Origin of the sequence: Streptomyces sp. NPDC056128, from assembly GCF_042263835.1 — a bacterium.
Taxonomy (GTDB): Bacteria; Actinomycetota; Actinomycetes; order Streptomycetales; family Streptomycetaceae; genus Streptomyces.
Genome location: NZ_JBHJVQ010000006.1, coordinates 170649 through 281813, shown reverse-complemented (window position 1 = coordinate 281813; position 111165 = coordinate 170649). Strand labels below are relative to the sequence as shown.

The following is a 111165-nucleotide window of genomic DNA, read 5'->3' as shown; positions in this document are numbered from 1 at the left end:
CGCCGACGGCCGCGCGCTGCGGCTCGACGACTTCGTCCGTGCCTCCGTCTACGACGGCGGCCGGAAGCGGTGGGTGAGTTCCCGGTTGCCGAAGGCGCGGGACAAGGGCCAGAACGCCGAACTGGCCGCGTTCATCAGGGCCGTGCGGACCGGCCGGCCGATGCCGGTGCCGCTGGAGTCGCTGGTGGCCACCACCACGGCCACCCTCGCCGTACAGAGCAGTCTGGCCGGCGGCGCGGCGGTCACGTTGGCGGCGGCGCGATGACTGTGACCTCGGGGAGTCCGGGCTGGTACCTGCGGCGGCTGTCCCGGATGGGGCCGCGGGAGGTCGGCGGCCGGGCGGGCGATGCCCTGCGCAGGCGGCGCTGGCGGTCGGCGCCGCCGCACTGCCCGACCGTGACCGGCGCCCGGTTCACCGCGGTCCTGCCCGCGGGGACGGTCGCCGCGGTGCCGCCGGACGCCGCGAAACGTGTCGTCGCCGAGGCCGACCGGCTGATGGCCGGGCACGTCGAGTACTTCGGGGTGGTCCGCGACGACCTGGCCGACCCGGACTGGTGGTACGACCCGAAGACCGGGCGCCGGGCTCCCTGGGGTTACGCCTTCGGGGTGCCGTACCGGGACGAGGAGGTGGTCGGCGACATCAAGCAGATCTGGGAGCTGTCCCGGCACCAGTACCTCACCGTGCTCGCCGCCGCCTACGCGATCACCGGCGACGAGCGGTACGCGGAGCGCGTCGCCGACCATCTGCGGTCGTGGTGGGCGGCCAACGCGCCGCTGCGCGGGGTGCACTGGACCAGCGGCATCGAGCTGGGCATCCGGCTGCTGTCGTGGGTGTGGATCCGTCGGCTGCTCGACGGCTGGCCGGGCGCGGCCGGGCTGTTCGAGGACAACCCGGTGGCGCTGAACCAGATCTGGCACCACCAGCGCTGGCTGGCCGCCTTCCCCAGCCGGGGGTCTTCGGCCAACAACCACGTCGTCGCCGAGGCCGCTGGCCAGTTCGCGGCGTCCTGCGCCTTCGGGTGGTTCCCCTCCTCGGCGCGGCTGCGGGCCGACGCGCTGCGGTCCCTCGAGCGGCACCTGCGGGGCAACACCTTCCTGTCCGGCCTCAACCGCGAGCTGGCCACCGAGTACCACGGACTCGTGCTGGAACTCGGCCTGGCCGCACTGGCGGAGGCGGACCTCGCCGACGTGCCGGTGCCGCCGACGGTCCGGCTGGTGCTGCTGCGGATGACCGACGCGCTCGCGGCGATCGTCGACGACCGGTTGCGGCCGCCGCGCCAAGGGGACGCCGACGACGGCCACGGGCTGGTGGTGGACGGCGCGGGCACCGACCGCTGGGGCTCGCTGCTGGCCACCGGGGACGCGGTGTTCGGACGGCGCGCCTGGTGGCCGGAGGTGACCGGAACCGACGTACGCACCCCGATGCTGGCCGCGCTCATCCGGCCGTACCCGGATGACGGAGCCGTGCCGTCGGTGACCCGCCCGGCGAGCCGACCGGCGCACTTCGCCGACGCGGGGCTCACCGTCCTGCGCGGCCCGGCCGGGATCTGGTGCCGCTGCGACGGTGGTCCGCACGGCTTCCTGTCCATCGCCGCGCACGCGCACGCGGACGCGCTGTCGGTGGAGGTCCGGCAGGACGGCGTCGACGTGCTCGCCGACCCCGGGACGTTCTGCTACCACGGGCAACCCGTGTGGCGGCGGTACTTCCGGTCGACGCTCGGGCACAACACCCTGCAACTGGACGATACCGACCAGTCCGTCTCCGGCGGCCCGTTCCTGTGGACCCGGCACGCCCGCAGCCGGGTGCTGGTCGCGGACCCGTCCGGGGCTCTGGACGGGGGGACGGCCCGCTGGCGCGCCGAGCACGACGGATACCAACGCTCCGTGCACCGCCGCCGGGTGGAGCTGACGGCCGCGAGCCGGGAGCTGAAGGTGGTCGACGAGGTGCGCGGTCCGCGCCGGTCCGTGCGGCTGGCCTTCCACCTCGGTCCGGCGATCGCCGCGGACCTGACGGGGAACCGGGCCGCCCTCACCTGGACCCGGGACGGCGCGGAGCGCTCCGCCGTGCTCGACCTGCCCGGGGAGCTGAGCTGGCGGGCCCATCGCGGCGAGACCGATCCGCCGCTGGGCTGGTACTCCCCCGGTTTCGGGCGCAAGGAACCCGCCACGACGCTCGTCGGCACCGGCTTCGCCGACGGGGCCGAGGGGTTCACCACCGTACTCAGGTTCCACGGCTAGGGGGGCCGCGTGGGGATCAAGTGGCGGCGCTGGGCGTTGCCTGCCGCACCGCTGGCGCTGACCCTGCTGGCGGCGACCGGCTGTGAGAGCACGCAGGGCGCGCGGCCGAAGCCGACCGCCGCGCCGGCCACGTCGGTGGCCCGCGTGTGCGCCAAGCCTGCGGCCGGTCCCGCGAAGGCGCCCGCGGGCGCGGTGACGGTGGACCCCGCGGTCGCCGGCGACCTGGCCGCGAAGACCAGGAAGAGTCCCCCGAACACCACGTTCTGGCTGCGGCCGGGCACCCACCGGCTCCAGCCGGACCGCTACGCGCAGGTCATCCCCAAGGAGGGGAACAGCTATCTCGGTGCCCCGGGCGCGGTGCTCGACGGCCGGAAGACCAACCAGTACGCGTTCGGCGGCACCGCCCGCGACGTCACCATCCGCCACCTGACCGTGCAGCGGTTCGTCGCGCCGCACGACGAGGGCGTGGTCAACCACGACTCGGCCGACGGGTGGGTGATCGAGCACGCGACGATCCAGCACAACTCCGGTGCCGGGCTGATGGCCGGCGCCCGCCAGCGGGTCAGCGCCAGCTGTCTGCGCGGCAACGGCCAGTACGGCATGAACGCGTACAAGGGCGGCGGCGGCATCACCGGCCTGGTGGTCGAGGGCAACGAGATCGTGGGCAACAACAGGGACGACTGGGAGCGGCGGCGGCCGGGCTGCGGCTGCACCGGAGGCGTCAAGTTCTGGGCCGTCGACGGCGCCGACATCCGCGGCAACTGGGTGCACGACAACCGCGGAGCCGGGCTGTGGGCGGACACCAACAACAACGACTTCCGCATCGAGGGCAACGTGCTGGAGGCCAACGACGGTGCCGCGCTGATCTACGAGACCAGCTACAACGCGGTCGTCCGCAAGAACACGATCCGGCGCAACAACTGGGTCGAGGGCCGCAGGTACGCCGACCGCGGCGACAGCTTCCCGCTCGCGACCGTCTACGTGTCCGAGTCCGGCGGCGAACCGCGGATCCGGGCCCGCACGGACAAGATCGAGATCTACGGCAACACGCTGGAGAACAATTGGTCCGGGATCACCCTGTGGGAGAACGCCGACCGGTTCTGCAACAGCCCGGCCAACACCTCCTCCGGTGAGTGCACACTCCTGGTGAAGGACACCGACCGGTGCGCACAGCCCGCGATCGCCACCGCACCGCTCTACGCCGACTGCCGGTGGAAGACCCAGCGGGTGGACATCCACGACAACCGCTTCGTGCTGGACAAGTCCGTCGTCGACTGCGCGGCGCTCTGCGACCGGATGGCGGTGCTGGCCAACTACGGCACCTATCCGGACTGGTCGCCGTACCAGGGCGAGCGCGTGGCGGAGGCGATCACCGGCGAGCAGCACAACCGCTGGCACGACAACGTCTACCTCGGCGCGTGGACGTTCGTCGCCCACGACCCGAGCCGCACCCTCGACTCCGGACAGTGGCAGGGCATGCCGTACCGGCAGGACGAGGGCAGTACCTTCCGCGCCCGGGACGGTGGTTGAGATGGCCGCCGAGCACGACACGTCGAGGACCGCGGCGTCGAGGACCGTGGCGACGGTCTGGGGGCTGCTGGTCCTCAACACGCTGGGTTCCACCGGGGCGGAGACCATCGTGCCGCTGCCCCGCTCCCTCATCCAGATGGTCACCATGGGCGCGCTGGTCGCCGCGTTCGCGCTGGCGCTCCTGGTCAATCTCCGGCTGCGCGTCCGGGCAAGCGCCTTCCTCCTGCTGCTCACCCTGCTGCTGGTGCCGAGCGTGATCTCCAGCGTGAGCCTGGAGTCCGGGTTCGGCGCGCTGTTCCGGTGCGCCCGGCTGGCCCTCTTCCTCGCCACCCTGTGGCTGCTCAGCCGCTGGTGGGACGGCGGCACGACGTTCGTCCGGCACCACATCCGGATGTACGTGGTGGTCCTCGGGTCGGTGGCCGCCGGCGCGGTCGTCTCACCGGGCACGGCCCTGCCCGACCTGTACGGCGGGCGGCTGGTCGGCGCCCTGTGGCCGCTCACCCCGCCGCAGATCGGACAGTACGCCGCGGTGGTCATCGGGCTCACCGTGCTGCTCGTGCTCGGCCGCCGGACCGACCGGACCAGTGCGGCGGTGGTCGTCGTGCCCGCACTCGTCCTGCTCGTGCTGACCCATACCCGGACGGCCACGCTCGGTCTGCTCGTCGGGCTGGCTCTGGCGATCGGCTCGCTCGTCCTGACCAGCGCCGCCGCCCGCCGGTTCTTCAGCTGGGCGGTGGGGTGCGCCGCGGTGGCGGCGGTGGTGTTCGGCTCCGCGCTGCAGGCGTGGTTCCTGCGCGGACAGAGCGAGGAGAACTTCACCAGCCTCACGGGTCGGGCCAAGGTCTGGGACGCCCTGCTGGCGGCGGACCGGACGGCTTCGGAGTACCTGTTCGGCGCGGGCCTGGGCGACAAGTCGTTCGGCGGGCTGCCGATCGACAACAGCTGGCTGGCCGTCTACCACGAACAGGGTGTGACCGGCGTGGCCCTCGTGGCGGGGATGATCACCGTCCTGGGCGCCGTCGCGTTGCTGCGGCCGCCCTCGCTGTCGAGGGCCTGCGCGATCTTCCTGATCAGCTACTGCGCGATCGCCTCGTACACGGAGGCCGGGCTGGGCGACGCCTCGCCGTATCTGCTGCATCTGGCCGTGGCCGCGTCGCTGCTGGCGGCTCCCGCCTCGGCGGCCACTCCCCTCCCGACGCCGGGAGCCCTTGACCGACAGGTCCCACGATGGGCCCGCAGCACACCGGAGGTGACCTGAGATGCACGTCCTCGTGGCGCACAACCGCTACGCCTCGGCGCAGCCGAGCGGGGAGAACAAGGTCGTCGACCAGGAGGTGGCGCTGCTGCGCGGGGCCGGACACCGGGTCGAGTTGTTCGAACGGCGCAGCGACGAAATCGCCGCCCGTTCGCTGCTGGGCAAGGTCGCGGTGCCGCTCCTCGTACCGTGGAATCCGGCGGTGCGGGCGGAGTTCACCGCGCGGCTGCGTGCCGAACGGCCGGACGTGGTGCACATCCACAACGTCTTCCCGCTCCTGTCACCGGCGGTGCTGGCCGCCTGTGCCGACGCGGGTGTGCCCGCCGTCGCCACGCTGCACAACTACACCCAGGTGTGCCCGCCCGGCACCTTGCAGCGGGACGGCCGGCCGTGCACCGAGTGCGTCGGGTCGGGTCCGCTGCCCGCGGTCCGGCACGGCTGCTACCGGAACTCCCGGCTGGCGACGGTGCCGCTCGCGGTCAGCATGTCGGTCAACCGGCGGCGCTGGTGGTCCGGCGTGGAGCGGTTCTTCTGCATCTCCGCGGCGCAGCGCGACGTGCTGGTGGGCGCGGGCATGCCGGCCGAACGGCTGTCGGTGAAGCACAACTTCGTGCCCGACCCGGGCGCCCGGCGGACCGGCCCCGGCGAGCACCTGCTCTTCCTCGGCCGCCTCGCGGAGGCCAAGGGCGTGCGGCTGCTGATGGCCGCGTGGGACGAGATCGCCGCCGGTGGTGGCGTGGGCGTGCCGCTCGTGATCGCCGGCGCGGGGCCACTGGAGCGGGAGGTGGCCGCCTGGGCGGCGGGCCGGGACGACGTGCGGTACGTCGGGCTGTACGACCCGGCCCAGTGCCGGGAGGCCGTCGCGCGGTCGGTCGCCGTGGTGGCGCCCTCCACATGGCTGGAGGCGTTCGGTCTGGTGGTCGTGGAGGCGATGGCCGCGGGGGTCCCGGCCGTCGCCGCCGGGCACGGCGCCTTCGTCGAACTCGTCGAGGACGGCGTGAGCGGGCTGCTGCACCGGCCGGGCGAGCCCGCCTCGCTCGCGTCGTGCCTGCGCCGGATCACGGCCGAGGAGTCCCGCAACCGGGAGATGGGACGGGCGGCCCGGCTCCGCTACGAGCAGGGCTTCAGCCCGGTCGTCGGGCTGGAACGCCTGTTGGAGGGGTACCGCACCGCGATCGCGGATCGGTCAGCACTGGCCCGGGGCGGGCGCGCCCGCGCGGGCAGGGGGGATGGGAACAGCACATGACAAGATGCCGACTCTGCGGCTCCGAGGCGACGGAGAGCGTCGTCGACCTGGGGGCGACACCACCGTGCGAGAGCTTCCTCTCGGCGGAGCAACTGGCCCAGCCGGAGCCGACATACCCGCTGCACCTGCGGGTCTGCACCGGCTGCTGGCTCGCGCAGATACCTCCGCTGATCACGCCGGAGGAGACGTTCACGCAGTACGCGTACTTCTCCTCCTACTCGACCTCCTGGGTGGAGCACGCGCGCACGTTCGTCGCCGACGCCGCGGCGCGGCTGGATCTCGGCCCCGACGCCTTCGTGGTCGAGGTCGCCAGCAACGACGGGTACCTGCTGAGGCATGTGACGGACCGCGGGATCCGCTGCCTGGGCATCGAGCCCTCGGTGAACGTCGGCGCCGCCGCGCGGGAGGCGGGTGTGCCCACGCTCACGGCGTTCCTGGACCCGGCGACCGGTGGCGCGGTGCGCGCCGAGCACGGCCCGGCGGACCTGGTCGTGGCCAACAACGTGTACGCGCACATCCCCGATGTCGTCGGGTTCACCCAGGGGCTGCGCGCCCTGGTCGCCGACGACGGCTGGGTCTCCATCGAGGTGCAGCACCTGCTGACGCTGATCGAGGAGAACCAGTACGACACGATCTACCACGAGCACTTCCAGTACTACACGGTCGCGTCCGCGATCCGGGCGCTGGCCAGCGGCGGGCTCGCCCTCGTGGACGTCGAGCTGCTGCCCACGCACGGCGGTTCCATCCGGCTGTGGGCGCGGCCGACAGAGGCGGCGGGCGAGCCGACCCGGCGGGTGGCCGACGTGCTGGCCCGGGAGAAGGCCGCCGGGCTCCAGGAGCTGTCCGGGTACACCGAGTTCTCCGCCCGGGTGGCCAAGGTGCGCCGGGACCTGCTGCGCTTCCTCGTCGAGGCGGCCGAACGCGGCGAGACCGTGGTCGGCTACGGCGCACCGGGCAAGGGCAACACCCTGCTCAACCACTGCGGCATCCGGCCCGACCTGCTGCCGTACACGGTCGACCGCAACCCCTACAAGCACGGCAGGTTCACCCCGGGCACCCGCATCCCGATCCTGCCGCCCGAGCAGATCGGCACCGACCGGCCGGACTACGTCCTCGTCCTCCCCTGGAACCTGCGGGACGAGCTGGTCGAGCAGCTGTCCTTCGTACACGACTGGGGCGGCCGGCTGGTCTTCCCCATTCCGGAACTGAGCATTGTCGAGGTCAAGCGATGAAGGTCGTCCTGTTCTGCGGCGGTTACGGCATGCGGATGCGCAGCGGCACCTCCGACGACGTGCCCAAGCCGATGGCGATGGTCGGCCCGCGCCCGCTGATCTGGCACGTCATGCGGTACTACGCGCACTTCGGGCACACCGAGTTCATCCTGTGCCTCGGGTACGGCGCGCACCACATCAAGGACTTCTTCCTCAACTACGAGGAGACGACGTCCAACGACTTCGTCCTGCGCGGCGGGCGCACCGAGCTGCTGTCCACGGACATATCCGACTGGACGATCACGTTCGCGCAGACCGGCATCGAGTCGCCGATCGGGGAACGCCTGCGCCGGGTGCGCCACCACCTGGACGGCGACGAGATGTTCCTCGCCAACTACGCCGACGTGCTCACCGACGCCCCGCTGCCGGAGATGATCGACCGGTTCGCCGCGCGGGACGCCGGGGCGTCGATGATGGTCGTCCCGCCGCAGTCGTCGTTCCACTGCGTGGAGCTGGGCGAGGACGGCCTGGTGGGCGGCATCACCGCGGTCGGCGAACTGCCGCTGTGGGAGAACGGCGGCTACTTCGTGCTCCGCCAGGAAGTCTTCGACCACATACCCGAGAACGGCGACCTGGTCGCCGACGGATGCGCCCAACTGGCCAAGCGGGGACGCCTGGTGGCGCATCAGCACCGCGGCTTCTGGAAGCCCACCGACACCGTGAAGGAGCGGGCCGCCCTCGACGCCGCCTACGCCCAGGGCGACCGTCCGTGGGCCGTGTGGGAGCGGGCCGGCGTCGGAGCGCGCGCGTGATCGGGCTCGGGGCCGTGCCCCTGGAACGGATCGTCGCGGTGGGCGCGCACTGCGACGACATCGCCATCGGTGCCGGCGGCACCCTGCTCACGCTGTGCCTGGCGCGGCCGGGGGTCCGCGTCGACGCGCTGGTGCTGTCCGGCGGTGGCGGCGAGCGGGAGCAGGAGGAGCAGGCCGCGCTCGACGCCTTCTGTCCGGGCGCCGATCTGCGGCTGACCGTGCTCAAGCTGCCGGACGGCCGGATGCCCGCGCACTGGGAGGAGGCCAAGGCCGCGGTCGAGGAGCTGCGCGAGCGGACCGAACCGGATCTCGTGCTGACCCCGCGTACCGACGACGCGCACCAGGACCACCGCGGCCTGGCAAAGCTGATGACCACCGCGTTCCGCGACCACCTCGTGCTCCGCTACGAGATCGCGAAGTGGGACGGCGATCTCGGGCGCCCGGTGGCGTACCAGCCGCTGTCGCCGGAGATCGCGGAGCGGAAGGTACGGCTGCTCCAGGAGCACTACCCCTCGCAGCGGCACCGGCCCTGGTACGACCGGGAGGCCTTCCTCGGTCTCGCCCGGATCCGCGGCATCGAATGCCACACGCGCTACGCCGAGGCGTTCGCCGTCACCAAACTCACTCTCAACCTGGGGGGTTGAACAACCTTGCGCGTACTGCTGACCGGACACCAGGGCTATCTGGGCACCGTGATGGCGCCCGTCCTCACGGCCGCCGGGCACGAGGTCGTCGGACTCGACGCCGGCCTGTTCGCCGACTGCCTGCTGGGCCCGTCGCCCGAGGACCCGCCCGGGCACCGGGTCGACCTGCGTGACGTCACGGCGGAGCACGTCACCGGGGTGGACGCCGTGATCCACCTGGCCGCGCTCTCCAACGACCCGCTGGGCTCCCTGGCGCCGGAGCTGACGTACGATATCAACCACCACGCGTCCGTGCGGCTGGCCCGGCTGGCCCGCGACGCCGGGGTGCGGCGCTTCCTGTACGCGTCGACCTGCTCGGTCTACGGCGCCGCGGGCGGGGGCGAGCTGGTGGCCGAGGACGCCCCGCTGCGCCCGGTGACGCCGTACGCGGAGTCCAAGGTGCGGGTGGAGGACGACCTGCACGCGCTGTCCGACGGCGACTTCAGCCCGGTGTACATGCGCAACGCCACCGCCTTCGGTCACTCGCCCCGGCTGCGCGCCGACATCGTACTGAACAACCTGGTGGGCCACGCGCTCCTGTCCGGCGAGGTGCTGGTGCTCTCGGACGGCACCCCCTGGCGTCCCCTGGTGCACGCCGTGGACATCGCCCGGGCCTTCACGGCCGCGCTGACCGCGCCTCGGGAGGCGGTGCACGACCGGGCGTTCAACATCGGCAGCGAGGTCAACAACGTCACGGTCGCCGAGATCGCCGAGCAGGTCGCGGCGGCGGTGCCGGACTCACGCGTGGTGATCACCGGGGAGACCGGTGCCGATCCGCGGTCGTACCGGGTGGACTTCTCCCGGTTCCGCGCCGCGGTGCCCGGCTTCGACTGCGAGTGGACGGTGAAGCAGGGCGCGCTCGAACTCGCCGACGCCTACCGGAAGCACGGGCTGACCCGGGAGGACTTCGAGCGCCGCTTCACCCGGCTGGCCGTGCTGCGTGCGGCCTCCGACGCCGGCTCCGTGGACGACACCCTGCGGTGGCGCGGATGACCGAGCCCGGAGAGGAGATGTACGCCCTGGTGGAGCGGCTGTACCCGCTGTGCCGGAGCATCACCGGCGACGGTGTGCGCGACACCCTGCGGATCGTCGACGAGTACATCCCTCTGCACGTGCACGAGGTGCCGACCGGGACGCAGGTGCTCGACTGGACGGTGCCGCAGGAGTGGAACATCCGCGACGCGTACATCGCCGACGCGCACGGCAACCGGGTCGTCGACTTCGCCGCGTCCAGCCTGCACGTGCTCGGCTACAGCGTCCCGGTGTCGGCGACGATGCCGCTCGCCGAACTGCGCGCGCACCTGCACACCCTGCCGGACCACCCGGGCTGGGTGCCGTACCGCACCAGCTACTACAAGCCGGACTGGGGTTTCTGCCTGGCCCAGGACACCCTGGACGCGCTGCCGGACGGCGACTACGAGGTCCGGATCGACTCCACCCTCGCGGACGGCCACCTCACCTACGCCGAGCACGTGGTCCCCGGGCAGGTCCCCGACGAGGTGATCGTCTCCTGCCACGTCTGCCACCCGTCACTGGCCAACGACAACCTGGCCGGCATCGCGGTGGCGACCTTCCTGGCCCGGGAGCTGGCGGAGCGGAACCCGTACTACACCTACCGGTTCGTCTTCGCGCCCGGCACCATCGGGGCGATCACCTGGCTGGCCCGCAACAGGGAACGAGTGGAGAGGGTCAGGCACGGTTTGGTGCTCGCCTGCGCCGGCGACCCCGGCCGGCTCACGTACAAACAGAGCAGACGCGGCGACGCGGAGATCGACCGGGTGCTGCGGCACGTCCTGGCCGTCTCCGAACGCCCCCACCGTGTCTCCGAGTTCACGCCGTACGGCTACGACGAGCGGCAGTACTGCTCGCCCGGGTTCGACCTCGGCGTGGGTTCGCTCACCCGGACCCCGTACGCGGGCTATCCCGAGTACCACACGTCGGCGGACGACCTGGACTTCGTCTCCCCCGGGGCGATGGCGGACACGCTCGCGGTCTGCCGCGAGGCGTTCGCCGTCCTCGACCGCAACCGGCGCTACGTCAACCTCAGCCCGTACGGGGAACCGCAGTTGGGGCGGCGCGGCCTGTACAACTCGCTCGGTGGGCGCAGCGACACGAAGCAGGCGCAGCTGGCCATGCTCTGGGTGCTCAGCCTCTCCGACGGCGGGCACAGCCTGCTGGACGTCACCGAGCGGTCGGGGCTGCCGTTCGACACGGTCGCCGCGGCGGCCGACGCCCTGCACGGCGCCGGACTGATCAAGGCATGACGCCGATGACCGTCGAGGGGGAGAAGACGACGACACCGGCGGGGCCCGCCCGGCGGGGCGTCGTCGGCAGGCTGTCCTGGGGGCTGGCCGACCAGGCGGCCTCCAGCCTGTCCAACTTCGTGGTGGGCGTTTACGTGGCACGCTCGCTGGGGCTGACCGCGTTCGGCGTGTTCAGCCTGGCCTGGGTGACCTACGGCGTGGTCCTCAACGTGTCCCGCGGGCTGGCCACCGACCCGCTCGTGGTGCGCTTCAGCGGTGTGCCGGAATCGTCCTGGCGAGGGGCGGTGGCCCGGTCGTCGGGTACTGCGGTCCTGGTCGGCGCCGGTATCGGCACGGTGTGCCTGGTCACCGGGCTGAGCATCGGAGGCCGGGTGGGAGCCGCGTTCGCCGGCCTCGGCCTCATGCTGCCGGGGCTGCTGCTGCAGGACGCCTGGCGGTACTCGTTCTTCGCCGCCGGCCAGGGGCGCAAGGCGTTCGTGAACGACGTCGTCTGGGGTGTCGCGCTCGTCCCCGCCATGGTGGTGGCGGCCCGTGTGGGCAGCGTGACCGCTTTCGTGGTCGCGTGGGGCACGTCCGCCGCGGTGGCCGCCGTGTACGGCTGCTTCCAGTCCGGCATCCGGCCGAGGCTGACCGGGGCACGCGACTGGCTGCGCGACCACCGCGACCTCGGCTACCGGTACCTGGTCGAGAACGTCGGCGTCAGCGGCTCGAGCCAGCTGCGGGCGTACGGGCTCGGCGTGATCGTCGGGGTCGGCGCGGTGGGTGTGATCCGGGGCGCCGAACTGCTGCTCGGCCCCTTCCTCGCCGTACTGATGGGGCTGTCGCTGGTCACCGTGGCGGAGGCGGCCCGAGTCCTGCGGGAGGCCCCGCGGCGGCTGGGCAGGTTCTGCCTCCTCCTGGGCGGCGGGCAGGCCGTCGGCGCCCTGCTCTGGGGCGCGGCGCTGCTGCTGGTCCCGGACCGGCTCGGCGAGCTGGTACTCGGTGACGTCTGGTCAGCCGCCTCGGCGCTCATCGTGCCGGTGACGCTCGGTGTCGCGGGCGCCGGCCTCGGCACCGGCGCGGCGGCCGGGCTGCGCGCGCTCGCCGCGGCCCGGCGCAGCCTGCGCTGCCAGCTGTTCGCCTCCGCCTGCTACGTCGGCGGAGGGCTCGGTGGCGCGTTCGCGGCCGGCACGGTCGGTTCCGCCTGGGGCGTCGCCACCACCGCCGCCTGCGGCTCCGCCGTCTGGTGGCTGCAACTGCGGGCCGCCCTGCGCGAGCGCCACCACCATCCCATCCGTGAAGTGAGGACGCCATGACCGCCCAACCCCGGCTGAGCATCGGCCTGCCCGTGTACAACGGCGAGGAGTACCTCGCCGAGGCGTTCGACGCCCTGCTCGGCCAGACCTACGAGGACTTCGAGCTGGTCGTCTCCGACAACGCCTCGACCGACGGGACCCGGGACATCTGCCGCCGGTACGCCGCGCGGGACTCACGCATCCGGTACCTCAGGCTGCCCAGGAACATCGGCGCCGCGCCCAACCACAATCACGTGTTCACCGAGTGCCGGGGCGAGCTGTTCAAGTGGGCCTCGCACGACGACCTGTACGCCCGGGACCTGCTACGGCGCTGCGTACAGGCGCTGGACGAGCGGCCGGACGTGATCCTCGCGCACAGCGGCCAGGCGGTCATCGACGGCGACGGCGAGGTGAAGGTCCCCTACGAGTACGGGCTCGCGACCGACTCGCCGCACGCGCCGGAGCGCTTCCGCAGTCTGCTGTTCGAGCCCGGCGGCGACGACTTCTACGGGGTGATGCGGGCCGACGTGCTGCGCCGGGTGAAACCGCACGACAGCTACCACCACGCGGACCGCACGTTCGTCGCCGAGATCACCCTGCACGGGCCCTTCCACCAGGTGCCGGAGCTGCTGTACTTCCGCCGCGACCACCCCACCCGCGCCGAGCGGGCGAACCCGGGCAAGCGCTCCCGGTGCGTCAACCTGGACCCGCGCCGGGCGGGCCCGCTGCACCCGACGCCCCGGCTGCTCGCCGAGTACGTCTGGGGCTTCGTCGCGGCGATCCGGCGGGCGCCGTTGTCGGCCGCCGACCGGCGCGCGTGCTACCGCCACCTCGCCGCGTGGATGACCAGCCGGGTCCGGCCCGGTGCCGGTGAGCGGGTCGAGGACCGCGCCCCGATCGACCCGGACCGGCTCACCGTCTCCGTCGACGCGCTCGTCGCCGGCCGCGAGGGGAGGCAGGCATGACCGCCCCACACGAAACGCCGGTGCGCGTCGGGGTGTTCGGGCTGCTCGGCTCCGGCAACGTCGGCAACGACGGATCGCTCGAGGCCGTGCTCGGGTACCTCCGCGCCGAGCACCCGGAGGCCGTCGTGGACGCGCTGTGCGGCGGACCCGAGGACGTCGAGACCCGGTACGGGATCCCGGCGACGCGGCTGAACTGGTACAGCGGCGAGTACCGGACCGCGTCGCGGGCGGGCGCGATCGCGGCCAAGGGGCTCGGCAAACTCGTCGACGCCGTCCGCACCGCCGTCTGGGTGCGCCGGCACGACGTGGTGATCGTGCCGGGCACGGGCGTCCTGGAGGCCACGCTGCCGCTGCGGCCGTGGGGCTTCCCGTACTCGCTGTTCCTGCTCTGCGCGACCGGGCGGCTGCTCCGCACCCGGGTCGCGCTGGTCAGTGTCGGCGCCGCCACGATCGCCCGGCGGCCTACACGGGTCCTGACGCGCTGGTCGGCGCGGCTGGCCACGTACCGGTCGTTCCGGGACGACATGTCCCGTGACGCGATGCGGGCGATGGGCGTGGACACCGCGCGCGACGAGGTCTACGAAGACCTCGCGTTCGCCCTGCCGACACCGGCGACGAGCGCGCCCTCGGCTCCGCCGGGCACCGTCTGCGTCGGCGTCATGGCCTTCTACGGCGGCAACGACGACCGCGCCAGGGCCGACGAGATCCACCGGCGCTACCTCGACGGGACGACCCGGTTCGTCCGCGCGCTCGTCGCGGAGGGCAGACCGGTCCGGCTGCTCACCGGCGACGAGCTCGACCGGCCGGTGGCCGACGTGATCCGCGACGCGGTGGACTCGCCGCTGGTCACCGTCGCCGAGACGGCCTCGCTCGCCGACCTGATGAAGGAGACGGCGGCCGCAGACACAGTGGTGGCGACCCGGTACCACAACCTGGTCTGCGCGCTGAAGGTCGGCACGCCGACGCTCGCGCTCAGCTACTCGGCCAAGAGCGACGCCCTGATGGCTCGCATGGGGCTGGCCCCGTTCTGCCACCCGGCCCGCGAGGTCGACGCGGAGCAGCTGCTGGAGCAGTTCCGGGAGTTGGAGAAGCGCTCGGGGGAGCTGCGGCTGACCCTCGCCGAGCGGAAAGAGGGCGCCGTGCGTCGGTTGGAGCGGCAGTTCAGCGTCCTGACCGCGACCGTGTTCCCCTCGACCGGCAACGCCAACGCCCGCGTCCGACAGGAGACTTCATGAAGGCGACCGCGGTCCCGGAGATCGCCGGCGCGTACCTCTTCGAGCCGGTGCCGTACGCCGACGAGCGCGGGTTCTTCTGCCGCACCTTCGACGCCGACGTGATCCGTTCGGTGGGCCTCGACCCGGACGCCTTCGTCCAGGACAGCGTGTCCCGCTCGGTCCGGGGCGTGCTGCGCGGGCTGCACCTGCGCTCGGGTGCCGGAGAGGCGAAGCTGGTGCGGTGCTCGTACGGGCGGATCTTCGACGTCGTGGTCGACCTGCGACCCGGCTCCCCGACCTACCGCAACGTGGCCACCTTCGAACTGTCCGGCGAGACGCAAGTGACCCTGTACATCCCGGCGGGGTGCGCGCACGGCTTCCAGGCCTTGACCGAGACCGCCGACACCTCCTACCGGATCGACCGCCCCCACGATCCGGCCGAGGACGTCACGATCGCCTTCGACGACCCCGAACTCGCCGTCCCCTGGCCGCTGCCGCCCATGTCGATGTCCCGGCGGGACCGGGAGGCGCCGAGCCTCGCCGAGGTCCTGAAGCAGAGAGAGGGCTGAAGTACGCGTGGACACCCAAGAGTCCGGAGGCTTCCTCCTGCCCCGGTCGCGGCAGGCCAACGAGCGGCTCCACGCCATGATTCCCGGGGGCGCGCACACCTACGCCAAGGGCGACGACCAGTACCCCGACGACCTGGCCCCCGTCATCAGCCACGGCCGCGGTGCCCATGTGTGGGACGTCGACGGCAACCGCTACGTCGAATACGGCTCCGGCCTGCGGTCGGTAAGCCTCGGGCATGCCCACCCGCGCGTGGTCGAGGCGGTGCGGCGCGAACTCGACCGCGGCAGCAACTTCGTCCGGCCGTCCGTCGTGGAGGTCGAGGCCGCGGAACGCTTCCTTGCCACCGTGCCGACCGCGGAGATGGTGAAGTTCGCGAAGAACGGTTCCGACGTCACCACCGCCGCGGTACGTCTCGCCCGCGCCGCCACCGGGCGCGCACGGGTCGCCATCTGCGGCGACCACCCCTTCTACTCCGTCGACGACTGGTTCATCGGCACCACGCCCATGTCCGCGGGTGTTCCGGCGGCGACCACCGACCTCACCGTGGCGTTCCCGTACGGCGACCTGGCCGCCACCGAGGAACTGCTCACCCGGTACCAGGACGAGGTCGCCTGCCTGATCCTGGAACCGGCCACCCACACCGAGCCGCCGCCCGGGTATCTCGCCGGTCTGCGCGAGCTGGCCGACCAGCACGGCTGCGTGCTGGTCTTCGATGAGATGATCACCGGCTTCCGCTGGTCCGAGGCCGGCGCCCAGGGCCTGTACGGGGTCGTCCCCGACCTCTCCACCTTCGGCAAGGCGCTGGGCAACGGATGCGCCGTCTCCGCGCTGGCCGGGCGCCGGGATCTGATGGAGTGGGGCGGGCTGCGTCACTCCGGCGACCGGGTGTTCCTGCTGTCCACCACGCACGGGGCCGAAACGCACTCGCTGGCCGCCGCGATGGCCGTGCAGACCACCTACGCCGAGGAGGGCGTCACCGCGCGGCTGCACGCGCTCGGCGAGCGGCTCTCCGCCGGTGTCCGCGACGCCGCGGCCGGCATGGGCGTGGCCGACCACGTCGTCGTCCGGGGGCGGGCCAGCAACCTGGTCTTCGCCACCCTCGACGAGAACCGTCGGCCGTCGCAGCAGTACCGCACGCTGTTCCTTCGCCGGCTCCTCGCGGGCGGCGTGCTGGCCCCGTCGTTCGTGGTGAGCGACGCGCTCAGTGACGCCGACATCGATCACACCGTCGACGTGGTGGCGCAGGCGTGTGCGGTGTACCGGAAGGCGCTGGACGCGGGTGACCCCACGCCGTGGATGGGGGGACGACCGGTGAAGCCGGTGTTCCGCCGTTCGGTGTGACGTGGCGTCAGCGGCGCTCCGGCTGAGGGGCGTCGGACATCCGACCGGCCAGCCTGTCTCCCGTCCGGTCGACCATCCACGCGGCAGCCGGTGTCACCGCCAGCGCGGTGCACCAGCCGCCGAGTGCGTCCGTCGGGTAGTGCGCGCCCAGGGCGACCTGCGCCCAGCCCATCGCGGCGCCGGCCGCCGTCGCCGTGGCGAGCACGAGCGACGGGCCGGCCGCGCCGCCGAGCCGGAGCCGGCCGGTCACGAGCAGCGCCACCGCGAGTGCGAACGCGGTGAGGAACGCGGTGTGCCCGCTCGGGTAGGACAGATGACCGTCGTGGATGGTGCGTCCCACCAGGGGCTTGAGAAGCTTCGTCGCCACCACGGTCAGGCCGGGACCCGCCACGACGAGCACCGCCGCACGAGGCCACCGAAGCACCAGGGCACCCGCCGCCGCGGCCACCACCAGCATCGCCGCTCCCCCGGGCTCCCCCAGGAAGTCCGTGGCCAGGGCGAAATGCCGCCACGACGACCCCGCACCCTCCACCGCCGCCGCGACGCGCACGTCCACCACGCCGGGCCCGCCGGCACCGGCGTAGAGGACCCCGAGCGCCACGACCACCAGTGCGGCGAGGGCCGCGATCGCCCCCAACCACGGGCGCGACCCCGTCGGAAGCACCGCGCGCTCCCGCGCACCGGTCACGGACGCGCCCACTCAGCGTGGGCGTCGGACGACGCGGTCGGGCCGCACGGTGAGGGTCACTCTTCTACCCTACCCTCGCGAAATGCGGCCCTCCCGGGGCTCCGTCATTCCCGCGCGTCACGCCGGGTCGACGCGCCAGACCGTGCCGCCGATGGCCAGGGCGTACAGCTCGCCGTCGGTGTCCTGGGCGAAGGAGACGACCTCTCCGCCGTTCACGCCGAGGTCGTGTTCGGCGGTCACCTTGCCGTTCTCGATCTCCAGGGAGCGCAGGGTGCCGTCGCAGTAGTCGCTGTAGACGTACTGGCCCGCGAGGTCCGCGATGGCCTGGCCGCGGTAGACGTAGCCGCCGGTGACCGAGCAGCCGAGGCCGTTGCGGTCGTACTCGTGGATCGGCGGGACGTGGTTCGCGGGCTCGGTGCCGCCGCGGAAGGGGTGGGTGCCCTCCATCTGCGCCCAGCCGTAGTTCTCGCCGCCCTTGCTGTCCGCGGGCGCCCAGTCGATCTCCTCCCATGCGCTCTGGCCGACGTCGGCGATGAGCAGGTCGCCGGAGCCCGCGTCGAAGGAGAACCGCCACGGGTTGCGCAGCCCGTACGACCAGATCTCGCTCTTGGCGTTCGGGTCGCCGACGAAGGGGTTGTCCTGCGGGACGGCGTACGGGGTGCCGCCCTGCGGGTCGATCCGGAGCAGCTTGCCGAGCAGGGTGTCGAGCTTCTGCCCGTTGCCGTCGGGGTCGCCGCCGCCTCCGCCGTCACCGAACGCGATGTAGAGGTAGCCGTCGGGACCGAACTTGATGTCGCCGCCGTTGTGGTTCGACTCGGGCTGCTCCTGTGTGAGGACGGTGCGCCGGGTGTCCTCCTGGATGGTCCCGTCCTGGACGGCGAACTCGTCGATGGTGCTGGTGCCCTGGAGGTCGGTGTAGGAGATGTAGAAGTGCGTGAAGTCGGGGTCGAACGTCACGCCGAGCAGGCCGCGTTCGCCGTCGGTGGTGGTCTCGTCGGAGATGTCGAGGACGGGTTCGCCGAGTCCGGCGTCGTTCAGGACGCGGACCGTGCCGGCGCGTTCGGCGATCCAGACCGTGTCGCCGGGTCCCGCGGCACCGGCGGTCGGGTTCTTGGCCTGGGCCACCTCCGTCAGCGCGACCTGCGCCGCGCCCGCGTCGGTGGCGGGCTCGTCGGCGTACGCCGTGGCCAGAGCCAGGGATCCGACGAGACCGAGCGTGCCGATGATTGCCGACAATCTGGTGCGAACTTTCACCATGGCCTCCCGGAGGCGGTGAGTGGGGGAGTTCACCCGGCTGCTCGGGTCGCGGTCGTGGGGCGTCGTCCGAGCCGGCTCGCAACTCGGGTGGGGGGAAGGTCGTGCCGCCGGCCACCGCCGACCATACGAGGCCGGAGCGCTCAGGCCTAGACCAATGCACGCCACTTCTGTCACTCGGCTTCCAAACCGGCGGCGCTACTGGGTCGTTCCCGGGCTCCGAGCGTCTCCGAGGCGGTCGAGGCGATCGCGGTGGGCCTGGGACAGGTCGAGGTTCTCGGCGGCGAGGTTCTCCTCCAAGTGGTCGATCCGGGCGGTGCCCGGGATCGGGAGGACGACCGGCGAGTGGCCGAGGAGCCAGGCCAGGGCAAGCTGCGTGGGGGTGGCGTCGGCTTCGGCCGCCACGGCGGCGACCTCGGCCCGCTGTCCCGACTCCCCCCAGGCGACAGGACGCCAGGGCAGGAACGCGATCCCCGCCGCTTCGCACGCCGCGAGCACCGGCTCGTGCTCCCGGTCGAGCAGGTTGTAGCGGTTCTGCACGCTCGCGATGTCGACGATTCGCCGTGCCTGGTCGAGTTCGCCCACGGTGACCTCGGACAGTCCGATCCGGCCGATCTTCCCCTCGTCCCGCAGCTCCCGGAGCGTGCCGGCCTGGTCGGCGAGCGGGGTCTCGGGGTCGATCCGGTGAAGCTGGAGCAGCTCGATCCGCTCGACGCGCAGTCGGCGCAGAGCCTGCTCGGCCTGGTCGCGCAGCACCGCCGGCCGCCCGTCGAGCCTCCACTCGCCCTCGGGGCCCGATCGGGCGACGCCGACCTTGGTGGTGATCAGCAGCTCGTCGGGATAGGGGTGGAGGGCCTCGGCCAGGAGTTCCTCGTTGGCTCCGCCGCCGTACATGTACGCGGTGTCGATCAGCGTGACGCCCAGCTCGACGGCCCGCCGGGCGACCGCGAGAGAGGTCTTGCGGGCCGGGTCCGGGTCCGTCGGCAAGTGCATGGCCCCGAATCCGAGCCGCCGTACGCGCAGATCCCCGCCGATCAGAAACTCCGTCGAAGTCACGTGCTGTCTACTCCCCCTCACTCAAGGCGCCACGCTATCAGCGCAGTTGTTCGACATCGGACGGAATAGCGGATTGACCGCCGGGTCGAGCGGGCAGGGACGCAGGTGATGTCATGAGCACGACTCCTACCCCCACAAGGAGGTCGAACATGCACGTCCGTACGCTGACCGGCGGTATCGCCGCAGCCCTGCTGATGTCCATGCCCCTGCTGAGCGGCCAGGCCGTGGCCGCCGACTCCCCGAACGGCACCGCGCGGTCCCTGGCCGCGGCCACGGTGCTCACCTACGACGCGAGCGGTTCCGCGGAGTTCCGGTCGGCCGTCGACCGGGGCGCGGCGATATGGAACGAGAGTGTCGAGGGCGTGGAGATGCGCCCGGCCGCGTCCGGGCAGCGGGCCAACATCCGCATCCTGGCCGACAACGGCTGGCCGCGTGCCTACACCACCTCACTGGGCAACGGCACGGTCTACATCGGACGCCAGGCGGTGAACCAGGGCTACAACACGGTACGCATCTCGTCCCACGAACTCGGCCACATCCTGGGGCTGCCGGACCGCAAACCCGGGCCCTGCTCCAGCTTGATGTCGGGCTCCACGGCGGGCGTCGCCTGCACGAACCCGTACCCGAACGCGGCGGAGAAGTCCGAGGTCGAGGGCAACTTCGGCAACGCGGCCGCCTCGCCGTCACAGGCTCCGGCACGGATGCCCGTGCTGGTGCGCGACTGACCGAGGCGCGACTGTCCATACGGCACCTCGCCGGTGCCGTATGGCATCGCCCGATCAGCCGGCGAGTTGGCGCAGGTACGCGCCGAACTTCTCCAGACCGTCGATGTTGCGGGGTCCGCTGATGCCCTCGTTGTAGTCGAGGACGAAGAAGTTGTTCTTCTTCACGGCGGGGAGTCCCTTGGTGTGGGGAGACTTCTTCAGGAAGTCGATCTTCTTCTTCGCGGGCAGGTCGCCGTAGTCGAGGATGACGACGACCTCCGGCTCCGACTCGGCGACCGACTCCCAGTTGACCTGGGTCCAGCGCTCGTCGAGTCCGTCGAAGACGTTCTTGCCGCCCGCCGACTTGATGATGTCGTTGGGCGGGACCTGATTGCCCGCGGTGAACGGCTGGTCGGTTCCGGAGTCGTAGAGGAAGACGGGAACCGGGTCACCCGCCGGAGCCTTGGCCTCGACGGCCTCGACGCGCTCCTTGAGCCCGTCGACCACCGTCCTGGCCTTCTCCTCGACCCGGAAGATCCTGCCCAGCCGTTCGAGGTCGGTGTAGAGGGCTTCGAAGGGGGTGACCTTCTCGGGATACCCGGGATAGTTGAAGCAGCTCTCGGTGTGCATGAAGCTCTGGATGCCGAGCTTGTCCAGGATGGCCGGCGTGATGCCCCGCTCGTCCTTGAATCCGGAGTTCCAGCCCGCGACGACGAAGTCGGACTTGGCCTCGACGACGACCTCCTTGTTGAGGAGGTCGTCGCTGAGCATCTTCACCTTGGCGTACTCGGACGCGTACGGGGACTCGCTCACCGGTGGGTTGGCCGGCGGCATCACGTAGCCGTGCACGTGATCGGTCAGGCCGAGGGCGAACAGCTTGTCGGCGCTGCCGGCTTCGTAGGCGACGGCCCGCTCGGGGACCTTGTACCGCACCGGCTCACCACAGCGCTTGACGGTGACCTCGGCGGACGTCTTGGCGTCCGGTTCGACCTCGGCGCCGCAGCCGCTGAGCACCAGCGCCGCCACCAGGGCGGATCCGAGAGCCGCATGCTGTCGTGCCGGGACGGGGAGGGGAGTTCTACGCATGTCGTGAGGCGCCTTTCACCGGGATGAGCCGAGCGAGTAGAGGAGTTGGGGACCGCCCGTGAGCGGGTGCGGGACGACGGTGGCCGTGACGCCGAAGACGTCGCCGACCAGTTCGGTCGTGAGGACATCCGCGGGCGTGCCCGAGGCGACGAGGCGGCCCCGCGCCAGCACGCCGAGACGGTCGCAGGCCGCCGCGGCCAGGTTGAGGTCGTGCAGGACGACGAGAACGGTGAGGCCGGACCCGCGCAGCAGCGAGAGCAGCTCGACCTGGTGGCGGACGTCGAGGTGGTTGGTCGGTTCGTCCAGGATCAGGATGCTCGGCTCCTGGACGAGGGCGCGGGCCAGCAGGACGCGCTGGCGCTCGCCGCCCGACAGGGTCAGGACTCCCCGGTGTGCGAGGTGCCCGATGTCGAGCTGGCGCATCGCGCGCTCGCACAGTTCGCGCTCCCGGCCGCTGAGGGCCTGGTTCCCCTGGAGATGGGGCGCGCGACCGAGTGCGACGACCTCCTCGACCGTGAAGTCGAAGTCGACGGCGCCGTCCTGGGTCATCGCCGCGATGGTTCGCGCGCTGTGGCGCAGCGGCAGCCGTGTCAGGTCCCGCTCGCCCACCCAGATGGTTCCGGAGCTGGGACGCAGGGCTCGGTACACGCACCGCAGCGCGGTGGACTTGCCACTGCCGTTCGGGCCGACCAGACCCACGACCTGCCCGTCCGGCACGTCCAGGGACAGGCCGCGCACGAGGCTCTTGCCGTCGGTCACGACGGAGAGTCCGTCGAGCCTCAGATCCATGTCAACGCCCCCCGAACGTATAGCCCTTGCGGCGCATCAGGCCGATGAAGACGGGCACGCCCACGAGTGCGGTGATGACGCCGAGCGGCAGCTCTCGGGGGGCGACCACGGTCCGGGCCGCCAGGTCGACCCACACCATGAAGATCGCTCCGGCCAGTGGTGCCACGGCGAGGACGCGGGCGTGGGTGGCGCCGACGAGCATGCGCACCACGTGCGGCATGACGAGTCCGATGAAGGCGATGGCACCGCTGACGGCGACCATGACGCCGGTGACGAGGGAGACGAGTACGAGCAGCCCCTTGCGGTGCCGGTCGGGGCCGACGCCCAGGCTCGCGGCGGTCTCGTCGCCGAGGGCGAGGACGTCCATCACCCGCCCGTACCGGTGGAGGACCAGGATCCCGGTCGTGACCACCACCGCCACGACGGGCAGCGAGCCCCAGGTCGCGGCGCCGAAGCTGCCCATGGTCCAGTACAGGACCATGCTGGTCGCCTCACTGTCCGGCGCGAAGTAGACGATCAGGCTCATCACGGCCTGGAATCCGAGCGACATGGCCACGCCGGTCAGGACGAGTCGCAGCGGGGAGATCGCGCCCCGGCTTGCGGACGCGGCGTACACCAGCAGCGAGGCGGCGAGCGCGCCGACGAAGGCTCCGGCGGAGACGGCGTAGATGCCGAGGGCCGCGAGCCCGCCCGTGACCGTGACGGCGACGGCGCCGACGGAGGCGCCCGACGAGACGCCGAGGACGAAGGGGTCGGCCAACGCGTTGCGCACCATGGCCTGGATCGCCACGCCGACCGCGCTGAGCCCGGCCCCGACCAGGGCCGCCAGCAGGACGCGTGGGGTGCGGATCTGCCAGATGATCTGGTACGTCGTCACCTCGTCCTGGCCGATGCGCCCGCCGCTGAGCGCCGCCCACAGGTGACGGGCGGTCTCCCCCGGGGTGATGACCGCGGGTCCCAGGCCGATGGCCACGACGACCGAAGCGAGCAGGAAGGCGGTCAACGCGCCGCAGGCGAGCAGCAGTCCCGTGCGGGAGGCGAGTCGGCCGCCGCCTCCCGCGGCGGGTGCGGCCGATGCCTCCTCGGCCGCGGTGAACGCGTCGGCGCGCGCCGTCGGTATGGATGTCGAGGGCGGAGGCACGTGGCCTACCTACGCTTTCTTTCGATAATGGGAACCATGTTCATGTGGGGAATCTAGCACGCCCCGCTCGGCGTGATCACGCGGTTCGGGAAATCCTCGGTCGGCTATGGACCTGACCAGACTTGTTCATTTACTGTTTGGACATGCCTGGACAGGTACACAAACACCATCGCATCGTCCGTGTTCTCTCCGACGAGATCAGGGCCGGAGTCCACTCCGACGGCAGCAGGCTCCCCGGGGAGCACGCGCTCACCCAGCGCTTCGGGGTCAGTCGCACCACTCTGCGGCAGGCACTGCAAGCCCTCGGGGAGGAAGGGCTCATCGCCACCCATGCCGGGATCGGCTCTTTCGTCACCTTCGAGGGGACGCCGATCGACAACCGGCTCGGCTGGACCAAGGCCCTCGCCGAGCAGGGCACGGAGCTCACGTCGGAGACCCTGCGCTTCGAGGAGGTCAGCGACCATGAGCTGGCCGCCGAACTCGGGATGGATGCGAGTACGTTCATCGCGCTGGACCGAGTGAGACGGCTCGCCGACGGACGGGGCGTGTCGCTGGAGCGCAGCAGGGTCCCGGCCACGGGAGACCTGGCCGGGCTGCCCGAACGCGGCCTCGTCGACGGCTCGCTGAGCCGGGCGCTGATCGCCGCGGGCCGGGTCACCGTCTCCGGTGAGGGTGTGGTGTCGGTGCGCGGGCTCGACGCGGCGGAGGCGGCCCTGCTGCACCGCTCGCCCGGCGAGTCCTTCCTGCGGCTCACCCAGGTGTACCGAGCGGGCGACGGCTCGGTCGTCGAGCAGGTCACCAGCCTGCTGGACCCCGCCAAATTCGAACTGCACGTGCGCTCGGGCCAGGGAGGCCGACCGTGACCGACCGACTCGACCGCGCCCTCGGCGCCTACTACGGGCTCGCCCTCGGCGACGCTCTCGGCATGCCCACACAGGTGATGTCCAGGAAGGACGTCGTCCGGGTCTACGGCAGGCTCACCGGCTTCCGGCCCGCGCTCCCCGACAACCCGGTCAGCGCCGGTATGCCGGCCGGCTCCGTCACCGACGACACCGACCAGGCCGTCATCGTCGGCCGCCTCATCGCCGAGGGACACGGCCGGATCGATCCCCTGCGCCTGGCCCACGACCTGCTCGACTGGGAGAAGGAGATGAAGGCCAAGGGCTCCTTCGACCTCCTCGGCCCCTCCACCAAGGCCGCCCTGGACGCGGTGGCCGGCGGTGTTCCGGCGCGGGAGGCGGGCAGGAACGGCACGACGAACGGCGCGGCCATGCGTGTCACCCCCGTCGGCATCGCCTTCGACGTCCAGCCGCTGGACGTCTTCCTGGACCATGTCGTGGAGTCCTGCCAGGTCACCCATGACACGGGGCTCGGGATCGCGGGCGCGGCCGCCGTCGCCGCCGCCGTCAGCACGGGTGTCGGCGGCGGCTCGCTGGACGAGGCCGTGGCCGCCGCGGTGGTCGCGGCCCGGGCCGGTGCGCGGCGCGGCCACTGGGTCGCCGGGGCCGACATCGCCAGTCGGATCACCTGGGCACGGGATCTCGTACAGGATCTCCCGGAGGCCGAGGCGCTGGACCGGATCGTCGCGCTCGTCGGCACCAGCGTCGCGAGCCAGGAGTCGGTGCCCGCCGCGTTCGCGGTACTGGCGGTGGCCGACGGCGATCCCTGGGAGGCCGCCCTGCTCGCGGCCAACCTCGGCGGTGACAGTGACACCATCGGCGCGATCGCCGGTGCCGTCGCCGGGTCCGTCGCCGGGCTCTCCGGGCTGCCCGCCGAGGCCGTGGACACGCTGCGGTCCGTCAACTCCCTCGACCTCGAACCCCTCACCACACGGCTGCTCGCACTCCGCTGAGCGAGCCACCCGAGAACGCCCCGCCCCTCCGCACCCTGCAAGGAGGTTCCGTCATGACCGCTTCGAAGACGAACGACCGCGTCGGCGCCATTGAGACCCGTGGGATCGAGCCGGTCCCCGACCACGAGCGGCACGGCCAGGCCGGTCAGATGTTCTGGACCTGGTTCGCAGCCAACATCAGCATCCTCGGGCTCCCTCTCGGCGCGACGCTCGTCGCCTTCCGCGGCCTGAACATCTGGCAGGCGGCCCTCGTCGCCGCTGTCGGTTCCTTCGGCTCCTTCGCGCTGGTGGGAGCCCTGAGTCTGGCCGGCAAGAAGGGCGGGGCGCCCGCGCTCACCCTCTCCCGGGCGGTCTTCGGACAGCGGGGCAACGCCGGTCCGACCCTCATCACGTGGCTCAGCCGGGTCGGCTGGGAGACCATCACCACCACGACCGCGGCGTACGCGCTGCTGGCCATGCTGCACACCGCCTTCGGGGTGGGCCGGAACACCGTGCTCACGCTGGTCTGCCTGCTGGTCTTCATCAGCTGCACGCTGCTGATCAGCGGCCTCGGCCATGCCACGATCATGTGGATCAACAAGTGGGCGACAGTCGTCTTCGGCGCGCTCAACCTGGTCGTGATGGGCTTCCTGGTCGCCACCGTCGACTGGTCCAAGGTTCTCGACACTCCGGCGGGCCCGGCCAGCGGTGTGATCGCGGGCATCGGCTTCATCGCCGCGGGTACCGGCATCGGCTGGGCCAACGCCGGTGCCGACTACGCCCGTTACCTCCCCCGGTCCGTCCCGGGCCGTCGGCTCATCGGGGCCTCCGCCTTCGGTGCGGGCATCCCCCTCGTCCTGCTGATCTCCCTCGGGTCGCTGCTCTCGGCGGGCGATCCCACGCTCGCCACCTCCTCCGACCCGGTGGCGGCCATCAACGCGATGCTGCCGTCCTGGATGGCGATCCCCTATCTCGTCGCGGCCTTCGGCGGGCTGCTGATGTCGAACCACCTCTCCACCTACTCCGCCGGGCTGACGATGATCACCCTGGGGCTCCGGGTGCCGCGCGCCGCCGCCGTCGCCCTCGACGTGGTGCTGATGTTCGTCGGCGGCATCTACTTCATGCTGATCGCCGACGACTTCTACGGGCCCTTCTCGACCTTCCTGACCCTGCTCGCCGTTCCCATCTCGGCCTGGATCGGAGTGATCGCGGTCGACTCGCTGCGCGGACGCGCCTACGACCCGGAGGCGCTGATGGACACCACATCGACCAGCCGCTACTGGTACTCGGGCGGCTTCCGGCTGCCCGCAGTCCTGGGCTGGCTCGCCGCCATCGTGGCCGGCCTGCTCTTCACCAAGGCCGCGACCAGTGAGAGCGACGTCTGGTTCGCGGGCCCGCTCTCCGACACCTGGTTCGGCCGGAACGGCCTCGGCTGGGCGATCGCCATGGCGGTCGGCGCCGCCGTGTACGCGCTGTTCGACCGCGGCACCCGCTCCGTCGCGGGCAGCGGGGACCGGACCGTGCCCTCCGCGCTGCAGGAGGCCGGACGATGAGCGGCCGTCTCGTCCTCGCCGGGAACGTGATCGCCGACCTCGTGATCGAGGTCCCCGCGCTGCCGGAACGCGGCGGGGACGTCATCGGCACGCGCAGCGAGACGACCGTCGGCGGCGGGTTCAACACCCTGGTCGCGGCCCGTCGGCTCGGCACGGAGGCGGTGTTCGCCGGGCTGCACGGCAGCGGCCCGTACGGCGATCTCGTACGCGAGGCGCTCGCCGCCGAGGACATCGGCACCCTGCTCCCCGCCCGTACGGACGCCGACACCGGTTTCACCGTCGCCTTGATCGACAGCGGCGGCGAACGCACCTTCGTCACCAGCTTCGGTGTCGAGGCCACGCTGCGGCCCTCGGACATCGACGCGGTCGCGGGGCAACTGCGCCCCGGGGACCTGGTGCAGCTCTCCGGCTACGGTCTGGTGCTGCCGGTCAACGGTCCCCTGCTGTCCGCCTTCGTCTCCGGGCTCCCGGCGGACATCACGCTCTGCCTCGATCCGGCGCCCCTGGTGGCCGACATTCCCGAGGCCGTCCTCGCGCCGGTCCTCGCCCGCACGGACTGGCTCAGCCTCAACGCGCGAGAGGCCCGTCTGCTCTCCGGACACGAGGATCCGGGGGCCGCGGTGGCATCCCTGCGGGAGCGGCTGGCCCCGACGGCGGGCGTGCTCGTCCGGGCCGACAAGGACGGCTGCCGACTGGCGCTGCCCGGCCAGGAACCGATCCACGTGCCGGGATTCCCTGTCGACGCGGTCGACAGCAACGGGGCGGGAGACGCCCACGTCGGTTCGTTCCTGGCCCTGCTCGCACAGGGCCACGACCCGCTGACGGCCGCACGCGGCGCCAACGCGGCGGCGGCCTTCGCGGTGGGCCGCCGGGGCCCGGCCACCGCACCCGACCGGGCCGGACTGACGGCGTTCCTGGGTGCGGACCCGCTCGCGAAAGCCCTGTTCGGCGCGGAGGGTCCGTAAGGAGGCCGTGCCCGCCCGCTCGCTCAGAGGCCGCGTCGGGGCAGGCGTACGACCTGGACGAAGAAGTCGTCGATCTGGCGGACCGCGGCGATGAACTGGTCCAGGTCGACCGGCTTGGTGACGTAGGCGTTGGCGTGCAGCTTGTAGCTGCGCAGGATGTCCTCCTCGGCCGCCGAGGTGGTCAGGACGACGACCGGGATGTCGCTCAGCTCGGAGTCGGACTTGATCTTCTCCAGGACCTGCCGGCCGTCGTACTTGGGCAGGTTGAGGTCGAGCAGGATGAGGTCCGGCCTGGGGGCCTCGGCATGGCCGGCGCGGCGGTAGAGGAAGTCCAGCGCCTCCTCGCCGTCCCGGACCACGTGCAAGGTGTTGCCGATCTTGTTGTCCTCGAACGCCTCGCGCGTCATCAGCTCGTCGCCCGGGTCGTCCTCGACGAGGAGGACATCGATGGGGGTGGCGGGAGTCGTCATGCCAGGGCCTTTTCCTCGGTACGGGAGTCGATGTCGCCGGTGTCGTTCTCGACGGACGGCAGAGTGAAGCAGAAGCGGGTACCGCCCGTGTGGGCGGTGTCGACCCAGATGCGCCCGCCGTGATGTTCGACGATCTTCTTGCACAGCGCCAGGCCGATGCCGGTGCCACCGTACGAGTCGCGGCTGTGCAGCCGCTGGAAGATGACGAACACCTTCTCGGCGAACTCCGGCGGGATACCGATGCCGTTGTCGGTGACGCAGAACCGCCAGGCGCCTGCGTTGTCGGGGTCCTCGTCGCAGGTGATCCGGATCCGTGGGGCGCGGTCGGGGTCGCGGAACTTGACGGCGTTGCCGAGCAGGTTCTGCCAGAGCATGACCAGCAGGGTCGGATCGCCGACGACCCGGGGCAGTTCCTCGGGGCGTTCGACCTGCGCACCGGTCTCGGTGATGACCGTGTCGAGGTTGGTCAGGGCCTTGGACAGGAACTCGTCGAGGCGGCACTCCACAGCGGCGTCGTTGAGCCGGCCCACGCGGGAGAAGGTGAGCAGGTCGTTGATGAGGACCTGCATGCGCTTGGCACCGTCGACGGCGAAGTCGATGTACTGCAGGCCCCGGTCGTCGAGTTTGTCGCCGTACCGCTTCTCCAGGAGCTGGCAGAAGGAGGCGACCTTGCGCAGGGGCTCCTGGAGGTCGTGGGAGGCGACGTAGGCGAACTGCTCCAGTTCGGCGTTCGAACGGCGGAGTTCGACGGCCTGTGCGTCCAGGTCGGCGGCCTGCCGGCTCAGGTCGTCCTGCTGCCGTTTGGACGCGGCGAGTTCCGACACGATCCGCTGCCGCATGTCCTCGACGTCCCGGGCGACGGCGGTGAGGTCCGCCGGGCCCTCGGCGGGGATGGAGTACTCGAAGTCACCGCGCGCCACCCTGCGCGAGGCCTCGCGCAGGGTCTGCAGGGGGCGCGCCACCAGCAGGCGCACCACGATCGCCAGCGCCACACCGGCCAGCAGGAAGGCCGCCACCATGACGCCGAAGGTCAGGTTGCGCAGCGTGCGGGCGTCGGCCAGTTCGGCCTTGCCGTCCTCGACGACGTCGGCGAGGTCGCGGTTCTGCTGGGTCCAGCCGACGCGCATCGCGTCGAAGACCTTCTTGCCCCGCCCGGCGGTCGTCTGGTCGACGGTCCGGGGTTCACCGGGCGTGACACCGTCCACGAGGGGGTCGGCGTAGCTCCGTCGCCACTCCGCCGCCTGCCGCTCCACCGTCTCCAGGTCCGCGAGGAGCGCGGGCTGGTCCCCGATGAGCGTGCGCAGCCGGGCCACGGCCCGGGCCTCGTCCTTCCTGCCCTGCTCGTAGGGGGTGAGGAACTGCCGGTCGGCGGCGATGGCGTAGCCGCGTACGCCCGTCTCCTGGTTGACCAGGGCTGCCTGCAGCCGGTATGCCTCGGTCTGGGCCGGCTGGACGCGGTCGGTGAGCTGGTCGGTCAGCTCCGTGGTGCGCCCCTGCACCCGGGCACCGACCACGGTGCCCACCACCACGATGAGGACCATGAGGGCGAGTACGAGCTGAAACCAGCCCTGCACCGTCAGCCGGCCGCCGACCCGCGGCCGCCGTTTCTCGTCAGCCACTGCTTTCGTCTCCACCCTTGTTCTCGTTCTCCTGCCGCGCGTTCCAGCGCAGGTGCAGCACGGCCACGTCGTCGGCCAGGCCGCCCTGCTCCTCGGCGAGGTCCTCGGCCCGGTCGATCAGACCGTCGACGAACGGCTCCGGGGCCAGCCGGGCCACCTCCTTCGCGAGCCGGAGCAGACCTTCCTCACCGAGCCGCTCCCTGCCCTGGCCGACGTACCCCTCGAAGAGTCCGTCGGTGAAGAGCACCAGTGCCGCTCCCGGCGGGAGGGGCAGTTCCTGCACCGGCCAGTGGGCCAGGCCCGGCACCACGCCCAAGGCCGGTCCCCCGGGGACCTCGACCCACCGCACGTCGCCGTCGGTGCGCAGCAGCAGGCCCGGGTGCCCGGCCCGCACCATCCGTGCGCAGGGTGCGCCCGGCGGCAGGATGAGGCTGGTCAGCGTGGCGAACACTTCGGTGCGGGCTCGTTCGGCCACGAGGATCTCCTCCAGGCGGCCGATCTGCTCGGGGCCGGTGACGCCGCTGAGCACCAGGGTGCGCCAGGCTATGCGCAGCGCGACGCCGAGGGCGGCCTCGTCGGGGCCGTGCCCGGAGACGTCACCGATGACGGCGTGCACGGTTCCGTCGGGGCTCTGGACGATGTCGTAGAAGTCGCCGCCGAGCAGCGCCTGGGCGCGGCCGGGGCGGTAGCGGGCGACGACGTCCACGCCGGTGCCGTGCAGCAGCGGGCGGGGCAGCAGGCCTCTCTCCAGCCGGGCGTTCTCCCGGGCGTGCATCTGGCTGGCCTGCAGCGCCACCGCGGCCTGCTCGGCCTCCTTGCGCTGCATCGCGTACCGCACGGCCCTGCCGAACAGTTCCGGCTCGACGCGGCCCTTGACCAGGTAGTCCTGTGCGCCCGCCATGAGGGCGGCGAGGCCGGTCTCGTCCTCGGCCAGTCCGGTGAGCACCACGACGGCGACCTGGTCGGCCAGGGCGTGGACCATCGACACGGCCTCGAGCCCTCGGGCGTCCGGCAGATGGAGGTCGAGAAGTACGCAGTCCGGCGCCTCCACGAGCAGCACCTCGCGGGCCTCGGCCATGGACCGGGCCCAGCGCAGGCGCATCTTCAACGCGCTGTCGGCGACGAGTTCCTCGACCAGCAGGGCGTCGCCCGGGTCGTCTTCGATCAGGAGCACCGACGGTTCCCGCCACTGCCAGGCCTCCGCGGCGGAGGTCCTCGCGGACGCGGGCATGCCACCGGCCCATGACTGTGGCGCCGCCACCCTGCCCCCACCTTCCGCCCCGTCAAACACGGGATCATGGCTCTGAGTACGGGGGTCAGCTCGCCCGCCCTTACAGAATGTACACAACATACGGCGGGTGACGTGCCGGATGTGCTCCACACAACTCTCGCGAGAGCCGCTGTCCATTGCGGACAGCACTTGTCCGCAATGGGTGTGATCGTGGGCGTACCGCCGGAAAGGGCGGTGACCTTCGAGGTGGGGAGACAGACATGACGTTTCTGGTGGCGGGCGCGACCGGCACGGTCGGGCGGCAGGTCGTGGGTGCGCTGCGCGAGGCCGGTGCGCCGGTGCGGGTGCTGACGCGGCGGCCCTCGGTGGCGACGTTCGGTCCGGGGGTCGAGGTCGTCGGCGGCGACCTCACCGACGCGGCGTCGCTGGCGTCGGCGCTGCACGGGGTCACCGCCGTGCACCTCATCAACTTCGGGGGCGACGACTACGCCCCGCTCGAGAACGGCGGCGAGCTGGTGGCGAGGATCGAGGCGGCGGGGGTACGCCGGGTGACCATGCTGGCGGGCTGGTCGGAGTCGACGCTGGAGCCGGCCGTGCGGGCGTCGGCGCTGGCGTGGACGACGGTGTCGCCGACCGAGATCATGGCCAACGCCCTGGAGTTGGCGGACGACGTGCGAGGCGGCCGGGTCGAGCAGCCGTTCGGGGACTCGCGCACGGCGATGGTGCACGAGGGGGACATCGGGGCGGTGGCCGCGACGGCGCTGCTCGAAGACGGACACGCGGGCGCGGACTACCTGCTCACGGGCCCGGAGCGGATCTCGCTGCGCGAGAAGATCGCCGTACTGGGCTCGGCGGCCGGTCACGACGTGGAGTTCGTGGAGCTGACGCCGGACCAGGCGCGGACGAGGATGCGGGCACAGGGCGTACCCGAGCACATGATCGACTTTCAGCTGGAGATCTTCGCCGATCCGCCGGTCGAGTTCAACACCCCGAACGGCGTGATCGAGAAGGTGACGGGACGTCCCGCCCGCACCTTCGCCCAGTGGGCTCGGCAGAACGCGGCGGCGTTCCGTCGAGCGACCGCGTAGGACCGGGGAGCAGTACCAGGTCCGCCTCCGTCACTCGATCAGCGCGTCCGCCGCGATGATCAGCAGGCCGATCAGCATGTCCAGTGCTCCCGACCGCACCGAGGACAGTCGGCCGAGCCCGGCGGAGCGGGCGGCCCACGTCCCCAGGGCGAACAGGGCCACGGTGTTGAACAGCAGGGCCACCTCGGCGGCCGTTTCCTCCGTCCACCACTCCGCCTCCGCGCCGAGCAGCAGGCAGACGGTGGGCAGCACCGCCGCGACCAGCGGCCACTCGGCGAGCACCGCTCGCAGCCTGCTGGATCCGGCCGCTCCCCCGACGGCGGCGCGCTGGGCGATGACATGCGCGTACCCGTGGGCCGCGCCCGACGCCAGCGCGGTGAGCAGCACCCACAGCGCGTCCTGGCCGGGTTCCGCCACCTCGCCCGGAACGTCCAGCGCGGCCACCAGAGCGCTGGCGAGCACCAAGCCGTAGGTGCCCCGGAAGAGCCACCGCTCCTGCTGGTGCCGCGACATCCACGACGCGGCGCCCTGGGCGGGGACGGGGTTGGTGTGGTCGGCCATCGCATCGCCTCGGTGCGGGAGAGGGGTGGGTCAGCACAGGGTCAGCACATGCTCGCCCGCGTGGCGTCCCCGGACACGGCGCCACGCGGGCGAGTACGGCCGTTCGCCCCCGCGACCGACCGAGCCCGCTGCCGATGATCCGAACTACCGCAAGCGGTCCAGCGCCGACTGGCTCGCGTCGTCCACGGCACGGCAGATCATCAGACGCTGGTCCGTGTCCTGGAGTGGCATGAGCACCTCGAAGTGCAGGGCGATCTCGCCGGCGTCCGGATGCCGCATCACCTTGTGCCCCCGCCCGTTCACCTTGACGTCGCCCTCGGCCCACAGGCGCGCGAATTCCTCGTCGTGGGTGAGGAACTCGGTGATGAGGTCGGTCAGCGCCGCGTCCTCGGGGTGCGCGGCCCACGCGGCGCGCAGGTGGGCGATGCCCTCGCGCACGACGCGGTCACGGTCGACGTAGAACGCGCTGATCCGCGGATGCAGCAGGCACAGCCACATCGCGTTGCGGCGCGACGGCGGCAGGGTGTCGAAGTCCAGCAGCAGCCTCGCCATGGCGTCGTTCCAGGCCAGGATGTCGTAGCGGTGGTTCATCAGCATGGCCGGCAGGGGCGACAGGTCCGCGACCAGCCGGGCCAGCTGGGGTGCGGCGGTGCTGGTGATTCCTTCGGCGCCGCGGCGGCGCTGCCGGGTCAGGTCGAAGAGGTAGGCGCGTTCGTCGGGGGTCAACCGCAGGGCCCGGGCCAGGGCCTCCACCACGTCCCCGGAGGGCCGCAGCCCGCGGGCCTGCTCCAGCCGCACGATGTAGTCGATGCTGACCCCGGCCAGTTCGGCGACCTCCTCGCGGCGCAGCCCCGGGGTCCGCCGGGACCGCCGACGTGACGGCAGTCCGAAGTCCTGCGGGTCCAGGCGCTCGCGTCGGGTCCGCAGGAACGCGGCCAACTCCTGTGTCGTGTCCACGGTCCGGGTCGGCATGCACGGTGCAACAGCGAGGGTGGGACTCGTGTTCCCAGGAAGCTTCCTCCCTTACCCCCTAATCAGGGCGGTCGCAGGCTTGTGCTCGACGACGGATCGCACGATCACAGGATCACAGGATCACGAGCACAGGAGAACATGATGGCGCTCACCCTCGACACCTACCGACTGCTGGGCCGCTCCGGGCTGCGGGTCTCACCGATGGCGCTGGGTGCGGCGACCTTCGGCACCGAGTGGGGCTGGGGCGCCGGGCGGGACGAGTCACGCAAGCTGTTCGACCTCTACGTCGAGCGCGGCGGCAACTTCATCGACACCGCCAACACCTACACCGACGGCAGCTCCGAGCGTCTGCTGGGCGAGTTCACCCGCGACAACCGCGAGAGCCTGGTGCTGGCGACGAAGTACACGACGCTGCGTCGGCCGGGCGACCCGAACTCCGGGGGCTCCCACCGCAAGAGTCTGTTCGCGTCGGTGGAATCCAGCCTGCGGCAGCTCGGCACGGACTACATCGACGTGCTCTACCTGCACGTGTGGGACTTCACGACTCCGGTCGAGGAGATCCTGCGCGGCATGGACGACCTGGTCCGCCAGGGCAAGGTACTGCACGTGGCGATCTCCAACGCCCCGGCCTGGCAGGTGTCGCGGATGCAGGCCATCGCCGACCTGCGCGGCTGGGCACCGCTGGTCGCGCTGGAGATCGAGTACAGCCTGATCGAGCGGGCGGGGGAACGCGACCTGATCCCCATGGCCCGTGAGATGGGGTTGGGTGTGGTCCCGTACTCGCCCCTCGGCGGCGGGGTGCTCACCGGAAAGTACAGTCGTGACGACCTCACCACGACGGACGGCGCGTCCGACGAGGGCAGCAGCCGCAAGAGCTTCAACCTCGCCCTGGGCACGGTCACCGAACGGAACCTCGCCATCGCGGATGTCGTGAAGGAGGTCGCCGCGGAACTGGGCCGCACGCCCGCCCAGGTCGGGCTGGCCTGGACCCTGCGGAACCCGGGCGTGACGGCACCGATCATCGGCGCCCGCACCCCCGAGCAGCTGGAGGGCAACCTGGGCGCGCTGGAGGTCGACTTCACCGCCTCCCAGCTGGCCCGTCTCGACGAGGCGAGCCGGATCGAGCTGGGCTTCCCGCACGACATGCTCGCCAGTGACCACATCCGCAGGGTGACCGCGGGTGACCTGAGGATCGAAACCGGCCGCTGAGGCTTGACTCTCCAGTGGCTGGAGACCGGAGAGTGGGCGTCATGAACGGCGCGACGCTCCCGCACTCGATCGGTGACCTGTCCGTCCGTACCGGCGTTCCGGTACGGACGATCAGGTTCTACTCGGACTCCGGACTGCTGCCCCCGGCGCATCGCACCCCGGCCGGCTACCGCCGGTACAGCGACGCGTCCGTCGGGCGACTGCACCTCATCTGCGTCCTGCGGGACCTGGACGTCGATCTCACCACCATCCGCCGCGTCCTGGACGACGGCCTCTCCGTCGCGGAGGTCGCGGCGGCGCACATGGAGGCCACCGCGCTCCGGATCCGCACGCTGCGCCTGCGTCAGAGCATTCTGCGGCTCGTCGCGGAGCGTGGTTCCAGCCCCGAGGAGACCGTTCTCATGCACCGCCTCACCCACCTCACCTCCGAGGAACGAAGGCGCCTGGTGGCCGACTTCGTCGCCGGTCTCGCCCCCGGAACACCACAGGCCCGCGGTGCGGCGGCGGTACTGGGCACCGCCCTGCCCGTGCTGCCCGACGACCCGTCCGACGCCCAGCTGGCCGCCTGGGTGGAGATCGCCGAACTCATGGCCGACGACGGCTTCCGTGCCCGCCTGGCGCACGGGGCGTTCGCCGCCGCCGACGAAGCGGCCCTGCCACGGGTGGCTCCCCAGCAGGCAGGCGAGCTGGTGTCCTTCACCAGGGAGGCCGTCGCCGACGCGCGGAGTGCGGGCATCGACCCGGACAGTGCCGAGGCCGTCCCCGTCGTCGACTCCGTGGTCGCACGCTTCGCCGCGGTTCTCGGCCGCCCGGCGGGACCCGGGCTGCGCGAGTGGATGGCCCGGGAGTTCGAGGCGGGACACGACCCGCTCGTGGAGCGGTACTGGCGTCTTGTCTGGACCGTGAACGACTGGCAGGTGATCGACGGACATCTGCCGTTCCAGCCCTGGATGACCGAAGCCCTCGGCCGGCCCGGACGCGCGGCCTGAGGGGGGCGGGCCTTCGCCGAAGTGGATGAATCCCGTGGTCATTTGCTCCTCGCGCCGCAGCCTGAGGGCGTCTCACGCGTTAGGCGCGAGGGGGCAGCCGCTCCTGCCGCCCGGGGGTCGCAGCGCACGCTCCGTGGCGGGTGCCCGACTCAGTCCCGCATCGGAGATCCTCATGACCACCGCTCCGGCTCCCGTCCGGGCCCGGCTCGCGGCCGCCTGCCGCGCCGTGACCGAGGCCCGCCTCTTCTCCCTGGCCGTCCTCGCCGTGATCCTGCTCAACGCCGCCCTGCTGGGCGCGGAGACCTACCACGGCTTCGCCGCCGACCACATGGGCCAGTTGCGCTGGGCCGAGCACGGCTGTCTGGCCTTCTTCACCGTGGAGATGCTGCTGCGGGTGGGCGCGCACGCCGACCGGCCCAGGGAGTTCTGGCGGGACGGATGGAACGTGTTCGACCTGGTGGTCGTCGCCTCGGCCTACATCCCCCTGGTGCGGGAGAACGCCACCGTGCTCCGGCTGCTGCGCCTGGTACGGGTACTGCGCACGGCCAGGTTCCTGCCCCAGTTGCGGGTCCTGTTCCTGGCCGTGTCGCGCAGTCTGCCCGGCACCGTCAGCTTTCTCTTCGTCGGCGCCGTCATCCTCTACGTTTACGCGATGATCGGCTGGCTCTGCTTCGGCTCCAGCGATCCCGCCCACTACGGCTCGCTCGGCCGGGCCATGCTCACCCTGTTCCTGCTCATGACGCTGGAGGGCCTGCAGGACGCCGTGTACACCGGCCTGTCCATCTCCCGGCTGAGCATCCTGTACTACGGCTCCTACGTCATGCTCGCGTCCTTCGTCCTGGTCAACGTCCTCATCGGCGTCGTCCTCAACAGCCTCGACGAGGCGCGCGAGCTGGACACCGCGGCGCTCGACGACGCGGGGCGGCCGACGAGCGACGGTGAACTCGGGGCAAGGACCCCCGTGGTGAGCCTTCCCGCGCCGGACCCCGCGGTTCTCGCCGAGCGCATCGCCGGCATGCGCCAGGCGCTCGACACCCTGGAGCAGTCCCTGGCCGCGCAGCCACCCGCCGCGAACGGCCAGGACCGCGTCACCACCACCGTCTGACCGCGTATCGCGGCGCGCTCGTCAGCCCGCTCTGAGCTGGTTGTTGTAGAGGCGTCTCAGGTGTTTGGCCACGGGACACTTCGCACCGTCCGCCTCACACTGACGGCAGCTTCGCAGGTGCTGTTCGTAATCCTCGCGCGCCTGCTCGAGGCGGTCGTACGGCGGGGTCATCGGGCTTCCTGTCACTGGAGATTTGGGACGCGGAAACCCAGATTGATCTTGTTACTCGAAGTACAGCAAGCCGGGGCCGCACACTCTGCCCGCGAAGACCGGTCGGAAGTGCTTCCGCACAGGTCCTGCGGACCCTCCCCTCGCTGCACGCTTCGGACGGTACCTGAGTACGGACTGAGTATCCGCGCTCATGTCCGGCCACGTGGCGGCGGCCACACTCCGAGGCATGACGAACCTTCCGCCCCCGGCCGAGGAACTGCGGTTCCTCGATGCCGAGCTGCGGCAGCTCGACGCCCGACGTGCCGTCCTGCTGCGCCGCCGCGAGTGGTTGATCCACACACTGCGGGCGACCGCCGCACCGACGGGATGGGGTCCCGCCGGTCCGGGTGCCGTCCCGCCCCCCAGGCCGGAGGCCACGGGACCCGGCGTGCAGAACGTGCTGCTGGTCCTCGGCGGAGTCCTCCTGACGATCGCCGCGATCGCGTTCACCCTGGTCAGTTGGGGCCACATGGGGATCACCGGGCGGGGCCTGGTGCTCGGTGCGCTGACCGTGGGGGCGCTGGGTGCGCCCCTGGTGTTGCTGCGGCGCGGGCTGCGGTCGACCGCCGAGGCCGTGGCGGGTCTGGGGCTGGCGCTGACCTTGCTGGACGCGTACGCGCTGTACGAGGTGGCGTTCACCGGCACGGACGGTCTCGAGTACACGGCTGCCGCGTCCGCCGTGCTGGCGGCGGCGTGGGCCGCTTATGGCGTGGTGACCGGCGGACTCGTGCCGCCGGCCGCGGGTCGCCCCGTGGCGGAGGACGGCTCGGCGACGAAGGGCGCGCGCCTCACGCTCCGGCTGCCGCTCCCCCTCGCCGTGGGGACCGCGCACCTCCCCCTGCTGCTGTGGGCGGTCGCCGTGGGCGCGGGTGCGCACACGCTCACGGCCGTGCTGCTGGTGACCGCCTCGGGCGGCACCGCGCTCGCTCTGCGAACGGCCCTCGTGCCGGTGCGCTTCGTCGCGGTCGTCGGCGCGCTGAGTACGGGTGCCGTCGGTGTCCTCGCGGCCGGCGGGCTCTGCTGGAGCGCTGCCGATCCGGGCGAGGCGGCGCGGGCGGCGGCGCTGCTGGTCTTCGCCGCGGTGGTCGCGCTGCTCGCCGGAAGGTTCGCCCCGAGGGCGGACGTCGGGCTGGGCGCGGCACTGGCCGCCGGGTTGTGTGTGGTCGCCGGGGCCGGCGGGGTGCTGCGGGTCTCGGTGCCCGGTGAGTGGACGGTGCCCGGGTGTCTGGCATGCGCACTGGCCCTGCTGGCGGTCGTCCGCACGCCGCTCCCCCGGCCGCTGCGTCAGGGGCTGGTGTGGGCCTCGGTGACCGTGCAGGGCGTCGCGGTGCTGTGGACTCTCCCGCTGCTCGCCGGGACCCTGCTGGGCCCGGTCGCGGGGGTCGAGCGGCCGTGGTCCGGTGTGCCGGGGGACGCGCGGGACGCCGTGTTCGCTCACGTGCCCTGGCCCCCGTACGCGAGCACCGTGCCGCTCGTGCTCGCCGCCCTGGCCGTGGTGCTGGTGGTGGCCGAGCGGCGCGCGATCCAGCGCCCGGCGACCGCGGTGGGCGCGCTCGTCCTGGGGTGGGCGGCCGTGTTCGTGCTGCCGGTGGTGCTCGAACTGCCCTACGAGGCGGGTCTGGTGGCGCAGGGGGCAGTGGTCCTGGCCGCCCTGGGGTACGCGGAGTGGGCACGGCGGCCCGCCGCCGAGGCGTCGCCGTTGCCCCTCACGGCCCTCCTGCTGGCCCTCGTCACCTCGGTCCACCTCGCCTTCCTCTCGCTGGCCTCCGAGTCGGCGACGCTCGGTGTCCTCGTCGCGCTGGCGGTCCTGTTCGGCGCGGCCGGGTTCCGCCCGGCGCTCGGTCCGCTCGCCGCCCCCGCCGCCCTCGGGTACGCCGCGGCGCTGGCGTGCGCGGTCGGCGCGTCCGCCGGATGGCAGCCGCACCACACGGCACTGCTGGTCGTCGTCGTGCCTGCCGTCGCCGCCCTGATCGCCGCGCGACTGGGCGGAGGTTCTCGGACCACCGTCCCGGTCGAGGGAGCCGGTGCGGCCGCGGGAGTACTCGCGCTCGCGCTCGCCGTGCCGGACCTGCCGACGCTGGCCCTGGTACTCGCCCTCTGCGGGGTCGTCGCCGCCGGTACCGCGCTGCGCGCCGACCGGCGCCCGGTCGGTCACGCGGCCGCCGCGATGTTCCTGCTGGCGACCTGGGTCCGACTGGTCGCCTGGGAGGTCACGACGCCGGAGGCCTACACCCTGCCGGTGACCGTGCCCGCGCTCGTCGTCGGCCTGCTGCGCCGACGCCGCGAGCCGACGGTCTCCTCGTGGACGGCGTACGGTGCCGGGCTGGCCGTCACTCTGCTGCCGAGCCTGCTCGCCGCCTGGGGCGACCCGCACTGGATGCGCCCGCTCCTCCTCGGCGCCGCATCGCTGGCGGCGACTCTGGTGGGTGCCCGGCACCGGCTCCAGGCGCCGCTACTCCTGGGCGGGGGCGCGCTCGCGCTGGTGGCGCTGCACGAACTCGCCCCGTACATCGCCCAGGCCGTCGGCGCGCTGCCCCGTTGGGTGCCTCCGGCCCTCGCCGGTCTGGTGCTGCTCGTGCTGGGCGCGACCTACGAGCAGCGGCTGCGGGACGCGCGACGGCTTCGGGACGCGCTCGGGCGGCTGCACTAAGCCGACCTGGCCGACCTGGCCGGCCCAGGTCGGCCGCGGGTCAGGACGGTCGTCCGCCGAACTGCCAGTCGTGCACTTCGATGTCGGCGTACCGGTCCGGGGTGAGGCAGGACCGGGCCGTGTCCGCGTCCGGCGCCCGCACCAGCGCCGCCGTGCCCAGCCAGGTGGCGCCGTCGTCGGAGAGCAGCGGGCCGTACGCGATCAACTCGTCCTGGGCGGGCGGCACGGCGAGGTCGGCCGCCTGCCCGGTGCCGAGGCCGAGCACGAGGTACCGGTGGCCGGCGGTCGGCCCACCGGGGAAGTCCCACATGGTGCGCCCCAGCAGGTTCCGCCACCGGCGCAGCATCACGTCCCGGTACACCCCTGCCTGATAGCCGGGCTCGTCGAAGGCGAACGCGCGGGCCGCGGCGAGATCCGGCAGGTCGAGGATGTGCACGCTGCCGGTGGGAGCATCGCCATCACCGGAGAGGGTCGGACCGCGGGCGATCATCTCCTCCGCGTACCCGTCCATGTAGGACCAGTGCTCCTCCAGCAGCTCATGACGCAGCGTCAGGGAACCGGGCCGGTCGCGGTGGTAGCAGAAGAACTCCATGCGCCCAGTGTTCATCACCGGGCACAAGCCGCCACCACCGGCCCGGCCCCCGTCGTGCGCGTCAGGAGTAGGCGCCGGACAGCGCCTCCACCCGCTCCCAGACGCGGGCCGAGCGGGCCTCGTCCACGACCGGGCGGCGGACGGCCCCGAGGGCCCAGTTCTGCTGCTCCTCCGTGGCGGAGTCCTTGCCGTGGAGTTCCACGGCGTGACCCGAGAAGTCGCGCACGAGCACGGCGAACAGCTCGTCGAGGACGTCCTCGTCGAGGCCGGCCGACTCCCCCTGCTCCAGGATGAGCTGGCCGTGCACCACCAGGGCGAACAGCTGGCCGACCGCGAGCAGCAGGTCCAGGTCGCGGCTCTGCCGCTCGTCGGGAGCGGCGGTCGTCACGAACGTGCACAGCGCGTCGGCCTGCTCGCGGAACCGGGCCACGTTGGGCACCCCGGCGTAGGCGTCGAACGCCGTGCGCCAGTCGTGGAACCGGATGGAGCCGAGTCCCCGGGCCGGGCCCTGCCGGAAGAGGAAGGAGTCGTCGGCCGCGTCGAGACGGGTCGGCACCCGCGGACGGTCGACCGGGTCGAGCAGGTGGTTGCGCATGAACTTGAGGATCAGCGCGAGGTTGACGTGCACCGTTCCCTCGAGCTTCGGCAGACCCCGGATCTCGACCGCGGCCTGGGCGAAGTACGTGTCCTTCTCGAACCCCTTGGCGGCGATGACGTCCCACATCAGGTCGATGACCTTCTCGCCCTCGGTGGTGACCTTCATCTTGGTCATCGGGTTGAACAGCAGGTAGCGGCGGTCGTCCGGGCCGGCGGTGCGGAAGTAGTCGACGGCGCGGTCGCTGAACAGCTTCATGCCGACGAGGCGCACGTAGGCGTCGATCAGTTCGCGCCGCACGTGCGGGAACGCGGTGACCGGGCGGCCGTACAGGATGCGGTTGTGGGCGTGGGTGACGGCCTCGTACATGGCGTGTTCGCAGATGCCGATCGAGGCGGTGCACAGGTTGAACTTGCCGACGTTGACGGTGTTGAGGGCGGCGTCGAAGGCGGCCCGTCCGGTGTGCAGGACGTCCTCGGGGCCGACGGGGTAGTCGTCGAGGCGGAACTCGCTGACGTACTTGGAGGAGTCGACGACGTTCTTGACCAGGTGGTAGGCGGGGTGGCGGCTGTCGGCGGCGAAGAAGACGTAGCCGTCCGGGCCCTCGACGTCCGTGCGGCGGCCGAACACCGAGACGAGTCCGGCGGCGTTGCCGTTGCCGATGTAGTACTTGGAGCCGGTCGCCCGGAAGCCTCCCCTGCCGTCGGGTGCCAGCAGCATGTCCGTGGAGTAGATGTCGGCGCCGTGGCTCTTCTCGGAGAGGCCGAAGGCGAACACCTCACCCTGGGCGAGGAGTTCGGCCGCGCGGGCGCGGGCGGCGGCGTTGTCGCTCTGCCAGACCGGGCCGAGGCCGAGGATGGTGACCTGCCAGGCGTACCAGTAGTCGAGGCCGTAGAAGCCGAAGATCTCGTTGAGGGCGGCGATCCGGGCGGTGTCCCAGCGCTGGTCCGGCCGGTCGGCGTCCGCCGCGGGGGTGAGGAAGGTGGCGAACAGGCCCTCCTTCGCGGCGAAGGCGAGGAAGTCCTCCAGCCAGACGCCCGAGCGGTAGTCCTCGATCAGCCTGCGCTTGCCGCGCGCCTCGAACCAGTCGACCGTGGCGCGCAGCAGCCTGCGCGTCTCCGGGTCGAAGTGTGCGGGGTCGTAGGTGCGCGGGTTGAACAGGAACTGGTCGGCCATGAGGGGTGCCTTCCGGAGCGGGGCGGACGAGCGGACGTGGTACTGGTGTGGCGGGGGGGGCGCCGGGTGTTCAGGCGCGGGGCTTCGTGGCGTGGAGCCGGTGGAGGGTGTCGAGGACGTCGTCGAGCCAGGCGATGGTCATGCGCTCGTAGGCGATGCCGCCGCGCAGGACGACGTGCTGGAGTTCCTGGCCGACGTCCAGGGGGTCGGGTGCTTCGGGGCCGGTGAAGTCCCGCTGCTCCCCGGTGAGGTAGCGCCGGAGCCGGTCGTCGTGGGCCTTTCGGTGGCGCTCGACCTCGGAGAGCAGCGCCGTCGGGTCGTCGAAGGCCGCTCCCCGGATCTTCACGGCGAGCTCGTGGCGTACGCTCTCCGGTTCGATCGGCTCGTGCAGCCATGCCGAGAGCGCCGCCCGGCCGGGGGCCGCCACGGAGTACTCCTTCTTGTCCGGCCGCCCCTGCTGCGGGACGTCGCGGACGTGCAGGAGGCCGCCACCCTCCATGCGTCCGAGGACGCGGTAGATCTGCTGGTGGGTCGCGGTCCAGAAGTACCCGATGGAACGGTCGAACCGGCGCGCGAGTTCGTAACCCGAGCCCGGCTTCTCCAGCAGCGAGACGAGGATCGCGTGTTCGAGCGCCATGCCCCGATCCTTCTATGCAACTTGTTGCATAGACAAGGCGGCAGGTCCGGATGAGACACGCCTCACCCCGGGGCGCCCGTGCCGGACCGCCGGCTCAGACGCCTCAGCGCATGTGCCACGCCTTCCGCAGAGCCGGCCGCACGTCGTCCCCGAGCAGGAGGTGCGTCGCCTCGCCGGGCAGGGTGGGCAGCTCGGCCCAGTGGGTCACACTGTCGTCGCTGTCCGGGTCGTGGGGGAAGCGCACGACGCCGTCGGAGTCGACGAAGCAGTCGCTGTGCACCTCTCCGTCCTCGGCGTGGTGCCGGTCCGTGAAGTACATGGTCCTCACCAGCCAGAACTCCTGGCGCCGCGCGGTGCCGGGATCGGCGGTGGCCTCGGCCGGATACCGTCCGGTGATCGCCGCCGCTACGGGGTGACCGGCCCGCGGCAGCCGCTCGCGTACGTCGACCCAGGTCACCGTGGTGCGCAGATCCGTCATCTCCACCCTCACTCGTGGCTGTCGTCCGGCCGGCCTTCTTCCACCGCCGGCCCCTTCGACAAGACCGCCGGGCGGCCGTGGAGGTTGCCGGCCCGTCCCATCCGCAAAACCACGCAGCAATAGGCGTGTTGAGCCTCATCACGGGCATTCGGCTCGAAAGCCGGACGCCGGGTGATGGCGGCCGAGAGCCGTTGAGGAGAAGGGGATTCACATGCGCAGCAGGGGGATGAAGGCCGCCGCGATCGGCACCGCCGCCGTCATGGCGAGCGTGGTGCTGACGGGATGCGGGGGCGACAGCGACTCGCAGGCCGAGGACACGGGCAAGGACAAGGACGCGTCGGCGAGCGCGAGTTCGAGTGCGAGCGACAGCGGCTCCGGCGGGGGCGGCCAGGGGCAGGACACGAAGGCGGTCCGGGCGGCCTACGACAAGACGGCCGAAGCCGGGTCCGCGCGCATGACGATCGACATGGAAATCACCGCCGGAGACGAACGGATCACGACCGACGGCCAGGGCACGATCGACCTCGCCGAAGGCAACAGCGTGATGACCGTCACCGCCCAGAACAAGAAGATCGAGCAGCGCGTCGTCGACCAGATCCTGTACCAGAAGGTGCCCGGTCAGAACGCGGGCGGCAAGCCCTGGATCAAGATCGACCTCAAGAAGGTCGCCCAGCAGCAGGGCCTGGGCAGTCAGCAGCTCGGCGACCCGGCCCAGACCGCCGCCTACGCCAAGGCGATCACCGACAAGGACGTCAAGAAGGTCGGCACCGAGAAGGTCGACGGCGCCGAGACCACCCACTACCGGGTGTCGGTCGACGTCGCCAAGCTGCCCGGCGGCGACCTGATCCGCCAGCAGCTCGGCCCGACGCTGCCGATGCAGGTCTGGCTCGACGACGACGGCCGGCTGCGGCGCCAGCAGATCGACATGACCGTCAAGGCACCGGCCTCCGCCTCCGCGAAGCCCGACGGCGGCTCGTCGCCCAAGGAGCTCAAGATGAGCACGGTCATGAACTTCTCGGACTTCGGCACCGAGGTCGACGCCGAGGCCCCGCCCGCCGCCGAGGTGACCGACATGACCGACAAGGCCCTCGAGGGCGCCGGACAGCAGGGCTGAGCGCGGCCGAACTCCCGGTGAGCGGCACCGTCGGGGAAGATGGTCGGGTACGCCCTTCCCCGCCAGCGAGGAGAGTCCGCGCGGATGACCGCTTCCGCCCCCGGCCCGAGACAGCCCACCATCGCCGACGTCGCCCGCGTCGCGGGGGTTTCCCGGACGACCGTGTCCCACGCCCTCAACGGGCTGGGGAAGGTCGACCCCCGGACCCGGGAACGCGTCAGGCAGGCGGCCGCGGAGCTGGGATACCGGCCCAACCTCCGGGCCCAGAGGCTGCGCCGCGGAGAGGCGAAGGCGATCGCGCTGGCGTCCTCGATGCCGTTCGCCGTGGCGGGCGGCCCGTCCCGGCTCGGCTTCTACATGGAGGTCGCGGCGGCGGCCGCGGAGAGCGCCCTCACGCACGGCTTCGCGCTCGTGCTCGTGCCGCCCGTCCAGTCGGGGTCGGCGCTGTACTCCGTGGACATCGACGGAGCCATCGTGGTCGAGCCGGACACCGCGGACGCCGCCGCGGCGCAGTTGCGCGAGCGCGGGCTGCCGTACGTGGCGCTCGGCAGACCCATGGCGCCGGACGAGGACGTCCCGTATGTGGATCTGCGCGGTGGGCGAGTGACCGAGCTGCTGCTGCGGCACCTGCACGACCAGGGCGCCACCCGGCCGGCGCTGATCGTCGGCTCGGGCTCCCGGCACTCGTCCGTCGACGCGGTCGCCGCCTACGAGCACATGGCGCGCGAGCGGGGCTGGCCCCCGGTCGTGGCGCGGGTCGCCGAGTCGGGTGGTGAACAGGCGGGCTACGAGGCCTGCGCCACGCTCCTCGCCGAACACCCCGGCACCGACGCCGTGTGCGCGATGGTCGACGCCTTCGCCGTGGGCGCGGTCCGGGCCGTCCGGGACAGCGGGCGGTCCGTACCGGACGATGTCATGGTGGCCACCCGCTACGACGGCCTGCGCGCCCGCACCTGTGAACCGCCCCTGACGGCGGTCGACCTGCACCTGGAGCAGGCGGCGTCGGCAGCCGTCGAGCTGCTGCTGCGGAGGCTGCGCGGGGACACCACCACACCGGCCGTGGCCGTGTCCCCGGAGCCGGCGGTGATCGCCCGCGCCTCGTCGGTACGGGACCGGGACCGGGGCCGGAAGGGCTGACGGGACCGGGACCGGAAGGGCTGACGCCCCTCCGTCACCAACGCCGTCACCCCGCCGTCCCGTCCCGGCCCGTTCAGAAGCCCAGCAGCAGGACGACCCCGGACACCAGCGCGAACACCAGCACGAACAAGCGCATCCTGCGGGCGTCCAGCCGGTGGTGCACCAGGCGGCTGAGCCCGGCGCCCAGCGCGATCGCCGGCAGCGCCGCCGCCGCCCAGCCGAGCTGGGCCGGCTCCGCCTTCCCCGTGGCGAACAGCAGCGCCAGGGAGGCGACCTCCCCCACGAGGAAGCAGGCGGCGACGGTGGAGCGGAGTTCGGCCGGTGACCGGTGCTGGTAGACCAGGGCGAGCGGCGGCCCGCCGACGCCGGTGGCCGTCTCCGTCAGTCCCGTCACCGCGCCCGCGCCCAGGTAGGCGGCCCGGCCGGGCGTGAACACGGGCGCGGCCAGGCTCACCACGGCCGCGAGCACGGTCGCGGCCCCGACGAACACGCCGAGGCTGCGCTCCGGGATCAGCCACAGGAGTGCCAGTCCGGCGGGGGTGGCCGCGAGCCGTGCCCCGGTGATCCAGCCGGCGCCCCGCAGGTCGAGTGAGGCCCGTTCGCGCCAGGCGACGTACAGGTTGAGCGGGATCATCGCGGCCAGCACGAAGACCGGGACAAGACCGGGGGCGAGGAAGCCGGCCACGGGCGCGACGACCAGCGCGAAGCCGAGTCCGCTGCTGCCCTGGACGAAGGCGGCGACGGCCACCGTCACGGCCAGGGTGACCAGCGAGGGCCAGCTCACAGGATCACCGTCCGCTCGTGCCGTGCCCGGGCCTCGGTGGAGGTGGGGTGCGCCCGCACGACGCCCGCCCTGGTCACCGCCGCTCGCGCCAGTTCGGCCGCGCGTCGCACCAGCGCGGCCCCGTCCCAGTCGGTGGGGCTGCCGTGCCACATGCGCAGGCGCCCGGCGACGAAGACGGCGGTGATCTGGTCGCGGTTGCCGCGCCGGACCAGCTCCCACGGCAGGTCCCAGGAGAGCGCGAGTTCGGGTGTGTCGACGTCGACGAGGAGGAAGTCGGCCGCTCTGCCCGGCGCGACGGTCCCCGTAAGGCCGCCGAGACCCACGGCGTCCGCTCCCCCGCGTGTGGCGTGCTCCAGCCAGGTCCAGCCGGCCCCGCACGACGAGTCGCCGGTGGTCAGCCCGTACGCCAGTCGCTGGGCGAACTCGGCGGCCTCCGCGAGCCGGAAGCCGTCGCCGCGGGTGCCGTCGGTGCCGAGGCCGACGCGGATCCCGCGCTCGGTCATGTCGGTGGCGGCCGCGACCGCGTTGCCCTTCCAGGCGCTGGCGACCGGGTTGTAGCTGACGGCGGCGCCCGTGTCGGCGAGCAGGGACAGTTCGCGCGGGGTGAGCAGCGTGGCGTGTGCGGCGAGCAGTTGCGGGCCGAGGGCGCCGACGCGGTGCAGGTGTTCGAGGGGGCGCAGCCCGTGGCGCAGGAGCGAGCGTTCGACACCGGCGAGATGTTCGTTGACGTGGATCTGGACGACGCTGCCTGCCTCGGCCGCCAGTCGGGCGGTGTCGCGCAGGGTTCGTTCGGTGGCCGCCTCGGGGATGGAGACGGCGAGGGAGGGATGGACGAGCGGATCGCCGTCGTAGCGGGAGAGGTGCTTCTCGGCGTCGTCGAGGACGGCCCGGGGGTCGATCCCGGGCTCGCGGTCGGTGTCGTTGCACACGAGGCCCAGGACGCAGCGGATGCCCGCGTCCCGCGCGGCGGACGCGACCACGTCCACGTCGACGTCGGCGCGGGTGCCGGCGTCGGTGACGGTCGTGAAGCCGCCGCGCAGGGCCTCGAGGGAGGCCAGTTTGGCCGCCGTGTACGCCGACTCCTCGTCCAGTGCTCCCTCCAGCGGCACCCAGACCCGGCGGAAGATCTCCGACGGCTCCCCGAAGGCGAGCGCCGCGCCGAAGCTCTGGGTGAGGTGGTGGTGGGCGTCGACGAAGCCGGGCATCAGCAGGTGCCCGGGGAGGCGTACGGTGTCGAGTCCCGGATGGGCCCCCGCCAGCTCCGCCGCCGGTCCGACGGCCTGGAAGAGTCCGTCGTCGACCAGTACGGCATACCCGTCGGCGGGGCCTTCGGGCAGCAGGACGGCGTCCGGCGCGAGCAGCAGGGGGCCCTGGCCGGTGAGGGGGGCGCGGTCGAGTCGGTTCATCGGTCGCTTTCTGTGCGGGGGTTGGTCAGCCGCGCGGCGATGCCCGGCCTGACGTGGTGGAAGAGGACGTTGAGCACGGCGGCGACGCACGCGCCCACGGCGACGCCGCTCTCGAGCAGGATGCGGACGTTCGGCGGGAAGCCGCCGTAGACGCCGGGGACCAGGATCGGGAGCAGTCCCAGGGCGAGGGCGACGGCGACGACGAAGGTGCTGGTGTGCCGGTCGAGGTCGGACCGGCCGAGCATCTGGAAGCCGAGTACGGTGATGACACCGAAGACGATCATGGCGGTGCCGCCGACGACCGCGGACGGGATCACGCTGATGGCGTGGGTGACGGGCGCCAGCAGCCCGATGACGACGAGCACGACTCCGGCCACGGCGGTGACGAAGCGGCTGCGGACGCCGGTGACGCGGACGATGCCGATGTTCTCCCCGCTGGTGACCATGAGAGGCAGGCCGAAGCAGCCGCCCAGGAGCGAGGTGAGGGCGTCGCCGCGGACGGTCTTCGGGACGTCGGTGCGCTTGTCGATCGTCTTGCCGACGGCTTCGGCGTTGATGACGGTCTGGCCGGTGGCCTCGGCCATCGAGGCCAGGCTGTAGAGCATCAGGGGCAGCGCGGCGAGGAGGTTGAACTCGGGTGTGCCGAAGGGCATCAGGTGCGGCAGGGTCACCAGTTGTCCGTCGGCGAGGGACCCGGTGTGGATCGCGCCGGTCGCCGCGGCGAGGGCGGTGCCGGCCAGCAGGCCGAGCATGACGGCCAGTTGGCGCAGGACGCCGGTGAAGAGCAGGTAGAAGACGACGGTGAACCCGATCGTGGCCAGGCCCAGGCCGAGGTTGCCGGGGTCGGCGAAGCCCGGTGAGCCGGGCGGGCCGGTGACGAGGACCGCGCCGACCTTCACCAGGTTGACGCCCACGATCACGATCATCGTGCCGATGACGAGGGCGGGGAAGAAGGCCAGCAGCCGCGAGAACACCGGCAGTACGACGAAGCAGAACGCCGCGGTGAGGATCACGGCGCCACCGGCGGTGGGCAGGCCGTGCTGCTCGGCGATGGCCAGGAAGAGGATGAGCGGGGCGCCGCCCGGCAGCATCACGAACGGCAGCCGGGGCCCGAACTTCCAGGGACCGAGCGACTGGATGAGGGATCCGACGCCGGAGAGCACGAAGGCGGCGGAGAGCAGGTCGACGGTGAGACCGTCGTCCAGCCCGAGGGTGGCGCTCATCAGGAAGATCGCGGAGATGGGCGTGGCCGCCATCACGAGGACGTGCTGGACTCCGAAGAGCAGGATGCGGTGGAACGGGCGCGACTCGTCCACGGGGTGGACGCCGGACCGTTCACCGGCGTCGGGCGTGGACCGCGCCTCGGCGGCGGGCTCCGGGGGGTTGGGCTGCGGGGGCTGGTCGGTACGTCCGGCCTGGGGCGGCCGGCTCTGGTGGGCACTGGTCACGTTGGACTCCGTTCGGGCCTACAGCACGCTCGGGGTGGAACAGCGATCCGGCCCTGGACGGAGAGCCAAATCGATTTGGCCAAATCGATTTGGCCGCCAGTATGGGAGGGCCGCGAGCCCGCGTCAAGGACGGGGGCCGACGGCGGCCGGAGACCGGACGCCGGGGCCCGGCATCCTCGTCCTACCCTGAGAGGACACCGCCTGCCTCTGCTAGGAGCGCACCTTGGACACCCCACCACTGCCCGCCCTCCTGGAGGAGAACCCGGTCGTCGCCAGCGTCAAGGACGCGGAGGGTCTGGAGGCCGTGCTGCGCTCCGACTGCCGCGTCGTCTTCCTGCTGTACGGCACGGTCCTGGACCTGCCGGAGATCGTGGCCCGGCTGAAGGCGGACGGCCGGACGGTCCTGGTCAACGTCGATCTGCTGGAGGGTTTCGCCGGCAAGGAGATCGTCGTCCGCTACGTGAAGGAGAAGACGGCCGCCGACGGGGTGCTCAGCTCCAAGGCGTTCATGGTGCGTGCCGCCCGCGAGCTGGGCCTGTACGCGGTGCACCGCTTCTTCCTCATCGACTCGCTCTCGTACCGCAAGCTCGCGCCGCAGGTGCGGTCCTCGCAGGCGGACTGCGTGGAGATCCTCCCCGGGTGCATGCCGCGGGTCATCTCCTGGGTGGTCGCCGACATCGACGTGCCGCTCATCGCGGGCGGCCTGGTCTGCGACCGGGACGACGTGTTCGCCGCGCTCAAGGCGGGCGCCGCCGCGATTGCCTCGTCGAATACCGATGTCTGGGAGATGTGACGCGGACGGTGGACCCTTGACACTCGCCCGAGCGTCACTCTAGGTTTGCTCTGCGGCCATCTGATCACCCGTTCGGCCGCCACAATCACATATCGGCTCCGGCCTCCGTGCCGGAGCAGTTACTAGAGACCAGAGAACAGTAACTCCTCGCCCGTCGAGAGTTGCTGTTCTTTTTTTGTTGCCCGATTGCGAACCACAACGAGGTGGACTGTGAACCGAGCGCGGAAATGGACGGGATTCCTGATCCTGTCGATGTCATGCGGCATCATCTTCCAGGTCGCCTACATCCGTTTCGTCTTTCTCGGCCCCACGGCCGAGGCGCTGCACCTTTCGACGCAGGACTACGGCAATATCATCTCCGTGTTCGGCATCGTGGCGATCGTGATGTACTTCGCGGGAGGTTGGCTCGCCGACAAGTTCTCGCCGAAGGTCCTGGTCACGCTGGGTCTGGCCGGTACCGGTGTGCTGGATCTGTACATCGCGCAGGCCCCCGGCTACACCGGTACGCTCGTCGCGCACGCCCTTATGGCGGTCATGGGCACCGGCCTCTACTGGCCGGCTCTGCTCAAAGCCATCGGAATGCTCGGCGACGCTTCGGAACAGGGCCGGCTCTTCGGGTTCCTGGAAGGCGCGCGTGGCGTCACCTCCACCCTCGTGGGATTCGTCGGCACCGCATTGGTGGCGACGGCCGTCACGCAGGCGGCGGGTGTCACGTGGCTCATCCGGCTCTACGGAATACTCGCCTTTGTCTTCGCCGCGCTCGTCTGGTTCTTCGTGGACAGCGACAAGGAGAAACTGGCCGCGCTGGATTCCAGCACGGTCACGCTGAAGCAGTTGTGGCGGGCCGCCAGGAACAAATACACGTGGCTCATCGGGCTCACCGTGATGATGATGTACTGCTTCTACACCACGCTCGGGTATTTCTCGCCCCTGCTGGAGCACCGCTACGGGATCGCGGCGGGTCTGATCGGTGTCATCGGCGTGGTCCGTACGTACGTGTTCCAGTTCGCCGCCGGGCCCGCGGGCGGTGTGGTCGTCGACAAGGTCACCAGGTCGACGCCGCGCTTCCTGCGCTGGATGTTCCTGGGGTGTGCGGGCGCCGCCGCGCTGTTCCTCGTACTGCCGCGCAGTACGGCCTTCGGCTGGGTCGCCGTCACCCTGATGTTCCTGCTGTGCCTGTTCGTCTTCGCGAGCCGTGGGGTGTACTTCGCCACCGTCGGGGAGGTGGAGATCCCGGCCAACGAGCGGGGCGGGGTGATCGGCCTGGTCTCCGGGATCGCGTTCCTGCCGGACGCCTTTCTGCCGTCGCTCGCCGCCTGGTGGATCGGCGACCCGTCGGCCAGCCCGGCGGTGCCGGAGCACGGCGGCGGCTACACCACCATGTTCGTCTTCCTGCTGGCCGCGGCGCTGCTGGGCCTGCTGTTCACCACACTCACCATCCGTATCCGCCGCAGGGAGCTGGCCGCGCGTGCGGCGGCGTCCGCGCCGGCTCCCACCGAGCCGGCACCCGCGTTCTGAGGAAGGTCACTCACTCACCATGGACATCACCGACTTCAACCGGGACTTCTTCTCCCTCGACGGCCGCAACGCCATCGTCACCGGCGGCAACACGGGCCTCGGCCAGGCGTTCTCGCTGGCCCTCGCCAAGGCGGGCGCCAACGTGTTCGTGCCGTCCGTCACCGAGGACGACGGCACCACCCGCGAGCTGATCGAGGCCGAGGGCCGCCGCATGGAGTTCATGAAGGCGGACCTGACCGAGCCGGGCGTGCCGCGGCGGATCGTCGAGGGCTGCGCGGAAGCCTTCGGATCGGTCGACATCGTGGTGAACTCGGCGGGCATCTGCACCCTCGCGGAGGTCGAGCGGTTCGGCCGCGAGCAGTGGGACCCCATGGTCGACATCAACCTCACGGCGCCGTTCGAGCTGAGCCACGAGGCGGTCCGGTTCATGGTTCCGCAGCGCTCCGGAAAGATCATCAACATCGCGTCGATGTTCTCGTTCCTCGGCGGCCAGTGGTCGCCCGCGTACGCGGCCACCAAGCACGGCATCGTCGGCTTCACCAAGGCGTACTGCGACGAGCTGGCCCAGCACAACATCCAGGTCAACGCCATCGCGCCCGGCTACTTCGCCACGAAGATCACCGAGGCGACGCGGGCAAATCCGGAGACCAACCAGCGCGTCCTTGACCACATCCCGGCGGGCCGCTGGGGCGACGTCGCGGACCTGATGGGCGCGACCGTCTTCCTCGCCTCCCGGGCGTCGGACTACGTCAACGGGCACGTCCTCCCGGTGGACGGGGGCTACCTGGTCCGCTGAACCCCCACGCCGCGCCCTCCCCCACGCACCGCACACCAAGAGGTAGATCACCATGGCCCAGTCGCTCTCCAAGCTCACCCGCGAAGACATCGTCGCCCACCTCACCGGCCTGCTCGACGCCGGACAGGTCGTCACCGACACCGAGGAGCTGAAGCTCGCGAGCGTCGACCGGTTCAAGAAGTACCAGTCGGTCCACGGCATCTTCGACGCCCCGCTCCCGGCCGCCATCGTCAACGCCCGGTCCACCGAGGACGTCTCGAAGGTCCTGGCCTTCGCGAACGACAACAGGATCAACGTGGTCGCGCGGACCGGCCGCACCGGCACCGAGGGCGGGCTGGAGACCGCGGTCGAGGACACCATCGTGCTCGACGGCTCCGGCCTGGACCGCATCCTGAAGATCGACACCGAGAACATGCAGGTGACCGTCGAGTGCGGAGTGCCGCTCCAGGTCCTCGAGGACAAGCTGCGCGAACAGGGGCTCACGACGGGCCACTCCCCGCAGTCCAAGCCACTCGCCCAGTACGGCGGGCTCGTCTCCACCCGCTCCATCGGCCAGTTCTCCACGCTGTACGGCGCGATCGAGGACATGGTGGTCGGTCTGGAGGCGGTCTTCCCGGACGGCTCGGTCTCCCGCGTCAAGAACGTCCCGCGCCGCGCGGCCGGCCCCGACATCCGGCACATCGTCATCGGCAACGAGGGCGCCCTCTGCTACATCACCGAGGTGACCGTCAAGGTCTTCAAGTACCAGCCGGAGAACAACGAGTTCCACGGCTTCCTCGTCGACGACATGGCCACCGGCGTCAAGGCGATCCGCGAGGTCGTCACCAACGGCTTCAAGCCGTCGGTCGTCCGCGTCTACTCGCCCGAGGACGCCCGCCAGCACTTCTCGCACTTCTACCAGGGCAAGGTCGTCGTCGTCTTCGTGGCGGAGGGCCCCAAGGGCCTCGTGCGCGCCACCAGCGAGGAGATCGAGCGGGTCCTGGCCCAGTACCCGCACGACAAGGTCGACCCGCGACTGATCGAGGACTGGTTCGACAACCTCAACTGGGGCGTCGACAAGATCGAGGCCGAGAAGCAGGTCATGCTCGCCAAGGGCGAACTCGGCTACACCACCGAGGTCTCCGTCGACTGGTCGCGCACCGTCGAGCTGTACGACAACGTGATCCGGCGCATCCGCACCGAGTTCCCGGCCGCCGACGACCTGGTCATGCTCGGCGCCCACTCCTCGCACAGCTACCAGACCGGCACCAACCTGTACTTCGTCTACGACTACCGGATCAACTGCGAGCCGCGCGAGGAGATCGAGAAGTACCACATCCCGCTCAACGCGATCATCGTCGAGGAGGCGCTGAAGGTGGGCGGCTCCATGGTCCACCACCACGGCATCGGCAAGTACCGCGCCCCATGGACCACGCAGGAGCACGGCAGCGCGTACCAGATCCTCGCCAAGCTCAAGGAGACCTTCGACCCCAACGGGATCATGAACAAGGGCACCATCTTCCCCCTGGACGCCTGAGCCAGACGCCCAGCCGACCCCGGCCGCCGTCACGCCGGGGTCCTGCCCCCTCCCCCGACCCGCACGACCTCTCCGGAGTGGCCATGTCCAGCGCCCGTCCCCGCTACCTCATCGGCATCGACAACGGCTCGCAGTCGTCCAAGGTGACCGTCTTCGACACCGACGGGCGGGTCGTCAGCGAGGGCCGCGCCGCGCTGCGCCCCTACGACACCCCGCGACCCGGCGTCGTGGAGCACCCGGACGACGACCTGTGGACGTCGATCGGCGCCGCGAGCCGGGCCGCGCTCGCGGCGTTCGACGGGGACCCGGCGGACATCGTGGGCGTGGGGCTGTGCACCATCCGCTTCTGCCGTGCCGTCCTCAAGGCGGACGGGACGCTCGCCCAGCCCGTCATGAGCTGGATGGACGAGCGCGTCGGACTCCCCTACCAGGACACCAACCCCGAGGCCGCCCGCGTCACGACCAGCTCCGGCTACATCGGTCACCGGATGACGGGGAAGTTCCGTGACACGGCGGCCAACTACGCCGGGATGTGGCCCCTGGACCCGGACACCTGGCAGTGGAGCGCCGACGACGCTGAGATCGCGAAGCTCGGCATGCGCCGCGAGCTGCTCTTCGACCTCGTGCTGCCCGGCGACGTGCTGGGCGAGGTCACCGAGGCCGCGGCACTCCACACCGGCATCCCCGTCGGCGTCCCCGTCGTCGCCACGGCCAACGACAAGGCGGTCGAGGCCCTGGGCTGCGGACTGCGCTCCCCCGACACCCTCCTCGTCTCGCTGGGCACGTACGTGGCCGGCATGGCGACGGGCCCGCGCAACGTCACGGGCGCCGCGGACTTCTGGGTGAACTACGCCGCCGTGCCGCACTCCTACCTCTACGAGTCCGGCGGCGTGCGGCGCGGCATGTGGACGGTCAGCTGGTACCGCGACCTGCTCGGCGAGGAGGCGTCCGTCCGGGCGCGCGCCGCCGGGCTGGACGTGGAGGACTACCTCAACGGCGAAGCGGCGAAGGTGCCGCCGGGGTCCGACGGGCTGATGACCGTTCTCGACTGGCTCGCCCCGGACGACGCCCCCTTCCGCAAGGGCACGATGCTGGGCTTCGACGGACGCCACGGCCGCTTCCACGTCTACCGGTCCATCCTGGAAGCCCTCGCGATGACGGTCCACGACACGTCGGAACGCATGGCCCGCGAACTGGGCACGACCCACCGCGAGGTCATCGTCTCCGGCGGCGGCTCGCGCTCCGACCTGATGATGCGGATCCAGGCCGACGTGCACGGCGTTCCCGCCCGCCGCGCCGAGGCGTCCAGCGCCGCGGGCCTGGGAGCCGCGATCTGCGCGGCGGTGGGTCTCGGCGTGCACGCGGACTTCGAGGCGGCCACGGCCAGGATGGTCCGCGACGGTGAGGTCTTCCACCCGGACCCGGAGAACCACGCCCTCTACCGGCGCCTCGAAGCGGTGTACCGGGACGTCCGCGAACACACCGACGCCCTCTACCGCCGTACGTACGACGTGTTCGGCTGACGCCGGTCAACGGGCGCGGCGGATGCGGATGGGGCCGCGCGCCGTCGCCGGGTCGACCGGGCGACCGCGCTGGGTGACCGTGACCTCCCCGGCCTCGGCCAGTCGCCCGGCCGCACGGCGGGCCGGCTCCATGAGGGCGCGCCAGCCGTCGTCGTCCCCTTCGTAGACCGCGCGTGCGGCGTCCGAGGGGCAGATCGTCGACTCGGGGCGGCGGCGCTCCAGGAGTTCCAGGATGGCTCGCTCCAGGTGCCGGCCCGTCCGCTCTTCCTCGTCCGCCACTCGGCCAGTATGGCGATCCGCGGGAGGGCCCGCCCGCGGGCAGGCCCGGTGATCGCCGCAAACGTATCCTCACTCTGAGCGGCGAGGACGAGGGCGAGGGACGGTGCACGTGGCAGCCAGCACACCGCAAGCGGGACAGACCCGGACGTCGCTGAGCGCGCGGGCCCGCGAGGCCGTGCGCGAGCGCATCGTGGACCGCCGGTATCCCATGGGCACGCGGCTGGTCGAGCGGGAGGTCGCGGAGGAGCTGCGGATGTCCCGGGTACCGGTCCGCGAGGCGCTGCGCGCGCTGGTCACCGAAGGGCTGCTGGAACTGCTGCCGCACAGCGGAGTACGGGTGCGGCGTCTGGAGCGGGCCGACGTCCGGTACCTGTACGAGGTGTGGGAGCCGTTGGCCGTCCAGGCGTCGCGGCTCGCGGCCCGGCAGGTGGCGGCGGCGGACGGGCCGCTGCCTGAGCTGGAGGCGCTGCGCGCTTCCCTGGCGCGGGCCGAGGACGCCGCCGAGGAGGACGAGGGTGCGCTGGAGGTCGCGGCGCACACGGAGTTCCACGAGCGGATCGTCGCGCTCTCCGGCAACCCGCTGCTGGCCCGCACCATGGAGCAGCTCGGCTGGCAGTTGCAGTTGCTGTTCGGCATGCGGGCCGAGCCCGCGCACATGCGGGCCCAGCACGCGGACATCTTCCGGCACATCGCCGCGGGCGACGAGGAGCCGGCCGCCGCGAGCACCCTCCTGCACGTCCGGGACAGCCGGGCCGTGGCACTGCGGTCCCTCTTCGGCGACAGCGCTTTGTATACCAAGTGAGTCTTCGTATACCGAGTCCTTCTCAAGTGTGCAGCATCAGTGCGGATCACGGGGGCTCATCCGGTGCACTCTTGCCCTCCGCCTCCAGCTTGGTATACAAAATGGCGGCCAGGCAGGTCTCCCCCTGCCTCGACTCCCCCGCCCCCACCAGGAGCCAGCGATGTGCATCGAGCCGTCCGAGCCCCCGTCCCCCCGACTGACCCGCCGAGGCGTGCTCGCCGCCTCCGCCGCCCTCGCCGGTACGGCGGCGGCCCTCGGTTCCGCCGGACCGGCGGCCGCGACCGCGACGGCACCGGGCCGTCGCCCGCGCACCGGCGACCTGGTCGTCGAGGGCGGCACCCTCCTCGACCCCGCGACCGGTGACGTCACCGAGGATGCCGTCGTGGTGATCCGGGACGGTGTGGTGCGCGCGGCCGGCGCCCGTGGCAGGACCACCGCCCCGGCAGGCGTCCCGCGCCTCGACGCACACAGCCAGTGGGTCCTGCCCGGCCTGATCGACGCGCACATCCACCTCAACACCGTGGCCGAGGCGCGCGACGCCGTCGGCAAGGGCGCGACGAGCGCACGCAGTGGGTCCACGAACTTCTACCAGGACATCGCCGTGCGCGAGTTGGCCCACCGGGCTCCCGGCATGGCACCCCGTCTGCGGGCGGCCGGTATCTTCGTCACGCCGGACCTGGGCGACACCCTCCTCGCCGACCCGGAACTCGCCATGCTCGCCGGGCTCAAGGACGGGGTCCGGTCCGCCGAGGCCCTGCGCCACGTCGTCCGGGTCAACCTGGCGCGCGGCGCCGACGTGGTCAAGACGCGGGTGAACGAACGGGCCGGGCTGCCCGAGCAGGACCCGCTGGCCCAGGTCTACTCGCACGCCCAGCTCAGCGAGGTGGTGGCGGCGGCACGGCGCGGCGGGAAGGGCGTCCTGTGCCACAGCTACAGCGAGAAGGGCTGCCACGACGCGGTGACCGCGGGCATCCGCTCCCTGGAGCACGGCGTGTTCGTCGGCGAGCGCACCCTGCACGAAATGCGCCGCCGCGACACGTACTTCACGCCCACCCTCACCGCCATCGCGGGTCTCGCCGAGTCCTCGGACCCGGTGCTCGCCGAGCGGGGCCGCGCCTACCTGCCCGTCCTGAAGCAGGCGGTGCTGGCGGCGCACGAGCTGGGCGTGCCGCTGGCGGCGGGTACCGACTCCTCCGGCGGCACGGTGGACCCCATCGGGCGCGAGGTGGAGTTGATGCACGCCGCCGGACTCTCACCGCTCGACGCGATCCGCACGGCGACGACGCACGCCGCGCGGCTGCTCGGCCTGGAGGGCACGGCGGGCCGGCCGACCCGGGGCCACGCGGGTGACCTGGTCCTGGTGCCCGGAGACCCGCTGGCCGACGTGTCACTGCTCAAGAAGCCGTCCCGGGTGGTGCGTTCGGGCCTCCCCGTCTGACCACCACCCGCTCCTCACCCCTCACCCCTCACCCGTAGGAGAACGACATGACTCCTCCGCCCCTGTCCCGGCGCAACGTCCTCGCCGGTGCCGCCTCGCTGGGCGGCACCGCCGCCCTGGCCGCCACGACGGCGCACGCGTCACCCGAGCCGGCCCGGCACGGCCGCGGCGCCGTCGTGTTCCGCGACGTGCGCCTGCCGGGCGGGTCCGAGGCGGTGGATCTGACCGTCCTCGACGGCCGGGTCTCGGACCGGCCGGCCCCCAGGGGCGCCAAGGTCGTCGACGGCGACGGTCGGCTGGCGCTGCCGGCGCTCGTCGACGCGCACATCCACCCCGACAAGACGAGTTGGGGCGGCCCGTGGGTGTCGCGCAGGCCCGCGAGCGGCATCGCCGAGTACTGCGAGCAGGACGTCGAGCTGTACCACTCCCAGCGGCGCCCCGTCGGAGAACGGGCGTACGGGCTGATGGCGCACGCCGTGACCCGCGGCACCCGGGCCATGCGGGCCCACGCGGACGTCGCCCCCGCCTACGGCCTCGACGGTGTGGAAGGCATCGCCGAGGCGCGGGACCGCCTGGCGGACGCGCTGGACGTGCAGATCGTGGCGTTCCCCCAGCACGGTGTGGTCCGTACGCCCGGCACGGCCGAACTCCTGGCCACGGCGGCGCGCGAGGGCCTGGTCGACATGATCGGCGGCATCGACCCGATCAGCTTCGACCAGGCTCCGGAGGAACAGCTCGACCTGGTCTTCGACCTGGCCGACCGGCACGGGATCGGCGTCGACATCCATCTGCACGACCGGGACGAGAAGGGGACCCGGGTCATGCGCGGCATCATCGACCGCACCCGGTCCCTGTCCCTGCGCGGCCGGGTGACGGTCAGTCACGTCTTCTGTCTGCCGTTCCTCGCCGAGCGCGCACTGCGCACCATGGCCGAGGACCTTGCCGAGCTGGACATCGCCCTGACGACGGTCGCGCCGAACGAGTCCCTGGTGCTGCCCGTGGCCACGCTGCGCGAGTACGACGTGCGGGTCGGGCTCGGCTCGGACGGCGTGCGCGACTCGTGGAGCCCGTTCGGCGACGCGGACATGCTGCACCGCGCCCATCTGCTGGGGTGGATCACGGACGTACGCCTCGACGACGAGCTGGCCTCCTGCTACGACGTCGGCGCGCACGGCGGCGCGGACGTGATGGGCCTGCCACGTGCCGACCTGAAGCCGGGGACGCCGGCGGACTTCGTGCTGGTGCGCGGCGAGTGCGTGCCGCAGGTCGTGGTCGACATGCCCCGGCGGGACATGGTCGTGCACGGCGGGCGGGTGGTGGCCCGGAACGGCGAACTGGTCTGAGAAGGGCGCCTCCGGAGCGGGTTCCACACCGGGGTGTGTGGAGCGTCACGCACGACAAGAGCCGTCCAAGTTGTCTGAGTCACAGCGTAAATGTCCTTTTAGCCGCCATGCTCGAGTCGGATGCCGGCGCCCGAAGTGACGCGCGCCGGCATGGACTTGGACGTGGGGTGCTGGAGTGAGCCATGCCACAGCACTCGGGACTTTCCCTCTCTTGTTCACCGGAGAAAGGTGCGAATCGTGGCCGCTTACCTGTGCCCGCCCGCCGTCATACACGGCGAGCACGCCGTCAAGACCAGCCAGATCGTGGAGGAGGTCCGCGAGCGGCACCCGGACGCGGCGTGGGCGCCTCGGATCGACGGCATCGCGGCCAGTACCGGCATCGAGACCCGGGGCTGGATGCTGCCGCTGGAGTCCGCCGTGGCGCCCGGCGCCTCGGGCGCTCTGTCGGCGACCGGCACCGGGCCCGCGCGGGAGGCGCTGGTCCGCGACGGGTTCACCGAGCAGGACGCGGACCGCGTGGTCGCCGCCCTCGAAGCGGTGCCGGCACCGCAGACCGTGCAGGAGCGCACCGCCCCGGCCTGGGAGGCCGTGCAGGCGTACGGGGAGCGGGCGGCGCGCGGGGCCCTGCAGATCGCCGGACTGGACGTCTCGGACGTCGACTGCCTGATCACCAGCAACTCCACCACCCCTGCGCTGCCGGGTCTGGACGTCGCCCTGGCCAACCGGCTCCCGCTCCGCGGCGACACGATGCTGCTGCCCGCCTCGCAGTGGGCCTGTGTCGCCGGGACCCGCTCCCTGGCACTCGCGGCCGACCTCGTGGCGGCCGACCCCGACCGGGTGGTCCTGGTCGTGATCTCCGAGGCCCTGAGTACGACCTACCAGCCCGCGGACGACACCCTGGAGTCCCTGATCGTCCGGCTGCTGTTCGCGGACACCGCGGTCGCGACGGTGGTCACGGGCCGTCCCAGGCCCCAGTCGGTGCTGCGGCTGGACGCCTCCTGGCACCACACCCTGCCGGACACCCAGGACCTGCACCGCCTGGAGACGCGGGCGGACGGCACCCACTTCGTGATGGACCGGCGCGGCCCGCGCGCCGTACAGAACACCGTCACCGCCATGTGGGACTGGCTGCACGACCGCTACCAGGACGACCCGAACTCCTGGCACCCCGACGTGCTGCTCGCGCACCCCGGCGGGACGCGCGTGCTGGAGTACATGGAGCAGACCATGCCCGAGGAGTGGCCGTCGGGACTCCTCGACCACAGCCGGGACAGCTACACCAGCGGCAACCGCGGCGGCGCCGCCGTGTTCGACATCATGCGCCGGGCGCACGACGCCGGGCAGCGGCCGGGCAGTCGCGCCGTGCTGTACGCGGCGGCCCCGGGCCTCACGGCGACCGCCCTCGAAGGAGAGTGGCTGTAGCGCGGCCGCGCCGTCACCTGGCCACCACCGCCCAGACCACCTTGCCGGTGTCCGTCCACCGCACCCCCCACCGGGCGCTGAGCCGGTGCACGACGTGCAGGCCGCGACCGCCGTCGCCGAGCAGTTCGCCGCGGCCGAGGCGGGGCCGGCCGTTGCCGGTGTCGCCGACCTCGCACAGCAAACCGTGACCGGCCCTGATCAGCCGTACCGTGATGGGCCCGCCGGCGAACCGGACCGCGTTGGTGACCAGCTCGCTGACCAGGAGCAGCACCCTGTCCCGGGTGTCGTCCCTGGTACGCCACTCGCGCAGCAGCGCGGAGACCAGCGTGCGGGCCCGGGCGGCCGCGTCGTCGCGGGCGGGCAGCCGCCAGGTGGCGGTGTCCCCCTTGCGGTAGCCGATCATGCGGGCGAGCAGCAGGGTCACGTCGTCGCGCCCGCGCTGCGGCGACAGCCCGGAGACGACCCATCGCGCGGCCTCCTCCAGGACGTCCCAGGGGTGCACCGTGGACACGGCGTCCGCGAGCCTGCCGATGCCCTCGTCGATCGGCACGGCGGGATCCTCCACCAGCCCGTCGGTGTAGAGCGCGAGCAGGGAGCCCGGGGGTGCGGCGAACGTGTGCACCCCGAACGGTTCCCGCAGGGCGAACTCCGCGCCGAGGCCGGGGTGCGGGCGGATCGCGAGCGGCGCGGCGCGTCCGTCCGGGAGCACCAGGACCGGGGGGAGGTGGCCCGCGCTGGACAGGGCCACGCGGTGACTGACCGGGTCGTAGACGGCGATGCAGCAGGTCGATCCGAGGGCGCTGTATCCGGCGGCCAGCCCCGACTCCGCGTCGTCCAGCATGGTCACGGTCTTGTCCAGGTGTTCCAGCACCTCGTCGGGCGCCAGCCCCGCGGAGAGCAGCGCGCGGGCCTCCATGCTCAGCTGGCCCATCGTCGCCGCGGCTCCCAGGCCGTGTCCGACCACGTCGCCGACGACGAGGGCGGTACGGCCGTCCGGCAGCGGGAAGCTGTTGACCCAGTCGCCGCCGACGCCCGCGCTGTCGGGGGTGGCGGGCTGGTAGACGCTGGCGGTCTCGACGGTGTCGCCGCCGGTGCGCGGCAGCAGTCGGCGCTGCAGGGCCAGCACCTGGGTGTGCTCGCGCTGGTGCTGCCGGGCCAGATCGACGTGGTGCGAGGTTCTGGCGACCAGTTCCTGGAGGTCGAGCAGCTCGCTGTCGTTGAAGGGGCGGTCGGCCCGCCGCCAGACCTCCGCCACGCCGAGCACGACGGGCGGCGACCCGTCGAGGACGAGCGGGATACAGGCCACACCCGCCGACCGGTCGCTGGGCACCAGGGCGCGTACCAGCTTCGGGCTGCCGAGAACCCGCTCGATCGACTTGCGGTCGGGGATGACGATGGCCTGCGCGGCGTCGTCACGCCGGATCGCCTGCGACAGCAGATGACTCGCGTCCTTGGGCAGATCGTCACCCGGAGTCACGTAGCCCTCGGGCCAGACCCGGTCCGGCACCAGGGCCGCCCGCCGCAGCCGGATGCGTCCCTGGCCGTGCTCGGTGACCCCCTCGCCCGTCCACACGGCGAAGTCGAGGTCGATGGCGGCCACGTCTCCCCAGGCCAGCAGGGACTCCGCCAGCGACTGCGCGGTCTCGCCGATGTCCAGCGAGGTGCCGATCGCGGTCTCGGCGGCGTACAGGTGCAGCCTCCTGGCCATGGCGATCAGGGAGACGGTCAGGCCCTCCTGCGGCGCCGCGGCGGACAGGATGCTCATCGAGACGACCAGCTCCGAGCCGTCCGCGCGCCGCAGCCGCTGGACCCGGGCGACGTGTGCCTCGCCGGTCTCCAGGACCTGCCTCAGCCGGCGGGTGACCGTCGGTATGTCCCAGGGCGGCAGCAGATCGACGAAGGGGCTTCCGGTCGCGACTTCCAGACCGGCGAAGACGGGGGCGTCCAGGTTGCTGCGCGTGATGCGCAGCTCCCGGTCCAGGTTGACCGCGCCGAGGATCTGCTCCTGGAGGCCGGCCGCGGGGTTGGGGTGGACGCGTACGCGGGCGGTGTCCTCACCCGGCGCCCCGGAGGCGCCGGCTGCCGCCGCCGCTCCGCCGCGCGGGATGTACTTGCCCAAGGCGCTGCTGACCAGGTCGAACGGCGACGAGGACGAAGAGGACGAAGGAGAGGGTGTGTCCATACGGCTCTCTCAGCTCGCTCGCCGGCCCCGGCACGGCGCCGGGCCGTACTCGCACCCGTGCGGCGGGCCCCGAGATCTCCGACCGCACACCTCATTCAATAACACGCCGGGCGCCTTCGCCCACACCGGCGCCGCGACGCCAGCGCTCGGGCTGATACGGCCCGCGTACAGGGGCAGCTCCAGCGGCGGCCCGCCGTCCTCGAAGGGGTCCCACACCCGGGTGAGCCCCGCGGTGCCCCGCGCTCCCACACGCCGGGCCTCGGCCAGGTCGAGTACGTCGGTCAGGACCTCCTCCGTCCCGGGCCCGGCCTCGGCGCGCATCCGCCCGTCGGGGTCCACCACGACGCTGCGCCCGAGGCCGTCCGGCGCGGCCGCGTTGAGGCTGGCCATGAAGACCTGGTTGACGATCGCGTTGGCCTGGGCAAGCACGACTTCCTGGGCACGGTCGACGGTGGGCGTGCGGACCAGGTTCAGTACGAGGTCGGCGCCCTGCCAGGCGAGGTGGCGGGTGACCTCCGGGAACCAGGCGTCGTAGCAGATCGTCAGGCCCACCCGTCCGTGCCCGGCCAGGTCGAAGACCACGAAGTCGGAGCCGGCCGCCGTGGTCTCGTGGGGCCGCCACGGGAAGATCTTTCGGTAGGCCGCGACCCGTGCGCCCGCGGGCGAGTAGACGGGGGCGGTGTTGTGGATCCGGCCGTCGGCACCCTGCTCGTAGACGCTGCCGGGCACCAGCCGGATGGGGGCGGGGTCGAGCCAATCACCGGGCCAGCCACGGGAAGAGACAGGATCCCTTCGTCCAGCGCGATCTATAGGAAGAACCTATGGGCCGGCCGGGCACTCGAGTGCCGGGCCGCCGACGAGGTAGCGGTGGAGCATGGCCACCAGCTCGTCCTCGAAGCGGCGCAGGTCGACGGGGTCGGGCGAGGCCACGATCTTGTGGACCACCATTTCGACCGTGGTCACCACCAGCCGGGCGGCGGTGTAGGTGTCGGCCACCCGGGCCTCCGGGTGGCTCTCCAGCAACTCCTGGGTGTAGGCGAAGCGTTCGGCCTCGTAGGTCTCCACCTTCGCGAGGAGTTCAGGAGCCCTCGGGGCCTGTTCGGCCATGACGCGCAGGAGTCTCGGGTCGTCGAGGTGGTTGTCGACGGCGGCCCGGACGAAGAAGCGGAGCACCCCCTCCAGGGAGTCGGGCGGATCCTGCTGCCGGTACCCCTTGACTGCCGCCCGTCCGGAGTCCAGGTGCCGGGTCACCAACTCGACCAGGATCGCATCCTTGTTCGGATAGTACTGGTACAGCGAACCGATCGAGACCCGCGCCCGCTCGGCGATGCGGTTGGTGGTCCCCGCGGCATAGCCGTACTCGCCGAAAACGTGAGCAGCCGCGTCGAGGATCCGTTCGCGGGTCAGCTCGGCACGGACCTGACGGGGCTGTTTACGTGGGCTGAGTCCGCGTCGGCCGGACGTCATGACGCCTCCTGGTCGGCACCCCGAATGCGAGTAGCGGATGAGCTGAGTAATTGCTCACAATAGTGCCATGAACTGCGGCGGAGCCGTCAGTGGCGATGCTTTCGCGGCAGCCGACCTTCCTGGAAAGGAGCACTTCATGACGCACGCCGCCATCCGGCCCCGGCGGGTGGACCCGGACGGGGTCCGGGCCCGTCTCGGTGAACCCGACGCCATGACCGCGGCGAAGAAGACGGACCGCCTGGACGAGCACTTCCGGCGCTTCATCGCCCACTCTCCGTTCCTGACGATGGCGACCGCCGACGCCCGGGGGCGCGCCGACTGCTCGCCCCGGGGTGACTACCCGGGCTTCGTGAAGGTCCTCGACGACCGCACCCTCGCCCTCCCCGACCGGCCCGGCAACAAGATCGCCGACTCCTTCGGCAACCTCGCCGAGAACGACGGCATCGGGCTGCTCTTCCTGGTCCCCGGTGCGCGCGAGACCCTGCGGGTCAACGGCCGCGCCCACCCCACCGACGATCCCGACGTCCTCACCAGAATGGAGACCGAGGGCAGGCGGCCGGTGCTGGCGCTGGTCGTCGAGGTCGAAGAGGCGTACTTCCACTGCGGCCGCGCCCTCATCCGGTCCCGGCTGTGGGACCCCGAGAGCCAGGCACTCGCCGAGGAGCTGCCGTCGGCCGGGGAGGTGGCGGTGCGCCAACTGGGCCTGGACATCCCGCCGGAGGCCATCGAGCAGAAGCTCGAAGCCGGCTACCGACAGCTCTACTGAACCGACGGCTCCACTGACCAGCAGCGAGGACAGCACCGATGACATCACCCACGCAGACGACCGTCGTCGACCGCATCGACCACGTCGCCGAAGACGTCGTCTCCCTCACCCTGCGCGGCACCGACGGCCCCCTCGCGCCGTGGCGGCCCGGCGCGCACATCGACGTCCGGCTGCCCAACTGGCTCACCCGCCAGTACTCCCTGTGCGGCGACCCCGGACGCCTGGACACCTACCGCGTCGCCGTACGCCACGACCGGCTCAGCCGGGGCGGCTCGGAGTACGTCCACCGCTACCTGCGCCCCGGGCGCCCCCTGCCCGTGTCCGCGCCCCGCAACCACTTTCCGCTGCTGCCCGCGCCGCGTTACCTGTTCCTCGCCGCCGGGATCGGCATCACACCGCTGCTGCCGATGCTGCGCGCGGCGGCCCGGTCGGGCACACCCGCCGAGCTGGTGTACGCGGGTCCGTCCCTGGCCGCCATGCCGTTCGCCGCCGAACTCCTGGCCGAGCAGGGGGACATGGTGCGCGTCGTCACGACTCGGAGCCAGGGCAGGCCGGACCTGCGCCAGGTGGCCGCGGACCTGGCCGAGGACACCCTGGTCTACTGCTGCGGCCCGGCGTCCTGGCTGGCCGCGGCCGAGGAGGCGTTCCCCGCGGCACGGCTGCACGTGGAGCGCTTCCGGCCGACCGCCAGGACGTTCGCCCCCGACACGGCGTTCGAGGCGGTGTGCCGTGGATCGGGCCGGACGGTGCCGGTCGGAGCCGGCGAGTCCCTGCTCGACGCCCTGAACCACGCCGGGTTCCCGGTGCCCGCCGGGTGCCGTGAGGGTGTCTGCGGCAGCTGCGAGGTCACCGTCCTCGACGGGGACGTCGAGCACCGCGACGACATCGGCGCCCCGGCGCACCGCATGTACCCGTGCGTGTCCCGTGCCCGCTCCACCCGCGTCGTCCTGGACCTGTGAGCGGCTACCGCGGTGGGTTGAGCTTGCGGAAGTAGGTCCAGCTGGTCTCGTTCGGCTCGCTCCACTTCTCCGGGGCGTGGGCGAACTCCGGATGGCGGTCGGCGATGTACGCGCGGGTGCGCTCGGGAACCTCCGTGTACGCGCCGAGCTTGCGGCCCCGGCAGTGGAAGGTGAGGCCGCCGGGCCGCTGTCCGCGGGCCATCCACGGGAGCCACGGGGACATCCGGGACCACGACATGGTCGCCGGGACACTGGGCGCGGGGCCCGCCAGGTCGGCGCGGTCGGCGAAGAACTGGAAGAGCTCCAGGGCCTTGTACGTGTCGCCGGCCGAGTGGACCGGGTACTGGGCCACGGGCAGCGGCGAGGGGTAGGCGAGCGGGATCTCCAGACTGAAGCAGACCTGTCCTCCGAGTTCGGTCGTCGGGACCGGGAAGGGGCGCCACTTCTGGCTCGCCGGGTCGTTCCAGACGTGTACGACCGGCAGGTCCTGCCAGGTCTCCAGAATCTCGCGGCTGACGGGGTCGAGGTAGAAGGCGGCCTCGCGGGTGAGCAGGCGATACGCGTCCGGACCGCCGTCGGCGTCCTGGACGAGGCGGGCGACGTTGACCCCTTCGAAGCCGAAGACACGCTCGTACGGCTCGTCGGGACCCCAGGCGTACACGTCACCGGTCCACCAGTAGGTGACCTCCTCACCGTCCAGCGAGGCACGGGTGCGGGCGAGGGCGCGGAGCTGTTCTGCGGGCGTCGTCATGGGAAGTACTCTGCGCGATCACCGCCGTGACGCGGCGCCGATCATCCCGGCATGGCCTGGAATTGACCTGAAGAAAAGCTTCACCCTGTAAGGTGACGGCGTGAAGGACACTGGAACAGCGGCGGAACCGACCGACGCCCCCGCCCCGAAGCGGGCCCGCACCCGCAACCGCCGGGGCGAGGGCGGACGGCTGCGCGAGGAGATCATCACGGCGGCGGCCGAGCTGCTCGACGAGACCGGTGACGAGCACGCCGTCACCCTGCGTTCGGTGGCCCGCAAGGTCGGCATCGCGGCACCCTCGATCTACCCGCACTTCCCGGACCAGCCGGCCATCATGCTGGCGGTCGTGCAGCGGGAGTTCGCCAGCCTGGAGGGCGTGCTGCGCGCCGCGTCGGACGAGGCGGGGGACGATCCCCGGCGACGGCTGCTGGCCGTGTGCGACACCTACCTCGGCTTCGCCGGGAGTCATCCGGAGCGGTACCGCACCATGTTCGGCGGTCTGTGGATGCCGGCCCTGGACGAGAGTTCGCTGACCGAGGAGGATCTCGCGGCCCTCGGCGCGGGGGCCATGCAGCTCCTGGTCGATGCCCTGGCGGGCTGTGTCGCCGCGGGCGTCGCGACCAGCGACGACCTGCAGGCCGACGCGACCGCGTTGTGGGTGGGCATGCACGGGCTCGCCCACCAGCGCGCCGTCAGCCCCTCCTTCCCCTGGCCGGAGGACATCGCCGAGCGGGTCATCGGCTCACTGGCCCACCTGACGCCGGACCACGCCCAGCCGTGATCGGGGTGACGTCAGGGGTCGCTCGGGGGTCTCCCCGATGTTCCGGGGCCTGGCCGGTCGGCAGTGTGGGGGCATGACCTCAACGCACATGTCACGAAGGGCATTCGGGCAAGTGGCGGTCGCCGGGACCGCCGCACTGGCCACCGGCCTGGCACTGCCCGGGCATCGCGCGGGCGCCGCGCCGATGTCGCCACCGCCGCTCCCGCCGTTGGACCCCGTCGCGCTTCAGGCGGTCATCGACGACCGTGCGGCTCCTCCGTCGACCGCGGCGCAGCTCCGGATCGGCGGCACGGCCGGCCACTGGCGCGGCACCTCGGGCCTCGCCGAGATTGGGAGCCGGCGTCCGGTGCGGGCGGGTGACAGGGTCCGGATCGGCAGCGTGACCAAGGTCTTCGTCGCCACGGTCGTCCTCCAGTTGGTGGCGGAGCGCCGGTTGACGCTGGACACGCCGGTGCGGCGGATCCTGCCGGGCCTGCTGCCGGACCGGTACGGCGCGATCACCGTGGCGCACCTGCTGAACCACACCAGCGGACTGCCCGACCACGTCGGCATCCCGGAGCCGGAGACGGCCGAGGAGGTGTTCCGGCACCGCTTCGACCACTGGACGCCGCGGGAGTGGGTGGCGACGGCGACGCACGGTCCGCTGAAGTTCGCGCCGGGTACCCGGCAGGAGTACCGCGGCATCAATTACGTACTGGCCGCCCTGATCATCGACACGCTGACCGGCCGCCCGTACGGGGAGGCGGTGGCGGCCCGCGTCCTGCGCCCTCTGGGCCTGACCCGCACCGCCGTGCCGGGAGACGACCCGCGCATCCGTGGCCGGCATGTGCACGGGTACCTCAGGACGGGGGACGGCCGGCTGCGCGACATCACCGAGTACGACCAGTCGTCGGCCCGGGGCGAGGGCGACATGATCTCCACCGTGGACGACGTGGACAGGCTGCTCACCGCGCTGTTCTCGGGCGAACTGCTTCCGCCCCGGCTGCTCCGGCTGATGTTCACCCTGCCCCCGGACGAGGTGCGCATGCTCGACGGCAGCCCGGCCCGCTACAGCACCGGACTGCAACAGGCCGCCGTCAACGGCGTCGTCCTGTGGGGCAAGACCGGCGAGACGTACGGCTACAAGAACGCCGCGTTCTCCACCCGCGACCAGCGCCGCCGTTTCGTCCTCGCGTACCACCCGACGACGGTCCGCGACGGTACGGAGAGCCAGCTGATCGCCCGGGTCGCCGACCTGCTGACGCGGGACGCCGGCGGCGCCGGGTGACGGCCCGCCAGTCACGGTGGCGGCGACCCGGCGGACGCGTCGGTCTCCGAAGACGGGCGGAGGAAGGCGCGGGCCCGGGGTGTGTGGTGGTAGTGGACGTGCCGGCCGGCGCGGGTGCGGTGCACCAGGTCGGCGGCGAGGAGGCGGGTGAGGTGGAAGGAGACCGTCGCGGGGGCGAGGTGGTGCAGGGCGGCCAGGGCCGTGGTGGTGCGCGGTTCGGTCAGGCTGTGGAGGATCGCCAGTCGGGTGGCACCGAGGACGGGCGCGATGCGCGGGCCGGGGTGGCGTGCGGCGCCCATGGGGATGGCGAGCTGGGCCTCCTCGCGTCGCAGCGGGGCATGCAGGCCGACCCGGTCCAGGAAGATGCTCGGGATGAGCGTGAGGGGGTGCGTGCCGCCGACCTCGCCCTCGTAGGCCGAGGTGACCTGTAGTGCGCCGTCCTGCCAGCGCAGGGAGGAGTGCAGGGCCGCGAGGGCACCGCCGAGTCCTTCGCGGGCCGCGACCGCGCCGTGCCGTTCGACGAAGCCCTCGAAGCTCGCGGTGGTCTCGGACCAGCGCGGTGCCATCGCCTTCGACCACAGCCAGTGCAACTCGCGGGCGAGACGCTCCCGCAGTTCGCTCTCGCCGACCTCGATCCTGGGCCGGACCTGCTCCTCGGCCCGTTCGAGCTGCCCTTCGCGCAGCCAGGGGCAGCGGCTGCTCCGCGCCTGTCCCCCGGCCAGGAAGGCGGTGAACTGGGTCCCCACCGTGCTCGTCGGGGTCGTGGCGACGGCGTGCAACTGGTCCTCGACCGACGGCAGGAAGGTACGGGGCGCCGGCGTGAGCAGTTCGGGGAGGTAGGCGGTGTATCCGCGGGCCACGGCGGCGAGCGTCGGCAGCCGGCCGGAGGACAGCAGGGCCCGGACCTGACGGAGGGCGGGGGGAGGTCTTCGGACCTCGGACACGGCTACCAGCGCGGCTGCCAACTCCCCCACAGGTGACACGGCCCAGCGCAGACCGGCCAGCCGCTCGGCGGGCATGTGCAGGCGAATCACGGGTCCGCTCCCCCTGTGTGTTCTCAACCCCGTTGAACGGTTCGTCGCAGACCGGCTTTCGAACCTGATCGAATCAACGCGCGACGCAGGTGTTCGGTTCCTAGGCTCCGGGGACCACCATCACCGCCGTAGGAAAGGCATGACTCTGTGCACCAGCAGATGATCTTCGTGAACCTGGCCACCAACGACCTCGACGCGGCCAGGAAGTTCTTCACCGGACTGGGCTTCGCCGCCGACGACAACTTCAGCGACGACACGACGGCCGCGATTCCCCTCAGCGACACCATCAACGTCATGCTGCACACCCACCGCAAGTACGCCGAGTTCACGAAGAAGCGGATCGTGGACTCCACGTCGTCCAGCGAGGTGCTGCTCGCCCTGAGCGCCGCCAGCCGGGAAGAGGTCGACGCGCTGGTCGAGAAGGCGGTGGCCGCGGGGGGCTCGGTCACCGGTGAGACCCAGGATCACGGCTTCATGTACGGCCGCGCCTTCGACGACCTCGACGGGCACACCTGGGAGGTGATGTGGATGGATCCGTCGGCGGCGCAGGGGTGACTCCGGCGGCCGTCGCGGTCACTCCGACGCCGGGGCGTGCGGGCCGTTCGCCGGTGGTTCGGCCGGACGGTCCCGTCCGCCGTCGCGGCCGGACGCCACCACGAACAGGAGACCCACGACGACGGCAGCGGCGACGACACGTCCGGCGGCTCGCGTCGTCCATCCCGCCCGGGACGCGCCCTCGTGCGTCCCGGGCGCGCCCAGTCGCTCGGCGCGCCGGGCGGGTCGCATCAGACGGAGCAACAGCAGGGCTGCGACGGGGAGTTGCAGCAGCCACAGCATGGTGCGCGGCCACTCTCCGTACCAGACATTGGTCCCGTACAGCAGGGTGTGCCAGACGCTCAGCACGTACACGACGATGACGAACCGGTGCAGTCGCCGCCAGGTGTTCGCGCCGATGCGGTGCCGGACGTAGAACAACAGGCCCAGGGGGACGGCCAGGTACAGGGCGGCCTGGCCGACGGGGATGGCGATCCGGCCGGTGCCGGAGTCGTACCAGCCGGGCACGAAGCTGTCCGCGAAGGCGACCCAGAGTCGCTCGGCCCACCCCACCTTCGTTTCGTAGCGCACGAGTTCGGCCGCGAACATCAGCGCGTGCGCGAACATCAGGGCCATCGTGGTCAGGCTGGTCGTCCGGTGCCAGCGTTCCAGCGTCTGCCGGGAGACGGGCAGTCCGGTGGGGCGCGGTCCGGACAGCAGCAGTCCGAGCATCACCGTGCCCCACGCCCACAGCAGGCCGGACCAGCCGAACGCCTGGCTGAGCAGGTACATCCAGTAGGTGCCCGGGTCGTCCATGAACGGCATGACCGCGACGGTGGCCGAGTCCCCCGACCCCATGCGTGCGTAGAGGAACGCGAACACGGCCGCGGTGACCACCACCGCGGCGGTGGCGTCGGGCACCGCGGACCTCAGATCACCTCGGAGTGCGGGGCGGTCTGCGGGGCGGCGCTCACGCCCGGTCCGAGCGGCGGCCGGCCCGTCTTCCTCGGGCCTCGCGTTGGACAGCATCAGGGGCCTCCCGGGCGCCGCCGCCGCCGCGACGGTGCGCGTGTGTCGTGGGGCCATCAGTCTGGCCGACGGGACAGCGGGGCACCGAGTCGCGATCAAGCCAGTGCGCCGGGAGTGTGCGGCCGATAAGGCACGATGGCGCGTGGCGCGGGTTCTTGGCGGCCCGCCGCGCTCAGCGGGAACCGTCGTTCGTGACCGGATAGGGCACGAAGGTGCTGCTGTTCTGGTCGATGAGCAGCCCTCGCCCGAGCGGTGGCGCGGCCCGCTGGGAGCAGTCGAGGCGCTCACAGACGCGGCAGCCCATGCCGATGGGGGTCGCGGCGGCGGCGTTGCCGAGGTCGAGGCCGTCGGAGTAGACGAGCCGGTGGGCGTGGCGGGTCTCGCAGCCGAGGCCGATGGCGTACATCCTGCCGGATTCGTTCCACCGGCCGCGGTGGCGGGTGACCGCCCGGGCGGTCCACAGATAGCGCTGCCCGTCGGGCATCTCGGCGATCTGGACGTGGATGCGGCCGGGGGCGGCGAACGCCTCGTAGACGTTCCACAGCGGGCAGGTGCCGCCCGCACGGGAGAAGTGGAAGCCGGTGGCCGACTGCCGCTTGGACATGTTGCCGGCCCGGTCGACGCGGACGAAGGAGAACGGTACGCCGCGCAGCCGGGGCCGCTGGAGGGTGCTCAGGCGGTGGCAGACCGTCTCGTAGCCGACGCCGTAGTGGTCGGTGAGCACGTCGATGTCGTAGCGGGCCTCCTCGGCCGCGGCGTGGAAGGTGCCGTAGGGCAGGATCAGCGCGGCGGCGAAGTAGTTGGCGATGCCGATGCGGGTCAGGGCGTGCGGTGCCGAGCCGGGCGTGAAGTCCTCGGCGGCGAGCCGGTCGAGGGCGTCCCCGTGCTCCAGCAGGGCGAGTTGGGTGGCCATGCGGAAGGCGCGCCGTCCGGGGCGCAGGCGCGGCGACAGGTACAGGGTGCGGGTCGCCTCGTCGTAGTGGTGGAGCCGGTCGCCGGCCTCGGCGGCCAGGTGGACGCCGTGGGCCTGGGCGAGTCGGGCGGTGAGGGCGCCGATCACCTCGCCCGGCCGGACGCCGATCTCGGCGGCCAGGCGCTCGGCCGCGAGGTCGGTGTCGTGCAGGTAGTTCTCGCGCCGGTAGAAGAAGTCCCGGACCTCCTCGTGGGGTGAGGAGGCCGCCGGTTCGCCGGCCCGGCCGTCCGTGGCTCCGGCCAGCCGCTCGGACAACTGCTGGTTGCGCCGGCCGAGGTCGAGCAGGACGCGCGCCACTTCGGGCATCCGCGCGGCGAGGTCGGTCAGGTCGGCGGCGGAGACCCGGGATTCGGCGATCTCCGTGGACAGGGCCTCGCGCAGGTCGGCGACGAGCCGGGTCGTGTCGCGTGCGGAGAAGAACCCCGGGTCGACGCCGAACGCCTCGGTCAGCCGCAGCAGGACGGGCACCGTGAGCGGGCGGGAGTCGTGCTCCATCTGGTTGAGGTAGCTCGGCGAGATGCCGAGCACCCGGGCCAGCTCGGCCTGGCTCATCCGACGGTCCTCACGCAGGCGCCGCAGCCGCGCCCCCGCATAGGTCTTGCTCACGGCCACTCCTCCGCACCAGGAACCGACCGCCAGAGTAAGGGACAAGACCCTCCCGCGGGACCTTCGCAGCCTTGGCAGAATCCGGCCGGAAGATTCGCAGAACTTGGCATTCGTCCACGGTTGATGGCACTCAGTGCCAGTGCCAGAGTCTCAGTGCGGCCCGCCGGAACCGGTGGACGGCAACCCGGCACCGACCCTCGATTTCATGCCCTGACGTCGTACGGATCGGTGTGGGTGATCCCTCTCACCGGCAGCATTGCTCATCCTCCTCTCCAGGGGGTCCCGGCGGGCCGCAGCCACAGGACAGACACGCAGTGCCACACCCGATTCCGACCGGTTCGGGATTGGCAGACACCACAGACCGAGGAGACGGTGACAGTCATGGCAGAGGCGAGGACACAGGCGGCCGAGGAACTCGCGCGGCGCTGGGCCACCGACCCGAGGTGGCAGGGCATCGAGCGCACCTACGGCGCCGACGAGGTGCTGCGGCTCTCCGGCAGCGTCCGCGAGGAGCACACCCTCGCCCGGCGGGGTGCCGAGCGGCTGTGGCGGCAGCTGCACGATCTGGACTACGTGCACGCGCTCGGAGCGCTCACCGGCGGGCAGGCCGTGCAGCAGGTCAAGGCGGGCCTCCAGGCCATCTACCTGTCCGGCTGGCAGGTCGCCGCCGACGCCAACCAGGCCGGGCACACCTACCCGGACCAGAGCCTGTACCCGGCCAACTCGGTGCCGCAGGTGGTGCGCCGCATCAACAACGCGCTGCTCCGCGCCGACCAGATCGCCACGTCCGAGGGCGCCGGGGACACCACCGACTGGCTCGCGCCGATCGTCGCCGACGCGGAGGCCGGTTTCGGCGGCCCGCTGAACGCCTTCGAGCTGACCAAGGCGATGATCGCCGCTGGGGCGGCCGGCATCCACTACGAGGACCAGCTCGCCTCCGAGAAGAAGTGCGGCCACCTCGGCGGCAAGGTGCTGGTGCCGACCTCGCAGCACATCCGCACCCTCAACGCGGCCCGGCTGGCCGCCGACATCGCCGACGTGCCGACCGTCGTCGTCGCGCGGACCGACGCGCTCGCGGCCAACCTGCTCACCAGCGACGTCGACGAGCGCGACGCCGAGTTCGTCACCGGTGAACGCACCGCGGAGGGCTTCTACCGGGTGCGCAACGGCATGGCTCCGGTCATCGCCCGCGGGCTCGCCTACGCGCCGTACGCCGACCTGATCTGGGTCGAGACCGGCACTCCGGACCTGGCCCAGGCCCGCGAGTTCGCCGAGGCGATCCACGCCCGGTACCCGGACCAGATGCTGGCGTACAACTGCTCGCCGTCCTTCAACTGGAAGGCGGCCCTGGACGACGACGCGATCGCCAAGTTCCAGCGGGAGCTGGGCGCGATGGGTTACAAGTTCCAGTTCATCACCCTGGCCGGCTTCCACTCCCTGAACCACGGCATGTTCGACCTGGCCCGCGGCTACGCCGAGCACGGCATGACCGCCTACGTCGACCTCCAGGAGAAGGAGTTCGCCGCCCAGGCGCAGGGCTTCACCGCCGTCAAGCACCAGCGCGAGGTCGGCACCGGCTACTTCGACCTGGTCTCCACCGCCGTCAACCCGGCCTCCTCCACCACCGCTCTCGCGGGGTCCACGGAGGAAGAGCAGTTCCACTAGGCAGCCGGGCCGGGTCGCCCGGGCGGCCCGGCCCGCCCTCCCCTCTCCCAGGAGATCGCGATGACGACCCTCGCACCGCCCCACCAGATCCGTGTTCTCGCCGCTCCGGGCCACCGGCACGACGAGATCCTCACCCCCGCCGCCCTGGACTTCGTCGGCCGTCTCGCCGCCGCCTTCGGGGAGCGTCGGCGGGACCTCATGAAGGAACGCCGCCGGCAGGCCCTGCGGCTCGCGTCGGGCTCGCCGCTCGTCTTCCCCATGGTCACCGCGGCGGTGCGGGACGATCCGTCCTGGCGGGTCGCGCCGCCCGCGCCCGGTCTGACCGACCGGCGGGTGGAGATCACCGGGCCGCCGGACCGCCGTATGGCCGTCAACGCGCTGAACTCGGGTGCGAAGGTGTGGATGGCGGACTTCGAGGACGCCACCGCGCCCACCTGGGACAACATCGTCGGCGGTCAGCTCACGCTGCTCGACGCCGTCGAGCGCCGTATCGACTTCACCACGCCGGAGGGCAAGGAGTACCGGCTCGCCGACCGCGACCGGCTCGCCACCATCATGGTCCGCCCGCGCGGCTGGCACCTCGACGAGGAGCACCTGGAGTTCGACGGCGGTCCCGTGCCCGCGGCCCTCGTCGACTTCGGCCTCTACTTCTTCCACTGCGCGCGGCGGCAGATCGACGCCGGCCACGGCCCGTACTTCTACCTCCCCAAGCTGGAGAACCGCTACGAGGCCCGCCTCTGGAACGACGTCTTCCTGCTCGCGCAGGAACTGCTCGGCATCCCCCGGGGCACGGTCCGGGCCACCGTCCTCATCGAGACGATCACCGCGGCGTTCGAGATGGAGGAGGTCCTGTACGAGCTGCGCGAGCACTCCGCCGGACTCAACGCCGGCCGCTGGGACTACCTCTTCAGCATCATCAAGACCTTCGGGCACCGCACCGACTTCCTCCTCCCCGACCGCGCCAGGGTCACGATGACCGCGCCCTTCATGCGGGCCTACACCGAACTGCTCGTGCGCACCTGCCACAAGCGCGGAGCGCACGCCGTCGGCGGCATGGCCGCCCAGGTGCCGGGCGGGGACCCGGCCGCGAACGAGGCGGCCTTCGCCAAGGTGCGGCTGGACAAGGAACGGGAGGCGGAGGACGGCTTCGACGGCTCCTGGGTGGCCCACCCGGCCCTGGTGCCGGTGTGCCGCGACGTCTTCGACGGCGTCCTCGGCGAACGGTCCCACCAGCTCGACCGCACCCGCGACGACGTCGAGGTCACGGCCGTCGATCTGCTGTCGGTCCGCCGGGTCACCGGCCCGCCGACCCCGGAGGGCGTGCGCACCAACATCGCCGTCGCGCTGCGCTACTTCGCCGGCTGGCTGCGCGGTGAGGGCGCGGTCGCGGTGGACGGGCTGATGGAGGACGCGGCCACCGCCGAGATCGCCCGCGTGCAGGTCTGGCAGTGGCTGCGGCACCGGGTGATCGACCGGGAGACCGTGCTGCGGCTGCTCGACGAGGAGGTCGTCGCGCTCGGCGCGATCTCCCCGTGGGCGTCCTTCGACGACATCCGGGCGCTGTTCGAGCGGACCGTGCTGGCGGGTGAACTGCCGCTGTTCTTCACCCCGGACGCGTACTCCCGCCACCTCGTGCGGCGGACGGAGACCGGGGCATGAGCGTCGGGATCCGGCGCGTCGGCGTGGTCGGCGGCGGGCAGATGGGCGCCGGCATCGCCGAGGTGTGCGCCCGGGCGGGCCTGGACACGGTGGTGTGCGAGGCCGACGCCCTCGCCGCCCGCACCGCCCGGGACCGGGTGGCGGCGTCCCTCGACCGCGCGGTACGGCGCGGGAAGCTGGAGGCGTCGGGGGCGGAGGACGCGCTGGCCCACCTCGTGTTCACGGGGAGCCTCGACGACCTCGCCGACCGTCAGTTGGTCGTCGAGGCGGTGGTGGAGAACGCGGGCGCCAAGACGGAGGTCTTCGGCGCGCTCGACAAGATCGTCGAGGATCCGGAGGCCGTGCTGGCCACCAACACGTCCTCGCTGCCGGTCATGCGGCTGGGCATGGCGACCGGCCGCGCGGACCGGGTCGTGGGCCTGCACTTCTTCAATCCCGTGCCGGTGCTGCCCCTGGTCGAGGTCGTCTCGTCCCTGCACACGTCGGCGGCCACGGTCGCCGTCGTCGAGGACTTCGCGACCCGCGCGCTCGGCAAGACGGTGGTCCGGTCGCAGGACCGGGCGGGATTCGTCGTCAACGCGCTGCTCGTCCCGTACCTGTTGTCCGCCGTGCGGATGGCGGAGTCCGGCTTCGCCACCGCGGCGGACATCGACGCGGGCATGGAGCTGGGCTGCGCCCATCCCATGGGGCCGCTGCGGCTCGCCGACCTCATCGGTCTGGACACCGTCGCCTCGATCGCGGAGTCGCTGTACGACGAGTTCCGCGAGCAGTTGTACGCCCCGCCGCCGCTGCTCCAGCGCATGGTGGAGGCGGGACTCCTCGGCCGGAAGACCGGCCGGGGATTCCACACCTACGACCGTGGCTGACGGCCGGGTTCCGGCGCGGCGCCGGCCGTGGTGGCGAGCCCGAGTTCGCGCTCGCCGAGGGGGGTGAAGAAGCGCTCGACGTCAGCGTCGGTGACGTCGGCGAGGGCGGCCGGGGACCAGCGGGGGTCGCGGTCCTTGTCGATGATCTGGGCGCGGATGCCCTCGACCAGGTCGGGTGCGGTCAGCGCCGCGCAGGAGACGCGGTACTCCTGGTCCAGGACCCGCTCCAGGGAGCCGAGGCCGCGGGCGCGGCGCACGGCGGCCAGGGTGACCTTGAGGGAGGTCGGCGACCTGGTGAGCAGGGTCTCGGCGGCCTCCTTGGCGGCCGGATCGCCGTGGTCGTACAGCCGCCGCACGGCCTCCTCGACACCGTCCGTGGCGTAGCAGGCGTCGATCCAGGCCCGGTGCGCGGCCAGGACACCCGGCGGGGGCGCCTGCGTGTACCGGGCCAGGGCCTCGGCGGCGGGCAGCTCGGCCAGCTCGTCGACGAGGTCGCCGAGCGCGGCGGAGGGCACGTAGTGATCGGCGAGTCCGCACAGCAGGGCGTCGGCGGCGCCGATCTGCGTGCCGGTCAGGGCGAGGTGGGTGCCGAGTTCGCCGGGGGCGAGGGCGAGCAGGTGGGTGCCGCCGACGTCGGGGACGAAGCCGATGCCGGTCTCGGGCATGGCGATCCGGGACCGCTCGGTGACGATCCGGACGCCGCCGTGCGCGGAGATGCCGACGCCGCCGCCCATGACGATGCCGTCCATGACGGCGACATAGGGCTTGGGGTAGCGGGCGATGCGGGCGTTGAGCCGGTACTCGTCACGCCAGAAGGCGGCCGAGGCGGTGCCGTCCCCGTCGCGGGCGTCGTCGTGGATGGTCCGGATGTCGCCGCCCGCGCACAGGCCGCGCTCCCCGGCGCCGGTGACGACGACGGTCTCGACGGCCGGGTCCCCCTCCCAGGCGGTCAGCGCCTCGCCGACGCGGAGCACCATCTCGTGGGTGAGGGAGTTCAGGGCCCTGGGCCGGTTGAGGGTGATGTGCGCGGCCCGGCCGGTGGTGTGCAGGAGGACGGGTGCCTCGGTGCCGTTCATCTCGACACCGTACTCGGCGGCACGCGACGAGGGGGCTCCGCCCACCGGCGGAGCCCCCTCCTGGTCGTCACCGGTCGCCGGCGAACCAGTCCTTCTGCGGGGTCTTCGCCGCGAGGGCGCCGCAGTTGGAGCCGTAGTTCCAGGCCTGCAGGTTGTCGATGACGCCGCCCCACTCCACGCAGGCACCTCGCGCGAAGGCGTACACCGGCCCCGCGTACGAGCGGTACTCGCCCGCGTCGTACATGTCCTCGCTGCTGTCGACGTTGCGCACGTAGGCCACCATGTACTTCGGTGCGCCGGTGCTGTTGCGGATGGTCACCGTGCAGTTCTTGCCCGTGGCCGAGTTGTAGGTGAGGTAGACCGTGCCGGTCTTCCCGATCGGCATGGAGTTCACCACCTTGTAGCCGGAGCCGCAGACCCCGTTGTACGCGGCGGTCGCGCCGTTGGTGGCCGCGCCGGCGGCGGGGGCGGTCACCAACAGCCCCGCTCCGATGGCCCCGACGGCGATCAACGACGTACCCACGGCTTGCATGGAACGCTTCATGGCACCTCGATCCGTGAATCGGACTGGCCTCCCCATGGTGTTGCTGAAGCCACCCGTTGAGACCTTTGCGCCTGTTCGGTGGTTGTACGCCGTTGACGTCTGTTTACGGCCATTCGCGAAGAAGATCGCCGAGTGGCCGCCTACTTGCCGTGCGGGTCGGTCGCGTTGAGTGCGGCCACGACCTGGTCGTAGTCGCCTCGGGCCTCCCCGTAGCGCAGGAACTTCACGCGCTCGACCTGGATCTCCCGGGGGTCGGGCTCGGCCTCGATCAGGCCGACGACCTCGGTGACGAACTCGTCGAGCGGCATGGCGTGCTCGTTGTCCTCCTGGCCGGGCAGCAGCGCGGTGCGCACGGACGGCGGTACGAGTTCCACGACCTTCACGGAGGTGTCGGCGAGCTGGAGCCGGACGGACTCGCTGAGCATGTGGATCGCGGCCTTCGACGCGTTGTAGCTGGGTGTGACCTTCAGCGGCGTGAACGCCAGGCCCGAGGAGACGGTCATGATCGTGGCGTCCGGGCGGGTCCGCAGGTGCTCGACGAAGGCGGCGATGAGCCGGATCGGGCCGAGCACGTTGGTCGTCACCGTGGACTCGGCGGTGGCGAGGAACGTGGCGGGATCGTGCCAGTCCTCGGCGTGCATCACGCCGGCCATCGTGACGAGGACGTTGAGGTCCGGATGGTCCGCGAGCACCTGCTTGGCGGCGGTCGCGATGCTCGCGGCGTCCGTGGTGTCGATCCGTACGGTGTCGAGGCCGGGGTGGTCGGCCGCGATCCGTGCGAGCAGCTCGCCGCGCCGCCCGCCGACGATGACCTTGTTCCCGCGGGCTTGCAGCTCGAGGGCGAGGGCGAGGCCGATTCCGCTGGTGGAGCCGGGGATGAAGATGGTGTTTCCGGAGATGTTCATGCCTCGATCGTGGCCGGTGGGCGGGTTCGGGTACAGAGACCGCTTGTCGGGGGATCGGCGATCCCTGGCTCGCACGCCCGCGCGGGACGACAATCGACCACATGGACCGTGCAGCACTGGCCGACTTCCTGCGCAGCCGCCGTGAGGCGCTCCGGCCGGAGGACACCGGCCTCCCCACGGGCCCCCGCCGACGGGCGAAGGGGCTGCGGCGTGAGGAGGTCGCGTCCCTCGCCGTGATGTCGACCGACTACTACACCCGGCTGGAGCAGCGGCGCGGCCCGCAGCCCAGCGAGCACATGCTGGCGTCGCTGGCCCGTGCGCTGCGGCTCACCGGCACCGAGCGCGACTATCTGTACCGGGTCGCCGGGCACAACGCGCCGACCTCACTGTCGGCCACGACCCACGTCGCCCCGGCGCTCCTGCGGGTCCTCGACCGGCTCGACGACACCCCGGCGCTCGTCCTGACCGACCTGGGCGAGACGCTGGTGCAGAACCGGATGGCCACGGCCTTGTTCGGGGACGCGTCCCGGCACACCGGCGCGGCGCGCAGCGCGATCTACCGCTGGTTCACCGACCCGGCGGAGCGGTACCTCTACCCCGAGGCCGACCGGGACCGGCAGAGCCGCGCCCAGGTGGCGAACCTGCGGGCCGCCTACGGTCTGCGGGGTGCGCGGTCGCGGGCCGGCGAGCTCGTACGGACGCTGGAGAAGGCGAGCGAGGAGTTCGCCGAGCTGTGGGCCCGGCACGAGGTCGCGCGGCGGTTCGAGGACCACAAGACGCTCATCCACCCGGAGCTGGGCCCGATCGAGGTGGACTGCCAGGCCCTGTTCACTGAGGACCAGCAGCAGACACTCCTGGTCCTCACCGCTCCCCCACGCACCGAGGGCTACGAGAAACTGCGCCTGCTGTCCGTACTGGGCCTCAACCACTTCACGGAGGCGGACCGCTGACCGCGGGCCCACGCCCGCTCACTCGCCCCCACCCATCGCTCCCAGCTCGTCCAGCTCACGGACGATCGAGGCGCGCAGTACGTCATGGCGCGGACCCAGCCGGAACCGGTCGTCGGTCCACCGGTCCCGGGGATGGAGCCAGACGGGGGCGCCGACCAGGTCGGCCGGCTCCCAGTCGTAGCGCGGCCATACGTGCGCGTGCAGGAAGGGGTCCGTGTTGCCGAGGATCTCCAGGTTGATCCGGCGAAAGGCGGGGTCCAGCTGTCGGCAGGCACGTTCCACCGCTTCGCCGAGCCGGTCCATGTCGGACAGGAACGCCAGCCGTTTCGCCCTCGGGAGGTCGGACAGCCGCTGCGCATCCGGTTCGTCCACGAGGAGAACCGAGTAGCCCGGCAGGAACTGGACGTCCCCGATCACCGCGAAGCCCGCCGCCAGTCGCCGCATCACGGTCGGGTTCTCACCCCTCAGCGCGGCCCCGATCCGATCCGTCCGCCAGTCATCAGCCATGGCCTGAACCTACCTTCACCGCCACCGCCCTCGAAGTCCGACCGGCTTCCGTCATGCTGGGGGCATGCCCTTTCCCGATGAGTCGGCTCCGGTGAGCGTGGTGGAGCACCAGCCCGGGTGGGCGGGGGACTTCGAGCGGTTGGCCGGTGTGTTGCGGGGTGCGCTCGGAGCCGAGGCCCGCGCGATCGACCACATCGGGTCCACGTCGGTACCCGGACTCGCGGCCAAGGACTGCGTGGACGTCCAGGTCCTGGTCGACGCCCTCGACGTGGAGCGTCACATGGGGCTCCTGGCCGCCGTCGGCTTCCGGTGCCGTCCGGAGCCGTGGAACCGGGAGGAGGTGTCGGGCGGCCGGCCCTGCCCCAAGCTCGTGTTCGCACCGCCCGTCGGCGACCGTCGCTGCAACGTCCACCTGCGCGAACTGGGCTCACCCAACGCCCGGTTCGCACTCCTGTTCCGCGACTACTTGCGCTCGGACACCGCCACCCGCGACGCATGGGGCGCCTTCAAGAAGCGCCTCGCCGCCAGCGTGCCGGACCTGTCCGACTACGGGCAGATCAAGGGTCCCGCGACGAAGGTGCTGATGGCGGCGGCGGAACGCTGGGCCGCTGACACCGGCTGGCAGCCGGTGTCCGAGCGGCACGGTCACGCGGACGGACGGTGAACCCGGAAATTGCCTCGCCCGATGCCTCCCCCGTCCGGCAGTCTCCCGGGCATGACCACACCGTCTTTCGTGCCCGGGCTGGAGCTGTCCCGCCGTTTCTATTCCGAAGCCGTCCGGCCCCTGTTGGACACGGAGGCTCCCGGGGTCGCCCACTCGGCCGCGCGGGTGGGCGGTGGTTCGGAGGTGCTGGGGTTCGACACCCCGCGCTCGGCCGATCACGAATGGGGGCCTCGGCTGGAGCTCTTCCTGCGCCCGGAGGACGTCGAAGGGCAGGGTGCGAGGATCAGGGACGTGCTCGCGGAGCGTCTGCCGAAGACGTTCCACGGGTATCCGACCCACTTCGCCGCCACCGCCGAGGACGGGATCCGGGTGATGCGGGCGACCGACGGGCCGGTCCATCACCGTGTCGACATCACTGATGTGGGCGGGTGGTTCACCGAACGCCTGGGGTTCGATCCCGGCCGGGGCGTCACCGTGGCGGACTGGCTGTCCGCTCCCACTCAGCGGCTCGCCGAGGTCACCGCCGGCGCCGTGTTCCATGACGGGCTGGGACGGCTCGGACCGGCCCGGGCGATGCTCGACTGGTATCCGCACGACCTCTGGCTGTACCTGCTCTCCTGCCAGTGGCGGCGCGTCTCGCAGGAGGAGGCCTTCGTCGGCAGGTGCGGCGAAGTGGGCGACGAGCTGGGTTCCGCCGTCGTCGCCGCGCGACTGGTCCGCGACCTGATGCGGCTGTGCCTCCTGATGGACCGTCGCTACCCGCCGTACAGCAAGTGGCTCGGCAGTGCGTTCGCCCGCACCCGGCACGCGGCGTCCCTCACGCCCCACCTCAAGGCCGCTCTCGCCGCCACCGACGCGCAGTCCCGCGAGGACCACCTCGCCCACGCCTACGAGGCCATGGCCGACGCACACAACCGGCTCGGGCTGACCGACCCGGTCGACCCCGCCACGCGCCCCTATCACGGGCGGCCGTTCCGGGTCCTGCGCGCCGAACGCTTCGCCGAGGCGCTGACCGCCCGCGTCGCCGACCCGTCCGTCAGGGCGCTGCCACCGACCGGTGCCGTCGACCAGTTCGCCGACAGCACCGACGTACTGAGCCACCCCGGGCGGGCACGAACGGTCACTGAGGGCCTGGTGCACTGACGCCGTGACGGCGGCCTCGACTCAGCCGAAGGGGCCCAGCCTGCCGAGGGATTCCTCCGGGGTCGCGCCGGGGCGCGTCCACTGGGGAACGGGGCGGCTGGTCGGGCCCCAGGTGGCGTTGCCGTCCGCGTCCGAGCGCCACGAATAGCAGGGCTCGCCGCCCTCCGGCCAGCCCTCGGGCTTGTCCTCCCAGGCCTCGCCGCGGCCGTACGGCGTGATGTCGAGCAGGGCGAGGGAGCCGTTGGCCCGTTCGGTGCCGCGGCCCGTCGTGGAGTAGGTGAGGAAGACGCGGTCGCCCTCGCGCAGGTAGGAGGTGAGGTAGCCCGTCTCGCCGCCGGCGGGTCCCTCCACGCCGCGGATCGAGTACCAGGGCTGGGTGTAGCCCATGAACTCGACGTAGGCGGCGACCTCCTCCCAGCGGCCCGTGGTCACGACGGCGAACGAGACGCCGCGGGCGTTGAGGTAGACGGCGTCCTTCAGGTGCCAGACCGTGGTGGTGCAGCCCTCGCACTGCCCCTGGTGCGGCGCGCCGTCGTACCACATGTGCTTGTAGACCACGAGCTCGTCGCGGCCCTGGAAGAGGTCCAGGAAGGGGACCGGTCCGTCGGGTCCGACGACCTCGACCGTCCCGTCGAACTCGACCATCGGCAGCCGGCGACGGGCCGCCGCGAGGGCGTCACCGGCGCGGGTGTGTGCCTTCTCGCGGACCAGCAGCTCGTCACGGGCGGCCTGCCAGGTGGCCTGGTCCACCACGGGCGGGCGGCCGGACGGCGCGGTGATCGGGTCACTCGGCGTGTGCGTCATGACATCCTCCGTGGTGGTGTCTCGTGCCGGGCGGCGTCGCGCGTGGGGCTACGGCGCTCACCAGGTACAGACTCGCACCGCGGCCGGAACTCATCGCGGCGGAAGGAAGGAACCTCAGCTCCCCCAGCCGCCGCCGGAGGGGCGGAGGACCTGGATCGAGGTCTGGAGGGCCCGGCGCAGCCCGGGGATCGTGTCGTCGAAGCGCAGGTCGAACTCCTCGAGGAGCTTCTTGTGTTCGCGGCGCTCGTCGCGGGAGAACACGTGGTAGAGGTCGCTCTCCGCGGCGAGCACCGTCATGGCCAGGTCGTCCGGCGGCAGGGCTGCCGGGTCGGCGCCCGTCAGGACCGGGGTGCGGACCTGGTCGCGCACGGCCGACACCGTCTCCGGACGGTTGACCAGGACCTCGTGCTGAGAGAGCAGCGAGAGCTTCTTCAGGCCCTTGACGGGCGGGATGGTGATCTCTCCGGTAGCGGCCAGTTGCTCACGCACCGACGACTCGGCGGTGTGGGCGTACGGGTGCAGCAGGTCGAGCCACTTCTTCGGCTCGTCGGCAGGGGTCCCGCGCCACACCTCGTCGAGGAAGGAGTCGCCGGGCGTACCGGAGACCTGCCGGACGGCCTTGGGGCTCTTTCCCTGCCGGATGCCGATGAGCCCTTGGTTGAACAACTGCGCGAGCGCCGCGGCTCGCACCTTCTGGCCTCGGAACTGGAGATTCTGGACTTCGAACTTCTCCTTGTCCGGGGTGTACATGAGCAGGTACATCCGCTGCGGGAGGGTCAGGTCCATGGGTGTCTCGTCCTCTGCTTCCTCAGCGTCGGGCCTATGCTGTCACTAAGTGACAATGTCACTAAATGACAGCGAGTGCAAGGGCCCGTGGGGCTCAGCGGTAGAAGCGGACGTCACCGCGCCGTAAGGACAGAGTCCTCCGCGGCGTTCCGGGTGGGTGTGGCGGTCTTGCGAGGCAGACCCATCGTGATCAGCAGCCCGACCAGCATGCCCGCCGCGGTGAGCAGGACGACGAGGAACTCCCCGTCCGCGGTGGCATGCCTGAGGGCATCCCCCGCCTTGCCGCCGGTGCCGACGTCGGCGATGGCCGTCAGGACGGCCAGGCCGATGGCGTTGCCGATGTTGAGGGTCGTGGAGGCCATGCCGTTGGCGATGCCCTGCTCGCTGGAGGCGACGCCGGTGGAGGCGGCGATCCACATGGCGGTCCAGACGATGCCCTGGCCGATGCCGGACAGGATCAGGCCCGGCAGCGCGGTCACGTAGGTGGCGTCGGCGTCGAAGCCCAGGGCGAGGACCGCAGTACCGACGGCTCCGAGGGCGAAGCCCGCGATCAGGGTGGTGCGGGTGCCCAGGCGGGTGGTCAGACGTTCACCGAGCTGGGTACCGGTGGCGATGGCCACGGACGGGACGAGGAAGGCCAGTCCGGTTTCCAGGGCGCTGTAGCCGTGGACGTTCTGCATCAGGACCGTCAGGAAGTAAGGCAGGGTGCCGAACGTGGCCATGTAGAGGAAGGTCACCGTGATGCCGACGCTCAGGCTCCGGTTGCGGAAGAGCCGGAACGGCATCAGCGGATCCCTGCTGCGCCCCTCCACCGCAGCGAAGGCCCCGAGCAGGATGACGGCCACGACGAATGCGGCCATCACGACCGGGTCGGTCCATCCCGTCTCGGGCCCCTCGACCAGGGCGAAGACCAGGAGGGTGGAGCCACCGGTGGCGGTCAGCGCGCCGGGCAGGTCGAACTTGCGCTTCTCGGTGCGTCGCGGGTCGCGCGGGATGACGGCGAGCGCGGCCAGGGCCACGGCGCCGGCCAGCGGCACATTGACGTAGAAGACGGCGGGCCAGCCGAAGGCTTCCGTGAGGACGCCCCCGAGGAGGGCCCCGACCGTCAGGCCACTGGCCCCGGCACCGCCCCAGACGGCAAGGGCTTTGTTGCGCTTGGGGCCCTCGTCGAACAGCGTGTTGATCAGCGACAGCGTCGAGGGCAGCAGCAGCGCCCCGCCGATGCCCTGCACGGCGCGCGCGGCGATGATGACGGCCGGGCTCTCGGCCAGTCCGCCGGCCAGGGAAGAGACGGCGTAGATGGTCAGGGCCAGGACGAAGACCCGGCGGCGCCCGAGCAAGTCGGCTGCGCGTCCGCCCAGCAGAAGGAATCCGCCCGCGAAGACGACGTAGGCGCTGACGACCAGTTGCTGCGTCTGTCCCGGGAACCCGAGGTCGGAGCCGATGTCGGGCAGCGCCACGAAGACGATGTTCAGGTCGAGGGAGAAGATCAGCTGCGCCAGGGCCAGCAGAGCCAGACTCCAGCCCAGTCGTTGCGGCCTTGAGGCAGGTGCGCCTGTCGGCAGCGTGGGTGAAGTGGACATGAGTGGTCAGCCCCTCTTCGGTCATGGGCGGGCAGCCCAGCGAGTACGACTGTTCGTATCCTTACGTACAGTCGTAGAGTTCGCAATGCTGGCCATGCCTGGAAGGTCGTATTCAACGACTGTCGCGGTACAGTTGGACAATGATCTCCCGTCACCCCGATCGCGATCAGATCCGGATCGAGGCCGTGCTCACCGCGCTGGGACACCCCATGCGGCTGACCGTCGTTCGCGTCCTGAATGACGGGGAGGAGCACAACTGCGGCAGCATCCTGGACGGCGTGTCCAAGTCGACCATGACGCATCACTGGCGCGTCCTGCGTGACAGCGGCGTCATCTGGCAGCGGCCCTCCGGCCGGGAGAATCTCCTGTCCCTGCGCCGCGAGGACCTCGACACCCGCTACCCGGGACTGCTCGACGCCGTCATCGAGGGTGCCCGGCTCGATGACGAGTCGAACAGCGCCGCCATTCCTTCCTAGCCTCAGCGGCGAGTGAAGTAGGGCTCCCCCTGACCCTCGTGGTGCCGTGCCGGCTACAGCACCGTCGCCACGAGTCGGCGGGCGTGAGCGGCGTCGAGGCCGGTCGGGCGGAAGAGGATGCGGTACATCAGGGGGGCCACGACGTGGTCGACGACCGTCTCGGTGTCGGGCGTCCGCTCGCCGCGTGCGGTGGCGCGGGTGAGGATGACGTCGATCTGTTCGGCGGCGTAGGCGGAGCACTGCCCGGCGTTGCTGCCGTCCGGATCGCCGAGCAGGGCGTCGCGGATGTAGGCGCGGCCGGAGGGGGAGGCCATCTCGTCCAGGAACTGCTCGGCCCACGCGGTCAGGTCGGCGCTCAGGTCGCCGATGTCCTCGGGTGCCGCCTCGGGGCGCAGGCGCTCGACCGCCACGTCGGAGAGCAGTTCCTGGAGGTCGCCCCAGCGCCGGTAGATCGTCGACGGCGTCACACCGGCGCGCTGGGCGACCATCGGGACGGTCAGGGCGTCCCGGCCCACTTCCGACGCGAGTTCGCGTACGGCGGCGTGGACCGAGGCCTGGACTCGGGCGCTGCGCCCGCCGGGGCGGACCATCGGGCGACTCATGGCTCCAGCCTAAAGCAAACGCGTTGCGTCTACGGGGTGGCCCGCCCTGATCCACGCCGGTCATACCACCTGCGCCGGCTCGCGGGCGGGCATGGTCGCCTCGTACGCGCGACCCGCCCGCAGCAGCACGCTCTCGCCGAAGGGCCGGGCCATCAACTGCATGCCCACCGGCAGGCCCGCGGAGTCGTGGCCGACCGGAACGGACAGGGACGGCAGCCCGGTGATGTTGGCCGGGGAGGACAGCCGCACGTAGGCGTCGGAGACGCTCTCGACGGTGCCGTCGGGCCAGGTGAAGGTCTCGCTGCCGGCGGTCACGGCGGTGGCCGGGACCGTGGGGGCGGCGATGACGTCGACCTCGTCCAGCAGGCGGGCCCAGGCCTGCCGCATGAGCGTGCGGGCGCGCTGGGCGCGCAAGTAGTCACCGGCGGGCATGAGTTCACCGGCTTCGAGGAGGACGCGGACGTCCGCCTGGTACAGCTCGGGGACCGTGCGCAGGGTCCGCTCGTGGTACGCGGTGGCCTCCGGCACCATCAGCCCCCAGTGGGTCGCCTGGACGTGACGTGCCATCGGGATCTCCACGTCGACGAGGAGCGCGCCGAGGTCTTGAAGCCGGGCGATCGCGTGCCGGACGGCCGCCTCCACCTCCGGGTCGACGTGGTCGAAGTAGTAGTTGCCCGGCACGCCGACGCGCAGCCCGGTCCGGTCCGTGCCCGCGCCCGCGCCCGGCCGGTGGTCCGACCGTGGTGCGGGCACCGAGGCGGGGTCGCCGGGGTCGTGTCCGACCAGCACCGGCAGGACCAGGGCCGCGTCCTCCACGGTCCGGGTGACGGGGCCGACGTGGTCCAGGGACCAGGACAGTGACGTGACGCCGGTGCGGGGGACGAGGCCGTAGGTCGGCTTGAGCCCGACGACTCCGTTGAGCGCGACCGGTACCCGGATGGATCCCCCGGTATCGGTTCCCAGGGCGAAGGTGGCGGCACCGGCCGCGACAGCCACGGCGGAACCGCCGCTGGAGCCGCCGGCGACCCGGTCGGGGGCCCAGGCGTTGCTGGTCTGCGGGGTGGTCAGGCCGTAGGCGAACTCGTGGGTGTGGGTCTTGCCGACCAGGACGGCGCCCGCCGCCGACAGACGCGCGGCCACGGTGCTGTCGCTCGGCGCACGGTGGTCCGCGCGGACCCGGGAACCGGCGGAGGTCGCCGTACCGGCGACGTCGATCAGGTCCTTCAGCCCCAGCGGGATCCCGTGCAGCGGGCCCCGGTGGCGTCCGGCCGCTATGTCGTCCGCCGCTTGGTGGGCGGCGCGGCGGGCCTGCTCGCCCGTGACGGTGGCGTAGGCGTTCAGGTGCGGCTCCACCTCGTCGATCCGGTCGAGGACCGAGTCCACCAGCTCGACCGGGGACAGCCGTCGCGACCCAATCGCGTCGGCGGCGGCGGTCAGGGTCAGTTCATACGGCTGCATCGGGCTTCTCCTCCCCCGCGCGGTAGGCGGGTGCGGGCGGGGTGTCCCCGAAGTCGATCTCCCGGAGGGCAGCGACGACGGAGTGGATGTGGTCGGCGGTGGCCGCGACCGCGTCTAGGCGGTCGGCCGGAAGCGGGAGCCCGGCGCGGGCCGCCCAGCGGTGCGCCTCGGACGGCGTGAGTTCATCGGCGGACACGGACGTTTCTCCTGATCAGGTGGAGGACGAGCGACAAGCGCAACGGGTGCGTCACTGCGACAAACGACAAACGCTAACCGTTTGCTTTAGCCGACCCTAGGACCTACCGTTCTTTAACGCAAACAGATTGCTTTTAGCCTGAAGGGCCCGATCGACCATGCCGACCCCCTCCTGGACCGTGGGCGACGTCACCGTCCACCGTGTCGACGAAATCCCCCTGCCGCCCGCGACCGGCCCTTGGCTGCTGCCCGGCGCGACCACGGAGGTCGTCTCACAACACCCCTGGCTGCGCCCCGACTTCGCCGACCCGGACGGCACCCTGCGCCTCGACAGTCACAGCTTCGCCTTCGTCGTGGACGGGCTGCGGGTCCTCGTCGACACCGGCATCGGCAACGGCAAGGAGCGGGCCAACCCCGCCTGGCACGACCTGCGCACGGACTTCGCCGAACGCCTCACCGCCGCCGGATTTCCCCCGTACTCCGTCGACCTGGTGGTCCTCACCCACCTGCACGCCGACCACGTCGGCTGGAACACGCGGGAGGTGAACGGCGCGTGGATCCCCACCTTCCCCAACGCCCGCTACGTCACCTCACGCACCGAGCGGGAGTTCTGGGCCACGTACGACATGGAGGAGGCCCGCCGGCAGATGTTCCGCGACTCCGTGGTCCCCGTCGAGGAGGCGGGCCTGCTCGACCTCGTCGACGTGCCGGGCGAGGGCGTCGGGATCACGCCGAGCCTGCGCCTGGTCCCCACCCCGGGTCACACTCCCGGCCACGTCGCCGTCGAGCTGACCTCGCGGGGGCGGACGGCGCTGATCAGCGGCGACTGCGTCCACCACCCGGTCCAGCTCGCCCATCCCGGGATCGGGGCCTACGTGGACATCGACCCGGAGCAGGCCGAGGCCACGCGCCGCCGGTTGCTGGGCGACCTCGCCGACACGGACACGCTCCTGCTCGGCACCCACTTCGCACCGCCCACCGCGGGCCGCGTCCGCACGCACGGGGACGCCTTCCGGCTGGCACCGGTGAAGTAGCGCCCGGCGGGGTCGGGCGGGCGGTTCGCCGAGGCGGTCTCTTGTGGTTACTCGGAACCCGTAGGAGAGTATGGGCAAATGAGTTCCAAACAGCTGCTCAAAGGACTGCCCGAGGACGCCGACCTCAGGCGCGCCGACTCCCTGGCCCGGGAGATCTTCTCCGACGTAGCCAACAAGTGGGCGCTCCTGATCATCGAGGCGCTCGGTGAACGCACCCTGCGCTTCAGCGAGTTGCGGAACGAGGTCGAGGGCGTCAGCCACAAGATGCTCACGCAGAACCTCCGCATGCTGGAGCGCAACGGCCTGGTCGAGCGGACGGTGCACCCCACCGTGCCGCCGCGGGTCGAGTACACCCTCACCGAGCCGGGGCGGGCGCTGCGCTCCACGGTCGACGCCATGTGCGGCTGGACGCAGCAGTACCTCGGCCACATCGAGGACGCGCGCGGTCGCTTCGGCGGCTGACGGGCGCCAGGGGGAAGGGCAGGCCGATGAAGGCGGTGGTCCAGGAACGCTTCGGCCCGCCCGAGGTGCTGCGGGTCGAGGAGATCGACCGGCCCCGGCCGGGGGACGGCCAGGTGCTGGTTCGGGTGCGCGCCGCCTCGGTGAACCCGTACGACTGGCACATGATGCGCGGCGACCCGTACGCGGCGCGGCTGACGGGTGGCATGGGGTTCAGGCGGCCGAAGTGCCGGGTGGCCGGCATCGACGTGGCCGGGGTGGTGGAGAGTGCCGGCGCCGGTGTGGAGGGGCTAGTGCCGGGTACCGAGGTGCTGGGGTTCTGTCCCGGTTCCTTCGCCGAGTACGGGTGCGCCGATGCCGGGCTGCTGGTGCCCAAGCCGGCCGGCCTCACCTTCGAGCAGGCCGCCGCCGTACCGATGGCCGCGGTGACCGCCCTGCGCGGCGTCCGGACCGTGGGCCGGGTCCGGTCCGGGCAGCGGGTGCTGGTCAACGGCGCGGGCGGCGGCGTGGGCACCTTCGCCGTGCAGATCGCCGCGGTACTGGGCGCCGAGGTCACCGGTGTCTGCGGCGCCGGCAACGGCGACCTGGTGCGTTCCCTGGGCGCCGCGCACGTCGTCGACTACGGCCAACAGGACTTCACCGACCGAGGCGTGCGCTACGACGTGATCCTGGACAACGTGGGCAACCATCCGCCCGGCCGACTGCGCCGCGCACTCACCCCCACCGGGGTTCTGGTGGCCAACGGGGGCGGCTCGCCCGGCCGGGTCTTCGGCGCGATCGGCTCCACGCTGAGGGTGATGGCGGCCAACGCCTTCACCCGGCAGCGGCTGGGTCCGATCCTCCCTGCGACCCCGGCCGGACCGGCGCGCGCGGACCTGCTCGCCGTCACCGCCCTCATCGAGGCCGGGCAGGTCGTTCCGGTGATCGGCCGGACGTACGCGCTGGCCGACACGGCGGACGGCGTACGCCACGTGGAGGAGGGCCACGCCCGCGGCAAGACCGTGATCACCGTGCCCGGTGACGTCAGTGGAACCCCGTCCGGTCCGCCGTGACCTCGATGGTGTCCTTCACCATCGCCAGGGCCGCCCCCGTCGGACTCGACCGTCCCCCGCTCACGGTCACGTCGCCCGCGTCCGGACAGCCGAAGACCACGGCCTTCTCCGGCCCGGTGAGCGCGTGCAGCGGATCCCCGGGCTCCGTCTCCTCCAGGCGTACGTCCACGCGGAGGGGCCGGTCCAGGGAGGCGACGGCGACCGCCCGCAGGCGACGCGAGCGGGAGGCCGCGCTCAGAGCCGCGCCGACGGTGGCCTCGTCCACGGGCTGCGCGCGCACGCGCACCGACGCCGGGTCCCAGGCCCAGGCCAGTGCGGCCAGCAGCCGCACCTTGGTGGCGGAGTCCGCGCCGGACAGGTCGGCCGTCGGGTCCGCCTCCGCGATCCCGCGCCGTCGCGCCTCGTGGACCGCGTCGCCCAGCGAGTCGCCCTCGGCGAGGCGGTCGAGGACGAAGGTCACGGTGCCGTTGGGGCAGGCCCGGATGGTCCGGCAGCCCATGCCGCGCAGGGCGGTCCGCGACAGGTCGCCCGCGGGCAGCGCCGCCCCGGTCGCGCCGGAGATCCTGATCATGCTCCGCCCGGCGCGGGCCGCCGCGTCGAGGTCTCCCCAGTGGGTGAGCAGGTGGCTCTTGGTGGCCGTCACGACGTGGACGCCCCGGCGCAGCGCGGTGACCGCCTCGGCCGCGGCGAGCGCGCGCAGCTCGGGCGAGGAGGGCAGTGCCTGCGCGAACACGGCGGCGCCGGTCCGGTCGAGCGTCTCGTCCAGCGGCTCCGGCGGGTCCCAGCTCGCGCGCGGTGGCACCGGCTGCCCGTCGTCTCCCAGCAGGCACTGGCCTGAGCTCGCGCGAACGGCGCGGACCACCGGTCGTACGCCGTGCAGGCGGGCGAGTTCGTCCCCGTGCCCGGCCAGGTGGTCGACGTACGCCCGGCCGACCGGGCCGTATCCGGAAAGGACCACGCCGGCGGTCCGCGTCGCTTCGCCCATCGATCCGGGCTCCTCTCGCCTCATGCCGCCGGGCCGCCGAGTGGCGCCCGACCCGGATGAGATCACACCATCGGAAGGGTGGCGGCGCGAGGGCCCGACCGTCCCGGGGCGCCCGGCTCCAGGACCGCGAACCGAATCGAACGAGCCGAGGTGAGGACCGTTGGCGACCGAGTCCGTGCGGTACCCGAGTGCGATCGTGCCCGTCGGGCACGTGGAGCCCGTGCCGCGCCGTGTCCGTGGGCTGATCGGCGGCCGTGCCGTCTTCGACACGCGGCGTGCGCTGTACGTGTGGGAGTGGCCCCCGTATCCGCAGTTCGGCATCCCGCTCGACGACCTGGCCGAGGGGGTGTTGCTGACCGCCGACGGGGAGACCAGGACCCTGGGCGCCTGGCCTGCCCGGCGGCACTCCCTGCGCTTCGGGTCCGAGGTCCGCGAGGCGGCGGTCTGGGTCTGGGACGACGAGGCGCCGGACCGGGTGCGCGGCACCGTCCGCTTCGCATGGGAGGCGCTGGACGACTGGTTCGAGGAGGACGAACCGGTCTTCGTGCATCCGCGGAGCCCGTACTCGCGAGTGGATGCGTTGCGCTCCTCCAGCAGCGTCCGCGTGGAGCTGAACGGGGAGGTGCTGGCGGACGCACCGCACTGCGTGACCCTGTTCGAGACGGGCCTGCCCACGCGTTACTACCTCGACCGCGCGTACGTCGACTGGACGCGGCTCCTTCCCTCGGACACGGTCACCCGCTGCCCGTACAAGGGGACGACGAGCGGCTACTGGTCCCTGCGCTCCGATCCCGGGGGCCACCCGGACATCCTCTGGGCGTACGACTTCCCGACCGCGCAGGTCCAACGGATCGCCGGCCTGGTCGCGTTCTACGGCGAACAGGTCGACCTCCGCGTGGACGGGAGGCCGAGCTGACGTCCGGGTCAGGCCGCCCGCCCCTCCCCCGTGCCTCGCATGTCCACGACGGTGGCCGCGAAGGCCAGCGGGCCGGGGAGCAGCGGGATCAGTACGGGTATCGACCAGGCGAGCAGCGCGGCCAGCACCACAGCCGCGGCCAGCAGCAGGGTGCCGCGGGGGCCCGCGACGGAGCGCAGGAAGCCTGCACGCGGCGAGAGCCGATGCGGGGCGGGCAGTGCGGTGGTGCGCAGGGCGACCACCGCCAGGCCGAGGGTGAGCAGGACCAGCGCCGGGGCCATGAGGCCCGCCCCGGGCAGGCTGCCGCGGATCATTGCCGAGTCGACCAGAAGGGCGACGACCAGCAGCGGTACGGCCAGACCGCCGACTAGCGAGCCCGGTGTCAGGTGGGCGCGCAGGTGCCCCAGGTAGCCGCCCGCCCCGACGGGCGTGCCGTCCTCCGCGGCCCGGCGCAGGGTCACGGACGCGGCGGCGAAGGCGGCCGGCGCGGTGATGACGGGCAGGCAGGCGACGCTGGTGAGCACGCCCACCAGCAGCACGTCCGCGAAGAGCGTGAAGCCGGTCGAGAAGACCTCCCCGGGTTCGCGGCGGTCGCTCGGCGGCAGGGTCGGTGCCTGGGTCATGGTGTCAGCCCTTCAGTCCGGAGGTGGCCATGCCCTGCACCAGGTAGCGCTGGAAGACGAAGAAGAAGAGCACGATCGGCAGTACGGAGATCACCGACATCGCGAACATGGGTCCGTACGCCGAGGTGCTGGACTGGTCGACGAAGCTGCGCAGGGCCAGGGTGATGGTGAACTTCTCCGGGGCGAACAGGTAGATCATCTGCGTGAAGAAGTCGTTCCACGTCCAGATGAAGGTGAAGATCGCCGTGGTGATCAGCGCCGGGCGGCTCAGCGGCAGCGTCACCGACCAGTACGTGCGGAAGGCGCCGCAGCCGTCGATGCGGGCGGACTCCTCCAGCTCGCGCGGCAGTCCGCGCATGAACTGGACGATGAGGAAGACGAAGAACGCCTCCGTGGCCAGGAACTTCGGCAGGATCAGCGGCCAGTAGGTGTCCACCATGCCGAGCCGGTTGAAGATGATGTACTGCGGGATGAGCACGACGTGGTGCGGAAGCATCAGCGTCGCCACCATGAAGGCGAACATCACCTTGCTCATCCGGAAGCGCAGCCGGGCGAACGCGTAGGCGGCCAGCGAGCAGGAGAGCACGTTGCCGACCACCGCGCCGCCGGCGATCAGCACGGTGTTCCAGAGCAGCCGGGTCACGGGGACCCCGGACACGCCGTCGAGGGCGGTCGTGTAGTTCGACCATTCCAGGTGGCTGGGCCACAGGTCGAGGCTGGTCACCACCTCGTCGGCCGGTTTGAGCGACGTGGCGAGCAGCCAGGCCAGGGGGTACAGCAGGACGAGCAGGCCCACGACGGCGATCGTGTGCGGGATCCATCGCCTGGTGGTGAGGTTCATCGTCCCTCCTCGTCCGCGTAGAAGACCCAGGACCTGGACGTCCTGAACAGGATCAGGGTGATGATGCCGATGGCGATGAGCAGCAGCCAGGCCATGGCCGCGGCGTAGCCCATGTGGGAGGCGGTGAAGCCGCGTTCGTAGAGGTAGAGCGTGTAGAACATGGTCGAGTCGGCGGGGCCGCCCTCGCCACCGCTGACCGCGAAGGCCGGAGTGAACACCTGGAAGGACTGGATCATCTCCAGGACCAGGTTGAAGAAGACCACCGGGGACAGCATCGGCACGGTGACGGAGACGAACTGCCGCCAGCGGCCCGCGCCGTCCAGCGCCGCCGCCTCGTACAGCTCGGGCGAGATCTGCTGGAGCCCGGCGAGAAAGATCACCATGGGGGCGCCGAACTGCCAGACCGTCAGCAGCACGATGACGTAGACCGCGAGGTCGGGGTTGCCGACCCAGCCGCCGGTGTCGATGCCGACGGAGCCGAGGATGTCGACGACCGAGCCGCCGTCGTTGAACAGCGCGCGCCACACCAGGGCGATCGTCATGCTCGCCCCGAGCAGCGAGGGCGCGTAGAAGGCGGAGCGGTAGAAGGCGCGGCCGCGGCCGAGGTTCTTCAGGAGCATCGCCGCCCCGAGGGCGAGGAGCAGTTTGAGCGGGACGGCGACCACGACGTACAGCAGCGTGGTGCCGACCGACCGCCAGAACCGGGGGTCCTCGGTGAGCATCTCCTGGTAGTTGCGCAGGCCCACCCAGTACGGCGGGTCGAACAGGTTGTAGTCCGTGAACGACAGGTAGAGCGACACGGCCATCGGCACCAGCGTCAGCACCGCCGCGCCGAGCATCCACGGTGTCAGGAACACATAGGCGGGCCACTGCTGTTCGCGGCGGCGGGGGCGCCGGCGTTTGGCCGGCGGCCGTGACTGAGCCGGGCGGTCGGCGCGTGCGGGCGCCCTGGTCGACACTGTGCTCATGACCGCAGCTCCCGTTCGGCCTCGTCGATGAATTCCCGCGCCGCCTCACGCGGGGAGGTCAGTTCGTACATCACGCGGTGGTAGGCGCGCTTGAACGCGGTCTGGAGGGCGACGTCGCCGCGCGGCGGTGCGGGGGGCGGGGCGTCCAGACCGTACTTCTCCATCTTCTGCGCGTACTCGTAGATCTCCTTCTCCGCGCCTTCGAGGGTCTTGGCGACGCGGGCGGCGATCTTCCGGTTGGGGGGTGTGGAACGGGTAAAGCCGAGGACGTCGCCGGCCCGCTCGTCGTTGAGCAGGAAATCGACCAACTCGGCCGCTTCCTTGGGGTGTTCGCTGTTGGCCCCGACCCCGAGGAGCATGGAGGGCTTGAAGTACGCGCCCTGGCGCCCGTCGGCGGTGGGGACGGGCGCGAAGTGGACCTGGTCGCCGAGGAGTGCGGGGTACCCGGGGAAGGGCGCGTCCCAGGTGAAGTCGGCGGCGGCGAGCCCGCGGCCCATGGGCGACAGCTCGGTGGTGTTCGCCTGGGAGGTGTCCTTGGCATCGGCGACGACACCTTCCTCGCGCAACTTGTCGCAGAAGGTCCAGAACTCGGTGAGGTCGTCCTCGGTGAAGCCGAGTTCGGTCTGGCTCTTGTAGAGCTTTCCGCCGCGGCTGCGCAGCCAGTCCTCGAAGATGTCCTCGTTGACCCCGTTGTCGTTGGCGCCCACCATGTCGCGTCCGTCGGGTGACTTCAGCCCCAGGGCGGTGATCTTCCGGTTGGCCTGGGCCCACTCCTCCCAGGTCCAGTCGGGCTGGGGGGTGGGGATGCCGGCCTTCTTGTAGACCGTGGAGTCGTAGGCGTAGCCGGTGATGCCGCGGCCCATCGGCAGGGCGTACTGCTTGCCCTCGAACATGCCCGTGCGGACGAACTCCTCGTCCATCTCGGAGGTGCGGATCGTGCCGTTCTCGACGACCTCGCCCAGCGGCAGGAGCGCGCCACCGCCCGCGTACTGGGAGATCTGCCGGTAGTCGAGCTGGGCCACGTCCGGGATGCCGCCGCCCGCCGCCTGGGTGGCCAGCTTCTGCATGTACGAGCCGAAGTCGGCGTTGGAGGTGCGGACCTTGACGCCGGGGTGTTCCTTCTCGAAGAGCTCCACCGCCTTGTTGGTGCGTGCGGCGCGGTCGTCGTTGCCCCACCAGGAGAACGTGAGGGTGACGCCGCCGGACGACACGTCGCCGGAGGAAGAGGAGCACGCGCTGAGCGATGCCGTCAGTGCGGTACTGAGACCGACGGCGGCCGCGGCCAGGACGGCCCGGCGGCTCAGAGGCCGGCGCCGGCCGCTTCGGGGCTCGAGCATGGGTGCCTTCCCAGGGTTGCGAGGACGGGTGGGCGAGGGTGGGGGGCGGGGCGGCGTGGGCCGGGCCCGCCGGGATGCCGGAGGAGGCGGCCGGTGGGGTGCCGGGGTGGGCGCCCGGTCAGATGCCGGGGTAGACGGCCAGCCGGCCGCACATGCCGAAGCGGCCGCTCGCCTTGGGGCCGGTGGCGGACACCTGGGCCTGGGCCAGATGCCCGTCGTCCTTGCCGCGCAGTGCGTCGAGTTGGGCCCGGGTGGCCTCGGCGGCGGCGTGCGCCCCGTCGAGCCAGCGCTGCTCCCAGTCGTCCAGGCGGGGCCGCACCAGGTCGGCCGCCGCCCGCTGGAACGCGGCCAGGGGCTCCGGGTCGCCGTTCTCGGTCGCCTCGCGCAACTCCAGGAAGCGCCGGGTCGCCAGGTCGCGGCGGGCGCGGGCGATCCGCGCCTGCTCGGCCTCGGGGACGTCGGCGGGGATGCGGACGGCGTCGGCGTACGTGTCGGGGTCGGTGAGCCGGTCCTGGGGCAGGGTGAGCACCGCGTCGCCCACCTCGGGCAGTCCGCTGTTCTGCATCACGACGGTGATCTCGAGGCCGCCGTCGTTGACCAGGCGGTGGATCGTGCCGGGCGTGAACCAGGCGACCGTGCCGGGCTCCAGCGGGGTCTCCCGGAATCCCGAGGTGGTGAGGGTCTGCACGGCGCCCCGGCCCGCGGTGACCACGTACCCCTCGCTGCACGTGAGGTGCAGGTGCGGGGTGCCTCCGCCGGGCAGTCCCTCGACGGTCGGCCAGTCGTACACGGTCAGGCGGGACACGCCCACCGCGCCGGGGAAGCCGTCGTACGCCGTGCTCACCACGTGAGTCCCTCCAGGTGTGCGGCCACCTGCGCGCGGTCCCAGGCGCCGTCGGCGACGACCACGCGGTAGGCGCGGGCGAGCGTCTCGCCGGGCGGGAGGACCAGCTCCTCGTGGAACGCCCAGGACGGGGCGACCGCGGCGAACGGGTCGCTGCGCACGAACCAGTGCGCCGGGTGCGTGCCCTTCTCTCCCAAGTGGTCGTTGGAGGGCGCGTGTTCGAAGACGACCGTGGCGTGGCCGTCCCGTCCGTCGTGCTCGCCGACGTAGGCGAGCCACGGGGCCTGGGTGCCCATCAGGTCGCCGTCGGAAGAATCAGCGGACTCGGCGGGTGCGGCGGACTCGGCGGTGAAGACCCGGCCGTCGCGGAAGGCGCGGGGGCCGCGCCAGAAGAGGCCGGTGTAGCCGGCGGCGGGACGGCCGTGGGTGGTGGGGCTGCCGAACCGCAGGTCCTCGTCGCGCCGGTTGGTCACCGCCGACGTCCAGGTGAGCGTCCAGCTGCCGGTCCCGGGGTCGACGTCGCGCACCTCGACGCGGCGCTCCTCCTCGGCCCACAGGTCACCGTCGTGCGGGTGCCAGGTCAGCCGCTCGGCGATGACGGCGCGGTCGCCCGAGGCACTGACCTCCTCGAAGGACACGTGGGCCATCGAGCCGACCTTCTCGGGCAGGGCGAGGTACCCGTCGCCGTGCACGTAGGTGTTGCCGCCCCACAGGTTCTGGCCCGACAGGTGGGAGGCGGTCAGCTGGAGTCCCTTGTGCCAACGGTGGTCGTTGGGACGGTAGTCGGTGACGAGGCCGCCGGAGAGGGTGCGGACCGGGTGCAGGTACGGCTTCGGCGCCTCCCAGTCGGCCTCGGGCCGGTACACGTACGAGAACAGCTCGGTGCCGGCCGCCCCGTGGGCCACGGTGATCCGGTCGCCGTGGACGTGGGTCAGTGAGAGCGTCATGCGTGGTCCTCTTCCTCGCGGGTACCGGCCGGCGCCCAGCCCGGGGCGCCGCCGTGCAGTTCGGTGTAGTACGGGTCGCCGGGGCCGATGTCGCCCGCGCGCACGGTCGTGTCGGTGAACGCCGACTTGTACAGGGCGGTGATCAGCTCCAGCGTGCGACGGCCGCCCGCGCCGCTGGTCGCGTGGCGCCGGCCGTTCCTGATGTCGTCGACCAGGACGCGCAGTTGGGCCAGGTGCGAACTGGGTTCGTCGGCGCCGAAGTCGCGCCAGGCCGCCGCGGTCTCCTCGGACACGCCGGGTGCGGGGATGATGCGCCAGTCGGCGTTGCGGTAGCCGTACAGGTGGGTCACCTCGACCGTGGCCAGTTCGCAGTCGATGCGTATCCGGCTGACCTCGTCGGGGCTCAGCACGCTGTTGACGAGGGTGGCGACGGCTCCGTCGGCGAAGCGGACCAGGGCGGTGGAGACGTCCTCGGTCTCCACGTCGTGCACGAGCCGGGCCGCCATGCCGCGCAGTTCGGTCCACGGGCCCATCAGGTCGAGGAGCAGGTCGGTCTGGTGGATGCCGTGGCCCATGGCCGGACCGCCGCCCTCGGTGGCCCAACGGCCCCGCCACGGCACCGCGTAGTAGGCCGTGTCCCGGTACCAGGTGGTCTGGCAGTGGGCCACCAGGGGCCGGCCCAGCGCGCCGCCGCGCAGCAGCGCGCGGACGTGCCGGGCCGCCGACCCGAAACGGTGCTGGAAGACGATGGAGGCGTACGGCGCCGCGTCGTCTCCCGACTCGGCGGCCTCGACGGCGTCGTAGTCGGCCAGCGAGGGGCAGGGCGGCTTCTCGCACCACACCCAGGCCCCTGCCCGGAGCGCGGCCACGGACTGGTCCCGGTGCACGGCGGGCGGGGTGCACAGCACGACGAGGTCGGGACGCACGTCGGCCAGCATCGCGTCGAGGTCGGTGGACGCGTGCGCGATCCCGTACTCGTCGGCGAACGCGCGCACCGCGTCGCCGTTCACGTCCACCGCGGCCACGATCTCCACCTCGCCGTCCGCGGCCAGTTTCTGCAGGGCGGGCAGATGACTGGACCGTGCGATGGATCCCGTACCGACCACCGCCGTACGCAGTGGTGCGGGCGAAACGTGCGAAGACATGCGGACCCTCTCGTGAGCCGGACGGGCGAGCACTGCGGGCACAGTGGTGATGTGCTGATGTGGGGCGGCGCCGGATTCGGGCCACCGGGCGGCAGCGGCAACCCGCTCGTAGCAACCGCTTGCTATCGTGTTCCAACGTTGTAACCGGCGTGCGTCCGCAAGGTCAACCCTCTGTCCGGAAAAGACTCGACGGCGTTTCCCGCGTCCTGACAAGTGGGGCCGACGGGGGCATAATCTGCGAAAACTTGGGTGAGGGGGACGGACAGTGGCCGCGGCGACACTCAAGGACGTGGCGGAGCGCGCAGGGGTATCGATCAAGACGGTGTCCAACGTTGTACGCGGCGTCCCGCGGGTGTCGGACTCGACCCGTTCTCGGGTGCTGCGGGCGGTGGACGAACTCGGTTACCGGCCCAATCCCTCGGCCCGCAGGCTCCGTACGGGGCGCAGCGGTCTGATCGCCCTCGTCGTCCCCGAGCTGGCCACTCCGTACTTCGCCGAACTCGCCCACCACGTGCGCAGGGAGGCCACCCTGCTGGGCCTGACCGTCCTGACGGAGGAGTCGCTGGGGGACACGGCGGAGGAGCTGCGTCTGGCCAACGGGGTGGGTGCGTCGCTGCTCGACGGCGTGATCCTCTCCCCGCTGCGGGTCACCCCCGACGAACTCGCCACCGTCACCGATGAGTTCCCGCTGGTCCTGCTCGGTGAGCGCACCTATGGACGGGACCGGGTGGTCGCCGACCACGTCCTCATCGACAACGTCGCCGCGGCCCGTGACATCACCGCCCACCTGATCGGGCTGGGGCGGGGCCGGATCGCCGCGATCGGGGTGGACCACCAGGGCTCGGCGACCAGCCGGCAGCGCCTGGAGGGGTACCAGCAGGCCCTGCACGCCGCCGGGCTGCCCTTCGACCCCCGGCTGGCGCCCCGGGTGGAGGAGTTCGACCGCCGCAACGGGCTGCTGGCGATGCGCGCCCTCGCCTCCCTGCCCGCCGCCGAACGGCCCGACGCTGTCTTCTGTTTCAGTGACCTGCTGGCGGTCGGCGCGCAACGCGCGTTGCACGAGGCCGGGCTGTCCATCCCCGGCGACGTGGCGGTGGCCGGCATCGACGGCTCCGAGGAGGCGCGGTACAGCACACCCTCCCTCACCTCCGTCGTCCCCGACAAGGCGGCCATCGCCGCACTCGCCGTCAAGTGCCTGGCGGCGCGGATACGGTCCCAGGCACCGCTGCCGTTCGAGGTTCATGTGGCGCCGCACTGGCTGGAGGCCAGGGAGTCCACGCTGGGCGGATGTCACGCGGTCCGCGCCTGAGCCGTCCGCATGGTCGGGAGGGCAGAAATCCTTGCCCTCACCGCTGCGCAAGGACGCTCGACGAGACACTGAGCGCCACGACTTGTCCTCCTAGGCTCTGCGACCATGGACATCCCGAGACGCCTCATCGAACTCAAGCTGGCCGTCGAGGCGGCAGAGAATCGCTACCGCAACAACTCCGGAGACAACGCCACGATCGCCCTGGCCGTCTGGTCCGACGCCACCGCCTCACTGGTCCGGGGCATCACCGCCCTCTCCGAAGAGACGGGTGTACCGCGCCGGGAGCTGGAACTGGCCGTGGAGCGCGCGGCACGGCCCTTGGCCCCGGCCCTGACCCCGGCACCCCGCCCCGAGGGTGCGAAACGTGGTCGGCACGCCGCGGAGAGCGGCGGATAACAACGCGGGCCTTCACCCCCACCGCGCCCGTTGACAGGCGTGGCTAACAGCAATAGCTTGAAGCTAACGCTGTTAGCCACGTTGATCACCACGGGGAGTGTCATGACCGAGTACCTGGCCGTCGACGGCGGCACGATCGCGTACGAGGTGTCGGGATCCGGGCCGCTGGTCGTCCTGGCGCACGGCATGGGCGACAGCCGCGCCGCGTACCGTGCCGTGGTCCCGCCCCTGGTGGCGGCCGGGTTCCGGGTCGCCGCGGTCGATCTGCGCGGCTGCGGCGAGTCCAGCGTCGACTGGCCGGCCTGGAGCCGCACCGACATCGCCGCCGACCTGCTCGCCCTGGTACGGCACCTGGGCGGCCCGGCCGTGCTCGTCGGCCACTCGATCTCCGGCGGCGCCGCCACGATCGCGGCCGCCCGGGAGCCCGCGCTGATCACCTCGGTCGTCGAGCTGGCGCCGTTCACCCGCAAGCAGTCGATCCGCCTCGGCGACCTGCGCGTGCGGCGCGTCCGGCGGGGCATGCTGCGGCTGGCCGGTGCCGGTGTGCTCGGCAGCCTGCCGCTGTGGCGCTCGTACCTCGACGTCGCCTACCCGGGAGTGAAGCCTGCCGACTGGGCCGAACGGCTGGGCCGTATCGACGCGTTGCTGCGCGAGTCGGGCCGGATGAAGGCACTCCAGGGCATGGGGCGCAGCGCGCCGGGCGACGCCGGCGCGCAGTTGGCCCACGTGCGTTGCCCCGTCCTGGTGGTGATGGGCACGCTCGACCCCGACTGGGCCGACCCGCAGGCCGAGGGCGCGGCGATCGTCGACGCCCTGCCGTCCGGCCTCGGCCGACTGGAGATGATCGAGGGCGCCGGGCACTACCCGCACGACCAGTTCCCCGACGAGGTGGCCTCCCTCGTCCTCGCCTTCCTGCGGTCGGACACCGCCCGCGCCTGACTGATCGATGGGAGCCGGTGGCTGTGCGGGAGGTCAACTGGAACACGACCCAATACCAAGCCCCTAGGGCCTGTCTGACAAATGATCACCTGGCCGCTTCACGGAGCCAGAGGATCAGGGAGGCCAGGACGACTCCCGCGCGGTAGCGATTCGCGAGCTTGTCGAACCTGGTTGCGATCGCACGGAACTGTTTGAGGCGAGCGAAGCATCGTTCGACCACGTTGCGGTCGCGATAGATTCTCCGTGTCGAAGGCGGGTGGCCGACCACCGCGGCACCCCCGGCGCCGGCGGTTGGCCACCTGGTCGCGGCGCTCGGGGATCGTGGCAGCGATGCCCCGACGCCTCAGCAGATGACGGATGGCCCTGCTGGAATACGCCTTGTCACCCAGCACACGGTCCGGTGTCTTGCGCGGACGGCCCGTGCCGGCCCGAGGAGTGCGTACCCCATCGAGGACATCGGCGAACGCTGTGGCGTCGTTGACGTTTCCGGGTGTGCGCACAATCGACAGCGGCAGCCCCCGGCCGTCGACAGCGAGATGGACCTTGGTGGTCCACCCGCCCCGAGACCGACCGAGTGCCTGGCACGCCTGCGAGCGGCCCGGATCTTCCAGTTCGTCCCCGTCCACGTCCCCCTTTTACGGGCGCCCGCGGCATGCTGATGGGCCCGGTTGACCGTGGAGTCGACGGCGACGGTCCACTCCACCCGGCCCGCCGCATCGTCACGGACCTGGACGTGCTCCAGCAGCTTCGCCCATGTGCCATCGGCCTCCCAGCGGGCGAACCGCTCGTAGACGGTCTGCCACGGCCCATACCGCTCGGGTACGTCGCGCCAGGGAGCCCCGGTCCGCAGCCGCCACAGCACCCCGTTGACCACCTGCCGGTGATCACGCCACGGACGGCCGCGTCCGTCCACCTGCGGCAACAGAGGCTCTATTCGCCCCCATGCCGCATCCGCCAACTCACCTCGACCTGACACAAGATCAATTATCAGACCGGCTATAGAGTCCTGCCCGTGGTGAATCATCAGGACGAGACCAGGACGGCCTACGACGGTGTCGTCGAGCTGTACGCATCGCTGTTCGCAAACCGGCTGGAGACACAGCCTTTCTCCCGGGCCATGATCGGCACCTTCGCCGAACTGGTGCGCGCGACAGGCAACCCGCGGGCAGCGGACGTCGGGTGCGGGCCCGGACATCTGACAGCCATGCTGCACGAACTGGGCCTGGACGCCTTCGGACTCGACCTTGCCCCCGGCATGGTCGACCACGCCCAGCGGGCCCATCCGGCGCTGCGCTTCCAAGAGGCGCGGATGGAATCTCTGCCGATCGAGGACGGCGCGCTCGGCGGCGTACTGTCCCACTACTCGATGATCCACACCCCTCCGGGGGAGCTGCCGGAGCTGCTCTCCGAACAGGTACGCGTCTTGGCGCCGGATGGCCTGCTCCTGGTCTCCTTCTTCGGGACCGTGGGACAAGAACCGGTCCGCTTCAACCACAAAGTGGCGCCCGCCTACAGTTGGCCAGCAGATAGCCTCGCCGAACTGCTGGCCGATGCCGGGCTCGATCCCTTCGCCCGGCTGCTCCACGATCCGGCCTCTGAACGGGGTTTCCTCGACGCCCACCTGCTGGCCCGCCGCTCGTAGGTCCTGCCCGGCAATACCCGCCAGATGTCGGCGCGTATCCGGGCTGCCAGCTCGACGGACGCACGCTGATCCGACGGGAATTGTCAGACAGGCCCTAGTACCAAGGGCGGGCATCATGTGCGGGCAGCGGACGCAGCTGCGGCCAGCGTTCGAGCAGCCGGCCGGCCAAGGCCGAACTGAGACGGCCGACGGCGTGCAGGTGATCGTGGTCGCGGGTCATGTCGGCGACCACGCCCAGGCGGTGGACGAGCCGCTCACGGGCGGAGACATAGCCCCACTCGAAGTCCTCGGCGGGCACCCGGGCGAGCTGGTCGGCCGTCCCGCGGTGAGCCCGCTCGACGAGCGCGTCACCCTGGATCAGCCAGCCCGCGCACGCGTCGGCGAGGTCACCCGGCAAGTCCCTCCCGGTGAGGTGGCGCCAAGTGGTCCGGTAGACGTCCTCGACCTCCGTGAGGGGAGCCGCAGTGACCGACATGGCACACCAGCAAGTGGGGAAGCCGATGCGAAAGTAGGCCAGCTCGATCAGGCCGTTGCCGAGCGAGGCGCGCTCGAAGTCAACGAAGCGGACACCGTCGGCGGTCCGCAGATCATTGCCGGGGCACGGGTCACCATGCAGCAGCGCATGGTGCGGGGAAGGGTCCAACCGCTCCAGGAGAGCATCGAGTTCATGGGGAACCGCGGACGGTACGGGCACGTCGAGCGCCCTGGCCAGAGCGAGGAAGGACTCCGCGTCGGTGGCCGTGGGCCCCGACCAGGCCGGTAGCGCGCCCGCATCGGCGGGCCCGGTCAGGGCGTGCAGCCGGGCGAGCGCCTCGGCGTACCCCGGCATCCAGTCGTCCGTCTCGCCGAGGTCGTCCAGGTGCTCGAGGACCATCACCCGCGAGGGCAGGTCCGTGGCGAGCACCGCGGGGGCCACGGCGGGTCCGGAGGCCCGACCCGCCAGGCGCAGCCCCGCGACCTCCCGCGCGAAGCGCGTGTTCGCGTCGGCTCCCGTGTCCCCACCGTCGGTGATCTGCTTGACGATCACCAGCCGCCGGTCGGCCAGCCGCACCCGCCACACCCGTGACCGCGGACTGCTGTCCAGGAGCTTGGTCTGCTCGGGAGTTCCCACGCTGGAGAGCAGCGCCTCATTGAACGGAACACGGTTCAGCATGCCGACGAGCGTAGCCGTCCTCACCGCGCCCCCATGCCTGCTGATTTCGCAGTAACTTTGCCCGTATACAACGGATTTCGTTCTTAAGAAATGAGCCTACGACTGGATAGCATGCCGTGCAGGCAGTTCCGGTCCGAAATCCGAAGATCCACGGTTGGGGTTCTGCATGCCCAGATTCAGTGATCACGAGCTTGGAATGAACCGGAAGGTCACGCGTCGTGACTTCCTCGACGGGGTAGCGGTCACCGCTGTCGGTGCGGCCGCGGCGATGGCACTCCCCAGCGCGGCGCAGGCCGCGCCCAACGCATCGCACGGGCACGGGCACGGTAGGCCGGGCGCCCCGTACCCGCCTACCGCGACCGGCCTGCGAGGCCAGCAGCCGGGTTCGTACGATGTGGCGCACGCCGTACGTGACGGTGCGTTCGCACCCGGCCGGATATCCGACACCCGTGAGCACTACGACCTGGTGGTGGTCGGCGGCGGCCTCAGCGGACTGGCCGCCGCACACCTCTACCGCAAGCACGCCGGTCCGAGGGCCCGCGTCCTCGTTCTCGACGCCCTCGACGACTTCGGCGGGCACGCCCGTCGCAACGAGTTCCACGTCGGCCGCACGCAACTGCTCTCCAACGGCGGCACCGTCAACATCGACACCCCCAGCACCTGGTCGCGTGGGGCCCGGGACCTGCTCACGAAGGATCTCGGCGTCGATCTGAAAGCGCTGGAACCCACGGTCAAGGGCGACGCGTACGCGCGCTACTCCCTGCGCAGCGGCACCCTGTTCAACTCCGAGCGCTGGGGCAAGGACCGCCTGGTCTTCCGCGAGTCCGGCGAGTCCTGGGCGTCGTACGCGACCAGGCTGCCGATGAGCGACGCGAGCCGGGCCGCACTGGTTCGCCTGTACACGACGACCGAGGACTTCTACCCCGGGCTGACGGACGCTCAGAAGAAGGAGATCCTCGCCCGCACTCCGTACGAGGTCTATCTGCGCGAGAAACTCGGCCTGGACGACGACGCGCTGGAGATCGTCAAGCGGGGCACCAACGGCCTGTGGGGCGTGAACGTCGACCACGTCGCCGCGGCCGACGCGTGGGCGACCGGACAGCCGGGTTTCGGCGGCCTGGGACTCGAGCACACCCCGTGGCCGGGCGCCGGTCTGACGCCGCTGATGCACCTCGCCGAGACCGAGGAGGACGGCAACTTCTACTTCCCCGAGGGCAACGCCTCGCTGGCCCGGCTGCTGGTCAGCAAGCTCGTCCCCGATGCCTTCGACGAGCGCCGGCCGGACTGGCGGGAGATCGTCACCGCGAAAGCGGACTACGGCCGCCTCGACAGCCGGGACAACCATGTCCGTATCCGGCTGGCGAGCACGGCCTTCCAGGTCCGCAACGACGGCAGGCACGGCGCGGTGGTCGACTACTCCAAGGGCGGTCGAAGTTATCGGGTCCGGGCCAAGGGTGTGGTCATGGCCTGCTGGAACTCCGTCTCCTCGTACGTCGTGCCCGAACTGCCGGAGGAGCAGGTCACGGCGATGCGCTACGGCACGAAGGTGCCGCTGGTCTACGCGAGGGTCGCGCTCCGCGACTGGCGCGCCTTCGCCCGCGCCCGCGTGTCCCGGGTCAGCACGCCCTCGATGTTCTTCTCCGGCTTCGGCCTGCCCACGGTCACCGAGATCGGTGACTTCACGATGCCGCATCGCCCCGAACTGCCCACCGTGGTCTCCCTGTCGGCGACGCCCGGCTCACCCGGCCTGACCTGCCGCGAGCAGCACAAGGCGGGTCGCCGTACGCTGATCAGGATGCCGTTCGAGGACTTCGAGCGTGAGATCCGTGACTCGATGACCCGCTCTCTGGGTGACTACGGCTTCGACCCGGCACGCGACATCACGGCCATCACGGTCAACCGCTGGGCGCACGGGTACGCCTACGAGTACAACTCTCTCGACGACCCGTCCTTGTACCAGCCCGAGTCACAGCGGCCCTACGCCCGGGCCCGCCGCCCGGTCGGACGGATCGCCATCGCGAACTCCGACGCCGAGGCGTTCGGCTACACACACGCCGCGTTCGACGCGGCCATCCGCGCTGTGGCGCACCTTCTCTGAGCCGACGGCTAGGGCCTGTCGTTTGGATCAGGCCGGCTGCAAGAGACCGCGCCCATCGACCTACCCGAGCGGGGCGTGGTGCGTGCAGCTGCAAGGCGGAGGAGGGCGACAGGGCGGAGCCCTGGCAACCGACGACAACGCCGCAGATGTGCGTGCCACGCCCCGCGACGCCGGCATGATCCAAACGACAGGCCCTGGGTGAGTCCCGTGCCGTGCGGCGGTACGGGACCGCGTACCCGGACGAGCCGGACGCCGGGCCGACGCGGCTCCACGGCTCCATGGACAGTCGCCAACCTGCTGTGATGTGATCCGTGCGGCGGACGGACGGGTCCGTCCCCCTCAGGCTCGAAAGTTCCGTACACATGCAGAAGACCAAGGCCGCACTCTGGGAATTCCTCCAGGGGCTCGGCAAGACGTTCATGCTCCCGGTGGCCCTGCTCGCGTTCTGCGGCATCATGCTCGGCATCGGCTCCTCCCTGTCCAGCGAGGCGGTCACTGACAACGTTGCCTTTCTGCAGGGCGAGGGCTGGCACCTCGTCTTCACCTGGATGGCCAACACCGGTCTGGTCGCCTTCACGTTCCTCCCGGTGCTCTTCGCGATGGCGATTCCGCTCGGTCTCGCGCGTGAGGACAAAGGGGTGGCGGCCTTCTCCGGTTTCGTCGGCTTCGCCGCCATGAACCTCGCGGTGAACTTCTATCTCACCGCGAAGGGCGTCGACTTCGAGGACGAGAAGGCGATCGAGCACTACGGCATAGCCGACGTGCTGGGCGTGCAGTCCATCGACACGGGACTGCTCGGCGCCGTGGCCGTTGGCATCGTTGTCAGCCTGCTCCACCGCCGCTTCCGCACCCAGCGGATGCCTGACGCGCTCGCCTTCTTCGGCGGGCTGCGCTTCGTCCCGATCGTCTCCGCCCTGGTCCTGAGCGTGCTCGGTCTCCTCATCCCGCTGGTCTGGCCGACGTTCAACGGCTGGATCACCGCGGTGGGCCGGGGCATCGGGCACACGGGGGTCTTCGGGCCCTTCTTCTTCGGCATGGGAGAGGTCCTGCTGCGGCCGATCGGGCTGCACCACATCCTCGTGGCCATGTTCCGCTTCACCGACGTCGGCGGTGCCGGAACCGTGTGCGGCGACCATGTCTCGGGCGCACTGAACATGTTCTACGCCCAGCTGGACTGCTCGGCCGCGCCGGGCTCCGCCGTCACGGACGCGACGCACTTCCTCTCCCAGGGCAAGATGGCGGCCTACCTGGGCGGTCTGCCGGGCGCCGCGCTGGCCATGTACCACTGCGCGAAGCGCCGGATGCGCCCGGAGATCAAGGCCCTGCTCGTGTCCGGCGTCGTGGCCTGCGTCGTGGGCGGCATCACCGAGCCGCTGGAGTTCCTGTTCCTCTTCGTCGCCCCGTGGCTGTACGCCATCCACGCGGTCCTCGTCGGTCTCGGGTTCCTCACGGCGGCCGTGCTCGGCGTCTACATCGGGAACACCGACGGCAACGTCATCGACTGGCTGGTCTTCGGTGTGCTCCAGGGCTCGACGACCAAGTGGTACCTGGTGCCGGTCATCGCGGCGGTGTGGTTCGCCGTGTACTACTTCCTCTTCCGCTGGGCCATCAGGCGCTTCGACCTCAAGACCCCCGGCCGCGAGGACGACCCGGAGGAGGGCGCCGAAGAGGGCGCGGAGCAGCGGGACGAGGAGGACGGTGCGGCGCCCGCCGGCTCCGCCGACAAGGCCGCGCCCCCGCGTGAGCTGGTCGCGGGCAAGTACGACGCCGTCGCCATCCTCGACGCGATCGGCGGCGCCGACAACATCCGGTCCCTGGACAACTGCATCACCCGCCTGCGCATGACGGTCGAGGACGCCGAACGGGTCGACGAGGCCCGGCTGAAGAAGCTGGGTGCCGTGGGGGTCATCAAGCTCGACGCCCACAGCGTGCAGGTCATCATCGGCCCGCAGGTGCAGTCGGTGAAGGACGCCATCGCCACGATGATCCCGGTGGGCTGACCATGGCCTCGTCACCGCCCTACGACTTCGACACGCCGGTGGACCGGCGCGGCACCTGGTGCACCCAGTGGGACTACGTCCAGGACCGGTTCGGTGTGCCGGACCTGCTGCCCTTCACGATCTCCGACATGGACTTCGAGACGGCCCCGGAGATCCTGGCCGCGCTCCGCGACCGCCTGGACCACGGAGTGCTCGGTTACTCGCGCTGGCGCCAGAGCGACTTCCTCTCCGCGATCACGCACTGGTACGCCACGCGGCACGCCACGGAGGTGGACCCGGGGTCCGTCGTGTACGCCCCCTCCGTCGTCTACCAGGTCTCGCAGTTGCTGCGCCTGTGGTCGCGGCCCGGTGACGGCGTGGTCGCGCACACCCCGATGTATGACGCTTTTCCCAAGACGGTGGCGGCCAACGGGCGACGGCTGCGGGAGTGCCCCCTGGACGACTGGGCGGAGTTCGAACGGCTCCTGGCGCTCCCCGACACGGCCGTGCTGCTCCTGTGCTCGCCGCACAATCCCACGGGCCGGGTGTGGTCCGAGGCGGAGCTGGACCGGATGGCCCGGCTGTGCGCGCGGTACGGCGTCGCGGTCATCAGCGACGAGATCCACTGCGACCTGGCGTACGCCCCGCACGTGCACCGCCCGTGGGTTCGACATGGCGGCGAGGGCCGCTGGGCCGTACTCAGTTCGGCGTCGAAGTCGTTCAACATCCCTGCACTGACCGGGAGTTACGGGATCATCGGCGACGCGCCCTCCCGCGAGGCGTATCTGCGGCAGCTCAAGGACGCCGACGGCCTCTCCTCCCCCGCGGTGTTGTCGCTGGTCGGGCACATCGCCGCGTACCGCAGCGGGGCACCCTGGCTGGACGCCCTGCGCGGGTATCTCGCGGGCAATCTCGTGATGGTCGCGGACCGGCTGCGCGCGGCGTTCCCGGGGCTGGGCTGGGAACCTCCGCAGGCCGGGTACCTGGCCTGGATCGATCTGCGCCCCCTCGGGATCGACGACGACGCGCTCCAGCGCGAGTTGGTGGAGGTGGAGAAGGTGGCCGTCATGCCGGGGGCCGCCTACGGCTCCCCGGGGCTGGTGCGGCTCAACGTCGGGTGCCCCCGGTCCAAGGCGGAGGCGGGCGTCGAGGCGCTGGTGCGGGCGGTGCGGCGGATCGCACCCGATTCCCAATGAACATGGTTTTCATGTAGCGTCTGGGACCGGCCCTCCTCCGTCGCGCGTCGGGCGCGCGGAAATCCGTCGGCCGTCTCCCGAGAGGACCCTTCCCATGGCCGTTCCCAAGCGCAAGATGTCCCGCAGCAACACCCGCCACCGCCGCGCCCAGTGGAAGGCGAGCACGCCCGCCCTCGTGCCCGTGACGGTGGACGGGGTGACCCACCGGGTCCCGCAGCACCTGGTGCCCGCCTACCGTCGGGGGCTGCTGCGGCCGGAGGACTGAGAGAGGACCACGGGGGCTTCCCCCCGCCGCCACGCCCCCGCGTTGCAGCAGCCCATGTCCCGGCGGACACTGGCCGGGACTGGCAGCCTGCCGGAGAGGGCCTGGACGATGGGTGACTACGCGGACCTTCCTGGTGTCAGGACCTGGTACGAGAGCGAGGGGACCGGCGATCCGCTGGTCCTGCTGCACGGCGGCTTCTGCACCAATGACACCTGGGGAGCGCAGCGCGCCGAT

General features: G+C 71.7%; 106 protein-coding genes and 1 pseudogene (2 of these 107 running past the window's edge). 61 read left to right on the top strand and 46 right to left on the bottom strand.

Features of this window, described 5'->3' with window-relative positions:
- The 15 genes in view from ACFC1X_RS16020 to ACFC1X_RS15950 are tightly spaced (at most 9 nt apart) and all read left to right on the top strand, a layout consistent with a single transcriptional unit that may run on beyond the window.
- A protein-coding gene (locus ACFC1X_RS16020) for a bi-domain-containing oxidoreductase (protein ID WP_376353661.1) crosses the window boundary here: on the top strand, positions 1-265 show its final stretch. It extends 1922 nt beyond the left edge of the window; 265 of the gene's 2187 nt are visible here — the last part of the coding sequence; the start codon falls outside the window, past its left edge; its stop codon occupies positions 263-265.
- The gene (locus ACFC1X_RS16015) at positions 262-2238 is read left to right on the top strand and encodes an alginate lyase family protein (RefSeq protein ID WP_376353659.1); all 1977 of its coding nucleotides are present in this window, start codon (positions 262-264) and stop codon (positions 2236-2238) included. Before ACFC1X_RS16020 ends, ACFC1X_RS16015 begins: the two co-directional genes overlap by 4 nt.
- A 9-nt stretch (positions 2239-2247) precedes the next feature.
- Positions 2248-3768 carry a right-handed parallel beta-helix repeat-containing protein gene (locus tag ACFC1X_RS16010; protein ID WP_376353656.1) on the top strand — a complete coding sequence of 507 codons (1521 nt, stop codon included), beginning with the start codon at positions 2248-2250 and terminating at the stop codon, positions 3766-3768.
- 1 nt (position 3769) lies between these two features.
- On the top strand, positions 3770-5026 hold the full coding sequence (locus ACFC1X_RS16005; RefSeq protein ID WP_376353654.1) for an O-antigen ligase domain-containing protein: 1257 nt from the start codon (positions 3770-3772) through the stop codon (positions 5024-5026).
- A gap of 1 nt (position 5027) precedes the next feature.
- Positions 5028-6269, top strand: coding sequence for a glycosyltransferase (locus ACFC1X_RS16000; protein WP_376353651.1), 1242 nt, complete (start codon positions 5028-5030; stop codon positions 6267-6269).
- Entirely contained in the window at positions 6266-7501 is a 1236-nt protein-coding gene (locus ACFC1X_RS15995) for a class I SAM-dependent methyltransferase (protein WP_376353649.1), read from the top strand. Before ACFC1X_RS16000 ends, ACFC1X_RS15995 begins: the two co-directional genes overlap by 4 nt.
- Positions 7498-8292, top strand: a complete 795-nt coding sequence (locus ACFC1X_RS15990) for a sugar phosphate nucleotidyltransferase (RefSeq protein ID WP_234957723.1) — start codon at positions 7498-7500, stop codon at positions 8290-8292. The genes ACFC1X_RS15995 and ACFC1X_RS15990 overlap by 4 nt, the downstream gene beginning before the upstream one ends.
- Positions 8289-8936 (top strand): PIG-L deacetylase family protein, encoded by a 648-nt coding sequence (locus ACFC1X_RS15985; RefSeq protein WP_376353647.1) that lies wholly within the window; start codon positions 8289-8291, stop codon positions 8934-8936. The genes ACFC1X_RS15990 and ACFC1X_RS15985 overlap by 4 nt, the downstream gene beginning before the upstream one ends.
- 6 nt (positions 8937-8942) lie before the next feature.
- Positions 8943-9968, top strand: a complete 1026-nt coding sequence (locus tag ACFC1X_RS15980) for an NAD-dependent epimerase/dehydratase family protein (RefSeq protein ID WP_376353645.1) — start codon at positions 8943-8945, stop codon at positions 9966-9968.
- The gene (locus ACFC1X_RS15975; protein ID WP_376353642.1) at positions 9965-11239 is read left to right on the top strand and encodes a DUF4910 domain-containing protein; all 1275 of its coding nucleotides are present in this window, start codon (positions 9965-9967) and stop codon (positions 11237-11239) included. Before ACFC1X_RS15980 ends, ACFC1X_RS15975 begins: the two co-directional genes overlap by 4 nt.
- A gap of 5 nt (positions 11240-11244) precedes the next feature.
- A complete protein-coding gene (locus ACFC1X_RS15970) occupies positions 11245-12534 on the top strand; it encodes a hypothetical protein (RefSeq protein WP_376353809.1) in 1290 nt (429 codons plus the stop codon).
- A complete protein-coding gene (locus ACFC1X_RS15965) occupies positions 12531-13478 on the top strand; it encodes a glycosyltransferase family 2 protein (RefSeq protein WP_376353640.1) in 948 nt (315 codons plus the stop codon). Before ACFC1X_RS15970 ends, ACFC1X_RS15965 begins: the two co-directional genes overlap by 4 nt.
- Positions 13475-14713 carry a polysaccharide pyruvyl transferase family protein gene (locus tag ACFC1X_RS15960; protein WP_376353638.1) on the top strand — a complete coding sequence of 413 codons (1239 nt, stop codon included), beginning with the start codon at positions 13475-13477 and terminating at the stop codon, positions 14711-14713. The genes ACFC1X_RS15965 and ACFC1X_RS15960 overlap by 4 nt, the downstream gene beginning before the upstream one ends.
- Positions 14710-15261 carry a dTDP-4-dehydrorhamnose 3,5-epimerase gene (gene rfbC, locus ACFC1X_RS15955; RefSeq protein WP_376353636.1) on the top strand — a complete coding sequence of 184 codons (552 nt, stop codon included), beginning with the start codon at positions 14710-14712 and terminating at the stop codon, positions 15259-15261. The genes ACFC1X_RS15960 and rfbC overlap by 4 nt, the downstream gene beginning before the upstream one ends.
- Positions 15262-15268: 7 nt before the next feature.
- Positions 15269-16603: a glutamate-1-semialdehyde 2,1-aminomutase gene (locus tag ACFC1X_RS15950; RefSeq protein WP_376353633.1), complete on the top strand. Its 1335-nt coding sequence runs from the start codon at positions 15269-15271 to the stop codon at positions 16601-16603.
- 7 nt (positions 16604-16610) lie between these two features.
- On the opposite strand, the gene ACFC1X_RS15945 is transcribed toward ACFC1X_RS15950, so the two are convergent.
- The 3 genes from ACFC1X_RS15945 to ACFC1X_RS15935 all read right to left on the bottom strand — a co-directional run bounded on the left by ACFC1X_RS15945 (position 16611) and on the right by ACFC1X_RS15935 (position 19601).
- A complete protein-coding gene (locus ACFC1X_RS15945; RefSeq protein WP_376353630.1) occupies positions 16611-17267 on the bottom strand; it encodes a phosphatase PAP2 family protein in 657 nt (218 codons plus the stop codon).
- Between the two features lie 141 nt (positions 17268-17408).
- Positions 17409-18545, bottom strand: a complete 1137-nt coding sequence (locus ACFC1X_RS15940) for a PQQ-dependent sugar dehydrogenase (RefSeq protein ID WP_376353806.1) — start codon at positions 18543-18545, stop codon at positions 17409-17411.
- Positions 18546-18743: 198 nt separating this feature from the next.
- The gene (locus ACFC1X_RS15935; protein WP_376353627.1) at positions 18744-19601 is read right to left on the bottom strand and encodes an aldo/keto reductase; all 858 of its coding nucleotides are present in this window, start codon (positions 19599-19601) and stop codon (positions 18744-18746) included.
- Between the two features lie 149 nt (positions 19602-19750).
- Here ACFC1X_RS15935 and ACFC1X_RS15930 point away from each other — a divergent pair, with 149 nt between their 5' ends.
- On the top strand, positions 19751-20326 hold the full coding sequence (locus ACFC1X_RS15930; protein WP_376353624.1) for a snapalysin family zinc-dependent metalloprotease: 576 nt from the start codon (positions 19751-19753) through the stop codon (positions 20324-20326).
- A 54-nt stretch (positions 20327-20380) separates the two neighbouring features.
- Here the strand turns inward: ACFC1X_RS15930 and ACFC1X_RS15925 are convergent, their stop codons facing one another.
- From ACFC1X_RS15925 to ACFC1X_RS15915, 3 genes are read right to left on the bottom strand one after another with little or no spacing between them, the layout of a single operon-like run.
- Positions 20381-21391: an ABC transporter substrate-binding protein gene (locus tag ACFC1X_RS15925; RefSeq protein WP_376353621.1), complete on the bottom strand. Its 1011-nt coding sequence runs from the start codon at positions 21389-21391 to the stop codon at positions 20381-20383.
- 15 nt (positions 21392-21406) lie between these two features.
- Positions 21407-22180 (bottom strand): ABC transporter ATP-binding protein, encoded by a 774-nt coding sequence (locus ACFC1X_RS15920; protein ID WP_376353619.1) that lies wholly within the window; start codon positions 22178-22180, stop codon positions 21407-21409.
- A gap of 1 nt (position 22181) precedes the next feature.
- Positions 22182-23201: a FecCD family ABC transporter permease gene (locus ACFC1X_RS15915; protein WP_376353803.1), complete on the bottom strand. Its 1020-nt coding sequence runs from the start codon at positions 23199-23201 to the stop codon at positions 22182-22184.
- A gap of 263 nt (positions 23202-23464) precedes the next feature.
- Here ACFC1X_RS15915 and ACFC1X_RS15910 point away from each other — a divergent pair, with 263 nt between their 5' ends.
- Genes ACFC1X_RS15910 through ACFC1X_RS15895 form a run of 4 tightly spaced genes read left to right on the top strand, consistent with a single transcriptional unit; the run spans position 23465 to position 27670 of the window.
- Positions 23465-24184 (top strand): GntR family transcriptional regulator, encoded by a 720-nt coding sequence (locus tag ACFC1X_RS15910; protein ID WP_376353616.1) that lies wholly within the window; start codon positions 23465-23467, stop codon positions 24182-24184.
- Complete coding sequence (locus tag ACFC1X_RS15905) at positions 24181-25173, top strand: ADP-ribosylglycohydrolase family protein (protein ID WP_376353613.1); 993 nt, start codon at positions 24181-24183, stop codon at positions 25171-25173. The genes ACFC1X_RS15910 and ACFC1X_RS15905 overlap by 4 nt, the downstream gene beginning before the upstream one ends.
- A gap of 53 nt (positions 25174-25226) precedes the next feature.
- Positions 25227-26705, top strand: a complete 1479-nt coding sequence (locus ACFC1X_RS15900; RefSeq protein ID WP_376353610.1) for a purine-cytosine permease family protein — start codon at positions 25227-25229, stop codon at positions 26703-26705.
- The gene (locus ACFC1X_RS15895; protein ID WP_376353607.1) at positions 26702-27670 is read left to right on the top strand and encodes a PfkB family carbohydrate kinase; all 969 of its coding nucleotides are present in this window, start codon (positions 26702-26704) and stop codon (positions 27668-27670) included. Before ACFC1X_RS15900 ends, ACFC1X_RS15895 begins: the two co-directional genes overlap by 4 nt.
- 23 nt (positions 27671-27693) lie before the next feature.
- Here the strand turns inward: ACFC1X_RS15895 and ACFC1X_RS15890 are convergent, their stop codons facing one another.
- The 3 genes from ACFC1X_RS15890 to ACFC1X_RS15880 form a co-directional block, all read right to left on the bottom strand.
- Positions 27694-28140 carry a response regulator gene (locus ACFC1X_RS15890; protein WP_376353604.1) on the bottom strand — a complete coding sequence of 149 codons (447 nt, stop codon included), beginning with the start codon at positions 28138-28140 and terminating at the stop codon, positions 27694-27696.
- Positions 28137-29681 carry an ATP-binding protein gene (locus ACFC1X_RS15885; RefSeq protein WP_376353800.1) on the bottom strand — a complete coding sequence of 515 codons (1545 nt, stop codon included), beginning with the start codon at positions 29679-29681 and terminating at the stop codon, positions 28137-28139. The genes ACFC1X_RS15890 and ACFC1X_RS15885 overlap by 4 nt, the downstream gene beginning before the upstream one ends.
- 70 nt (positions 29682-29751) lie before the next feature.
- Entirely contained in the window at positions 29752-30990 is a 1239-nt protein-coding gene (locus ACFC1X_RS15880; protein WP_376353601.1) for a PP2C family protein-serine/threonine phosphatase, read from the bottom strand.
- Between the two features lie 260 nt (positions 30991-31250).
- Between ACFC1X_RS15880 and ACFC1X_RS15875 the strand changes: the two genes are divergently transcribed.
- Entirely contained in the window at positions 31251-32078 is an 828-nt protein-coding gene (locus tag ACFC1X_RS15875; protein WP_376353599.1) for an NAD(P)H-binding protein, read from the top strand.
- A gap of 30 nt (positions 32079-32108) precedes the next feature.
- Here ACFC1X_RS15875 and ACFC1X_RS15870 read toward each other — a convergent pair whose 3' ends face one another.
- Together ACFC1X_RS15870 and ACFC1X_RS15865 are read right to left on the bottom strand one after the other, a co-directional pair.
- Positions 32109-32639, bottom strand: a complete 531-nt coding sequence (locus ACFC1X_RS15870) for a hypothetical protein (RefSeq protein ID WP_376353596.1) — start codon at positions 32637-32639, stop codon at positions 32109-32111.
- Positions 32640-32783: 144 nt separating this feature from the next.
- Positions 32784-33596 (bottom strand): helix-turn-helix transcriptional regulator, encoded by an 813-nt coding sequence (locus ACFC1X_RS15865; protein WP_376353594.1) that lies wholly within the window; start codon positions 33594-33596, stop codon positions 32784-32786.
- Positions 33597-33752: 156 nt separating this feature from the next.
- On the opposite strand from ACFC1X_RS15865, the gene ACFC1X_RS15860 reads away from it, so the two are divergent.
- The 4 genes from ACFC1X_RS15860 to ACFC1X_RS15845 all read left to right on the top strand — a co-directional run bounded on the left by ACFC1X_RS15860 (position 33753) and on the right by ACFC1X_RS15845 (position 39774).
- A complete protein-coding gene (locus ACFC1X_RS15860; protein WP_376353797.1) occupies positions 33753-34820 on the top strand; it encodes an aldo/keto reductase in 1068 nt (355 codons plus the stop codon).
- Positions 34821-34861: 41 nt separating this feature from the next.
- On the top strand, positions 34862-35809 hold the full coding sequence (locus tag ACFC1X_RS15855) for a MerR family transcriptional regulator (RefSeq protein WP_376353592.1): 948 nt from the start codon (positions 34862-34864) through the stop codon (positions 35807-35809).
- 172 nt (positions 35810-35981) lie between these two features.
- Entirely contained in the window at positions 35982-36914 is a 933-nt protein-coding gene (locus ACFC1X_RS15850) for an ion transporter (protein ID WP_376353589.1), read from the top strand.
- Between the two features lie 397 nt (positions 36915-37311).
- On the top strand, positions 37312-39774 hold the full coding sequence (locus tag ACFC1X_RS15845; protein ID WP_376353586.1) for an SCO7613 C-terminal domain-containing membrane protein: 2463 nt from the start codon (positions 37312-37314) through the stop codon (positions 39772-39774).
- 40 nt (positions 39775-39814) lie between these two features.
- On the opposite strand, the gene ACFC1X_RS15840 is transcribed toward ACFC1X_RS15845, so the two are convergent.
- The 4 genes from ACFC1X_RS15840 to ACFC1X_RS15825 form a co-directional block, all read right to left on the bottom strand.
- Entirely contained in the window at positions 39815-40366 is a 552-nt protein-coding gene (locus ACFC1X_RS15840) for a YciI family protein (protein WP_376353584.1), read from the bottom strand.
- Between the two features lie 61 nt (positions 40367-40427).
- Positions 40428-42137: an acyl-CoA dehydrogenase family protein gene (locus ACFC1X_RS15835; RefSeq protein ID WP_376353582.1), complete on the bottom strand. Its 1710-nt coding sequence runs from the start codon at positions 42135-42137 to the stop codon at positions 40428-40430.
- 70 nt (positions 42138-42207) lie between these two features.
- Positions 42208-42774: a PadR family transcriptional regulator gene (locus ACFC1X_RS15830; protein WP_376353579.1), complete on the bottom strand. Its 567-nt coding sequence runs from the start codon at positions 42772-42774 to the stop codon at positions 42208-42210.
- Between the two features lie 103 nt (positions 42775-42877).
- Entirely contained in the window at positions 42878-43252 is a 375-nt protein-coding gene (locus ACFC1X_RS15825; protein WP_376353576.1) for an AQJ64_40280 family protein, read from the bottom strand.
- A 211-nt stretch (positions 43253-43463) separates the two neighbouring features.
- Between ACFC1X_RS15825 and ACFC1X_RS15820 the strand changes: the two genes are divergently transcribed.
- Positions 43464-44366 (top strand): hypothetical protein, encoded by a 903-nt coding sequence (locus ACFC1X_RS15820; protein WP_376353575.1) that lies wholly within the window; start codon positions 43464-43466, stop codon positions 44364-44366.
- Positions 44367-44450: 84 nt separating this feature from the next.
- On the top strand, positions 44451-45503 hold the full coding sequence (locus ACFC1X_RS15815; protein ID WP_376353572.1) for a substrate-binding domain-containing protein: 1053 nt from the start codon (positions 44451-44453) through the stop codon (positions 45501-45503).
- A 73-nt stretch (positions 45504-45576) separates the two neighbouring features.
- Here the strand turns inward: ACFC1X_RS15815 and ACFC1X_RS15810 are convergent, their stop codons facing one another.
- The 3 genes from ACFC1X_RS15810 to ACFC1X_RS15800 are packed head-to-tail and all read right to left on the bottom strand — an operon-like array spanning position 45577 to position 49009.
- Positions 45577-46287, bottom strand: a complete 711-nt coding sequence (locus ACFC1X_RS15810; protein WP_376353569.1) for a sulfite exporter TauE/SafE family protein — start codon at positions 46285-46287, stop codon at positions 45577-45579.
- On the bottom strand, positions 46284-47693 hold the full coding sequence (locus tag ACFC1X_RS15805) for an amidohydrolase family protein (RefSeq protein WP_376353566.1): 1410 nt from the start codon (positions 47691-47693) through the stop codon (positions 46284-46286). Before ACFC1X_RS15805 ends, ACFC1X_RS15810 begins: the two co-directional genes overlap by 4 nt.
- On the bottom strand, positions 47690-49009 hold the full coding sequence (locus tag ACFC1X_RS15800; RefSeq protein WP_376353794.1) for a uracil-xanthine permease family protein: 1320 nt from the start codon (positions 49007-49009) through the stop codon (positions 47690-47692). Before ACFC1X_RS15800 ends, ACFC1X_RS15805 begins: the two co-directional genes overlap by 4 nt.
- 355 nt (positions 49010-49364) lie before the next feature.
- Here ACFC1X_RS15800 and ACFC1X_RS15795 point away from each other — a divergent pair, with 355 nt between their 5' ends.
- The 5 genes from ACFC1X_RS15795 to ACFC1X_RS15775 all read left to right on the top strand — a co-directional run bounded on the left by ACFC1X_RS15795 (position 49365) and on the right by ACFC1X_RS15775 (position 55287).
- Positions 49365-49934 (top strand): glycerol-3-phosphate responsive antiterminator, encoded by a 570-nt coding sequence (locus tag ACFC1X_RS15795; RefSeq protein WP_240999974.1) that lies wholly within the window; start codon positions 49365-49367, stop codon positions 49932-49934.
- Between the two features lie 210 nt (positions 49935-50144).
- The gene (locus ACFC1X_RS15790; protein ID WP_376353562.1) at positions 50145-51452 is read left to right on the top strand and encodes a nitrate/nitrite transporter; all 1308 of its coding nucleotides are present in this window, start codon (positions 50145-50147) and stop codon (positions 51450-51452) included.
- A 19-nt stretch (positions 51453-51471) separates the two neighbouring features.
- Positions 51472-52248 carry an SDR family oxidoreductase gene (locus tag ACFC1X_RS15785; protein ID WP_376353560.1) on the top strand — a complete coding sequence of 259 codons (777 nt, stop codon included), beginning with the start codon at positions 51472-51474 and terminating at the stop codon, positions 52246-52248.
- Between the two features lie 52 nt (positions 52249-52300).
- Complete coding sequence (locus ACFC1X_RS15780) at positions 52301-53764, top strand: FAD-binding oxidoreductase (protein WP_376353557.1); 1464 nt, start codon at positions 52301-52303, stop codon at positions 53762-53764.
- A gap of 83 nt (positions 53765-53847) precedes the next feature.
- Positions 53848-55287: an FGGY-family carbohydrate kinase gene (locus tag ACFC1X_RS15775; RefSeq protein ID WP_376353554.1), complete on the top strand. Its 1440-nt coding sequence runs from the start codon at positions 53848-53850 to the stop codon at positions 55285-55287.
- Positions 55288-55293: 6 nt separating this feature from the next.
- On the opposite strand, the gene ACFC1X_RS15770 is transcribed toward ACFC1X_RS15775, so the two are convergent.
- The gene (locus ACFC1X_RS15770) at positions 55294-55566 is read right to left on the bottom strand and encodes a DUF3253 domain-containing protein (RefSeq protein ID WP_376353552.1); all 273 of its coding nucleotides are present in this window, start codon (positions 55564-55566) and stop codon (positions 55294-55296) included.
- A 109-nt stretch (positions 55567-55675) separates the two neighbouring features.
- Here ACFC1X_RS15770 and ACFC1X_RS15765 point away from each other — a divergent pair, with 109 nt between their 5' ends.
- The 4 genes from ACFC1X_RS15765 to ACFC1X_RS15750 all read left to right on the top strand — a co-directional run bounded on the left by ACFC1X_RS15765 (position 55676) and on the right by ACFC1X_RS15750 (position 60571).
- The gene (locus ACFC1X_RS15765; RefSeq protein ID WP_376353549.1) at positions 55676-56368 is read left to right on the top strand and encodes a GntR family transcriptional regulator; all 693 of its coding nucleotides are present in this window, start codon (positions 55676-55678) and stop codon (positions 56366-56368) included.
- A 160-nt stretch (positions 56369-56528) separates the two neighbouring features.
- On the top strand, positions 56529-57806 hold the full coding sequence (locus ACFC1X_RS15760; protein WP_376353547.1) for an amidohydrolase family protein: 1278 nt from the start codon (positions 56529-56531) through the stop codon (positions 57804-57806).
- Between the two features lie 47 nt (positions 57807-57853).
- Positions 57854-59149: an amidohydrolase gene (locus ACFC1X_RS15755; RefSeq protein ID WP_376353544.1), complete on the top strand. Its 1296-nt coding sequence runs from the start codon at positions 57854-57856 to the stop codon at positions 59147-59149.
- Between the two features lie 237 nt (positions 59150-59386).
- Positions 59387-60571 carry a type III polyketide synthase gene (locus ACFC1X_RS15750; RefSeq protein WP_376353542.1) on the top strand — a complete coding sequence of 395 codons (1185 nt, stop codon included), beginning with the start codon at positions 59387-59389 and terminating at the stop codon, positions 60569-60571.
- A gap of 13 nt (positions 60572-60584) precedes the next feature.
- Here the strand turns inward: ACFC1X_RS15750 and ACFC1X_RS15745 are convergent, their stop codons facing one another.
- From ACFC1X_RS15745 to ACFC1X_RS15735, 3 genes are all read right to left on the bottom strand, one after another.
- Complete coding sequence (locus ACFC1X_RS15745; protein WP_376353539.1) at positions 60585-62753, bottom strand: SpoIIE family protein phosphatase; 2169 nt, start codon at positions 62751-62753, stop codon at positions 60585-60587.
- A 9-nt stretch (positions 62754-62762) separates the two neighbouring features.
- Entirely contained in the window at positions 62763-63482 is a 720-nt protein-coding gene (locus tag ACFC1X_RS15740; RefSeq protein WP_376353536.1) for a carbon-nitrogen hydrolase family protein, read from the bottom strand.
- A gap of 90 nt (positions 63483-63572) precedes the next feature.
- The gene (locus ACFC1X_RS15735; RefSeq protein WP_376353533.1) at positions 63573-64220 is read right to left on the bottom strand and encodes a TetR/AcrR family transcriptional regulator; all 648 of its coding nucleotides are present in this window, start codon (positions 64218-64220) and stop codon (positions 63573-63575) included.
- Positions 64221-64356: 136 nt separating this feature from the next.
- Between ACFC1X_RS15735 and ACFC1X_RS15730 the strand changes: the two genes are divergently transcribed.
- Together ACFC1X_RS15730 and ACFC1X_RS15725 are read left to right on the top strand one after the other, a co-directional pair.
- Entirely contained in the window at positions 64357-64986 is a 630-nt protein-coding gene (locus ACFC1X_RS15730) for an MSMEG_1061 family FMN-dependent PPOX-type flavoprotein (protein ID WP_376353531.1), read from the top strand.
- A gap of 38 nt (positions 64987-65024) precedes the next feature.
- Positions 65025-65945, top strand: a complete 921-nt coding sequence (locus ACFC1X_RS15725; protein WP_376353528.1) for a PDR/VanB family oxidoreductase — start codon at positions 65025-65027, stop codon at positions 65943-65945.
- A gap of 4 nt (positions 65946-65949) precedes the next feature.
- Here ACFC1X_RS15725 and ACFC1X_RS15720 read toward each other — a convergent pair whose 3' ends face one another.
- The gene (locus ACFC1X_RS15720; protein WP_376353526.1) at positions 65950-66696 is read right to left on the bottom strand and encodes a DUF1838 family protein; all 747 of its coding nucleotides are present in this window, start codon (positions 66694-66696) and stop codon (positions 65950-65952) included.
- A 100-nt stretch (positions 66697-66796) separates the two neighbouring features.
- Here ACFC1X_RS15720 and ACFC1X_RS15715 point away from each other — a divergent pair, with 100 nt between their 5' ends.
- Complete coding sequence (locus tag ACFC1X_RS15715) at positions 66797-67477, top strand: TetR/AcrR family transcriptional regulator (protein WP_376353525.1); 681 nt, start codon at positions 66797-66799, stop codon at positions 67475-67477.
- Between the two features lie 73 nt (positions 67478-67550).
- Positions 67551-68744, top strand: a complete 1194-nt coding sequence (locus tag ACFC1X_RS15710; RefSeq protein WP_376353523.1) for a serine hydrolase domain-containing protein — start codon at positions 67551-67553, stop codon at positions 68742-68744.
- 11 nt (positions 68745-68755) lie between these two features.
- Here ACFC1X_RS15710 and ACFC1X_RS15705 read toward each other — a convergent pair whose 3' ends face one another.
- Positions 68756-69778, bottom strand: coding sequence for an ArsR/SmtB family transcription factor (locus ACFC1X_RS15705; protein ID WP_376353520.1), 1023 nt, complete (start codon positions 69776-69778; stop codon positions 68756-68758).
- 147 nt (positions 69779-69925) lie between these two features.
- On the opposite strand from ACFC1X_RS15705, the gene ACFC1X_RS15700 reads away from it, so the two are divergent.
- Positions 69926-70333 (top strand): VOC family protein, encoded by a 408-nt coding sequence (locus ACFC1X_RS15700; RefSeq protein WP_376353518.1) that lies wholly within the window; start codon positions 69926-69928, stop codon positions 70331-70333.
- 18 nt (positions 70334-70351) lie between these two features.
- Here the strand turns inward: ACFC1X_RS15700 and ACFC1X_RS15695 are convergent, their stop codons facing one another.
- Both ACFC1X_RS15695 and ACFC1X_RS15690 read right to left on the bottom strand, forming a co-directional pair.
- Positions 70352-71341: a ferric reductase-like transmembrane domain-containing protein gene (locus tag ACFC1X_RS15695; protein ID WP_376353515.1), complete on the bottom strand. Its 990-nt coding sequence runs from the start codon at positions 71339-71341 to the stop codon at positions 70352-70354.
- A 172-nt stretch (positions 71342-71513) separates the two neighbouring features.
- Positions 71514-72920 carry a short-chain fatty acyl-CoA regulator family protein gene (locus ACFC1X_RS15690; RefSeq protein WP_376353512.1) on the bottom strand — a complete coding sequence of 469 codons (1407 nt, stop codon included), beginning with the start codon at positions 72918-72920 and terminating at the stop codon, positions 71514-71516.
- A gap of 381 nt (positions 72921-73301) precedes the next feature.
- Between ACFC1X_RS15690 and aceA the strand changes: the two genes are divergently transcribed.
- The 3 genes from aceA to ACFC1X_RS15675 are packed head-to-tail and all read left to right on the top strand — an operon-like array spanning position 73302 to position 77110.
- Complete coding sequence (gene aceA / locus ACFC1X_RS15685) at positions 73302-74585, top strand: isocitrate lyase (RefSeq protein WP_376353509.1); 1284 nt, start codon at positions 73302-73304, stop codon at positions 74583-74585.
- Between the two features lie 60 nt (positions 74586-74645).
- On the top strand, positions 74646-76244 hold the full coding sequence (gene aceB / locus ACFC1X_RS15680; protein WP_376353507.1) for a malate synthase A: 1599 nt from the start codon (positions 74646-74648) through the stop codon (positions 76242-76244).
- Positions 76241-77110: a 3-hydroxybutyryl-CoA dehydrogenase gene (locus ACFC1X_RS15675; protein ID WP_376353504.1), complete on the top strand. Its 870-nt coding sequence runs from the start codon at positions 76241-76243 to the stop codon at positions 77108-77110. Before aceB ends, ACFC1X_RS15675 begins: the two co-directional genes overlap by 4 nt.
- On the opposite strand, the gene ACFC1X_RS15670 is transcribed toward ACFC1X_RS15675, so the two are convergent.
- From ACFC1X_RS15670 to ACFC1X_RS15660, 3 genes are all read right to left on the bottom strand, one after another.
- A complete protein-coding gene (locus ACFC1X_RS15670) occupies positions 77095-78186 on the bottom strand; it encodes an enoyl-CoA hydratase/isomerase family protein (RefSeq protein ID WP_376353502.1) in 1092 nt (363 codons plus the stop codon). The genes ACFC1X_RS15675 and ACFC1X_RS15670 overlap by 16 nt on opposite strands.
- Positions 78187-78253: 67 nt before the next feature.
- Positions 78254-78718 (bottom strand): spore-associated protein A, encoded by a 465-nt coding sequence (locus ACFC1X_RS15665; RefSeq protein ID WP_376353791.1) that lies wholly within the window; start codon positions 78716-78718, stop codon positions 78254-78256.
- A 152-nt stretch (positions 78719-78870) separates the two neighbouring features.
- On the bottom strand, positions 78871-79635 hold the full coding sequence (locus ACFC1X_RS15660) for an SDR family oxidoreductase (RefSeq protein WP_376353499.1): 765 nt from the start codon (positions 79633-79635) through the stop codon (positions 78871-78873).
- Positions 79636-79736: 101 nt separating this feature from the next.
- Here ACFC1X_RS15660 and ACFC1X_RS15655 point away from each other — a divergent pair, with 101 nt between their 5' ends.
- A complete protein-coding gene (locus ACFC1X_RS15655; protein WP_376353497.1) occupies positions 79737-80585 on the top strand; it encodes a helix-turn-helix transcriptional regulator in 849 nt (282 codons plus the stop codon).
- Positions 80586-80603: 18 nt separating this feature from the next.
- On the opposite strand, the gene ACFC1X_RS15650 is transcribed toward ACFC1X_RS15655, so the two are convergent.
- Positions 80604-81092: a diadenosine tetraphosphate hydrolase gene (locus ACFC1X_RS15650; RefSeq protein WP_376353494.1), complete on the bottom strand. Its 489-nt coding sequence runs from the start codon at positions 81090-81092 to the stop codon at positions 80604-80606.
- 64 nt (positions 81093-81156) lie between these two features.
- On the opposite strand from ACFC1X_RS15650, the gene ACFC1X_RS15645 reads away from it, so the two are divergent.
- Together ACFC1X_RS15645 and ACFC1X_RS15640 are read left to right on the top strand one after the other, a co-directional pair.
- On the top strand, positions 81157-81756 hold the full coding sequence (locus ACFC1X_RS15645) for a GrpB family protein (RefSeq protein ID WP_376353493.1): 600 nt from the start codon (positions 81157-81159) through the stop codon (positions 81754-81756).
- A 51-nt stretch (positions 81757-81807) separates the two neighbouring features.
- Complete coding sequence (locus ACFC1X_RS15640; protein ID WP_376353490.1) at positions 81808-82899, top strand: DUF4037 domain-containing protein; 1092 nt, start codon at positions 81808-81810, stop codon at positions 82897-82899.
- A 21-nt stretch (positions 82900-82920) separates the two neighbouring features.
- Here ACFC1X_RS15640 and ACFC1X_RS15635 read toward each other — a convergent pair whose 3' ends face one another.
- The 3 genes from ACFC1X_RS15635 to ACFC1X_RS15625 form a co-directional block, all read right to left on the bottom strand.
- The gene (locus tag ACFC1X_RS15635; RefSeq protein WP_376353488.1) at positions 82921-83703 is read right to left on the bottom strand and encodes a DUF899 family protein; all 783 of its coding nucleotides are present in this window, start codon (positions 83701-83703) and stop codon (positions 82921-82923) included.
- Positions 83704-83817: 114 nt separating this feature from the next.
- The gene (locus tag ACFC1X_RS15630) at positions 83818-84489 is read right to left on the bottom strand and encodes a GPP34 family phosphoprotein (RefSeq protein ID WP_376353485.1); all 672 of its coding nucleotides are present in this window, start codon (positions 84487-84489) and stop codon (positions 83818-83820) included.
- A 113-nt stretch (positions 84490-84602) separates the two neighbouring features.
- Positions 84603-86072: an MFS transporter gene (locus ACFC1X_RS15625; protein WP_376353482.1), complete on the bottom strand. Its 1470-nt coding sequence runs from the start codon at positions 86070-86072 to the stop codon at positions 84603-84605.
- A 140-nt stretch (positions 86073-86212) separates the two neighbouring features.
- On the opposite strand from ACFC1X_RS15625, the gene ACFC1X_RS15620 reads away from it, so the two are divergent.
- Positions 86213-86548: an ArsR/SmtB family transcription factor gene (locus ACFC1X_RS15620; RefSeq protein ID WP_376353479.1), complete on the top strand. Its 336-nt coding sequence runs from the start codon at positions 86213-86215 to the stop codon at positions 86546-86548.
- Positions 86549-86601: 53 nt separating this feature from the next.
- Here ACFC1X_RS15620 and ACFC1X_RS15615 read toward each other — a convergent pair whose 3' ends face one another.
- The 3 genes from ACFC1X_RS15615 to ACFC1X_RS15605 are packed head-to-tail and all read right to left on the bottom strand — an operon-like array spanning position 86602 to position 88804.
- Positions 86602-87150, bottom strand: a complete 549-nt coding sequence (locus ACFC1X_RS15615; protein ID WP_376353477.1) for a TetR/AcrR family transcriptional regulator — start codon at positions 87148-87150, stop codon at positions 86602-86604.
- A 60-nt stretch (positions 87151-87210) separates the two neighbouring features.
- Complete coding sequence (locus tag ACFC1X_RS15610) at positions 87211-88608, bottom strand: amidase (protein ID WP_376353474.1); 1398 nt, start codon at positions 88606-88608, stop codon at positions 87211-87213.
- Positions 88595-88804 carry a hypothetical protein gene (locus ACFC1X_RS15605; RefSeq protein ID WP_376353472.1) on the bottom strand — a complete coding sequence of 70 codons (210 nt, stop codon included), beginning with the start codon at positions 88802-88804 and terminating at the stop codon, positions 88595-88597. The genes ACFC1X_RS15610 and ACFC1X_RS15605 overlap by 14 nt, the downstream gene beginning before the upstream one ends.
- A 157-nt stretch (positions 88805-88961) precedes the next feature.
- Here ACFC1X_RS15605 and ACFC1X_RS15600 point away from each other — a divergent pair, with 157 nt between their 5' ends.
- From ACFC1X_RS15600 to ACFC1X_RS15590, 3 genes are all read left to right on the top strand, one after another.
- A complete protein-coding gene (locus ACFC1X_RS15600; protein WP_376353469.1) occupies positions 88962-89837 on the top strand; it encodes an MBL fold metallo-hydrolase in 876 nt (291 codons plus the stop codon).
- A gap of 78 nt (positions 89838-89915) precedes the next feature.
- Positions 89916-90299, top strand: a complete 384-nt coding sequence (locus ACFC1X_RS15595) for a winged helix-turn-helix transcriptional regulator (RefSeq protein ID WP_376353466.1) — start codon at positions 89916-89918, stop codon at positions 90297-90299.
- Between the two features lie 26 nt (positions 90300-90325).
- Positions 90326-91348 carry an NAD(P)-dependent alcohol dehydrogenase gene (locus ACFC1X_RS15590; RefSeq protein ID WP_376353464.1) on the top strand — a complete coding sequence of 341 codons (1023 nt, stop codon included), beginning with the start codon at positions 90326-90328 and terminating at the stop codon, positions 91346-91348.
- On the opposite strand, the gene ACFC1X_RS15585 is transcribed toward ACFC1X_RS15590, so the two are convergent.
- A complete protein-coding gene (locus tag ACFC1X_RS15585; RefSeq protein WP_376353461.1) occupies positions 91320-92333 on the bottom strand; it encodes a homoserine dehydrogenase in 1014 nt (337 codons plus the stop codon). The two genes, ACFC1X_RS15590 and ACFC1X_RS15585, sit on opposite strands and share 29 nt — an antisense overlap.
- A gap of 160 nt (positions 92334-92493) precedes the next feature.
- On the opposite strand from ACFC1X_RS15585, the gene ACFC1X_RS15580 reads away from it, so the two are divergent.
- Positions 92494-93249: a DUF427 domain-containing protein gene (locus tag ACFC1X_RS15580; protein WP_376353458.1), complete on the top strand. Its 756-nt coding sequence runs from the start codon at positions 92494-92496 to the stop codon at positions 93247-93249.
- A gap of 8 nt (positions 93250-93257) precedes the next feature.
- Here the strand turns inward: ACFC1X_RS15580 and ACFC1X_RS15575 are convergent, their stop codons facing one another.
- From ACFC1X_RS15575 to ACFC1X_RS15545, 7 genes are all read right to left on the bottom strand, one after another.
- Positions 93258-93872 (bottom strand): hypothetical protein, encoded by a 615-nt coding sequence (locus ACFC1X_RS15575; protein WP_376353455.1) that lies wholly within the window; start codon positions 93870-93872, stop codon positions 93258-93260.
- A gap of 4 nt (positions 93873-93876) precedes the next feature.
- Positions 93877-94713: a carbohydrate ABC transporter permease gene (locus ACFC1X_RS15570; RefSeq protein ID WP_125491546.1), complete on the bottom strand. Its 837-nt coding sequence runs from the start codon at positions 94711-94713 to the stop codon at positions 93877-93879.
- Complete coding sequence (locus ACFC1X_RS15565; protein ID WP_376353452.1) at positions 94710-95681, bottom strand: carbohydrate ABC transporter permease; 972 nt, start codon at positions 95679-95681, stop codon at positions 94710-94712. Before ACFC1X_RS15565 ends, ACFC1X_RS15570 begins: the two co-directional genes overlap by 4 nt.
- Positions 95678-97018, bottom strand: coding sequence for an ABC transporter substrate-binding protein (locus ACFC1X_RS15560; RefSeq protein WP_376353450.1), 1341 nt, complete (start codon positions 97016-97018; stop codon positions 95678-95680). The genes ACFC1X_RS15565 and ACFC1X_RS15560 overlap by 4 nt, the downstream gene beginning before the upstream one ends.
- A 118-nt stretch (positions 97019-97136) precedes the next feature.
- The gene (locus ACFC1X_RS15555; RefSeq protein WP_376353447.1) at positions 97137-97865 is read right to left on the bottom strand and encodes a cupin domain-containing protein; all 729 of its coding nucleotides are present in this window, start codon (positions 97863-97865) and stop codon (positions 97137-97139) included.
- Entirely contained in the window at positions 97859-98809 is a 951-nt protein-coding gene (locus tag ACFC1X_RS15550; RefSeq protein WP_376353444.1) for a PmoA family protein, read from the bottom strand. The genes ACFC1X_RS15555 and ACFC1X_RS15550 overlap by 7 nt, the downstream gene beginning before the upstream one ends.
- Complete coding sequence (locus ACFC1X_RS15545; protein WP_376353442.1) at positions 98806-99954, bottom strand: Gfo/Idh/MocA family protein; 1149 nt, start codon at positions 99952-99954, stop codon at positions 98806-98808. The genes ACFC1X_RS15550 and ACFC1X_RS15545 overlap by 4 nt, the downstream gene beginning before the upstream one ends.
- Before the next feature lie 265 nt (positions 99955-100219).
- On the opposite strand from ACFC1X_RS15545, the gene ACFC1X_RS15540 reads away from it, so the two are divergent.
- The 3 genes from ACFC1X_RS15540 to ACFC1X_RS15530 all read left to right on the top strand — a co-directional run bounded on the left by ACFC1X_RS15540 (position 100220) and on the right by ACFC1X_RS15530 (position 102598).
- Complete coding sequence (locus tag ACFC1X_RS15540; protein ID WP_376353440.1) at positions 100220-101263, top strand: LacI family DNA-binding transcriptional regulator; 1044 nt, start codon at positions 100220-100222, stop codon at positions 101261-101263.
- 105 nt (positions 101264-101368) lie between these two features.
- A complete protein-coding gene (locus ACFC1X_RS15535; RefSeq protein ID WP_376353437.1) occupies positions 101369-101659 on the top strand; it encodes a hypothetical protein in 291 nt (96 codons plus the stop codon).
- Positions 101660-101761: 102 nt separating this feature from the next.
- Complete coding sequence (locus ACFC1X_RS15530) at positions 101762-102598, top strand: alpha/beta fold hydrolase (protein WP_376353435.1); 837 nt, start codon at positions 101762-101764, stop codon at positions 102596-102598.
- Positions 102599-102661: 63 nt separating this feature from the next.
- Here ACFC1X_RS15530 and ACFC1X_RS15525 read toward each other — a convergent pair.
- A pseudogene (locus ACFC1X_RS15525) lies at positions 102662-103574 on the bottom strand (IS5 family transposase).
- Between the two features lie 36 nt (positions 103575-103610).
- Here ACFC1X_RS15525 and ACFC1X_RS15520 point away from each other — a divergent pair.
- Positions 103611-104240 carry a class I SAM-dependent methyltransferase gene (locus ACFC1X_RS15520; protein WP_376353433.1) on the top strand — a complete coding sequence of 210 codons (630 nt, stop codon included), beginning with the start codon at positions 103611-103613 and terminating at the stop codon, positions 104238-104240.
- A gap of 94 nt (positions 104241-104334) precedes the next feature.
- Here ACFC1X_RS15520 and ACFC1X_RS15515 read toward each other — a convergent pair whose 3' ends face one another.
- On the bottom strand, positions 104335-105393 hold the full coding sequence (locus tag ACFC1X_RS15515; RefSeq protein ID WP_376353431.1) for a phosphotransferase family protein: 1059 nt from the start codon (positions 105391-105393) through the stop codon (positions 104335-104337).
- A gap of 196 nt (positions 105394-105589) precedes the next feature.
- Here ACFC1X_RS15515 and ACFC1X_RS15510 point away from each other — a divergent pair, with 196 nt between their 5' ends.
- The 5 genes from ACFC1X_RS15510 to ACFC1X_RS15490 form a co-directional block, all read left to right on the top strand.
- On the top strand, positions 105590-107491 hold the full coding sequence (locus tag ACFC1X_RS15510; RefSeq protein WP_376353428.1) for an NAD(P)-binding protein: 1902 nt from the start codon (positions 105590-105592) through the stop codon (positions 107489-107491).
- A gap of 362 nt (positions 107492-107853) precedes the next feature.
- Positions 107854-109491 carry a maltose/glucose-specific PTS transporter subunit IIBC gene (gene malX, locus ACFC1X_RS15505; RefSeq protein ID WP_376353425.1) on the top strand — a complete coding sequence of 546 codons (1638 nt, stop codon included), beginning with the start codon at positions 107854-107856 and terminating at the stop codon, positions 109489-109491.
- 2 nt (positions 109492-109493) lie between these two features.
- The gene (locus tag ACFC1X_RS15500; RefSeq protein WP_376353422.1) at positions 109494-110666 is read left to right on the top strand and encodes a MalY/PatB family protein; all 1173 of its coding nucleotides are present in this window, start codon (positions 109494-109496) and stop codon (positions 110664-110666) included.
- Between the two features lie 94 nt (positions 110667-110760).
- Positions 110761-110931 (top strand): 50S ribosomal protein L32, encoded by a 171-nt coding sequence (gene rpmF / locus ACFC1X_RS15495; protein ID WP_125491536.1) that lies wholly within the window; start codon positions 110761-110763, stop codon positions 110929-110931.
- Between the two features lie 108 nt (positions 110932-111039).
- Positions 111040-111165 carry the start of an alpha/beta fold hydrolase gene (locus ACFC1X_RS15490; protein ID WP_376353418.1) on the top strand. 660 nt of this gene lie beyond the right edge of the window, so only the first 126 of its 786 coding nucleotides appear in the window; it begins with the start codon at positions 111040-111042; its stop codon lies off the right edge, out of view.

What these genes read in the sequence shown, in the direction of transcription:
- ACFC1X_RS15650 (WP_376353494.1), bottom strand. Translation starts at nt 81,092, where the DNA reads ATGGCTGATGACTGGCGGACGGATCGGATCGGGGCCGCGCTGAGGGGT.
- ACFC1X_RS15585 (WP_376353461.1), bottom strand. Translation starts at nt 92,333, where the DNA reads ATGGGCGAAGCGACGCGGACCGCCGGCGTGGTCCTTTCCGGATACGGC.
- ACFC1X_RS15575 (WP_376353455.1), bottom strand. Translation starts at nt 93,872, where the DNA reads ATGACCCAGGCACCGACCCTGCCGCCGAGCGACCGCCGCGAACCCGGG.
- ACFC1X_RS15845 (WP_376353586.1), top strand. Translation starts at nt 37,312, where the DNA reads ATGACGAACCTTCCGCCCCCGGCCGAGGAACTGCGGTTCCTCGATGCC.
- ACFC1X_RS15590 (WP_376353464.1), top strand. Translation starts at nt 90,326, where the DNA reads ATGAAGGCGGTGGTCCAGGAACGCTTCGGCCCGCCCGAGGTGCTGCGG.
- ACFC1X_RS15850 (WP_376353589.1), top strand. Translation starts at nt 35,982, where the DNA reads ATGACCACCGCTCCGGCTCCCGTCCGGGCCCGGCTCGCGGCCGCCTGC.
- ACFC1X_RS16000 (WP_376353651.1), top strand. Translation starts at nt 5,028, where the DNA reads ATGCACGTCCTCGTGGCGCACAACCGCTACGCCTCGGCGCAGCCGAGC.
- ACFC1X_RS15510 (WP_376353428.1), top strand. Translation starts at nt 105,590, where the DNA reads ATGAACCGGAAGGTCACGCGTCGTGACTTCCTCGACGGGGTAGCGGTC.
- ACFC1X_RS15710 (WP_376353523.1), top strand. Translation starts at nt 67,551, where the DNA reads ATGACCTCAACGCACATGTCACGAAGGGCATTCGGGCAAGTGGCGGTC.
- rfbC (WP_376353636.1), top strand. Translation starts at nt 14,710, where the DNA reads ATGAAGGCGACCGCGGTCCCGGAGATCGCCGGCGCGTACCTCTTCGAG.
- ACFC1X_RS15620 (WP_376353479.1), top strand. Translation starts at nt 86,213, where the DNA reads ATGATCTCCCGTCACCCCGATCGCGATCAGATCCGGATCGAGGCCGTG.
- ACFC1X_RS15830 (WP_376353579.1), bottom strand. Translation starts at nt 42,774, where the DNA reads ATGGCGCTCGAACACGCGATCCTCGTCTCGCTGCTGGAGAAGCCGGGC.
- ACFC1X_RS15895 (WP_376353607.1), top strand. Translation starts at nt 26,702, where the DNA reads ATGAGCGGCCGTCTCGTCCTCGCCGGGAACGTGATCGCCGACCTCGTG.
- ACFC1X_RS15880 (WP_376353601.1), bottom strand. Translation starts at nt 30,990, where the DNA reads ATGCCCGCGTCCGCGAGGACCTCCGCCGCGGAGGCCTGGCAGTGGCGG.
- ACFC1X_RS15535 (WP_376353437.1), top strand. Translation starts at nt 101,369, where the DNA reads ATGGACATCCCGAGACGCCTCATCGAACTCAAGCTGGCCGTCGAGGCG.
- aceB (WP_376353507.1), top strand. Translation starts at nt 74,646, where the DNA reads ATGACGACCCTCGCACCGCCCCACCAGATCCGTGTTCTCGCCGCTCCG.
- ACFC1X_RS15530 (WP_376353435.1), top strand. Translation starts at nt 101,762, where the DNA reads ATGACCGAGTACCTGGCCGTCGACGGCGGCACGATCGCGTACGAGGTG.
- ACFC1X_RS15600 (WP_376353469.1), top strand. Translation starts at nt 88,962, where the DNA reads ATGCCGACCCCCTCCTGGACCGTGGGCGACGTCACCGTCCACCGTGTC.
- ACFC1X_RS15625 (WP_376353482.1), bottom strand. Translation starts at nt 86,072, where the DNA reads ATGTCCACTTCACCCACGCTGCCGACAGGCGCACCTGCCTCAAGGCCG.
- rpmF (WP_125491536.1), top strand. Translation starts at nt 110,761, where the DNA reads ATGGCCGTTCCCAAGCGCAAGATGTCCCGCAGCAACACCCGCCACCGC.
- ACFC1X_RS15835 (WP_376353582.1), bottom strand. Translation starts at nt 42,137, where the DNA reads ATGGCCGACCAGTTCCTGTTCAACCCGCGCACCTACGACCCCGCACAC.
- ACFC1X_RS15515 (WP_376353431.1), bottom strand. Translation starts at nt 105,393, where the DNA reads ATGCTGAACCGTGTTCCGTTCAATGAGGCGCTGCTCTCCAGCGTGGGA.
- ACFC1X_RS15545 (WP_376353442.1), bottom strand. Translation starts at nt 99,954, where the DNA reads ATGTCTTCGCACGTTTCGCCCGCACCACTGCGTACGGCGGTGGTCGGT.
- ACFC1X_RS15595 (WP_376353466.1), top strand. Translation starts at nt 89,916, where the DNA reads ATGAGTTCCAAACAGCTGCTCAAAGGACTGCCCGAGGACGCCGACCTC.
- ACFC1X_RS15565 (WP_376353452.1), bottom strand. Translation starts at nt 95,681, where the DNA reads ATGAGCACAGTGTCGACCAGGGCGCCCGCACGCGCCGACCGCCCGGCT.
- ACFC1X_RS15885 (WP_376353800.1), bottom strand. Translation starts at nt 29,681, where the DNA reads ATGGTCCTCATCGTGGTGGTGGGCACCGTGGTCGGTGCCCGGGTGCAG.
- ACFC1X_RS15635 (WP_376353488.1), bottom strand. Translation starts at nt 83,703, where the DNA reads ATGACGCACACGCCGAGTGACCCGATCACCGCGCCGTCCGGCCGCCCG.
- ACFC1X_RS15675 (WP_376353504.1), top strand. Translation starts at nt 76,241, where the DNA reads ATGAGCGTCGGGATCCGGCGCGTCGGCGTGGTCGGCGGCGGGCAGATG.
- ACFC1X_RS15805 (WP_376353566.1), bottom strand. Translation starts at nt 47,693, where the DNA reads ATGAACCGACTCGACCGCGCCCCCCTCACCGGCCAGGGCCCCCTGCTG.
- ACFC1X_RS15825 (WP_376353576.1), bottom strand. Translation starts at nt 43,252, where the DNA reads ATGACGGATCTGCGCACCACGGTGACCTGGGTCGACGTACGCGAGCGG.
- ACFC1X_RS15660 (WP_376353499.1), bottom strand. Translation starts at nt 79,635, where the DNA reads ATGAACATCTCCGGAAACACCATCTTCATCCCCGGCTCCACCAGCGGA.
- ACFC1X_RS15500 (WP_376353422.1), top strand. Translation starts at nt 109,494, where the DNA reads ATGGCCTCGTCACCGCCCTACGACTTCGACACGCCGGTGGACCGGCGC.
- ACFC1X_RS15655 (WP_376353497.1), top strand. Translation starts at nt 79,737, where the DNA reads ATGGACCGTGCAGCACTGGCCGACTTCCTGCGCAGCCGCCGTGAGGCG.
- ACFC1X_RS15875 (WP_376353599.1), top strand. Translation starts at nt 31,251, where the DNA reads ATGACGTTTCTGGTGGCGGGCGCGACCGGCACGGTCGGGCGGCAGGTC.
- ACFC1X_RS15630 (WP_376353485.1), bottom strand. Translation starts at nt 84,489, where the DNA reads ATGGACCTGACCCTCCCGCAGCGGATGTACCTGCTCATGTACACCCCG.
- ACFC1X_RS15755 (WP_376353544.1), top strand. Translation starts at nt 57,854, where the DNA reads ATGACTCCTCCGCCCCTGTCCCGGCGCAACGTCCTCGCCGGTGCCGCC.
- ACFC1X_RS16015 (WP_376353659.1), top strand. Translation starts at nt 262, where the DNA reads ATGACTGTGACCTCGGGGAGTCCGGGCTGGTACCTGCGGCGGCTGTCC.
- ACFC1X_RS15815 (WP_376353572.1), top strand. Translation starts at nt 44,451, where the DNA reads ATGACCGCTTCCGCCCCCGGCCCGAGACAGCCCACCATCGCCGACGTC.
- malX (WP_376353425.1), top strand. Translation starts at nt 107,854, where the DNA reads ATGCAGAAGACCAAGGCCGCACTCTGGGAATTCCTCCAGGGGCTCGGC.
- ACFC1X_RS15785 (WP_376353560.1), top strand. Translation starts at nt 51,472, where the DNA reads ATGGACATCACCGACTTCAACCGGGACTTCTTCTCCCTCGACGGCCGC.
- ACFC1X_RS15645 (WP_376353493.1), top strand. Translation starts at nt 81,157, where the DNA reads ATGCCCTTTCCCGATGAGTCGGCTCCGGTGAGCGTGGTGGAGCACCAG.
- ACFC1X_RS15560 (WP_376353450.1), bottom strand. Translation starts at nt 97,018, where the DNA reads ATGCTCGAGCCCCGAAGCGGCCGGCGCCGGCCTCTGAGCCGCCGGGCC.
- ACFC1X_RS15970 (WP_376353809.1), top strand. Translation starts at nt 11,245, where the DNA reads ATGACCGTCGAGGGGGAGAAGACGACGACACCGGCGGGGCCCGCCCGG.
- ACFC1X_RS15820 (WP_376353575.1), top strand. Translation starts at nt 43,464, where the DNA reads ATGCGCAGCAGGGGGATGAAGGCCGCCGCGATCGGCACCGCCGCCGTC.
- ACFC1X_RS15990 (WP_234957723.1), top strand. Translation starts at nt 7,498, where the DNA reads ATGAAGGTCGTCCTGTTCTGCGGCGGTTACGGCATGCGGATGCGCAGC.
- ACFC1X_RS15720 (WP_376353526.1), bottom strand. Translation starts at nt 66,696, where the DNA reads ATGACGACGCCCGCAGAACAGCTCCGCGCCCTCGCCCGCACCCGTGCC.
- ACFC1X_RS15670 (WP_376353502.1), bottom strand. Translation starts at nt 78,186, where the DNA reads ATGAACGGCACCGAGGCACCCGTCCTCCTGCACACCACCGGCCGGGCC.
- ACFC1X_RS15640 (WP_376353490.1), top strand. Translation starts at nt 81,808, where the DNA reads ATGACCACACCGTCTTTCGTGCCCGGGCTGGAGCTGTCCCGCCGTTTC.
- ACFC1X_RS15745 (WP_376353539.1), bottom strand. Translation starts at nt 62,753, where the DNA reads ATGGACACACCCTCTCCTTCGTCCTCTTCGTCCTCGTCGCCGTTCGAC.
- ACFC1X_RS15930 (WP_376353624.1), top strand. Translation starts at nt 19,751, where the DNA reads ATGCACGTCCGTACGCTGACCGGCGGTATCGCCGCAGCCCTGCTGATG.
- ACFC1X_RS15890 (WP_376353604.1), bottom strand. Translation starts at nt 28,140, where the DNA reads ATGACGACTCCCGCCACCCCCATCGATGTCCTCCTCGTCGAGGACGAC.
- ACFC1X_RS15695 (WP_376353515.1), bottom strand. Translation starts at nt 71,341, where the DNA reads ATGCTGTCCAACGCGAGGCCCGAGGAAGACGGGCCGGCCGCCGCTCGG.
- ACFC1X_RS15725 (WP_376353528.1), top strand. Translation starts at nt 65,025, where the DNA reads ATGACATCACCCACGCAGACGACCGTCGTCGACCGCATCGACCACGTC.
- ACFC1X_RS15610 (WP_376353474.1), bottom strand. Translation starts at nt 88,608, where the DNA reads ATGCAGCCGTATGAACTGACCCTGACCGCCGCCGCCGACGCGATTGGG.
- ACFC1X_RS15665 (WP_376353791.1), bottom strand. Translation starts at nt 78,718, where the DNA reads ATGCAAGCCGTGGGTACGTCGTTGATCGCCGTCGGGGCCATCGGAGCG.
- ACFC1X_RS15860 (WP_376353797.1), top strand. Translation starts at nt 33,753, where the DNA reads ATGGCGCTCACCCTCGACACCTACCGACTGCTGGGCCGCTCCGGGCTG.
- ACFC1X_RS15735 (WP_376353533.1), bottom strand. Translation starts at nt 64,220, where the DNA reads ATGACGTCCGGCCGACGCGGACTCAGCCCACGTAAACAGCCCCGTCAG.
- ACFC1X_RS15780 (WP_376353557.1), top strand. Translation starts at nt 52,301, where the DNA reads ATGGCCCAGTCGCTCTCCAAGCTCACCCGCGAAGACATCGTCGCCCAC.
- ACFC1X_RS15900 (WP_376353610.1), top strand. Translation starts at nt 25,227, where the DNA reads ATGACCGCTTCGAAGACGAACGACCGCGTCGGCGCCATTGAGACCCGT.
- ACFC1X_RS15920 (WP_376353619.1), bottom strand. Translation starts at nt 22,180, where the DNA reads ATGGATCTGAGGCTCGACGGACTCTCCGTCGTGACCGACGGCAAGAGC.
- ACFC1X_RS15925 (WP_376353621.1), bottom strand. Translation starts at nt 21,391, where the DNA reads ATGCGTAGAACTCCCCTCCCCGTCCCGGCACGACAGCATGCGGCTCTC.
- ACFC1X_RS15730 (WP_376353531.1), top strand. Translation starts at nt 64,357, where the DNA reads ATGACGCACGCCGCCATCCGGCCCCGGCGGGTGGACCCGGACGGGGTC.
- ACFC1X_RS15870 (WP_376353596.1), bottom strand. Translation starts at nt 32,639, where the DNA reads ATGGCCGACCACACCAACCCCGTCCCCGCCCAGGGCGCCGCGTCGTGG.
- ACFC1X_RS15840 (WP_376353584.1), bottom strand. Translation starts at nt 40,366, where the DNA reads ATGGAGTTCTTCTGCTACCACCGCGACCGGCCCGGTTCCCTGACGCTG.
- ACFC1X_RS15910 (WP_376353616.1), top strand. Translation starts at nt 23,465, where the DNA reads ATGCCTGGACAGGTACACAAACACCATCGCATCGTCCGTGTTCTCTCC.
- ACFC1X_RS15995 (WP_376353649.1), top strand. Translation starts at nt 6,266, where the DNA reads ATGACAAGATGCCGACTCTGCGGCTCCGAGGCGACGGAGAGCGTCGTC.
- ACFC1X_RS15570 (WP_125491546.1), bottom strand. Translation starts at nt 94,713, where the DNA reads ATGAACCTCACCACCAGGCGATGGATCCCGCACACGATCGCCGTCGTG.
- ACFC1X_RS15960 (WP_376353638.1), top strand. Translation starts at nt 13,475, where the DNA reads ATGACCGCCCCACACGAAACGCCGGTGCGCGTCGGGGTGTTCGGGCTG.
- ACFC1X_RS15615 (WP_376353477.1), bottom strand. Translation starts at nt 87,150, where the DNA reads ATGAGTCGCCCGATGGTCCGCCCCGGCGGGCGCAGCGCCCGAGTCCAG.
- ACFC1X_RS15975 (WP_376353642.1), top strand. Translation starts at nt 9,965, where the DNA reads ATGACCGAGCCCGGAGAGGAGATGTACGCCCTGGTGGAGCGGCTGTAC.
- ACFC1X_RS16005 (WP_376353654.1), top strand. Translation starts at nt 3,770, where the DNA reads ATGGCCGCCGAGCACGACACGTCGAGGACCGCGGCGTCGAGGACCGTG.
- ACFC1X_RS15855 (WP_376353592.1), top strand. Translation starts at nt 34,862, where the DNA reads ATGAACGGCGCGACGCTCCCGCACTCGATCGGTGACCTGTCCGTCCGT.
- ACFC1X_RS15775 (WP_376353554.1), top strand. Translation starts at nt 53,848, where the DNA reads ATGTCCAGCGCCCGTCCCCGCTACCTCATCGGCATCGACAACGGCTCG.
- ACFC1X_RS15760 (WP_376353547.1), top strand. Translation starts at nt 56,529, where the DNA reads ATGTGCATCGAGCCGTCCGAGCCCCCGTCCCCCCGACTGACCCGCCGA.
- ACFC1X_RS15965 (WP_376353640.1), top strand. Translation starts at nt 12,531, where the DNA reads ATGACCGCCCAACCCCGGCTGAGCATCGGCCTGCCCGTGTACAACGGC.
- ACFC1X_RS15550 (WP_376353444.1), bottom strand. Translation starts at nt 98,809, where the DNA reads ATGACGCTCTCACTGACCCACGTCCACGGCGACCGGATCACCGTGGCC.
- aceA (WP_376353509.1), top strand. Translation starts at nt 73,302, where the DNA reads ATGGCAGAGGCGAGGACACAGGCGGCCGAGGAACTCGCGCGGCGCTGG.